This window comes from Pseudohongiella sp. SYSU M77423 (genome assembly GCF_029911965.1).
Lineage (GTDB): Bacteria > Pseudomonadota > Gammaproteobacteria > Pseudomonadales > Pseudohongiellaceae > Pseudohongiella.
On record NZ_JARYTH010000004.1, the window covers coordinates 115344 to 230686 of the forward strand.

Below are 115343 nucleotides of genomic sequence, written 5' to 3' on the forward strand. Positions count from 1 at the left end.
GTGGGCAAGGGTTCTGCACAGAGCCTGCGCCAGGAAGGCATGATCGTAAAGATCACTGAAATCGATCCTATCTGCGCCATGCAGGCCTGCATGGACGGGTATGAGGTTGTGTCTGCTTACAAGGGCGGCGTTAACACTGGCAAGCTGGAAGACGTGGATGCTGCATTGCTTGGCAAGATCGATCTGATCGTAACCACGACCGGCAACATCGATGTCTGCGACAAGAACATGCTGCAGGCACTGAAAGCAGGTGCAGTGGTCTGTAACATCGGTCACTTCGACAACGAAATCGACACCAAGTACATGCGTGACAACTGGCACTGGGAGGAGGTTAAGCCTCAGGTCCACAAGATCTATCGCGGCGACCTGGAAAAGAATCCGGAAGACTACCTGCTGTTGTTGTCTGAAGGTCGACTGGTTAACCTGGGCAATGCAACCGGCCACCCATCACGCATCATGGATGGATCGTTTGCCAACCAGGTAATCGCCCAGATCCACTTGTACAAGCAGGCTTTTGCCAGCAAATCAGCTGAACAGAAAGCCGAGCTGCTGCGTGTGGAAGTACTGCCCAAGAAACTGGACGAAGAAGTCGCCGCATTGATGGTACTGGGTTTCGGTGGTGTGATCACAAAAATGACACCATCCCAGGCCAAGTACATCGGCGTGAAGGTAGAAGGGCCCTATAAGCCTGACGCCTACAAGTACTGATCTATTGATTAGGAACCAGCTGTATTGCTGAGCTCGCATTAAGGATGACATGTTGCAATTCCTGGTGCGACTCAGCTTAAGCGACGACGTTCCTGGACAGACTGTCAAACCTTGTGAATCTCACAAAGTAACGGATGAAGATAATGGACATCAAAAACCCAGACGCACGTTTCAGTTTTGAATTTTTCCCTCCGCGCACTGACGCGGGAATGGAAAAACTGATGATCGTGCATCAGGAACTCGCCGCCCTGCGCCCGGATTTCTTTTCGGTGACTTACGGGGCGGGCGGGTCCACCAGGGATGGTACCCGGCAGGCGGTTACAAAAATTTCCCATGCGGGTTCGGCCGTCGCGCCTCACCTGTCGTTTGGCGGCTCCAGCAAGGAAGACATCCTGGCCCTGCTGGAGTCCTATCGTGAAATGGGCATCAATCGCCTGGTGGCATTGCGTGGCGACATACCCTCAGGCACCGGCGCGGCATCACAGTATTTTTACGCCAACGAGCTGATAGAGTTTGTACGCGAAAAGACTGGCGATCACTTTCATATTGAAGTGGCCTGCTACCCGGAAATTCATCCGCAATCCGACAGCTACGACAGCGATATTCATTTTTTCAAAAAGAAAGTAGATGCGGGTGCCAACAGCGCGATCACCCAGTATTTCTACAATCCCGATGCCTACTTCTATTTCGTCGACAACTGCGAAAAAGCCGGTATCGAGATTCCGATTGTACCTGGCATCATGCCAATCACCAATTTCACCAGCCTGCAGCGCTTCAGCGTCAATTGTGGCGCAGAGATCCCGCGCTGGATTCGTCAGCGCCTGCAATCCTATGGCGATGATGTGGAAAGCATTCGTGCCTTTGGCGCCGAAGTTGTCCTGCATCTTTGCGAAGATCTGCTGGCAGGCGGTGCGCCCGGACTGCATTTCTACAGCATGAACCAGACTGAACCGGTTCGACAGATCTGGCAACAGCTGGATCTGCGCTGAGGCTCAGGTCTCATCATGCGTCTGTCGCGAATCTACACACCTCAACCCTTGCAAGCAGGGGAACAGCTGCGCCTGGAAGGTGATGCTGCGCACTACCTTGGAAAGGTATTGCGCGCTAAAGTGGGACAGATGGTACGCTTGTTCAACGAGCAGCACGGTGAGTATCTGGCTGAGATTCAGGCGGTTGACAAACGCGGCATTGATCTGCAGCTCAACCCGTCACCAAACTGCCTGCCGGAGTCTCTGTTGCCTGTCCATATCGGACTGGGGCTGTCGCGTGGCGAGCGTATGGACTACGCGATTCAGAAAGCCACCGAGCTGGGGGTCGTTTCGGTCAGTCCTTTGTTCACCGAGCACAGCGAAGTCAAGCTGAGTGACGAACGTGCAGACAAGCGCACGGCACACTGGCAGAAAGTTGCAATCAGTGCCGCCGAGCAGTGCGGTCGCTGTACCGTTCCCACCATACATCCACCCCAGGCGCTAAGCGAATGGCTAAGCGGCGTACCCAGCGGTCAGGGCTTTATTCTTGACCCTGAGGGAAGTCATGGTTTTACCGGCGCAGCACCTGACCAGGTGTTCTTGCTGATTGGTCCTGAAGGTGGCATCAGTTCTGAGGAAATGAAGCTGTCGAAGTCCCAGGGCCTGTTGCCGGTTCGCCTGGGACCCAGAGTACTGCGCACAGAGACTGCTCCGGTCGTGGCGCTGACGGCGCTGCAGCTTCAGTGGGGCGACTTCAGGGACTGATCTCCCACCTTCCTTAAACGCTCCTGTCGCGTTAGGGTGTCACAACGGCACTCAACATGAGGGGACGCCATGAAATATATCTTTGAAGTACACATCAAACCTGGCTACACCGCCGAGCAATATGCTGAGGCATGGGTGCGCGCCAGCGAAATTATTCAGCAGGCTGAAGGTGCGCGCGGCACTGAGTTGCATCGAAAACTGGATGATCCGAATGTGTTGATCGCTATCGCCAGTTGGGACAGCAAGGCGCACCGTGATGCGATGGAGAGGCAGCACAACCGCAAGGTGGCCGAGATTATTCAGGGCGCTGCGCACCTGTGTGACATCCGCCCGCTAGGCGAGTTTGCCGACCCGGACTGGGTGGTTCCACCCCAATAAAAAAAAAGGCCCCTCATGGAGGGGCCGTATAGTGACGACAGAACCGTTGGGGGGTGGTCACTGTCGTGTTCTTTGTTGCCTATTGCAGAAAAACGATTCCTTGCGAGCTTACTGCGTCGTGCAAAAGGGCCGCCGCAAACTGCGCAGCGGCCCTGGTCAAACATTACTTGGTGAATTCCGGGTAGGCTTCCAGGCCACACTCAGAGATATCTACACCGTTGTCTTCTTCCTCTTCAGTCACGCGGATGCCAATGACTGCTTTCAGAGCGATCCAGACGATCAGGCTGGTTACAAATACCCAGACGAAGATGGTCAGGGCGCCGATGATCTGGCCAGAGAAAGATGAGCCGTCGTTAGTGATTGGCACCAGCAGCAGACCCAGCAGACCACAGGTACCGTGAACAGAGATCGCACCAACCGGATCGTCGATCTTGATCTTGTCCAGGAACAGGATGCTGAATACAACCAGTACGCCACCGATACCACCGAAGATGGTTGCCTGCAGCGCAGTCGGAGTAGAAGGCTCAGCAGTGATAGCTACCAGACCAGCCAGCGCGCCGTTCAGCGCCATGGTCAGATCAGCCTTGCCGAACATCAGGCGAGCTGTGATCAAGGCAGCGATAAGACCACCAGCAGCTGCAGCATTGGTGTTCAGGAACACCATGGCGACCGCGTTGGAGTTGGCGACGTCTGCCAGCTTCAGGACAGAACCGCCGTTGAAGCCGAACCAGCCCATCCACAGGATGAAAGTACCAAGCGTTGCCAGCGGCAGGTTGGCGCCAGGAATAGCACGCACTGAACCGTCAGCAGCGTACTTGCCTTTACGAGCACCCAGAATCAGTACACCCGCCAGTGCGGCTGCCGCACCTGCCATGTGAACGATGCCAGAGCCAGCGAAGTCAGAGAAGCCCAGATCACCCAGTGTGAACATGCCAAATACAGCGTTACCGCCCCATGTCCAGGCACCTTCCATCGGGTAGATGAAGCCAGTCATGACTACAGCGAATGCCAGGAAGGCCCACAGCTTCATACGTTCTGCGACTGCACCAGAGACGATGGACATGGCTGTTGCCACAAACACCACCTGGAAGAAGAAGTCAGAAGCGCCAGAGTAAACTGAACCGCCGTCAAAGCCTGCTTCAGCCTTGCTTGCCAGCGCATCAGCAACCAGTGTGTCGCCGCCTTCAATGCCAGTCAGGAAGTAAGTACCGCCGTACATGATCGCGTAACCGCTGATCAGATACATGGTGCACGATACCGCAAACAGCGCCACGTTCTTGGTCAGAATTTCGGTTGTGTTCTTGGAACGGACCAGACCGGCTTCCAGCATAGAGAAGCCTGCCGCCATCCACATTACCAGTGCGCCGCACACCAGAAAGTAGAAGGTGTCCATCGCGTACTGAAGTTCAAAAATTTGGTTTTCCACCTTGATTTCCTCCGATTATGGGATCGACAGCCGCTTATACTGCAGCTTCGCCAGTTTCACCGGTTCTGATGCGAATAACCTGCATCAGGTCCGAAACAAAGATCTTGCCGTCACCGATTTTTCCAGTGTTGGCGGCCTTGGTGATGGCTTCCAGTGTCTGATCCAACAGATCATCGCCGATGGCCACTTCGATCTTCACTTTGGGCAGAAAATCCACCACGTATTCCGCACCACGATACAATTCGGTATGGCCTTTCTGCCGTCCAAAACCTTTGACTTCAGTTACCGTGATCCCCTGAACGCCTATCTCGGACAGTGCCTCGCGGGCATCGTCCAGCTTGAAAGGCTTGATAATCGCCGTTACTAACTTCATGAGTTGCTCCTTTCTTGTTAATACCTGCGCCGCCTATTCAGCCCAGATACACCTGGACCACGTCTATGCATGGCGCGTGCCACATTGGTAATTTGACGTAATATCATGCATCTAGGCGGGCATGGCAGGATCCCGGAATCAATAAAGCACCATTTTGGTGCGCCTTGATTTGCCAATGCACAAAAAGAGGGAGAAACCAGAACGTCCGGTTCACTGACCCGTGATAAGGATTAGCTTTTAGCAGGTGACTTATTTCGGCATAATCCAATTGCAAGTCCTAAGCCGCCGGAGGCCAACCTTGAATCGTAATTTGCTGGATGAACTGACCGAGCGCATCAATCGATTGATGCCTCAGGCTCAGGCCATGGGAGAGGAAGCAAAAGAGGGAATGCGCACCGCGCTGCAGCAGACTTTTGCCAAAATGGATCTGGTGACCCGGGAAGAGTTTGATGCTCAGCAGCGCGCACTGGAGCGTGCGGAACAAAAGCTTATCGAGCTGGAGGCGCAACTGACGGCGCTGGAGCAGCGTGCGGCGAACCCAGGCCACGAAGACTGAGCCCCCTGTAAGAAGCTGCCTCGGCAATGTCTTGCGTTTCAATTTCAGCACGGCCGTCAAGGTCGGCAATCGTCCGGGCCAGCTTGATCAGGCGATGACAGGCCCGCGCCGACAGCTTCATTTTCTCCACCACCTTTTTCAGTAAGGCATCACAGCCAGCAGACAAAGGGCAGATATCGTGTAATTGCCGCGCATTCAGCCGGGCATTCAGGCAGCCAGCTCGCGCGAGCTGCAGTCGGCGGCATCGCTCAATCTGCTGCAGCGTCACGTCGAGGCCGGCTTCAGGCTCAGTATGCGTATTGCGCTGCATCAACTCCTGATAACTCAGGCGCGCAACTTCCACATGCAGATCGATACGATCCAGCAGTGGGCCTGAGATCTTTTCCAGGTATCGCGCAATGCGATCGGGTGTGCAGCTGCATTGTCGCTCGGAATCCCCGTAGTAGCCGCAAGGACAGGGGTTCATGGCACAGACAAGCAGGAAGTCAGATGGGAATGTTACGCGATAATCCGCCCTGCTGATGGTGATATGCCCGGCTTCCAGCGGTTCGCGCATACTCTCCAGCACATGGCGTTTGAATTCTGTCAGCTCATCCAGAAACAGCACACCTGCGTGCGCTAGCGTCACCTCTCCGGGATTGAGGCTGCGGCCGCCACCTACAATGGCAGCGCTGCTTGCACTGTGATGGGGCGCACGAAAGGGTGGTTCGCCCCATTGCGCCGCCTCAACCGGGTGACCTGCGACTGAGCGGATTGCCGCTACTTCCAGTGAGGAGTCCTCGGGCAAAGTCGGCAACAGTTTTGGCAGGGCGTTGGCCAACAGCGTCTTGCCGGTCCCGGGGGGACCTACCATCAGCAGGTTATGCCCTCCCGCCGCCGAAATCACCAGTGCGCGCTTGGCGTGCTGCTGGCCGCTGATCGCAGAGAGTGGCGAAGCAACAGTGCGACCTTGTTTATTATGCGAAAGCGACGCTGCAGGCATTGGCTCCAGCCCTGCGCCCGCGCCAAAGTGCTGGCAGGCCTGGACTAACGTAGAGGCGCCGTAACACCGGGCACCTTTGACCACTGCCGCCTCAGCTGCATTATCAGCCGGGATCAGCACTTCACGTGTGTTGCCACGCGCTGCGATGATTGCAGGGACCACACCCTGAACGCGACGAATCTCTCCTGACAGCGCCAGCTCACCCAGAATTTCGGTAGACTCAAGACGCCTGGCGGCGATCTGCTCAGAGGCCGCCAGGATGCTCAGCGCAATAGCCAGGTCATAACGCCCGCCGCTTTTGGGTATGTCCGCTGGCGCCAGATTGATGGTGATGCGCCGGGCCGGGAACTCCAGACCGGCATTGATGATGGCGCTCCGTACCCGCTCGCGACTCTCCTTCACGGCAGTTTCCGGCAGCCCGACCATGGACAGCGACGGCAGCCCATTGGACAGATGCGTCTCCACTGTCACCAGCGGCGCATCCACACCCTGATTGGCCCGTGTATAAACGACGGACAGCGACATTGATGTCCTCCCTGACGATGTCGGTGTCGGAATGTTGAAGTGTTGCTAATGGAGTTATAGCTGAAAACGTGGGTTTGTGCAGATATAGAGCGATGAGAAGTTATGGACGGATTCGTGACTACTGATGAAACCTGCCCGGTGTCGGCAGAACCTCATCAAAGCCCTGCCGGCGCTCCAGCTCTAGCATGACCAGCAGGTCGTCGTAGCTGATGGGTTTGCTGAAGTAGTAACCCTGCACCTGATCACACTGGTTTTCGCGCAGGAACTCGACCACATCCTGGGTCTCGGCGCCCTCGGCGATGACGCGCATGTTAAGGCTGTGGGCCAGGCTGATGATAGCCTTGACGATGGTCGCGTCATCCAGACTCTGACAGACGCCGCTGACAAAGCTGCGATCCACTTTGAGGGCGGAGATAGGCAGGCGCTGGATATGTGCGAATGAGGAATAACCGGTACCAAAATCGTCCAGAGAGATGGCGATACCCAGTTTGCTGAGCTCACGCAGGCTCTGGTCGACCGCGCTGCCCTCAATCATCATGGTGGTTTCGGTCAGTTCAAATTCCAGGCGGCCCGGCGCGATGTCATGCTTGCGAATGATGTTGGCGACCGTACGTACAAAATTTTTGTCCTGGAACTGTTTGAATGCCACGTTAACGGCAATCTGGATGTGATCCAGACCACGCGCAGAAAGTTCATTCAGATAGCGGCACGCTGCGTGGATTACCCAGTAGCCCAGTGGTACGATCAGGCCGCTTTCCTCGGCAATACGGATAAAGGCACCTGGCGGCAGCAGACCACGCACCGGATGTTGCCAGCGCACCAGCGCCTCGACACCCACCACGCGATTGCGGCTGATATCAATGCGAGGCTGAAAATGCAGCACAAAGTCTTCTTTACGCAGGCTGCGGCGAATCTCGGACTCCAGCTTCAATTCCTGCTGCGCGGCATCGGTCATGGCGCGGTTGTAGCGCTGCAGCGTGTTGCCTTTTTCCTGTTTGGCGGCCCGCATCGCCATATCGGCCTGTGCAAACAGTGCATCAACGGTAACCAGGCCCGGCTCCTTGATCGCAAGACCAAGACTGACATTCATTTTTACGGCATGTCGTGCCAGCGGGAAGGGCTTGTTCATGGCCTGCAGAATGGCATCGCTACGCTTTAACGCCTCAGCCTCGGCGGAACCGCCAACATGCTGGAAGATGACCGCAAACTCATTACCACCAATTCGCGCCAGGCGCTGTCCCGTGGCGAGACAGGACTGGATACGCTCAGCGATCAACTGAATCAGTGCATCGCCGGCGCCCTGGCCATAGGACACGTTGACCTTCTTGAACTGATCGACGTCAATCAGTAACAGCGCCACCTGTGCCTCATCCAGCACGTTGCTCAGAGCGCTGGCAAGTTGCTCTCGCAACTGTTGGCGGTTACTCAGGCCAGTCAGGGGGTCCGTCGCTCGAACCGGCTTATTTATGACGGTGCGACGATTGGCGCCGAAGTGTAGTAATGCGCTGCGCAGCAATGGCACGCTCAGCGCTGCGCGGGGCAGCACTTCAAAATCTCGATGATGGCTGAATTCCGGGCTTTCTTTGTCACTGAGAACGATAAGAGGAAGGGTGATTTTCTGGCGACTGAGCTCCATCAGCAGGCGGGCGGCTACCAACACATCGCTGACCTGGCCCCATATCATCAGGTCGCACTGCGATAGATCGCGCTTGGCCAGAGCTGCGGAATCGGCTGGGCATCTGATCAATTGCCCCGGGATGTCAGCCATGCTCTGCAATAGCTGATCCATCAAGCCAAAATCCGATTCCTGTTCGGAAATAAGTAATATGCGCACTGCGCGGTCACCCTCTAACTCGAGATTACCCCAGAGTCAGTTATCGGCACTGGATCTGGTAACTACAGGTGATCCAGTTCACATATCCAAAAAATAACGAATTCTATCAAATTCCTAAAGCTGAGCCATCTATTAAGGCTCATGAGGTATAATCCCACGCCCCGCGCTTTCTTACACCAAGCAATTTCCAAAATCGTGAACCAGCTCAACTCTAAACAGAAAGAAGCCGTCAAATACATCAGCACGCCATTGCTGGTGCTGGCAGGTGCTGGTAGCGGGAAAACCAGCGTAATTACGCAAAAAATCAGCTATCTGATCCGAGAATGCGGGATCCCCGCACAAAAGATCGTTGCGGTGACATTCACCAATAAAGCCGCACGGGAAATGAATGAGCGTGTTGGGCGACTGCTGAAAGGCACCGATCACAATATGCGCGGGCTGACCATCGCCACTTTCCACCGCCTCGGCCTGACCATTATCCGTCATGAACTCAAGCACCTGGGTCTGAAAAGCGGATTCTCTATTTTCGATGCCCAGGATGCGATGTCTCTGCTTAAAAGCCTGTTGATACAGGGTGCAGAAATTTCCGAAGAGCAACTGCGGCTTATTCAGTGGCAAATATCAGAATGGAAAAACGACCTCTTGCTGCCCCCGCAGGCCATGGATGCAGCGCAGGATGCCGACACCGTATTTGCGGCACGTGTTTACGAGGAGTATCAGCGGCATCTGCGGGCGTTTAATGCTGTCGATTTCGATGACCTTATTCTGTTGCCAGTGACTCTGCTACAGGACCACGACCGGGTGCGTGAACGCTGGCAGAACCGTGTGCACTACATGCTGGTGGACGAATACCAGGACACCAACACCAGTCAGTACCAGCTGGTGAAGCTGCTGGTCGGGCCTCGCAATGGCCTGACCGTGGTGGGCGACGACGATCAGTCCATCTATGCCTGGCGGGGGGCACGTCCGGAGAACATGCTGCTGCTCCAGCAGGACTACCCCAGCCTGAAAGTCGTCAAGCTTGAGCAGAACTACCGCTCCAGCAACATCATCCTTCAGGCAGCCAACACCCTGATCGGTAATAACCCTCACATTTACGAAAAAACGCTGTGGAGTGAGCTGGGGCTGGGCGAGCCCATGCGCGTGCTGGCGGTCTCTGACCAGGACGCTGAAGCTGAACGCATCTGCACTGAGATTCTTACACTATGCGTCCAAAAGCAGCTGAAGTATGGCGACTTTGCCATTCTGTATCGCGGCAATCACCAGGCGCGACTGCTTGAGATCAAATTGCAGGCTCACCAGATTCCCTACCAGCTAAGTGGTGGCACCTCGTTTTTTTCCCGCACCGAAATCAAGGATCTGATGGCCTACCTGCGCCTGCTCATCAATCCTGATGACGACAATGCTTTCCTGCGTATCATCAATACGCCCCGGCGCAAAATTGGCCCCTCCATTCTTGAGGGCCTGGGCACCTACGCCAATGAACGCGGCGTCAGCATGATGGCTGCGATTGACGAAATGGGCCTCGAGCAATATCTGGGCAAACCCAAAACCGAAAAACTGCGCGCCTTCCGCGAGTGGCTGCAGGGCGTTTCCCGACACTGTCATCGCGGCGACCCCATCAAGGCTATCCGCGAAATGATCAGCGATATGGACTACGAAGGCTGGTTGCAACAAAACAGCCCGACACCGAATGCTGCTGAGCGGGCAATCACCAATATCAACCTGCTGCTGGACTCGCTGGCTCGCAGTCTGCAGAACGACGATGAAGCCGAGCAGGATGAAGAAGCGCGGATTGAGGCAGCTATCAACAAGTTGATACTGCGCGACCTGCTGGAGCGTCAGGAAGAGGAAGGCGTGGACAATCAGGTCCAGCTGATGACCCTGCATGCCGCCAAAGGTTTGGAGTTCCCGTGGGTATTCATTATGGGGATGGAAGAGGAACTGTTGCCGCACCGAAACAGTATCGAGAACGACGATATTGAAGAAGAACGCCGGCTGGCCTACGTGGGTATTACCCGGGCAAGACGGGGACTGGTGTTTACGCTAACCAAAAAACGTAAACAGTTCGGTGAAATAGTGCCAACAACTCCCAGCCGTTTCCTGGATGAACTGCCGCAGGACCACCTGCAGTGGGAAGGCCGAGGGGACTCCACACCGGAACAGAAGCGTCAGAAAGGTGAAGCCGCGCTGGCAGGCCTGAAAGCCTTGCTGGAGGGATAAAGGACCGCAGTGCCCAAGCTGAACGTAGGAATTTATACGCATAAAAAAGGCCCCAATGGGGCCTTTTTCATTTAACTCGTCTTACTCAACGCTGTTTTCCAGGATGTATTCCAGAACCAGCGCCAGCTCGTCGTTTGAGCAGGTAAAACACATGCCTTTCGGCGGCATGATGTTGTTGTAACCATTGATGGTGCTTTCCAGCAGCACATCACGGCCTTTCTCAAGGCGCTCTGACCAGTCTTCTGAATTGCCAAAGCGTGGAGCACCAGCGGCGCCGCTGTTGTGGCATGCTGCACAGCTCTGAGTGTAGGTACGTTCAGCGCTGAAGCCTTCAGTAACCTGAGCCAGAGTCAGTGTCTGTTCAGCGGTAGCTGAACCGGTTGCCATGACAGTTGCCAGAACCAGACCAGAAAGTGCAGCACCCGTTTTTACGATATTTCTCAACTTCACGTTTGTTCCCCTCTCGCTTGACGCATTGAATAGGACTATCTGGGCCTATTATCTCCGGTCCAAACTGAACCGCAGATGAACAGGCTTACTCGGCAGACTGGCCGCTCAGGTATTCCACCAGCGACGCGATGTCTTCATCGGAGCAGGTGGTGCACATACCGCGCGGCGGCATGGCGTTGACGCCATTGATGGCATTGGAAACGATTGTCGAAAATCCTGCCTCGCCGACTCTTGATACCCAGTGATCAGCATCGCCGCGACGGGGCGCGCCAGCCATACCTGTGTTGTGGCACATTGCGCAGTATTGATCATAAGTCGTCGCAGGATCAAACGCGGCTGCTGTGGCACCAGATGCTGCAGGAGCACCGCCGGTTGCGCAAGGCTCCCCCGCCAGACAGACTTCACCGACCGGCTGCAGTCGCTGGGCAACCTGCTGTTCGTGTGTCTGTGCAACTACTGCACCGGCGATACCAAGGCCCAGTACCAGCAGACCCATTTTAACTACGCGGGACTTCAAACCCAGATTCAACATGCTTAACTCCTGAACTGATAACTAATAGGTGCTCCGAACAATAGAGACCCGACCACTGACGACAAAACTTTCACCGGGGACGGACACACTCGAACACGGCATTATAGCTGAAGTGCCGCAAGTCGTGCTACTGCGTGAAACTACTCAGTTGTCGCGTCGTACCCCATCGAGGTCCGCTTCAGCGCTGTCTGCCAGCCAGGGAAGGTCCAGGGGCAGGTGCCAGTGGGCTTCATCGCACTTGCTGATCATCAGCTCAATTAACTGATGAACGTTGTCTGCCTTCAACGGGATTGCGAATACCGGAAGATGCTGTCGACGCTCGATCATTGCGTCTGGCATCGGTAATCCTTTGAAAGCCAGCAGCAATTGCTGCTGATTTTTGTCGCCGCGTAACTGCACTGTCAATTCGGTTGCCAGGTACAGCTTGCCGCGGAGTGAAGGCTGTGAAGCATCTGAGTCGCTCTGGCCAGCAGTTTTCCCTGGATCCGCGCTGTCATTTTCCGGCGATGTTGCAGACCCCTCCGGCACATCCGATTTCGCCTTCTGAGCCGCCTTGTCAGCCTCGGCTTTGGCCTGCATTGCCTGTTGATGCCCCATACGCAACACTTCCTGCCAATAGACGCTGGGCGTTTTTTCCAGACCTGTGAGCGCCGGCAAGCGATCAACCAATTGCCGCATCACGACCATCACCATCCGCCTGCTTAGCAGCATGTGAACATCGGTGTCGGCCCCGGCCAACTGGGCACGGACGACCAATCGATCCTCCAGCGCGCTGTAGCTAATGGTGAACTGATTGCTCAGCGGAAAGTTTGAATTTTGCGGATGCTGATCTGCCATCTTACCGATGCCTACAGTGAATCAAAGTTGAGCGTGCCGCCATCTCCTTCACCGAACAGACCGTCGAGCTCTGCTGGCGCCTTCTTGGGGTCGGCGTTGCTGTGGAAGTTGGCTCGCTTTATCAATTGATCCATTTGTGCCGTGGAGAACAGTTGAGCATAAGCTAGTGGCAGTGCGCCGACATTTCGCAACGCGATCAATTGTTGCGCATCGAGTTCGTTCAATTTGGATTCATTGACCCGGTGAACACCATTAATTGTCAGCGGTGGCTGGTCTTCGCCCCTCGGTATCTCGATCATCCAGGGTTCTATCAGGCCGGCTTCGTCTAAGGCGGCACATGCCTTAAGTGTTTGTTGACGGTTATCTTCACACTGGGTGATGAAATTGACGGTATCCGCTGGTGTTTTCTCAAGTGTCCCGTCATCCTGAAACAGACGGGGAAAAGACTCATCGTCAGTCAGATGGCTTTGATCCACGCAGAATACTTTGTTCCCTTCCGTGTCGTTAAGCACCGCGAATGGGTATGCTCTGAGGCTGGCTGGAATATAGTCACCAAGCCACAGATGGTCGTTGCTTACATACAGGTTGCGGTCGCCACCGACACCAACCAGCGCTATGTATTGATAACTACCATCCTCAGCCTGAACAAAACCGGTGACATGTTGTGGCGCGATCCTGGCTATTTCTGCCAACAGGATTGGAACAATCTGCTGGTCCGCAACAAACTCAAACCCTTTGCTGGGTTGCCATCGCTTGTGCAGATGGTCTTTTCTGGAAATTGCTATCCACGAAGTCATAACTAATTGATCCTGCTACTGCTGTAAGTGAGAAGCGACGCAATACAGCGACTTTTCAAAAGCCGTGTTGCTTTCAACATCCATTATCTGAGGGTCAAACAATCTGAAGCGCCTTTAGCGCTGGCAATTGTTTCTGGGCAAACTCGTCAGCCTGGCGACTCAGTTCGGCAAGATTGTCCTCTGGTGTTTCCAGAGTTTTGCCGTCTTTAATCAATCGCTGATTTTGACTGCTTAGGACCTGCCACGCGTATTTCGCCCAATCTGCCGGCTGTTTTTGCCCCTCACTGATGGCAGACAGGAAAACCTGATTAAATCTGGGCACCATAATTCCGCCGCCGGTTACCGGACTGGCAAGGAACGAAATATCGTTACTGCCATGAGCGTTTGATCTAAGCTTGGCGTTAATCCTGGCTGTGTGCTTTCTGGCCTTTTGAATGACGGCGTCATCCTGAGCAGGTGCTATGGCGCCTGAAGACGCCAATACCATAGTGGCCTCAATTATTTGAGCAAGACTGATATTGTGCCCGGCCAGATGTTGCTCGACCTCTCCCAGCGTTCGGATTTTATGGTCTGCCATGAAGTCCAGAAACGGTCCGTAAACCGCTTCATTCATGCTGGCCTCACCCAGCGCAGTTTTTACTTTCAGTGAGACTTCCGGGCGATACACAGCCAGTACAATTTTTTGCGCTCTTACAGTCGCGGCAAGTTCCAGCGGATTAAGTCTGCGAGCACCTTTTACCCAGTAGTCTTTCCGAAACTGCTGGTTGACCATGAAGTCCCGAACCGACTCGCGAAACATATTGTCCGGGATCTCTTTCATGAATGCCTGCTGTTCGGCACTCAGATTTATCGAGTCAATGTTCTCCAGGTAGCTGGCCGAACAGGCATAACTTACCTTGGCGGTTTCCAGCCAGTCCGCCATCGTCGAGAAGTGCATGGGATGCCAATCCCGATTGAAATACTCGTGGGCAAGATAATGTCTGCTTTGTTCTTTCAACTTCTTCAGTCGCTCGCCGACGGTCGGATTTGCCCTCGCAAACATCGGATTGGTCGCTATCAGATTCTCTGCAAATTCAATCGCATCATCGATACGTGAAACAATTCCTCGACCTTCAGACCCGATCACCTCTGCATGTTCGGTCATCAAGTGCCGCATAGGCGCAAACGTAGCCCAGCCAGGTAAAGTGTTGTAGCTGATGTATAGAACGCCACCTACTTTGAGTTTGCGTCTGACAAAGTCGACGATAACGGCACGGTTCGCATCCGATATCCAGCTCCAGATACCGTGCAGGCCTATATAGTCGAACTCCGGCAGATCGTCACGATGGGCAAAGTCTTCGAAGGACTCATCGTAGAGTTGTGCATCGGAGCCGGAAATGGAGGCCAGCTCCTGCGCAAACCCAGCTTGTGCCGGGTTGAAGTCCGTACCGTACCAACTGGTAACCGAGGCCGATGCATGCAACGCAGCGCTCAGACCCTGGCCAAAACCCAGCTCGCAGGCTGTTCCGACCTCAGGAAAGACGAGCCCCTTGTTAAGAAATGCCATTTTTACTCTTAACGGGTTCAGCTCGGCGTAGTAGCCAAAAGTATATCCAATATCGGCTACGTAGCCTGCGCTCCAGTTGCTCACCTGTCATTCTCCTGTCAGTCGAATTCAATAGACGAATCTAAAGAAGCTTACCTTATTTCGTTTGCAAAATTCCAAGATAAAAAAAACCCCCCGCCTTGCGGCGAGGGGTTTTTGTTGCTCAAACTATCCGAGCATTCGCAATTACATTATGCGAATGTCAGGTAGTCAGTAGCTGTGTCAAGCGTAGAACCGGACAGATCCAGAGTACCAGTCAGCTTGATTACCAGGTCGCCAGCTGCCAGACCCGCTGTACCGTCGTTAGCGACGATATAGGTGTCTGAACCGTAGGTGAACCAGGACACTTCGTTAGCTGTATCAGTCAGTGAAGCCAGCGTCAGTGCTGAGTCCAGAGTAGTAACAGCAGCTGTCAGTGTAGTCTTGGCACCCAGTGTTGCACCTGCCAGAACGTTGCCAGCCAGCAGCTTGATGCTGTCGCCTACTGCGAAGTCAGTGATAGTAACGTTGGTAGCTGTTGCAGCAGTAGCACCAGTAGCTACTGAGGCAGCAACGTCAAACTTGTCGTTACCAGCGCCACCAGTCAGTGTGCCACCTGCAGCAGATGTAGTAATGGTGTCGTTACCGGCACCGCCCACTACTGTGGCTTTGCCAGCCAGAGTGATCACGTCGTTCGCTGAACCGCCAGTTACGGTCAGACCAGCTGTAGCAGCCTGAACGTTGGTGGTGTTGATGGTCAGTACGCCAGTAGCGGCTGAACCGTCGATTGCTGTTACACCAGCAGCTACGCCTGTACCAGGAGCAGTGTCACCAGCTGTTGCAGCGAAGGACAGAGTCAGCGCCTTGCTGCCGCTGGCTGTAACTGTCTTCAGTGTGCTGCCATCGATAGTGATGGTGTTAGTGCCGCTGCTGCCGTTAGAAACAACAGTTACGTTTTCAACGCCATCAGTCTTGACGGTGCCAGCTGCAACGGTGCCAGTTGTACCAGCAAAAGTCACTGTGTATGCATCGCTAGTGCCAGAAGTGCTCTTCAGGCCGATAGTGGTGGTACCAGTGTTGTTGCCAGTAACTGACAGACCTGTAGAAGCTGAAACGTTAGAAACAGTAGCACCACCTGTGCCGCCTGACAGAGTCAGAGAGCTGATGGTAGAACCAGTCATCAGTTCAACGTCCAGAGTCGCTGTAGTAGACAGATCCAGCGCTTCGAAGTTAACGAAACGAGCTGCGTTAGCAGCGTTGATCAGGCCAGCAGCTACCGTGTCATTGCCTTCACCACCGTCGATAGTGGTAGAGGTGCTTGCGGCAACTGAACCGCCGTTAACCAGCAGCTTGTCGTTACCAGCGCCCAGATTGATCGTAGAACCAGCAGCTACAGCGCCGCCCAGGGTTACTGAGTCATCACCTGCACCTGACTCAACAGTCAGCTTGGCAGCGCCCAGTGTGAAACTGTCATTGCCAGTGCCGGTTTTAACAGTTGTTACTGTAGCAGCCAGAGTACCCAGAGTCAGAGCAGCAGTTGCAGCTGAACCGTCAACTGAAGTTACTGTGGCAGCAACGCCGTTGTTCAGAGTCAGAGCAGAACCACCAGTGATGGTGATTGACTTGGCTGCAGTGAAGCCAGCGATGTCCAGTGAGTTCTTGGAACCGCCAGAGTTGATGGTCAGCGAGGTTGCCGTGGTGCTGTCAACGTCTGCACCGCCAGCCAGGAAGGCGTTAGTGGCGCTGCCGCTGTTGATACCAGCATTGTTAGCATTGATGGTGAACGCGTGACCACCAGTAGTTGAGTTGCTGATGGTGGTTGTGTAGGTAGCGTTGGTTGCACCAGTCAGGTTCAGAGTAGCCAGTGCACGACCGTCAGCTGCAGCAGCAGCATTCACAGAGTCCAAAGTCACTTCTGTCATTGTGGAGCCGTTGTTGTTACCCAACGTCGCTGAGTTGTTGTTGATGTCAACTGCGCCGCCGCCTTTAACACTAACAGTTGTTGCGCCGTTGCTGTTGACAGTGGTTGCACCAGTGCCAGCAGTTACGTTGATTGCTTTACCGCCAGTGATGGTAGTAGTAGCCGCGCCAGTAACAGTAGTTTTCACGTCAGTTGTAGTGGCTGCAGTCACAGCAGTGTTTGCTGTACCAGCAGCAGCTGACGTGAAGGAAGTCAGGCCAGTTACGGCAGAAACGTCTACGTTCACGCCACCGTTGGTCTGAAGTTCCATCGCTTCGATGTTGGTGAAAGTCACGCCAGGCAGGCTGAACTGAGCAGCAGCACCTGTTGCAGTGTCTGTAATGGCAACGGTGTCAGTACCGGCGCCGCCGTCCACTTTATCCAGACCACCCAGCACAGCGCTGGTTGCAGTTACAGTGGCACCAAAGGTGTCATTGCCGGAAGTACCAGTCAGGTTATCGATACCAGTGGTGAAGTTGTAAGTCTGACCAGCAGCAACTTCGCCGTCGATTTCAGCTTTGGCAGCAGTAACACTGGCAGCTGTTGCGTCAACTTCAGCAACAACTTCCTGCAGGTCGTTCAGGTTGGTTGTTGCTTTCTTCTGAACAACTGTGTGGTGGTTGGCCACTTCAACTTTGTTGGCCAGCTGAGCTTTAGCGTTCGCCCAGTTGGTGTCGGTAGAAGGAACGCCGTTCAGTGCTGCTACTGCAGCCAGAACTGTTTCAGAACGTGTCATGCCGTTGTTCAGCATGGTGGTCAGCTCGCCAATCGCGAAAGTGCGAGTAGTGGCTGAAACTGTGCTGCCAAGCAGATTGTCTACGAACTGAGTAGCAAATTCTGTGTTGGACAGGAACGTTGGGTAAATGCTCTTGAATTCTGCAGATGCTGCGAGGCTAGCTGCGATCTGTGCAACGGTGGCACCAGATTCATATGCGGCCGACAGATCAGACAGTACGCCTACACCAGGTGCGGCGTCGAACATGGCTACCACTACGGTAAGCAGTTCGGTACGAGCTTCAGTGCTAATCGCCATTTGTAACTCCTTAAAGTTTATTCCAAATTGTTTTATCCGATTGTGACATGCCTAAAAAGCAAATGACCGCATATCGGCTGTGCCAAGAATACTCAAGTAAAGCAAATTTGCCTGTGACCGGAGTCACACAACAGAAAATAAGCCCAACCAAGCTTTTGCATCCTGACCAATCACACTTGAGCCACATGAATATGAGTCACAAGCGGACGTGCGCAGGGATATTAACCTGATGACCGCCGGCTTGGCAACGCCCTGAAAAGGATTTTTCTTAAGTTTGTGCTGTAAGCGGCTATTTTTGTTAGCTATATGGCTAGTTGGCAAGCCTTAGAAGGTGTGCGTGAAGCCGAATTCAAGCGTGGTATCGACGCTGCGGAACAGTTCGAGATTGCTGCGCTGTTTCTGATGGTAGAAGTTCATCAGTAACTGCGTGTCAGCCGACAGCGGGTGATTGTACTGAATCAGCAAATAGCTGCGGCGTACTTTCCTTCGTGCATTGTCTTCAAGCAGCGGGCTATAGCCAGTCTGGTCCATCATTTCGGTGTGGTTGATCTGACTCATCAGCGAGCCCTTCAAGGGGCTTCCGTCAGGGAGCTGAAGACGCCAGTCCAGATTGAACTGCCAGCCAAGTCGGCTACCGCCAGAGCGCCGGTTACGAATAGGATCGTTGTACAGCGCACTGAATTCCGGGGTCCATTGTTGCTGGCCAATATTTGTGTCGCGAATACAGTTAAGGCCCAATGATGCCTTGCTTTCAATTGCGTTCAGCGAGCTTTGGTTGTGAAACAGCTGGTGCTGGGCAGCAGCGGCCGAGTAGGGGCGACATCTCGCGAACTGGAAAGACGGCATGTAGCGGCCACCAACTTCTGCTGCTGTATAAAGAGGTGTGCCACCAAACATCAGATGGCTGATACCTGCCACAGCCTGCCAGCTGTGAACGGCATTGGGCTTGATGAAGGCATATCGCGCGTCGAACTGCAGCATGTCAGAGGCTGCATCGTCGCTGACCCGGCCCCGCAACTCCGCAACCACATTGTGTTGGTGTTCAGGGGCCAGCTGCCGGTATCGCATACCCAGACGCCCGTTTAGATAAGGTCCTTCTTTCGGCTGAAATTCCGGGTTCAGTGGCAGTGTGACGTCTTCGCCCGACAGGGTCAGCGTGATGTCACTTGGCGAGGGCGCGCCATTCAGGTTGTTGTCATAACCCAGCAGCAGATCACCATGCCATTGTGTCTGTCGGGTCAGACCCTGCCACTGCTGCTGGCGTTGCTGCAAAGATGGCGCCAGGTCCTCTGGCAAATCTTCCCGCCCAAGAATCTGGCGATTCATGGCCAGAGCTGAGAACAGATCGCCGCGCAAATACAGCGCCTGCGCATAGTCAATCTGCGCACCACCATTGTTGGGGTCCAGCAGTAATGCCCGCTCGAGCGATTCCAACGCGGAATTCAAATTGCCGGTATTGAGCTGTGCGGCTCCCAGCAGTGCAAAGTACGAGGTCTCCTGAAGACAACGTGGCAACAGAGGTAACAGCTGCGCCTGAAGGTCATCCCAGTCCTGAGCGGACCAACCGGGATCGGCAGACAAATTATAGTAGGGCGTCAGATCAGGGCAGGTTTGCGAGCCCAATAGCTGACCGGCGCCAGCAGTTTGCGAGCCGGTATCTGTCTGAGCATATGAAAGTCCTGAAAAGGCCAGGAACACCCCTGCCAGACCCAGACTGTAGCGAATGCTTTTTATTTTCGAGGGGTGTTTTGACATGCGGGCAATTATGGTGAATCGCATGCGCGCAGGCAATAAGAAGACTGGTTAATTGTTTTAAGTGAGATAAGCAAAAGGTAGCGCTGTCTGACGGTTTACGGTTTGCCGCCCGAAACCACTTTGAGGTTGAGCTGGTCCTGCCGCGCACGACGCTGGGTAGCCTCATCATTCGCGGGCGCAAACAGGGTGTGCGGAATACGCAGACCGTCCAGCAGGTAGCTGCCCTGGGATTCAGGCTTGAGGTCGGACAGCTGACGGGCAACGCACTCGCCCATCAGGATTGGTTGTGCCAGTTCAGCAGTCAGTTCCTGGATACGCAGCGTGATGGTCACCGTGTCACCCAGCAGTGTATGACTGCGGCGATGGGCCGGCCCGATGGAACCTACCAGAGCGGGGCCCTGTTCAATACCTATGCCCAGCGCCAGTGGTTCCAGACCTGCAGGTGGTGTTTGTGGCATGTCTTTATGGATGCTTTCCTGCATTTGCTTTGCAGCTGCCAGAGCGGCATGTGCAGCGCGCTCGTTCTGACCATCCCAGACCGCCAGGACGCTATCACCCTTGAACTCCTGAATGCGCCCACCATGGCGCTCAACAATCTCTGCAGATTTGCTGAAGAAGAAATGCAGAATAGCTGCTGATTCCTCTGGCGGACGCGCTTCGCCAAAAGCAGAGAAATTGCGAAGATCGGCGCTCAACAGTGTTACGTCGCAGCGACGTGCATTGATGCTCGAGCTGGGCAGACTGTAGGCGATTTCGCGAGCGATATCACTGGGCAGGTAGCTGTTCAGGTTTCCAAATACGCGGGTACGTTCGACACGCACACGTGCCTGTTCCAGCAACAGCAGTGCACTGGCGGCAAGTATGCTGAACAGTGCAGGCGCAACCCAGCCCAACCAGATTTCATAGGCTGCCAGCAATTGCCAGTGCAATGCCAATGCGATCACCGGCATCAGAACTGCCGCTGCGGGCAGGCCATAGGCCGCCATACGCTCGCGGGCACTGGCCAGGCCATAAAGGGCAAGGGCAAACAGCACCGCCATCAGGCCCAGCAGCATTTCGGCGCTGCGAGGTGTGTAAGGCATTGTGGTATCCAGCAGGCTGCCAATCAGACGCGCCTGAAGTTCTACACCGGGTGTCGCGCCACTATATGGCGTGGGCACAATATCACCCATGCCAAACGCGGTACCGCCAATCAACACCCAGGCGTTTTGCAGCATCCCGGCAGGGTAGTTACCGTTAATAACATCAATCGCTGAAATAGCCTGAAAATTTTCTGGACGGTCTTTGTATGAGATTCGCAGATTGCCGTCCTGGTCCAGAGGAATATCCAATCCAGGATAGGCATTCAGTCGCATGATCTGTTCGGGCGCCAGCCAGCTGTCACCCTGGGTGATAGACGCCTGCCAGCTTCCAGCCGTTGTTGCCTGCAACAGTGCGCTAATCGCCAATGCTGGATAAGTCTGACCGTCAACGCAGATAACGGCAGGAACATTTCGAACAGAGCCATCGCTGGCGACAATAGGTGCAATGTGGCCCTTTGGAAGACTGGCGAAGCCAGCGTGGTTGGCAACAAAGCTTCCTGTTAGTGTCGCTGTAGCATCACAGGCGACCCCCTGCATCGGATGAGTCATCTGACCGGTCTGTACATCGGGCTGATTCTGTCCGGGTAGCACTGGCACCTGCGCCAATACAGCGCCCGGTGATGCCTGCAGCGCGGCAATCAATATGTCATCCCCCGAACGAGGTTCCGGGTAAACCACATCATGTATCTGTAGCTGCACGCCAGCAGCATTCAGCGCACTGACCAGCCGCGCCATATCATCTCGGGCCCATGGCCACGGACCAATCTCGGCAATACTTCGCTCATCAATGGCGACAATCGTAATACGTTCTTCGAGCTGGTCGTCAGCCGACAGTACCCAGCCCTGAGCACCGAGCCTTTCCTGGAGAATCTGCAAGGGTGCGGAAAACAGTGTCATCAGCAACAATGTCATTACTGCCGCAAGCGCCAGCATCAGCAGACGTCCACGCATGGGCATCAGCCGTGCGGCGACGTTGAGCGGGTTATAGACGGTTATCAGATGACGTAGCGTTTGCATGATCAGCGTTTGTTCCACAAGGTCAGCCCGTGGATACCACCGGTTTGCAATTGCTGTTCGAAAAAGTAACTGGCCTCTTTGCCATCCAGACTGACAGCTCCCGCCATGGTAGCGGGCTCCGGGCCTGTCCGGTTGTGGAAGATGCCTGTCTCACTGATGAGGCCATTGGCCACAAAGTCCACACTGCCTGTGAGGCTGTGCTTCATGTTCAGCTCAGTCGAAAACTGACGGGTATTGAAGTCAATGTCGAACTTGCCACCCGTTACAGCCATCGCCACGATTCCAGTGCCGGAGTTGTAATAGGCCTGAGCGCTGCTTAGCTCAAAGCTCACCGGACCCAGCCCGGCATCTACGCGGTCGCGCCCGTTACTGTCACGGAAAAGTCGATACTCGCCGAGGCCGACCATCCAGTCACGACCTTCCTGGGCAAGTTCAAACGGGGCAGTAATGCGCTCAAGGTCGCCCTTGCCACTTCCGTAGCGCCCCCAGATCAGGTTGTTCTGTTTCAGTTGCTCGGTGGCAATCGCGACAGCAGGCGTGAAATTGGTATCGGCAACTGTGGGTGGCGTCACCGGAGGAGTAACTGGTGGCGTTGTCGGCGTTGTCGGCTTTGCCACATTGGCAACTTCCTGCTTGACTCGCTGTGAGGTCACGTTTTCCAGGTAAACTTCGGTGCCGGCGGTCTTGTCATCGGCATTGGCTTCGGACGCCGCAATGGCCTGACTCACTTCTTCCCGCATCATGCCGGGCTCTCGCTCGACAGTTGCTGGCATGATTTGCGGGGCGGTCGTACTGCCATCCAGCTCCAGCATCTGCATTGAAGTGCCAGTCAGCTCGACAGCATTCGCCAGACAGGGTCCAAAAGCATCCGCGGTGCAATCCGCGGAAAATGGCGCCATCACAATGGTACCTTCGTTCACCTGCGCCCGAACCGCAACACTGGACGCGTTCACAACAAAGTCTGTGCCGCGCACACCAATGGCAGCGATGGGCGTATTCAGGCGGAAACGCTCTCGGGCAGCTGTGGCCCCATGACCGGATATGGATCGGGTGACACCTTCCTCCAGATTCAGTTTGATACTGGAGCTGGCCGGCTGATCAGGGTTGTAATCGTAACGCACAATTTCCAGGCGGCTGTCAGGCCTTACGCTCACCAGTGCCTGATCGACAAAGCGGATGTGCACATGCCCACTGGCAGCCGTATGGATACGGTCACTTGCCACGATAATTGACCCTGGCACAGCAGCTGAGCGACGGCCGTCGGCGTGCTCAATATAGGCGTTTCCCAGCACCAGGCTGACTTCACCCACCGGCTCGACTGTCTCCAGCTGGGCATGGGCAAGTGTCGATCCGGCAGCCAATGCAGTGGCCATCGTGACCGCCACTGCGAGCGTTCTGGCTCGCAATGTCAGAGATGTCATCATTCTGTAAACTGGCTGTGGTGTCATAGTGCTCAATTTTGAACTCCTGGATCCAGAGTCTGGTCCATTATTAGCACAAAGCTTATCTCAAGCGGCCGCCCCGGTAAGTGACCGCAGTCACACGTTTGCTATTCCAACATGCCTTACTATAATGGCCCGGCAGCGCTGTCCAAAGGAATGTCAACAACCAGCGCACCATACCGGAATTTTTCGCATGCTGGTTACACCTGAGCTTCTCGGCACATTTCCCAGCTTAAAGCCGTTACCTTTGCCGCTGTTGCAGCAGCTTGCGCAGCAGTCAACGGTTCAGCGTTTTGCCCGTCGCGGCGTGGTGCTCAAAGCTGGTGTACGCGAGGAGTCGGTGTGCTTTTTGTTTGAAGGTCGCTTACAGGGCGTAGATTTTACCATTGATGGGCGCGAAGTGGGTCTGTACTTCGTGGAACCCGGTGACTTTTGCGGTGAGCTGGGCATGTTTGACGATGGCCCGCAGCCTGAACACGTCATTGCACTGACATCAGCGATGGTTGTGTTTGTGCCTCTGGCCAGCCTGCGACAGGTAACCCGTGAGCACGCTGTGCTGTTGCAGCGCATGGGGGAGCGTCTGGCAGCGCGGGTTCGTCAGATGACCAGACAGCGATCATTGCTGGGTCTGCCTAACGTCGGCCAGCGCGTTTGCTGCCAATTGTGGATGCTGATTCCTGAATCCGGTCGCAGCGAAGGCAATCAGACGATTATCAGAAACCCGCCGACTCACATGGAGATAGCCATCATGTTGAGCCTGAGCCGGGAAAGTGTCAGCCGCGTGTTTCAGTTGCTGCAGGCACGTGAAATTGTCAAACGCGACGGACCAGGCGCTCTGATTGTGCACGATCTGGTGACTCTGCAAAGACTTGCAGAAGGCGCAGAAGAGCTGTAAGGCGCTGGCTCTCGTGAAAATAGTCGCTGAGGCGGCCATGATATAATCGTCGCGAATACGCTGCGGGGGTTGAAACAAGCAATGTTTCACCCCACCTAGTCTATTCGCACCCAACGGACACCATGCACTGACGGCAAGCATCTCTTAATGGACACATCGAAAAAAACAAGCACTTACAAAGAATTAAACGAATCGCTGAAGAGCATTCGTCACTACTTCATTTATGCCGGCTTATTCAGCGCCGCCGTCAACATACTGATGCTGACACCCATCATCTACATGTTGCAGGTGTACGATCGGGTGATTTCCAGTGGCAGCGTATCGACGCTGACCATGCTCACTTTGCTCATGGTGGGTCTGATGCTGGCTATGGGCGGTTTCGAGTGGGTACGATCCATGATTCTGATCGCCGCCAGCAACCGGATCGAACAGCAGCTGAGACGACGCGTATTCAACGCGTCTTTTACTCACGCGCTGCTTAGCGGCTCAGGCGCCAGCGGCGGCCAACCCCTGAACGACCTGTCCAGTTTACGGCAGTTTTTGACTGGTAACGGCCTGTTCGCGTTTTTTGATGCACCGTGGTTCCCAATCTATGTCGCTCTGATGTTCGTCTTCCATCCGCTCTTTGGAGTGGTGGCCATCCTGGCCGGTATCGTCATGGTGCTGCTTGCCTGGATCAACGAAGCTGTAACAACACGCAAGCTGAAGGATGCCAATACCAAAGCTAACCGGGTGAACAATCAGGTCAATGGCAGCCTGCGCAATGCCGAAGTCATCGCCGCCATGGGTATGACAGATGACATCAGACGTCAGCAGGAAAAGCAGTCAAACGAAGTTCTGGTATTGCAAACCGACGCCAGTCGTTCTGCGGGCGCGCTGACCAGTATCTCCAAGTCTTTCCGGCTGATTGTGCAGTCCCTGATTCTGGGCCTTGGTGCCTGGCTGGCGCTGCGCCAGGAAATCTCGCCCGGTATGATGATTGCCGGTTCGCTGTTGCTCGGTCGCGCACTGGCTCCCATCGACATGCTGGTTTCCACATGGAAGGGATTTTCAGTGGCTCGCGCCCAGTACGAACGTCTTGGGCAGCTGCTGGAGAGGATTCCTCCCGAGGCAGAGCACATGCCGTTGCCGCCACCGCAGGGCGACCTGTCTCTTGAGCAGGTCACTGTTGCGCCGCCGGGCACACGAGTCCCTGTTGTCCGCGGCGTTACGCTGCAGTTGGCGGCTGGTGAGGCTCTGGGCATTGTAGGTCCCAGCGCGTCTGGCAAATCAACGCTGGCACGAGCGGTTCTGGGTATCTGGCCGGTCATGGCGGGCAAGGTAAGGCTGGACGGCGCTGACATCGCTGGCTGGGATCGCGGCCTGCTTGGTCCTCATATAGGTTATCTGCCACAGGATATCGAGCTGTTTGATGGCAGCATATCCGACAATATCTGTCGATTCGGTGAAGCCGATGCCGAGCGCATCGTGGAGGCTGCCAGACTGGCCGGCGTTCATGAGCTGATTCTGCGCCTACCGGATGGTTACGACACAGTTATTGGCGGATCCAGCGGCGGCCTGTCGGGCGGACAGCGACAGCGAATAGGTCTGGCACGCGCAGTTTATGGCAATCCCCGATTACTGGTGCTTGACGAGCCCAACTCCAATCTGGACGACCAGGGCGAGAAAGAGCTGGTTTCTGCCATTCAGCGCATCAAGGCTGGCGGTTGCACAATTATTGTCATATCGCACCGCACCATGGTCCTGCATAGCATGGACAAGCTGCTGGTGATGAAAGAGGGGGCTGCTCTGAGCTTCGGTCCCAAAGACGAGGTGCTTGCCAGCCTGATGGGACAATCGGAACAGCGCCGGGCCGGTAATGCCTGATCGGTAGTTCACGTTAGAAAACCTGACGCCCAGGCGATAACAGGCAACAAATACGACAGCAGCAACCGTCGAACGAAATATCATCCAGGAGATTTGTCTGGGCACCGCCCAGCAGAGAGTGAACGTGGAAAAGCAGACTACTGATAACGATTTTCAGATTGACACCAGCATGGACACGCCACGGCGTATTGGCTTACTGATATTCTTTTTGGTGTTCGGAGTATTTGGCCTGTGGGCTGCCTTTGCACCACTGGACGGCGCCGCCCATGCTACCGGTCATGTAACGGTGCGCTCCAACAAGCAGCTGGTGCAACATCTTGAAGGCGGCATCGTCGCAGACATCCTGGCGCGCAACGGTGATGTTGTCGAGGCCGGCGAACCCCTGCTGGTTCTGGATGACACACAATCCCGTGCACAGCTGCAGATTGCCAACTCCCAGTATGTGGCCCTCAAGGCACTTGAGGCTCGCCTGATCGCTGAGCGCGACGAACTTGATGCCATTCAGTTCCCTGCGGAACTCTCATCTCTTGATGCCAATGCACAAGCAGAGATGCTGTCCCAGACCCAGATTTTTCGGACGCGTAAAGCCTCTCTGGAAGGAAGCATTGAGGTTCTGGAGCAACGTATTGAGCAATTGCAGTCGCAATTGCGTGGACTGCGCGCTTTGCAGGAAAGCAAACAGGACCTGGCTGATTCTTTCGATGAAGAACTGAACGATGTACGGGCTCTGCTTGAAGAAGGTTTTGCCGACAAGAATCGCCTTCGCGAACTGGAACGCAACGCGGCGCAGTTGCGCGGAGAGGCTGCCGAGCTGACGGCAAACATTTCGTCAGCAGAAATTCAGATAGGTGAGACACGTCTGGAAATCCTGCAGCAACGTCGTCAATTCCAGAATGAAGTAGCCAATCAGCTGGCGGAGACTCAGACGAATCTAAAAGACGTAACCGAACGCATCGGAGCATTGCGCGATGTCGTCAACCGTACCGTTATAAAGGCGCCTGTAACCGGAATCGTCAATGGCCTGCAGGTTCATACTATTGGTGGGGTCATCCCACCGCGTACCGAAATTGCTGATATTGTTCCGCAGTCCGATGAGCTGATCGTTGAGGCACAGGTCTCACCGATTGACATTGATCGTGTCGACATAGGCCAGGAAGCTACCATTCGATTCTCCAGCTTCAGCAGTTCGGTACCCAATATTTTTGGCCGGGTGATCCATATTTCCGCTGACAGCTTTACTGACCAGCGCACTGGGATGACGTATTACACTGCTCGTATCGAGGTCACACCAGAAGGCTTGCAAGACCTGGGCGACCTGACGCTAATCCCCGGCATGCCTGCAGAAGTGTTTATTGCCACCGGCTCCAGAACCTTCCTGCAGTATCTGACCAAACCCATCACCAATGCGCTGGCGCGCAGCTTCATAGAAGATTGATTGGCATATGAGCAGCAACGACCAGATGTCTGAAATCCAGCACACTCCTCGACGCTCGAGCCCACTGTTGGTGCATGCCATCTGTGGTGTTTTGGCTCTGGCAGGTTCGATGGGCTCACTGGCCCAGAGTGACAACCAGCAGGAGACCGAGGAGCTGGCATCGCTGATGCAGCGCCATGACGGCGTGGGGCGAACCCTGGAAGACTTTTTTGTTGCATCAATGGAGTTCAGCCCGCGCCTGGAAATTGCTGAAGAGCAGATGAACATAGGCACGGCGCGTCGCGAAGCGGCCAATGGTCAGCTATTCCCGCAGGTATCGGCCTCTGCCAGCATTTCAGACAACCGCCAGGAGCGCACCGGCGGCGCTCCCGTTGACTATAGAGGCGAGCGCTATGCCGTTCAGCTTCGCCAGGTACTGTTTGACTGGCGAGTCTTTGCACGACGCGGGCAGGCCTATGCGGTAGAAAACCAGTACGAAGCCCTGTACTACGCAGAACTGGCGGCGCATCTGTCTGATGTGGCAGAAAGATATTTTGATGTGCTGCAGGCCCAGGATGCACTGGAGTCCAGCAGGGCCGAGCTGGAAGCGGTTAATAACCAGCTCGCTCAGATTGAACGCATGCATGACCTGCAGATGGTTCAGGTTACTGATCTTTATCAGGCACAGGCACAGGCCTCCGCGGTGGCAGCCGAACAGGTGTATTTGAGCAGTGAACTTGAACTGGCAAAAGAAGCTCTCCGATCTGCAACCGGCCTGGCTGTAGGTGAGCTTTATACGCTGCAGGACACCACCGAATTGCCGCAGATAGACGGTAGTCTGGAAGAGTGGGTCAGCCGCGCCCGCGCCAACAGCCACCAGATTCAGGCTCGCCAGTATGCCGTAGAGGCGGCTGATGAGCGCGTTTCAGAGCGACGTGGCAACTACATGCCACAGGTAAGTCTGGTCCTGCAACAGCAGCGTTCAGACCTGGGCTTTGATAACACGCCAATGGCTCGCACGGACACCGGCTATGTTGGTCTGGATGTGTCTATCCCGCTGTTCGCAGGCGGCAGCAATCGCGCTGCGGTCCGAGAAGCGATAAGCCAGCAGAATATCGCACGCAACGAGCTTCGCCAGGTGCATCTGGATGTCAGTGAGCAGACTCGTTTTGCATTCCTGCGGCTGCAGGCAGCAGAGCGCCAGATTCGTGCAGCAGAGGCATTGCTGGAATCGCGCGAACTGTCGGCACGTGCCCGGCGCAGAGGTTTTGAACTTGGCACCGTAACAACGGTGGATGTGCTTGAATCCGTCCGCGATCAGTTTGTTGCGGAGCGTGATCTCCAGCAGATTCGTTATGATTACATCCGCCTCTTATTGAACCTGCAGCGTGACGCCGGCACACTGAGCCCGGACGACCTGATTGATATCAGTTCACGCCTGCAGCCCAGCGAATAACAGTTTTTCCCGAGACAATAATCACTCCACCAGCAGATTGATTGGCTGCTGGTGGAAGTATAGTTCATTCGGGTTGCTGTCGACGCCGTAACCAATCAGGAAGTCGATGTCGATGGTGCTGACTCCAATATCTCTTGCCACAAACTGCTTGAGAATGTCGATGGATTCCACAGCCTGCAGTGTCCTGCGTTCAAAGACTGGCACCAGCTCCAGGTCTGGTCGATATCCGACAAAATCACCATTCGGGTGTTTGACCAGAATCTCACCCTCAGGTGTGATACCTGCCACCACCACAAATCCGGGCTGACCCCGGTGGTTCGGATCCACAGTGATTTCGCCTTTAACATCGAATCGCTCCGTTGAGCTCACTCTATTGATATACGTCTGCCCATTGTTGCGCGTGACACCACCGCGAAACAAAGCGTTAACCTGCCCCCCCTGAAAACTCTGCCTGCCATTCAGGGTCAGCATGGATGGGCTTTCATAGGTGACCGACATGCGGTAGTTGCCAGTATTGGTTTCACCACAGGGCGGGCGCGTATTATTACTGTAGGTGTTGACCAGGATTGCGTACTCGCCGGCCGGAAGATTGGCAGTGACACGCGGTCGACAGGCGCCTGCACTGTTTTCGTCTATCTCCAACACATCCAGTTTCATATCGGCAAGCAGCAAGACACTGTCGAGTCCACCACTCGTAACAGTGTCAAGTGTCACCCTCATTGGCTGATCGACCTGCAATGTGTAGACATCGACATAACTGTCGTCGGATCCACCCTGTTGCAGATCCTGTATCAGGCAGTCACCTGCGTTGAGATCTCCGTAGACCCAGCCGAATGTTACAGGGCGGTTCTCACAGTTGCTTATGCCACTGTAAAGAACATTGACTCCTTCGATGTCATCCTGTTGCAAAGTAAAGGTATTGCCGATTGAGGGATTCATGATGGCCAGGGCGGTATTCTCGTGCGCCAGCCCCATCACGTGACCCAGCTCATGCAGTGCCACACGGCGGAAGTCAACGACTCGGTCAACGCGTTGATTGCCATCATAGGTGTCAAATGGCACATTCGAGTTAAACACAATATCAGCTTCGACAAGATCGGCTGAGCCCAGCGTATTGAACTCGGTAAAGAACACCGTCACAGCTATTGTCTGACTATTAAACTGGCGACCACAAATGGTACTGCCAAACGCAGCTCCATTTCTGAAGTCAGGTGGCTGCCCGGACCCAGTCTGCCCAACGCACGGATCCAGAAAGTCAGGAACAATATTGAAGGTAAAGGCAGTCTGATTGGTCCACGATTCAGCTGCCTCCCGATAAGCCTGTGCCCATGGCACGCCGCTGGCAGACACGCCCGGGATACCGGTATAGATTGTCGTCCTGGCGCCAGGCCATTTATTCCCCAGAGGATCAAACTCATAGGCGGTGGCAGACATGATCAGCAGTCCGCTGGCAGACAGCAGCACCAGGGCCGCCAGCGCTTGTTGTATCTTGCGCATCAGGGAGTCCCTCCGCTGCTGTCTCTGGCAATATCACGAATGCGTGCCTTGAACGCCCCTGGTGTCATGGGCAGCGCATTGCCGTTTAGACCCTGCACCTGCACACCTCGCGCAGTTCCCTCATGCGGAAGAATGATAAGAGGGGACTGATTGCCTGCCTCCAAAGCGGTGACTGACTGCCCATCTGCCGTTGTGACCTGCGCAGCGGAACTTTCGCCCTTGATAAGATAGTGTCCCTGCGTCCAGCCAACCAGCGGATGAACCTGTGAGTCATTCAGGGAGTGAACAAAATAGATACCAGTTTCACCGACCTCGGGAACCTGCATTTCTGACACTGTCATCTGCAGGTTGCCAACCCGGCCGCCCAGGAAGCTCAGTTCAATGGCATCACCTGCATAGCTGCCCTTGATGACTTCATCAACGCGGAACTGAACGTAGGTACTTATGCTGCGTGGCCCTGTTTGACGGGATTCCACTGCAAGAACCTCACCCTGGAAGATCAGCGCTGCGGTGTCAACGACCTGCTCAAAGCGCATCTGTTCAATCGTTGTTGCTGTGCTGAGTGTTGAGAGTAACAACAGGCCTAACGATAACAGCAGTTGACGCAGGCGGATTGTGAGTAGTGACACGTTAAATTACCTCCTGCAGGGGAAAGTCTTGTGTGCTAGGCCATTGCGGCAATGACATCGACCAGTTCATGCCGCCAGTGTCGGGGCGACACGTCCAGGACAGCCAGCGTCTGTGACTTGTCGAGCACACTGTAAGGTGGGCGTTTGGCTGGCGTTGGGTAGTCGCTCGCCGGAATCGCCGCTATTGGTATTCGTTTGTCCAACAGGCCTGCCTTGACTGCCTCGTCCTGAATCGCAACAGCAAAATCGTACCAGCTCGCAACACCGGCGTCGCTCCAGTGCAGAGTGCCGACTGGCCGTATCTGCAGCGCCGATTCGATGCAACGCGCCAGACCCCATGTCGAGGACGGCGTGCCAATCTGGTCTGTTACTACTTTAAGAACGTCTCGCTCAGCCATTAATTTCAACATGGTCTTAAGAAAATTCCGGCCGAACTGCGAATAAACCCACGAAGTTCTCAGAACCAGGCTGTGTTTTGGCGCCAGATAACGAACATGCAGCTCTCCTTCGAGCTTGGTGCGCCCATAGATGCTCAATGGGTCCGTCTGATCGTCTGGTGTGTAGGGGCGGTGATTGCGCCCGCTGAATACAAAGTCGGTCGATATCTGCAGCAGCCAGGTATCATTCTCGGCAGCCCATCGTGCCAGGTTTTTGGGACCGGTTGCATTTGCGGCACGCGCGACCAGGTCATCTGTCTCTGCAGCATCGACGGCTGTATAGGCTGCCGCGTTGATGATGGCGTCTGGCTTGATGTCCGTCAGATGCCTGCGCAAGGCGGTTTCATCACTGATATCCAGCTCCGCATGTGTTATCGGAATGATCTGATAACGTTCGGCCGACAGGTACTGCTGCAGGGTCTGCCCCAGCTGGCCGCCGGCGCCAGTTAAAGCGACTTTAAGTGGCTGGCTCATCAGGAACCCTGCTTTTGATATTTGGGAGCATCGGTAAAGCTCAGCGCCTTGCTGTCCTTGCCCGACAGTACCGGTTCACCCGCGCCAGCCACCAACGGCCATTTTATTCCCAGTGCCGGGTCGTTCCACATCAGACTGAACTCATCTTCAGGAGCATAATAATCGGTACACTTGTACACCATTTCGGCACTGTCGCTGATCACATAGAACCCATGTGCAAAACCAGGCGGCACCCAAAGCTGGTGTTTGTTGTCTGCGGACAGAACACAACCCACGCTTTGCCCAAAGGTCGGAGAGCCCTCGCGCATATCCACAGCCACGTCATAGATTTCACCCGACACCACGCGCACCAGTTTGCCCTGGGGCTGGCGGAGCTGATAGTGCAGACCGCGCAGAATGCCCTGCGCTGACTTGCTGTGGTTGTCCTGTACAAATCTCAGCCCAGGCAGCAGTTCATCGAAGATAGACTGGCGAAACGTTTCCATAAAAAAGCCGCGGTGATCACCAAAAACAGCCGGTTCCAGCAGCAGGACATCAGGAATATGTGTAGGGGTTACTTTCATTGCGTTGCCTTGTTGATGCAGTTTGGCTGACGATATTTTTTGGCGCTGTTCTGGGACAATCAGTCGCGAATCAGATTCAACAGGTACTGTCCATAGCCGCTCTTGGCCAGCGGCGCTGCCAGCGCACGCAGCTGTGTAGCGTCAATGTATCCGTTGCTGTACGCGATCTCTTCCGGACAGGCAATTTTTAATCCCTGCCGCTCTTCCAGTACCCGAATAAAGTTTGCCGCATCGAGCAGGGACTGGACTGTGCCGGTATCAAGCCATGCCGTACCACGATTAAAAAGCTCTACCTGGAGCTGACCGCGGGAAAGATAGGTTTTGTTGACGTCCGTAATCTCCAGCTCGCCACGGGCGGAGGGCTTGATTGTCTTGGCGATCTCCACGACTTCGTTATCGTACAGATACAGGCCTGTAACTGCGTAGTTGGACTTGGGTTTTGCCGGCTTTTCTTCCAGATCGATTGCGGTATTGTTTTCATCCAGAGCGACAACACCATAGCGCTCCGGGTCGTTTACATAGTAAGCAAACACAGTGGCACCCGATTTCTGCTGCACCGCACGCTGCAGTTTTTCTTCAAGTGAATTGCCGTAGAAAATATTGTCGCCAAGTATCAGGCACACACTGTCATTGCCAATAAATTCTTCACCGATCAAAAAAGCCTGGGCCAGTCCATCTGGACTGGGCTGCACCGCATACTGCAGATTGATCCCCCAGCGGCTGCCGTCACCCAGCAGATGCTCGTATAGATGCAGGTCAGCCGGCGTGGTAATGATCAGGATGTCGCGGATACCAGCCTGCATCAGTGTGCAGAGCGGGTAATAGATCATCGGTTTGTCATAAACAGGCATCAGCTGCTTGCTGACCGAAATGGTCATTGGGTGCAGACGGGTACCCGTGCCGCCAGCCAGAATTATTCCCTTGGTTGTATGTGTCGATGTCGGCACAGACTGAGTCATGGTTCTATCCTTGTGACGTTGCACTGTCAGCGATGATGGACGGCAGTAACTGGTAGAAAGTCAAACGCGGATTATAGCCCAGTTCTTGACGACTTGCTGAGCCGTCAACGTGATTCGGGCGTGATAGCGCACGCCAGGTGCGAAGCCCGGGAGCATTGCGCAGTGGCAGCAGCCTACCCGCCACTTCCAGCAGCAGTGCGCCAGCGAAAAACAGCCACCTGGGCGTGGCAAACGTCGCGGGCGGCTTGCCAAGCGCGTCTCGCATGGCCTGCTCAATACCCTTGATCGTGTAATGCTGATCGTCAGAAACCGCATATACTGGTGCGCGGGAGGGAACCGAACGCTCAAGCGCAGCGGCTGCCAGCACCAGCACCTGACACAGATCCTGAACGCCGATCAACGAAATTGCCTGCTGAAAGTCCGGCAGAGGAGGCATCACACCCTTCTGGATCAGCCCGAGCAGGCTCATCAGATTGCCTTTCATGCCAACCCCATACACGCTGGCTGGTCTGATGATGGTCACAGCAATCCTGCCCTGCTCATGGGCAGCCATCAGCTGCTGTTCGGCCTGAAATTTGGCATCTCCGTATGCGGTGCGCGGCTGGTCATGGGCGGGATCGGCCAGAATGCTGCTGACATACACGAATCGTGAAACACCAGCCTCGATGGCGGCCTCCAGCAGATTGACCGTCCCTTCGACGTTGGTCTGATAGATCAGTTGCGTCCGCGCATGATTCACGTGCGCATAGGCGGCAAGGTGGTAGATGCAATCAATCCCCTTCACCACGGTGACCAGTGATTCGGGACGGGTCAGGTCTTGAGTCGGACGCTGCAGTACACTGACAGCATCACCCTGAGACTGCAGCATGGGCACCAGGTGTCGCCCCACAAATCCGCTACCGCCTGTCACCAGCACGCGAGAGCTCATGTCCAGCGCCAGCCGTGCGTGTTAAAAAATCGCAGCGCTGAGCGCCCGAACATGCCGATGTGTCGCAGGCCTTTTTTGGCACTGTTGCCACCCAGGTGCGTGATTCGCATTCCCGGCAGATAGGTCAGGGTGCCCAGGCGATGCGCTCGAAGCGCCAGATCGAAGTCTTCGAAGTACAGGAAATAGCGCGGATCAAAACCATTCAGTGATTTGAGCGTTGTCAGCCTGAACAGCATGAAACAGCCACTGATAACGGGAATGCCCTCGCTGGGCCGGTCGTCGGGGAGGTCCTGCATGTCGTAGTGCGCCAGTCGCTCGTGGAAGCGCTGCTTGACTGCCTCCGGCGCAAAGCCGCGCAGCAGAAAGTCGAGCACGCTGGGGTAGCGTTTGCAGGCAGAGGCTGAGCCTCCATGACCGTCACTGATTGATGGCGCCACTGCGACTGTGCGCTGATGCGACTGCAGCCAGGCGACACCGACACAGAGCGTGTCCGGCTGCACAATCACGTCCGGATTCAGAATCAGGTACAGGTCGTTTCCGGCGTCAGCCAGTTGCTGTGCATGCGACAGCCCAAGATTGTGACCGCGACCGTAACCCAGATTGCCATGACCGGTGATCAGCTCCCCCTCCAGCCCAGTCTCACTCCACCCATCCAGCACATCACGCAAGGGCATGACATTACTGTCGGAATCTCCGTTATCGATGAGATACAGCTGACAGGCAGAAAGGTGCCGCTGCTGCAATGCCTGCTGGGCGGCTGTTGCCAGTGACTGCAGCGTCTGCCGCAATACCTGCGTATCCAGGGTATGAACAACAATCGACACACAGAGTCTGGGAGGGCGGCTCTGGCTCACGTCGCGCGAAATCTCAATGGGGACAGGGAATCTGCAGTGAGAACCGTTGCATCAGCCGTCACCAGGCTAGTGTTTTCTGGTCGACGTGTCACTGGGAATTTGGCTCCGCAGGCACTATCCGGTCGCCAAAGGGAGTGCGCACCAGACGGGCTCCCTCGGGTACATCGGCCGGGTCGATACGACGCGGCCGGAATCTCGATTCTTCGGTTCGGCGGACGGCTGCGTCCGGGTCACTGCGCTCTCTGGCAGCACGCAGGGCTGCGGCAAACGGGTTTTCCGGCTGCTCCTCAGCACTATCTTCACTACGTCGATCACGGCGACCGCCTCTGTCTTCAGATGACTCCTCCGCTGATTGCGCCGGTGCCTGGGTCGCTATTGGAGCGGCTGTTGCCAGCTGCAGGCGGGATACGTTGCTACCCACGCAGGTGACACCTTCATCGGGATCTGCATAACAGGAGTTGCCTGCGGGATGCTGAATTATCAACTGGCGATTGGCCACTTCATCCACAAAGTGGCCGGGATAGCCGGGGATCTCTGCGCGTGCGTCCATCGACCCGCTCGACTCGTCCGGCAGCGGAACCACCAGGGTTTCTCCGTTCTGCAGGCGCAGGCGCACCTGACGCTTGCTGCCAAACTGGCTGGTACCGACCAGGGTAAACTGTGGTCCACCGCTGCGTGATGTCGTGTCAGGCGCGGGGGCAAGGGAGTCTGCTGCAGAAGCGCTTGCCTCGATCGGCTCAAACAGGCGAAGCTGTTCGTTGCTCGTCGGCGATGCTGTAGCCGACTGTTGACCGGCCACGGAGTCCGGCGTCAGGTCTGTAAACAGTTCCGTTTCCTGGGCGTGAGCATGCACAGCGCTGATCAGCGCCGCCAGCATCATCATTAGGGCCCTCAGCATCATTCTGACTCCTGTCAGCGAACTGACTGTCCGGGTACATCATGACCGCCCCGGACCAAGCGGTACTTGAACATTGTTACGTTAACGGCTTTTTTATTTGTCGTGCAAGCTTACGGTTTAGTTTGCCCACGTTCAAAATATCTGGCTACTGCCTGCTGGGTCAATGCCTCCAGAGACTCTGTCAGCATGCCCGGATCATATCGATTAAACGACTCGACATACTTCACTTCAGCACTCATGGAGAAGGTGCGCGCCTTGTTCAGGGCCAGAATCAGTTCAGGATAGTTATTCTGGCTGTTCTGGCTGGCGTAGACAGCCATGGCCTGCTGCTTGGCCTTGATGGTCGAGGTGATATCAATCAGCCGGTTAACGGGGCTCTGTACACTGATCTCATAGGACCATACCTCAGGCAGATGACCACGCCAGGCGCGCTGCTGCAAGCGCTGCACGGCTGCCCAGACCAGCTGCGCGGTGACCCGATGGTCAGGGTGGAGCTCCAGTACGCCGGGGAAAAATACCGTGGCTGCCTGCAGATCGATCAGCGCGCCAGCGATCTGCTCTACCACCGCATCGTCCATCTTCAGACCCCGGTCCGCATGATCCCAGGTCTGCACGCTGCTGACGCCGAGTACATCGCAGGCCTGCTGCACTTCCGTTTTGCGCTGCGCCACCAGGGCCTGCTGGTCATCAGGATTGGTGGCACCGCCCAGCGCGCCATCTGTCAATACTATGACATGAGTCGCCATACCCTGCAGCGCAGCAAGGCGCAGCGCCCCACCCATGCCAAAGGTTTCATCGTCGGCATGCGGCGCAAAAACAACCCAGGGCGCCGGCGGCAGATCGGATACGTGAAAGGGGACCAATATGTTTTCAGGATTCATGGCGCGGATTGTAGGCGGTTTTGCCGGTTTTTTTTAGCGTTTTGTGGAGATTGAGGCGCTTTCGTGGTTAAATCTGCGCCCTTCTGGAGTGAAATTATCATCGTTGATTGCTGCTATGACATCTAGCCTGCTGCGTCAGTGGACATTGTCTCCCATTCGCCACTTCCGGCTGTTCCATCAGTTCGTGCGACAGGAATTCAGCGGCCAGTTCGCCGGCTCGCTGGGTGGCTTCCTGTGGCTGTTTGTTACGCCCATCGTCAATATCATCATTTATTCATTCGTGTTCAGTGTGGTTTTTCGTGCGCCCATGCCGGAAAACTTTGGTGACGTGCCTTTTGTCATTTTCCTGATGATTGGTTATCTGCCCTGGTTCGCCTTTGCCGATGCGATGGGTCGCTCAAGCGGACTGCTGCTGGACAAAGCCCCGCTGATCACCAAGGTCATGTTCCCGGTGCAGCTGATTCCCATGGTTGGCACACTGGTCCCTTACCTTGTCCACGGCATCGCCATTTTTGTATTCCTGGTGTATCTGGCCACGCAGGGATATCTGCAGATGGCCTGGCTTTGGCTGCCGGTAGCCTTCGTGTTGCAGTTCATGTTTACCATCGGCCTGGTCGCCATCCTGTCCGCCTTCTGTGTGTTCCTGCGTGATATCCAGCAGCTTGTGGCTCTGATGCTGACTGCGTGGTTTTTCCTGACGCCGATCATTTATCCTCTGTCGCTGCTGCCCGAGCAGGTGCGGCCGCTGATGATGTTGAATCCCATGCACAGCTTTGTGCAGTTCTATCGCGAAGCGATTCTACTGGGCGATTTTTCTGCCATCCATTTCCAGGTGATGGTGGTATCGGCCGTGCTGAGCTACCTGCTGGGCGGCTGGCTGTTCATGAGAATAAAACACGCTTTTGGTGACGTTTTGTAATGCACAGTATTTCGGTCAACAATCTGAACAAGGATTTTCGCATCTACGCACGGCCGCAGGATCGCCTGCTGGAGTTGTTGCTGCGCCAGCCTCGTCACCGCGTATTTCATGTTTTGCAGGATGTTTCTTTTGATGTCATGGAAGGCAAGAGCCTTGGCATCATTGGTGACAATGGCGCGGGCAAGTCGACCCTGATGAAGCTGTTGGTTGGCACCCTGCAACCGAGCAGTGGGACCGTACACACCAAAGGTCAGGTCGCGGCCCTGCTGGAGCTGGGTGCAGGCTTTCACCCGGAATTCTCCGGCCGTCGCAATATCTATCTTAATGCCTCGCTGCTGGGTGTGCCGGATGACGATATCGCTGCGCTGGAAGAAGACATCATAGAGTTTTCCGAGCTGCGGGACTTCATTGATCGCCCTGTCAAAACCTACTCCTCCGGCATGTATGTTCGACTCGCGTTTTCTATCGCGACGATGGTCAGACCGGATGTGCTGGTGATTGACGAGGCGCTAGCAGTTGGCGACATCGCGTTTCAACGCAAGTGTGTGCAGCGCATGAATGAGTTTCGCGCGCAGAACAAAAGCATGGTGTTCTGCAGTCACTCCATGTATCACGTACAGGAACTCTGTGACACGGCTATCTGGCTGGAGAAAGGCCGTATACGCGAAATGGGCCAGAGTGAAGAAATCGTCGCGCGCTATGAAGACTACTGCAACAGCCGGCGTTCCTACACCAAGGCTGAAGAACAGGCCAAAGCGCTCGAATCAGAAAGCTCCGCCGTAAAGGCTGAGCAGGCAGAGAAAGACAAGACGCCCAAGGACGCCCGCATCATCCATACCGTGGTGCGCAATACCGATGGCGAGATCATCGACACTGTTGAGCCCCTTCAGGAAGTCATTCTGGAATTGCAGGCCGAGATACTGAACGACAACAGCATCTGCTATTTCGGCTTCGCCTTGATGAAGGATCTGGACGAGGTTATTTCCGCCTATCTGGGAACTGACCGACCCGACGTCGAGCATGGTCCATTCCGCAAAGGCGAAATTATCACCGTGCAATTGCGCCTTGATGCCATGGCATTACGGGTCGGAAACTTCCATGTGCTGGGTGGTATCAATGACGCAAGTGGACTGCTCTGGTACGAAACAAAACTCAGCAAGGAAATCACGGTAAAAACAAGCAAAGGGCTGGGTGTCTTTGTCATGAAGTCGGAATGGAAGGTCGAGCACAACTAAACATTGTTGTGCTCTGAACGAAGCGCGCCGCCCTGTTCACATTAATCTCAATCCACTCGCAGCAGGCCAGGCGGCAACTCCGCTCTGGGCGGCGCCGTGTCCGGCAACATGGCATAAGGGTCAACGTGACGCACTCGCGCGCGCTGATTAAAGCTTTCGACCTGCATGATCTGCATGTAGCCCTGGCGAACCGGATCCTCAACCGCTGATAAATCCTCGTCTGTCCTCTGGGATTCCTGCTCCGCATTGGCAGTTTCGGCCGCCGGGTAGACGTATACCGAATATATACTGGAGGCTGTAAAACCCAGCCAGGGTGACAGTTCTACCATATTCTCAAGTGGAATCAGGGCACCAACTTCACGCATGGTTCGCAGGTCCCGGTGCTGTCGATAAGCAATAATCTGCTCGGCCAGTTCCTCTTCCATGCCAGGAAGTAACATCAGGGCTTCCCGTGTTGCCATGTTGGGATTAACCACTGCCTCATTGCCATAAACAGTAAACGCAGCCTCCAGATTGACACCCTCGAAAAGCTCGGCGAAACCTCTTATCAGCAGAATCTCATCGACTGATTCCAGATCAGGACTGTTGCGTGGCGTGTAAGGGGGATCCAGCGTCTGATAATACTCAGCCTCGGCACCGCCAGGAGTTATCAATTCGTTGAGATCGGTCCAGTCATTCCAGGCCGCCAGTAGTTCCTGCACCTGGCGTGGGTCAAAGTCAGGACCCAGTTGCGTTTCGATTATCTGCTGCAACCGTCGTACTTCAATTCGATTGAGATTTATTTTTCCTGCATGGTCATAAATCCGCACCACCATGTTTTCGGGGGCAGGGTAGTGCAGGGAGAGCGGCTGACCATTAAAGCGATATGTCGACATCCGCACCTCACCCCAGTCGTTCAGTACTGGCTCTTCGTCCAGCGGCAAGGGCATGCGCTCCAGCATCAACTCCATCTCAGCCTGGTTCATGGCTGTCATGATATCTGCGTAATCGCTGACACCTTCTTTATGCCGTAACGCAGTTGTGGCTCCCAGGCGAATATTGGTCGCCAGCACGGTGACCAGCACCGTCAACACCACCGACGTCCACAGCACCATGATGAGCACCGCGCCCCGTTGCGAATTCGGCATCATGGTATCAGCTCCAGATTGGGACGAATGCTGCGATGCTGCCGCGCATTAACCGGCGCCACAATATCCAGCGTCTCCACGTTCCGGTCGTCGATGGGTTCCAGACGTATATGGACAGCAAACGGCAACACACTGAACGTGAAAGCAGGCCAGTCTTCACGCCACAGACGGTCGAACTCGAGATCCTCATACAGATATTGAAAGCTCGCGCGGTAGCCTGGCAAAAGCAGTCGCGGCTCGGCATCATCCAGCCGGGCCGTCGGGTCATCACTGAGTGCTGGCGCAAGTTGCAGATAGACTCCCTCATCACCACGCCAGAAAAGACGCCAGGCAGTCAGGCCATCCCTCCTCTCAGGGGACACTGTTGACACCCAGGAAAGCTGGTCGGATTCACCTTCAAAATAGACATGGCGCCCCAGTGTTTCGGGGTCGCGGTAGCTGTGCGGAAAAGCACCCTGCAGCGCGCGCTCCAGTTGCAGTATCGCAATTGATTCGTCCAGATTGTCTTCCAGTGTCGAAGCATTATTGTCCCAGTCACGCACAACTGAAAACATACCCGCCGTCAGCATGGTCATCAATGTCGCTGTCAGTGCCAGCGCCAGGATGATTTCCAGCAGCGTGAAACCACGCTGCTGATGTAATGGGTTTGCTTGTTGCTGGATTCGATTCACGTTGCTTGTCACCGTGGCAGATCAGAACGTAGCCAGCGGACGCCTTCGATCTGCTCACCAGTTTCCGGGTCCACCATTCGGTAGGTTTCCAGAAGATCATACATGGGCGCTGTCCGTCGCAGAGGATCTTCCAGCTCATCTACTGGCGAAACATCAAATTCGTCTTCAATAACAGATTCGATGTCACGAAATTGATTATCGAGCAGAGCAAAGTTGATGTTGGCTCGCGCCTGAACGGTATCACTTAAACTGCTCTGCGCACGACCAGCCAGCTGCTTGCTGCCGGCAGCCAGAGTAAAAAGTCCCCCCAGCACCATTGCCGTGATGGTCAGCGCAACCAGCACTTCCAGCAGTGTAAATCCGTGCTGCACTGTTTGTACTGAGACTGTAGGCCGCCTATTCGTCATTTTCATCAAGACGCTCTACTCGCCCTGAAAAGGGGTCAATTGAAAGTTTTAAGCGACGGGAATCCTGCGAGAATTCGAGCGTGCCGCCAGAGCTGCCTCCCTCTGGATAGAACTCGATGCTGAGCTGTTCATGCACGGGGGACTGGCGGCCGGTACTATCTGTAAAAGCCAGCGCGGTTTCGACAGAGACCCAGCGCCCCACCACCGATGGGTCGTCAGCCTCAGGTTCAGCCGGGCCATTGCTGTTGCCTGCATCCGGCGGGTTAACGATAAACTCCACCCGGGTTGTCCCGCCCTGGACCACCGCCATGCGTCTGGCATGATTCAACAGACCCGTTGCCTCACGTACCTGTGCGTTGAACCCCGGAGAATCGAGTGAACTGATACCGGGGCCGATCAGCATGGCCATCATGGCCGCAATACCCAGCACAAGCAGGAGTTCTAGCAGAGTAAAACCGCGCTGAGTATCATTAGTCCCCAATATCAGCGTCATTGTCTTCGCCACCCGGCGCGCCGTCAGCACCGTAGGAAATCAGGCTGAAGTCCCGACCGCTCGACTCATAAACATAGGCATTACCCCAGGGATCCACGGGTACATCACCACGCAGGTAGGGGCCGTTCCATGTGGAGCGCCCGCTGTCGTTCTCGATCAGTCCCTCCAGCTCATCCGGATACTGACCTATATCCAGTCGATAGGCATCCAGTGCACTGGTCAGTGAGGAGATCTGCGACAGCGCCGCATCACGACGAGCGCCATCCGCCTGGTTAAACAGATTCGGGGCAACCATGACCGCCAGCATTCCCAGTATCGCCATGACGATCAGCAGTTCGATAATGGTGAAGCCACGGGCTTGCTTGATGCTTTTAACCTTGTTCATATCAATTCCTCTGCCTGTATTCAGATATCTTCCAGCATTTCTGCCGCGAGTTCAAAACGGTTGAGTATTTCCTGATAGCGACTGTTGGTCTGGTTGTTCAAATTGATCATCTCCGGTCGCAGTACGATAAACAGCTCAGTCCGCTCGTTGTTGTCCTGCTGATAGCTGAACAGCCGTCCCAGGCCAGGCACCCGATTCAGGTAGGGGACACCGGTATTCAGCTGGTCGTTGGTGTTCTGGATAAGGCCTCCGAGCACAACATTTTCGCCATCACGGACAACGACGGAAGTTTCAATTTCCTGATTCTGGAAGATCGGATTCTGATTGATGCCTGCGGAACCAGAAACAGACGACAGCTCCTGACGTATTGTCAGATTAACTACACCCTCCTCATTGATGCGGGGCGTGATCTGCAGTTCGATACCTGTTGGTCGGTACTGGATATTGGTCGTGGATCCGCCGACTCCTATCGTTTCACCCAACTGCACAGGCACCTCGGCGCCAATACGAATCAGGCCTTCCTGATTATTGATCACTGTCAAAGAGGGTCTGGCCAGCAGCCGCACATCGTTGTTGATTGCTATGGCTTCCAGCGTCGCTTCAACCCTGGCCGCGCCATCAAGAAAGGCCCGGTTGAACAGCAATCCACCCAGTCCACCGGAACCATCCTGATTGCGGGAAGGCAGAAACTCGGTTCGCACCCGTGTTGCCGTACCATCAGCATTCTCGAGCACGCGCGACCAGTCAACTCCAAATGAGGTTTCATCCGTCAGCACAATCTGTGCGATCGCCGCATTGATCATGACCTGCAGCGGTGCGGTGTCCAGTTGACTGATGGTGGTCAACAACTGTCGATAGTCTCGCGGATTGGCACGAATCAGCAGGCTGTTGGTGGGTTCATCAGCAACAATGCTGACGCGCAGATTGGCCGACACGGCCATGTTGCCAGCATTTGAAGAAGCCTGCCCAGACACTTGCGCCTGCTGTGTTGCAACCTGCTCGCCCTGCTCATTGATAATGATGACAGGCTCGGGCCTGGCGGCCTCATCGTCATCGTCGCCCGCAGGGCGCTGCTCTTCTTCATCCAGGCGAAATACCTCACTGAGGGTTTCTGCCAGCTCGACGGCGTTCAGATTCTTGACGCGATACTGAAACAGCTGCTCAGACTGTTCTTCCCGATCGGCATCCAGAATACGAATCCAGCGCGCCAGCTCTTCAAAACCGCGAGCGGCCGGTGCGGTCACCAGCAGCGCATTGATGCGCTCAAGCCCCTTGACCTGATAGGAGGGATTTTCGCCTTCTATCATCGTCAGTATTTCTGTCAGTTCCTGGGCTACATCTGACGCCAGCGCATTACTGAGTGGATAGAGCTGCAGGCCCTGATTCTGGAATGGATCATCATCTACGACCACCAGGAGCTCATTGATACGCACCAGCTGAGATCGCGTGGCAGTAATCGCGAGCGTATTGCTGTTGGAAATACGGACAATGCTGTTTTCTTCGTCAAGAATCGGTGAGAGTATGTTGGTGGCGCTGGCCGCAGAGACATAACGCAGCGGTGTAATCTGCATGATCTGCGCGGCAGTCCCCTGATCAAGTGAGTCGGGCGTGGCAATCTCGACCGGGACATTATCGGTGCCAGATCTTGCGTACCAGACATTGCCGACCTGCTCCAGTACGATGCCGTGATTGCGAGTCAGTAATCTGATTAGAGGCCATACATCATCATAAGTCAGCGGCCGGTTTTCAGCAGTACGCAAACTGACTCTGACATCTATTGAGGGATCAATGATGATGGACAGATCCAGTGCGTCAGCGAGCTCTTCCAGCACTTCCCGCAGATCAGCCTGTTCATAGTTCAGTGCCACGGTATTCTGGTCTGGCGGATTGACCGGAGAGGGAACCGACTCAAGCCGATTCGAAACAGACACCTGGCGCCCATCCCGATTGATTTCATCAATGAGCGCCTGCCTTTCCGCCGCAGCCTGTTCGGCAGACGGCATATTTCCAAGCATCTGGGGCGCGCTCTGGCTTGTCGCTTGTCCAGCTGTGGACCCTGAGGTGGTGTTTTGATTCTGGCCACTCGAACGACTGTCACTCGAATCGATACCAGCACATGAAGCCAGTCCGACTGCCAGACTCAGAGCCACTGTGCGCACGGTGAACTGTCGTAAGCTTATATTCACTTTCTGTCTCTCCTTGTGCCAGAAACCGTTCTGCTCTGGCTGCTCACAATATTGGCGATTTTGTCTGACTGTCAGAATTCCACCGCGTTCATGCTGAATACCGCAGACAACATCGTAATGGTGATTCCACCAACAGCGATGCCCAGTATCAATATCAATCCCGGTTGCAATGCTGCAACCAGTCTCGCCATCTGATTCTTTACGTTCTGGTCAAAAGTCTCTGCTGTTTGTACCAGAATGCTGCCTGTGCGCCCTGACTCTTCCCCTACGGCAACCAGCTGGTGCAGTAATGTCGGGAATGCCCCGGCCCGTTCAAGTGCAATACCAAGTCCACTGCCGCCACGTACGTCTTCTTCCACACGATGCAGTAAACGGCTGAGTTCAGTATTGCCAACAACCTCTCTGGAAACCCGAAGCGCGCGAATCAACGGAATGCCGGCACCCAGCAGTGCGCCAAGCGTACGCGCGAACACGGCGCACTCCCGATAAAGCAACAGTTTGCCCATTAGCGGTACACGTAACAGCAGGGCATCCTTGCGCAGTTTGCGTTGCGGATCACGATCCTGCAGCAACCACCAGTATATAAGTGCCACTACTCCCACTATCAGCAACCAGCCATAACTCTTGATGAAATCGCTCAGCGCAAGCAGGAATGCGGCCGACGCGGGCACTTCAGTGCCGGCGTCTTCAAACATGATTGCGAACTGCGGTATCACAAATACCAGCAGCAGGAAGACAGATATGATGCCAGTGATGAGCAGCACAATCGGGTACACCATGGCGGACACAATCGCCTGGCGATTCTTGGCGCTGGTCTCCAGAAAATCTGCCAGACCCGGCAACAGTTTATGCAGTATGCCGCCTTCTTCACCGGCGCGGACAATATTGATATACATTTTTGAGAACACATCGGGCCGCTGCTCCATGGCATCGGCCAGGCTCCTGCCTTCCTTTACGTCTTTGCGCATGGCCATGACCAGTTGCTGCATGGCCAATGACTCGGTAATGCCTTCCAGCAACCGCAGCGCCTTGTCCAGCGGCACGCGAGCCTCTGTCAGTGTGCGCAGGCCGTTTGTGAAATCCAGCACATCACTGGCGCGAATCTTTTTGCCGCGCCGACGGTCGGTGTTTTTCTCGGCCACTGCTTCAAGCTTTACCGGGATCAACTGGCGGCCCTGTAGCACGCGAACGGCATCACGTTCGGATTCAGCTGACAGCTGACCCGACTGAACATTGCCACTGGCATCACAGGCCTGGTAGTTGAAATTCATCATAGCCCACTGACCGCCCCGGCGCGCGTCACACGGACCACCTCTTCAGGGGTGGTGAGCCCGGCCGCCAGTTTCTCCAGCGCGTCTTCACGCAGTGTCTTCATTCCTTCGGCAATGGCCTGCTCACGAATGACATTGGCGTCAGAGCCCACTGCGATTTCATGACGGATGGCGTCGGACATGACCAGTAACTCATAAAGGCCGATTCGGCCACGGTAGCCGGTGCCACCGCATCGCTCACAACCCTGGCCTTTGCGGGCCATTGGATAGTCTGCGGCATCAACTTTAAGCACTGCGGCTTCATCAGCTGTCAATTCATGTGGCTGCCCGCAGTCAGGACAGATGCGTCGCACCAGGCGCTGGGCCTGGACGCAGAGCAGACTGGAGCTGATCAGATAGCCTTCCACACCCATGTCCTGCAGTCGCGTAATGGCGCCAGCTGCATCGTTGGTATGCAGTGTTGAAAAAACAAGGTGACCTGTCAGCGCCGACTCAATCGCAATCTCTGCGGTTTCATGGTCGCGGATTTCACCGACCATGATGACATCAGGGTCCTGCCGGACAATGGAGCGCAGACCGGCCGCAAAATTCAAGCCGATGGCGGCATTGGCCTGGATCTGTGTGATGCCTTCCATTTGATACTCCACCGGGTCTTCGACGGTGATGATCTTGGTGGTCTGGTCATTGATCTTTTCAAGCGTGGCGTAGAGTGTTGTGGTCTTGCCGCTACCGGTAGGACCGGTGATCAGTATCATGCCGTGAGGTTGATTAATCAGGCTCTGATAGCTGCGCAGGATATTCTCTGGCATACCCAACTGCTGAAGACTCACGGCCGTGTCACTGCGATCAAGGATACGCAACACGATGGACTCACCGTGCACGCCGGGCAGTGTAGAGACACGCATGTCGAGATGTTTGCTGCCCAGTTTGTAGTCAATGCGGCCATCCTGCGGCAGGCGTTTTTCGCCAATGTCCAGGCGAGCCATCAATTTCAGTCGCGATGCAACAGCGGTGGTGATTTTTACAGGCAGTCGCTCGATGCGATGCATGATGCCGTCAACGCGGCATCTGACTTCCAGGTGTTCTTCATTGGGCTCAAAGTGGATGTCACTGGCATTAATATCAAGGGCACGTGCAAACAGGTGATTGACCAGACGAATGATGGGTGCTTCGGAGGCTAGATCCTTCAGTTCTTCATCGTCCTCATAGCCGGAAACAAACACGTCATCGTTGCCGGTTTCAATATTCGGTGACAATTCTGCGCGCCAGTGGCGGATCAGCCGGCGAACTTCCTCTGCGCCAGCTTCGCGGAATGACACTTCTGCCTGCATGACAAACCGGATCTGGTGTCGCAGCTCGATATCAGGTGCCACCTCACACAGTAATACATGCGACTGACTGAAATCCTGCGCCGGTACGATGCCGGCAGGCTCAAGCAGTTGGCTGAAAACCGGCAGTGAGAGAGCTGGGTGCTGTTGAGTCTGTGCCATTACTCAGCCTCCCCGGTATCATTTTGTCGACTGAAACCGACAACGGTAATATCGCCAATAAACTGATTGCGTGCTCGGCGCATGCTAAAGTCCTGCACGGCCAGATACGGCCTGGACTGTTCGAGTACGCGCAGAAAATTCATGATGGATTGCTGATTGTCCATCACGAATGACAGACTCTGTTCCAGTTTGATCCAGTCACCACTGCTTTCGGTTTCTGCCAGCTCTGTCGATGTGATGTTTATGCCGGACTGTGTGGCATGCTGGCGTATCAGACGCTGAATGGACGCTGTCAGCATCGGTGCCGTGCCGGACTCAAACAGCATGTCATCCAGTCGCTCACGCTGTTCGTTGGTCTGTGCTGCTCGTGCCTGCCATTGCTCAGTCTCTTCCAGCAGGCGTTGTTCACGTTCAATATCGGTAAGCAGCTGTTCAATCTGTATAGAGCGATCCTGGTACATTGACTGCAGGGCTGGGATGCCATTGCTCAGCACCAGCAATAATGCAACGGCCAGCGCCAGTCGCAGAATATTGCGCTCCCTGTTATTCAGCGGCCGGCTGTTTAATGGGCGAAACTTACTGATCACCGTGCCTCCGGAAAGTACCATTCCTGATAGGCTGGAAAGTTTACATCCGCCAATCTGAGATCAATGTAGTAATTTTGATTGCTTGTGGCTCGCGCAAAATCCACTTCCGTAAACATGGGGTTCTGTTCCAGAGCCTCAAGCAGGTTTTGCGGGTCCTCACTTTGGCCTTCGAGACTGATGTAACCTGCCTCGATCTCGATGGACGTCAAGTAGCCGGGAGTGACGATCTGCTGCAGAGTTATCAGCACATCCTGCAGATTCTGCCTCGGGAACTCCGAGAGCACGCCCCATTGTGATTCAAAGTCACGCACGGTGGCCTGTGCCTCACGTGCCGGTTGCGATTGCTGCCGCAGGTTGTCGAGTCGCGACTCCAGGCGGCTGATCTGAAAGGTCTGAAACAGAAACGGCAGCAACACTAATGCAGCCACACCGGCTGCCAGTGCTGACAGAGTTGTGCGCCGCTTGCCTTTCGTGAATCGGCGCCTGGCCGCCAGTGCTGAAGGCGGATTCATCATGAAAGGCGCCAGGTGCTTTTCCAGAGCACCGTCTGCCGCTTTCTTGAGTGCTGCCAGACAGCTACTGGCATCGCTGACGTAATGAACTGGCCCGTTAGAATATTGCTTCAGCAGCTCATCCCATTCCTGCTGATAGGCATCCTCAGCAAGGTCCTGTGTACGAGTCTGCACAAATGCTTTCAGTTGTCCGCCAGTTGTCGCAACCAGGGCCGTATCCCGTCCATCCTGGTCGACAACTACAGCTCCCTCGTCTGCGATCAATCCCATGGCCAGGGCGCGGGGTGTGACGGCCGACAGAAACAGGGACTGATCCGCAAATGCTTTGAACAGTGCCTCCAGCTTCTGCTCCGGCATCCAAAGCGCCAGCACCGGATTCTCAGGATCAACAGCAAGGGCCAGGGGCTCCTCAAAGGCGGGCAGCATGCTCGTGCCCTGCAGCTTTAAAGCGGAACGGAGGGCATCAGGTGCAAGGCCCGGCAGATTCACACCAGTAGTGATAAAACCTGAAGGTGGCAGCAACAGGAGTATATTGGCTGCGGTATCATCATCCTCGTGAATCAGCTCTCGCGCGGCTGCGGCGAGTTCATCAGGATCTGAAGCGTCATTGACAGACTGACTGCGGCCGTCGGATACAAGGTACACCCTGTCCACATGCAGCATGAGCAGCGTATTGATATTTTTCAGCAATGCATCGCCGGTATGCTGGCGGCCCCAGGCACGCATTGTTTCCAGAAGCTCATCGAGGCCCATCGGGCTGTCCCTGTTGTTATTTACCCATTATCTGACGCAATACGGCAGCAGAAAGTTTGCTGGCAAGATGTTATCAGTTTGACAGGGGTATTCAACGAGGACGAATGACCCGGTTTCGACCAGACTGCTTGGCCTGGTAGAGGGACTGGTCCGCTCGGTCGAACAGTGTCTCGGGGGTGTCGTCGCGCTGGGCCGGAACTACGCCGATAGACACCGTAATTTCCACTTTCTCTTCGCGGAAATGAAAAGGTATCGCGCTGATCGCCTCACGCAGCCGATTGAGCGTGTATTCTGCATCAGGTGGACGGATATCAGGCAGCAGAATGACAAACTCCTCACCGCCGTAGCGGGCCACAAAATCCTGCTCGCGCAGGCGAGCGGCGATCTCACGAGCGATGATCTTCAGCACCTTGTCGCCGGCCAGATGACCGAAACTGTCATTGATGTTCTTGAAATGATCAACGTCCAGCACCGCCAGGCAGAGGGCGCGATCCTCCTGCAGACTTGGCCGGTCCGGCTGTCGCTGCCATTGGCCCAGCAAAACACGAATGCGCTCGTTGTAGGCACTACGGTTTGGCAATTCTGTCAGTGTGTCAGTGGCCGCCGCTGATTGCTGCCGCGACAGGTGCACGCGTAATTCGCGTGACTCGGACTCCAGCGCGGCAATACGCTCAATCAAGTCGCCCATTTCCTGCGTCGCTTCTGTGTGCTCACGACTCCGCTGGTGCTTGAACCCGTCCAGAGACTTCAGGATGCCATCAATCTGCGACTGTACCGATTGCCGCAGACCTGTGATGTCCAGAGAGTCATTCTGCACGGCCCGCGCGATATCTTCGACCTGTCCACGCACCTGAGAGTCCATCTCTGCGTCGCTTTCTGCACTGCTGACAGCCTGCGCTTTTGCATTATCGACAAACGCCTGAACCTGGGCGAGGCTTTCAGTAACATCGCTTAAAAATGTCTGAAACTCGGTACGCTGTTGATCTGCCGCTGTTCGCAGGATATGCAGTATCTCCTCCAGCACAGCGACAAAATCGTACCAGTTGAGACCTTTTAGAATATTGCGGCGCACGGCATCGACGATGGAATAAGACTCGGAGCTGATATGGATGGCTTCCAGAATTCTCAGCAGGATAGGTTCCACATGGCCGGCAATATAAGAAAAAGCTGGCTCAGACAGTCCGGAGCGATCGCGTACCAGTTCTCCCTCTATGCTGGCGTCGTCTTCCTCTTCTACCACGACTTCTGCCTGAACCTGCAGGTGAAGAGCATGGTCACGCTCGCGGTAACCATCCTGTTGAGCATTGGCGCCATTGGCAGTTGTACTTGAATCTGAGGGCTCATGGTCAGCTTGTGCCTGCAGACCATCGCTTTGCAGTTTAACTGCAGAGCCGTTAGCAGCCGCCGCCGCGCTATTCTGCTGTCTCTGCGCTTCCTGCGACTGACTGGTTTTGTGCATCGGTGCACTTTGCTGCGCTTGAAGGCTGTCATCCAGCTGAAGGGCTTCGCCACGGCTGCCAGTTCCCGACTCCTGGCCGTCAAGCGCATTGCTCACGATCTCGCCCGAAGGCGGCTCGGTGCTGGCATTAGTATCTGATGAGTCACTGCTGCCAAACATCCGTTTCCAGAAACCTGCTGACTGGCCAGAATCGTCTCCGCGAGCTGCCTGCTCACGCTTCTGTTCCTGCTCAATCATCGACTGCACGGCTTCGCGCAGAATATCAATAAACTGACGTATCAGGCCGGCATGTTGCTGTGTGTCATCAAGGCGCGCGGAGAGATTCTGGGAGAATTTCCTGAGTTGTCGACGGGTGGTTTTCGGCAGGGGTAGCTTGTCCAGCTCGGCTATGCTGCTGGCAAAGGCCTGCTGCAATGCCACATTACTGGCGTTTTTTTCATTGTCGAGTCGAATAATCGACTTCTCGATCTGCTCTAGCAGCAGCTCAAGTCCGACTTCCCGGTCATCATTTCGGAGGGTTTTTCGTAGTTCAGCCAGCTGACGATCCAGCTGCGGGGCATGACCATCGCCTGCCAGGCTGACACCCAGCAGGCCACGGCGCAAAAGCTTGATACGACTGTTGAGCAGCTTTTCACGCTGCTCCTGGTCTTCCAGCGCATCCAGAAACTTGCGTTTCCAGCGTTGCGCCTCGTCGCCGCCATTGTCATTGCCATAGTTGTGCTGTGGCATGTTTCAGTATCCAGAGAGTGGCCTTGAATACCTGAGGCGACCTGTCAATTGAATTACTGGGCGCTGCGCTCCTGTTCAACCAGGTAGTCAACGATGGCCAGCATGTCCTGCTGTGTGCGGACAGCTTCATTGGTCGTAACCAGATATTTGCCGTTAACAATCACGTTAGGTGTGCTGCGAATCTGGTAGTCAGACATTTTGCTTTCTGCCTGATTCACTTTAGTGCGCACCTGGAACGAGTTGAATGCCCGCGAGAATGCTTCTTCGTCCACGCCATGAGCGGCAAACAGTTCGGCCAGCTGGCGCTCATTTTGCAAGCGATTGCGCTGCAGATTGATGGCATCAAAGATCGGTCCATGTACTGTATCGACCACACCAAGGTTTTCTGCAGTGTAATAGGCCTGAGCGTGAATCTTCATCAGGTCGTTCCAGATGGCAGGGAAGCGCAGATAGTCTACGTCTTCAGGGGCGTTTTCGGCCCAGTGATCAACCAGGGGCTGAAAGCGGAAACAGTGGCCACAGCCATACCAGAACACTTCGAGCACTTCGATCTTATCCGCATCATTGGTGCGGACCGGCGCTGGCAGGGTTTCATAGTGGGTGCCGTCTACATAAAGAGCGGGCTGCGCCCAGACAGCAGAGGCCAGCAGACTCAGAACACTGGCGGTGATGGCGGCTTTCAGGAACTGCTTGATCATATCCTACTCCACATTGTTATCAGAGGTAGTCGGTACTTTAGGGATCGTTACTGTAACACCGATTAGAGCGCCTGCCGCCTTAATAAGGGCTGAACAGGCGCAATTTCGTCTTAGTTCAGGCCTGAGATGTAGCTGGACAGCGCTTCGATTTCGCGGTCAGTCAGACGCTCGGAGACATTACGCATCGGCATGGCGTCACCATCGTTGGTGCGATCACCGGCGCGGAAGGCCTTCATTTGCGATTCGATGTAGGCTGCGTGCTGGCCACCCAGGGCCGGGAATCCAGCCTGTGCCACACCACTGCCGTCAGGTGCATGACACGCCGAGCAGGCAGCAACACCCAGGTCAGCAATACCAGCACGGTAAATCTGCGCGCCCAGCTCGATCAATTCGGGGTCAGCACCAGCAAGGGTGATCTCCTGTGATGCGTAGAAGGCAGCGATATCTTCCAGATCCTGGTCGCTCATGTTGTCGAGCAGGCCTGTCATCAGCGGCACTTCGCGGGCACCTGATTTGATGTCTCGCAGCTGCTTGAGAGTGTAGCGCTCACCTTGGCCGGCCAGTTTGGGGTTGGAGCTGATTTCACTGTTGCCATCAGCGCCGTGACAGGCAGCACATACGGCGACTTTTTGCTCGCCGGCAGCGGCATCGCCATCAGCGTTGGCAGTCAGGCTGGCGCCAGCCATCAGCAAAGATGCCAGGGTAAATACTAATCTTTTCATGGATTGTCGAAGTTCCTGAACAGTTATAAATTCGGATGAGTCATGCGGCGGGAGAGTATAGCACAGCTGCCGTTATTGTGTACGACCATCATGGAATCTGCCTGCCTTCTGGATACGAGGCGCGGCGGAATTGCTGGCTCAGTATCGGTTCTGCCGGTAGAATGCCGCTCCATGAACTATCAAGCCGCCCAATTTGAAATAAGTGCCGCCAAGCTGCGCGACTGTCCGACCGACAGCGTGGCCGAGGTCGCATTCGCCGGCCGCTCCAATGCTGGCAAATCAAGCGCGATTAATACGCTGACGCGCCAGGGACAGCTGGCCCGTACCAGCAAAACCCCCGGCAGAACACAGCTTATCAACTATTTCAGGGTTGATCAGGGGCGATATCTGGTAGACCTGCCCGGCTATGGTTACGCCAAAGTACCGCTGAAAGTGAAGGACGACTGGCAGGTCCACCTGGAACACTACCTGAACGCCCGCGAGCCGCTGTTGGGACTGATACTGGTTACCGACATACGCCACGTGTTCAAGGATTTTGACCTGATGATGATCGACTGGGCACGGCAGAACCAGTTGCCTCTGCATGTTCTGCTGACCAAATCAGACAAACTCAAGCGCGGCGCCATTCAGGAAGCACTGATGAAGGCACGCAATGAGCTGGAAGGCATGGCCGATGCTAGTGTTCAGGCGTTTTCATCGCTGAAGCGGCAAGGCGTAGACATCCTGAGCCAGCGCCTTGACGGCTGGCTGGAACCGGCCGACGAAGCGCCAGCCGAGCCTGCCGTCGATCAGTGAGCCTGATCCCAGTTTTCACCGACACCGACATCAACCACCAGCGGCACGTCCAGTGACGCAGCGCTGACCATACGAAATCGCACTCCCTCTGTCAGCAAATCCACGTCCGCTTCTGCGACCTCAAAAATCAATTCGTCATGCACCTGAAGGACCAGCCTGGCGTCGAGAACGCCAGTCTGCAACCAGTGATCTATATCAACCATCGCCTGCTTGATAATGTCCGCGGCGGTTCCCTGCATGGGTGCATTGATCGCGGTGCGCTGGGCAGCCTTGCGCAGCATCCCGTTGCCTGCCTTGATGTCTGGCAGATACAGCCGTCGACCGAACAGGGTCTCCACATAGCCTTTTTCCTCGGCCAGTTCCCGGGTGCGCTCCATGTATTCCAGGACGCCGGGGTAGCGTTCAAAGTAACGGTCAACATAAAGCTGGGCATCGTGACGGTCGATTCCCAGTTGCCGCGCCAGGCCAAACGCTGACATGCCATAGATCAGGCCAAAGTTGATGGCCTTGGCGCGCCGCCGCTGCTCGCCAGTGACGTCGTCCACGCTCACCCCAAAGACTTCGGCAGCAGTTGCCCGATGTACATCCTGAGCATTGGCAAATGCGGTTACCAGACCCTTGTCCTGGGACAGATGCGCCATGATGCGCAGCTCGACTTGTGAGTAATCAGCTGCTACCAGTCGGTAACCCGGAGCCGCGATGAAGGCCTGACGGATTTTGCGCCCCTCGGTGCTGCGTATCGGAATGTTCTGCAGGTTGGGCTCTGTTGATGACAGTCGCCCTGTGGCCGCTACCGCCTGCTGAAATGTCGAATGGATACGGCGGGTGCTGCGGTTTATCTGCAGCGGCAGCTTTTCTGTGTAGGTTGATTTCAGTTTACTGAGCCCGCGATGCTCCATGATCATATTGGGCAGGTCGTACTCCAGCGCCAGCTCCTGCAACACGGCCTCGGCCGTGGAGGGCTGACCCTTGGGCGTCTTTTTCAGTACCGGCAGATTCATTTTTTCGTAAAGCACGGTCTGCAGCTGTTTCGGCGAACCCAGGTTAAAGGTCTCTCCGGCTTCCTTGTAGACCTGCTCCTCGAGCTCTGCCAGGCGCTCAGACAGTGCAGCTGACTGTTCGTGCAGCCGCTCCGGATCAACCGCAATACCGGTTCGTTCCATGCGTTGCAGAACCGGGCTCAGCGCCAGTTCAAAGTATCGATAAAGTCCCCATAGCTCACCAGTGCTTTCCAGCACGGCCTGCAATTTGTGGCGAAGCCGGAACGTCATGTCGGCGCGCGGCGCCAGCCAGTCAAGCGCGGCCTGCGGATCGCACTGACTGACCGGGAGTTTGTTTCGGCCCGAGCCGAGCAGGGCATCCAGCGACTTCAGCGACTGCTGCAGGTAGTAGTGACTGACATCTTCCAGGCTGTGATTGTTGGCCACCGAGTTCAAGACGTAAGAAGCCAGATGCGTGTCGAATCGCCAGCCTCGGACTGCAATGTCGTGATTCTGCATCAGATGAGCCAGACGTTTGCTGTCGTGTGCCACTTTGTGGATTGAGGGATCCTGCAGGACTGGTTTGAGCAATTGCAGACATTCCCGCCGATCGAGGTTGGATGCTGACTCAAGGCTGTCGTGGGCGAGGGGCAGATATACTGCCTGACCTGGCTCCCAGCTGAAGGCCAGTCCGATGACCTGGGCAGACATGAAGTGCTCATTAGCATCAAACAACGCAGCCACCGCGAATTGACCTGCGGATTTGATCGCCCCGATGGTACTTTTCAGAGCCTCAGTGTCCGCCAGTAACTCGTAATCCTGCCGCGAGGTCTCCAGCTCACTCAGATCAGGCCCATCGTTCTCGACAGGGTCGGTAACTCCCAGATCTTCACGCACGGCAGCCAGCTGCTCGGAGGAGACCTCTACACCCTGCGATTCCAGCTCCTTGGTCCAGGTCTTGAATTCGAATTCACTGAACAGCGCCATCAGCTGCGTCTGGTCCGGCTCTTCGGGGATCAGCTCACTGATGGAAATATCCAGGGACACATCCAGTTTAATGGTGGCCAGCTCGTAGGACAGACGCAACTGTTCGATGTTATCTCGCAGCTTTTCGCCGATCTTGCCGCCAATTTTGTCGGCGTTTTCAATAATGGCATCCATGGATCCGTATTCCTGCAGCCATTTCACCGCAGTCTTTGGCCCGACCCCTGGTACACCCGGTATGTTGTCTACCTTGTCGCCCGTCAACGCGAGAAAGTCGACTATTCGCTCTGGTGGCAGGCTGAACTTTTTGTTGACCCCTTCAATATCAAGCCGCTCATTCGTCATTGTATTGATCAGCGTGACGTGATCACTTACTAACTGGGCGAGGTCTTTATCGCCGGTAGATACCAGTGTCTCCCGTCGCTGTGTGGTCGCCTGACAGGCCAGGGTACCGATTACATCATCGGCTTCAACATCCGGGATCACCAACAGCGGCAGACCCATGGCTTTGATGATGTGGTGGATCGGCTCGATCTGACTGCGCAGCTCATCGGGCATTGGTGGGCGATGCGCTTTATATTCTTTGTAGATCTCATTACGAAAGGTGTCGCCCTTGGCGTCAAACACAACAGCAATGGGGCTTTCCGGATACTCTTTCTGGAGACTGCGAATCATGCTGATGACGCCCTTTATGGCGCCAGTCGGCTGGCCTTTGCTGCTGACCAGAGGCGGCAGGGCGTGATAGGCCCGGAAAAGATACGAAGATCCGTCAATGAGGATTAGAGGGCTGACTGATGTCATGGCGTGGGACGTCCGCTGTGCTTGGCAGGCGGTTGAAAAACTATCTCGGCTTTGGCTTCCTGCGTCGCTCTACCTCCTGCATCCATGCAGTCGTACGTTGCCAATGCCTTGATTACGTTTTTCAGCCGCCTTTTTGGTTAGTTTGATGAAACCTGACACCGCTTGAAGGCATTGGCAAGGTTTTCCATCAAGTTTACATAAGCCCGGGGGCCGGAGGTCAAGGCCTGTCCCGTGGTATCTGCCTGAATACGGTTGACCGGCTGATTGCCAAGCAGTGTATTCACGGTGCTGGCCTGCGCCGTGACATCTTCCAGTACGCAGGTCAGCGGACGCTCTTCAATGGCTCTGCGAACCGCCAGCATGTGGCGCACACCTGGCTGAAGCTCCTCGCTCTCCACAAATACCAGCTGATGACTCAGGTTGAACTGGCGCTCAAAATACTGGAAGGCGTTGTGATACACCGCATAATCCGTGCTTTGCAACGGCATCAGATCGGCCTTAAGACGGTCTCTCAGAGAGATCAGCTGTTGTGAAAAGCTGGCCAGATTATGCTGGTAACGACCTGCATTGACTGGGTCCAGAGCAGACAGTTTGCTCACCATGGCCTGGGCAATCAACAATGCATTGTCCGTATCCAGCCAGATGTGAGGGTCGATGCTGTGACCCTGCTTGTGTTGATGACCTGCATGGTCACCCTGCTGCGGAATGAGGATTTCGACATTGTCGTGTTCGTCGTATCCGGCGTGATGCACTGTCAGGCCCGGCAGGGCGAGCACTTCAACAGTTTCAGTGTCTCGTTCGGCGAGAGTGTCTGCCAGCCAGGTTTCCAGTTCCGGACCCACCCAGACCAGCAGATTGGCCGTGCTGATGGCGCGAACAGTGGAGGGTTTCATGACAAAGTGGTGATAGGATTGATTGGCAGGAATCAGCACCGCCGGCTCTGAAACACCATCGGTAACCGCATGGGCGATCAGTTGCAGTGGCTTGATACTGGTAACAACGGTAACCTGCGCCGCTGCGACATGGCTGAGCATCAGTGTAAGACTGACTGCCAGAATCGTTCGTAACATTGGGATCATCTGTCATCAAAAGAAATGCTATCATATACCATTTTGCGCGAAAGCTCCATCATCGCCCTCCCACGTGCCAGTATCCTGCAGTTGGTGAAGATGTCAGCCAAGGGCCTGAATTAAATGATCAATGCAGCCGCCACGGGTAGTTCAAGGATTTCATATGAGCCATGAAACATTAGTTGAAGCCAGGGATGTAAGCCTCAGCCTGGGTGGCCGAAAAATTCTGGATCGTGTGAATCTGACACTCACCAAGGGCAAGCTCCTGACACTGATTGGTCCCAACGGCGCCGGCAAAACCACACTGGTAAGAATCGTGCTGGGGTTGATGCAGGGAGAATCGGGCAAGCTGGTGCGCAAACCCGGTCTGCGCATTGGTTATATGCCGCAGAAAGTATTTGTCGAACCCACCCTGCCTCTGACCGTCGAACGCTTTATCCAGCTCGGCGCTCGCGGACAGAAGGTGGTCGCGGCCAACAAGGTGCTGGACGAGGTCAAAGTAGGGCACCTGCTCAGACAACAGGTTTCCGCGCTGTCCGGTGGGGAAATGCAGCGCGTTCTGCTGGCGCGCGCGTTAAGCCACTCGCCAGATCTGCTGGTGCTTGATGAGCCGGCCCAGGGCGTCGACATTAATGGTCAGACGGAGCTGTACGAATTGATCAACACCATTCGTGAGCGGCACCATTGCGGAGTGATGATGGTCTCTCATGACCTGCACCTGGTCATGGCCGCCACCGACGAAGTCATCTGTCTGAACCAGCACATATGCTGTCATGGCAAACCTGAACATGTGAGCAATGATCCGGCCTACCTGGCGCTATTCGGCAAGAGACAGGCAGCCACACTGGCAGTTTATACTCACCACCACAACCATGATCACGATATCGCTGGCGATGTCATCAAGCCAAAGGACGGCCACCGCCATGTATGATTTTATCATTTACGCCGTTATCGCCGGGCTTCTGATAGCCGCGCTGGCAGGGCCGCTTGGGTGCTTTGTAGTCTGGCGCCGCATGTCCTACTTTGGCGATACCCTGGCGCATTCGTCGCTGCTCGGTGTTGCTCTGGCCATCGTCGCCAGTATTAATCTGCAGCTTGCCATCATTATCAGCTGCGCCGTGTTTGCGGCGATTCTGCTGCTGCTGGAAAAAAGGCAAATGCTTGCCACTGACACACTGCTAGGCATCATCGCCCACAGCACGCTGGCGTTCGGCCTGCTGATTCTGTCACTGTCGGACATGGTGCAGGTGAATCTGATGGCGTTTCTGTTCGGCGACCTGCTGACCATTACGCAACAGGATCTTATCTGGATAGTCGCTACCTGCGTGGTGCTGGCGGGGCTTCTGTATCACTTCTGGGGAGAGTTCCTGGCGCTTACCGTTCATAAAGAGCTGGCCATCGTCGAAGGTCTGCCAGTAGAACGGCTTTATGCACTGCTGGTGCTGATGATTGCGATGCTGATCGCAGTGGCCATGAAAATCGTGGGTGTTCTGCTGATCACTTCCTTGCTCATCATTCCGGCCGCTGCCGCCAGACGACTGGCCAGCACGCCGGAACAGATGGCACTCGGCGCCGCAATAATCGGCTGCCTCGCCGTGGCAGGCGGTGTCACGCTGTCTTTCTATCTGGACACACCGGCAGGCCCTTCGATTGTAGCCTGCGCATGTGTTTGCTTCCTGCTTATTTACGCCCGTCCGGTAACGCGCGTTTAAAGCGTGTTGCGGATGATCCGGTAGGTTTCGCTGATCTGGTCCCGCTTGATATTCGGCTCCAGGAAACCGCGGTAGCGGCCCTCAGGATCAATCAGCAGGATGTTGCCGCTGTGGTCAACCATAAAGTTTTGTGGCTGACCTCCATCCGGCGCTGGCACCGGCATGATTCCATGCGCAATAAAAAGCTCGCTGGCCAGTTGTGATACCTGGCGATACTCTCCATTGAGACCCAGAAAATCCTCATGGTAGGCCTGCATGAAGTCTGCGATTTTTGCGGTGTCGTCACGGAAGGGGTCAACACTGATCATGACCACTTGTGTGTCATCCTGCAGGGGGTCACCTTCCAGATCATTATAGAAGCCAGTCAGCTCAAACATGGTCAGAGGGCAGATATCGGGACAGTTGGTGAAACCAAAAAACACCATGGTCCAGTTGCCTTGCAGAGACTCCTCTGTGAAAGGCTGACCGTAGTGATCTACCAGGTCAAACTCACTGATGGCCACAGGCGCTTCATAAATCATCGCGCCCATCTCACGCAGCTCTTCTGCAGAAACCTGCTCCTGCTGAGCTGAGCGATTGTTATCAGCGTACCGTGCATAGGTCATGTAAAAAACGATAACCACCCAGACAAGGCACAGAATGAGGGTCAGTTTTACGCCTTTTTTCATAATTTACTGCCTGCTATGAAAAGTTTGCGAAAGTCAGATCGTGATGTAGTGATCAAGCAAAAGAACCGGGAACAGCACCATCAGATAGATGATGGAGTATTTGAAAGTATCCATGGCCGTTGATGGCTTGGGCCGGAACATCAGCAGCAGCGACCAGATCAGGAAGCCAACGCCGAGGACCACTGCGGCAAGCAGATAGAGCAGACCACTCATGCCAATCAGCCAGGGGAGGATGCTGACCAGCAACAGGATAATGGTGTAGAGAATAATGTGGATCTTGGTGAGATGTTCGCCATGGGTGACAGGCAGCATGGGGATGCCCGTCTTGGCGTACTCATCCTTGCGGTATATGGCCAGCGCCCAGAAGTGCGGTGGCGTCCAGGCAAAGATGATCAGCACCAGAATCAATGCACCGGGCTCAATGGTGCCGGTCACTGCGGCCCAGCCAAGCAGGGGGGGCATGGCGCCTGACAGGCCGCCGATGACAATGTTCTGGGGTGTTGCACGCTTCAGGTAACCGGTGTAGATGAAGGCATAACCAATAAAAGAAGCCAGCGTCAGCCAGGCGCTCAGCGGGTTGACCCAGATCAGCATGATCGCCATGCCGGCTATGCCAATGATCGCTGCAAACCAGGCGGCCTGCCGCGGAGCAACACGACCCTGCGGCATGGGGCGGTTGATGGTTCGGCGCATGACAGCGTCAACCTTACGGTCGATCAGGTGGTTAACCACGGCGCCGGAGCCGGCAACCAGCGCAATGCCGATATTGCCGAGTATCAGGATGTCCAGCGGCACCATGCCTGGCACCGCCAGAAACATGCCAACCAGGGAGGTCAGAATCATCAACATGACCACCCGCGGCTTGCACATTTCATAATAGTCGCGCCAGCTTGCGGTCTGATTGTGCGTCAGTTCTGTCACGGAGATCTCTCTCTGCATACACCTGCGCCACGGACTTCGGGCGGGCATGTCTACTGTGAATTTATCGGGGGTTGGCTATTGTAACGTAAATCAGTCTACGATAGAAAAAACAAGACAAATTATTTTTGGAGGAGTAAATTGATATTGAGAGCGGCCCGAAAGGTCAAGTCCGCTACTCAAGGGAAATGGCCCCAAGCCGACCCAGCAAGACCGGCAGCAGGGTCTCAGTCTGTTGATTTAGTGTCATCTGAAATTGCGGAGCAGGTGTATACAAGACTGATAGATGTACAAAGAAGCGATCCAAAAACAGAAGGAGAAGCTAAATGAGATGTATCTATTATTTGTCACCCACCCTCAAAAGCACCCATCAGATCTCAGACGATCTGCACTCCATCGGCGTGGATGACTGGTTTCTGCATATCCACAGCAAGGACGAGAGCGGGCTGGTCAAAGAGCATCTTCACTCGAGCAATTATTTTGAAACCCTGGACTTTATTCGCGAAGGATTCATAGGCGCTGGAATTGGCTTTGTCGCGGGCCTGGTGTTTGCCGGTCTGATCGGCATGACAGATCCCTTTGCGGTATCCATCCCCTGGTACGCCTTTGCGGCCATCGTGTTTCTGGTCACCTGTTTTGGTGCCTGGGTAGGCGGCCTGACTGGTGTGATGAATGAGAACAAAAAGATCGCTCACTTCCACGACGATATTAAAGCTGGCAAGTATCTTGTTCTGATTTACGCGAAGGAAAAGCAGGTCAAGAAAGTGCAGGAGATGATGACCAACAAGCATCCCGAGGCACAACTTGCCGCTATTGACCCTCACTTCCTGAACCCATTTGCAGACCTGCAGATGGTCCGTGCCTGATTGCTTCACAGCAGTTGTTGCACAGACTAAAACAATACTATACGATCCAAAGGGATGGTGGTTTACCCCGCCATCCCCGCTTGAATGTTTGATGTAACAAGTACGATGTAACACCGTTGAGTACCCGTCCGAAAGATAACAAGAAAGGGAGGGACCCGCGTTGTGAACGGCATTTGTTTTCACGTTCGATGTCAACGACGTAACCAGGACATTCACCACCCGATGCTGCTGCCTGTGCAGTGCATCCGGCCTTTTATTTTTATCTTTCGCTGTACAGTTGCTGTATCCACTGTTGTCCGTGCTCGCACTTTCACAAGGATATCCCGCGTATGGCTATTGCAGTTGTTCTCGTCCTGTTGGTCGTTGGCTCCGTCGTCTTTCACTTTGCCAGTCCGTGGTGGTTTACTGAAATCGCCTCAAACTGGGCAAACATCGACTTCACGGTTAATCTCACTTTCTGGGTAACCGGCTTTGTATTCATAGCCGTAAACCTTTTCCTGGCCTATAGTGTCTATCAGTATCGCCAACGCAAGGGCGAGGCCAGCAAGGCTGTATATGAGCCCGAAAATGCCCGCCTTGAGACTGGCCTGACAGTTATTACCACACTGGGCGTTGCTGCATTGCTGGCGCCAGGTCTGTTTGTTTGGGCCCAGTTTGTTACCGTCCCGGAAGAAGCCAGCGAATTCGAAGCCTTCGCGTCACAGTGGCAATGGTCCTTCCGTTACCCTGGCGCTGATGGCCAGCTTGGCACTGCCGATATCCAGCACATTACTGAAACCAACCCCTGGGGCATCAACCCTGACGATCCGAACGGGCAGGATGATGTGGTGGTCAAAAAGCCCTACATGGCGCTTCCGCTTAACGAGCCGGCCAAAGTCCTGCTCCGCTCTCGAGATGTACTGCATAACTACACCGTACCCCATTTCCGCGTGAAGATGGACATGGTGCCGGGTATGGTTTCTTACATGTGGCTGGAACCAACCCGTACAGGTGTGTTTGATATCCTCTGCGAGCAATACTGCGGGCTTGGTCACCACATCATGCGCGGCCGGGTTGAAATCATGGAACCGGGCGATTTCCAGAGCTGGCTTGCTGATCAGCCCACTTTTGCCGAAACCCAGGCGCAACCGGCTGCCGACGTCGCGGCAGGCCAGCAGTCATACATGGTCTGCGCCAGCTGCCATGGGCAGAACGGCGAAGGCAACCGTGCCCTGAATGCGCCAGCACTGGCGGGATTGCAGCCCTGGTACATTGAACGCCAACTGCGCTACTACTCTGAAGGGGTGCGTGGCGCCAATCCGGAAGACACCACTGGCCAGTCCATGGCCCCCATGGCAAATATGGTCAACTCTGATACAGCAAGACGTAATGTGGCGGCGTACATCCAAACCCTTTCCGGTAACGACTCTGCCCAGACCACCATCAGCGGCGATATCGATCGTGGCGCACGCATCTACAGTGCCAACTGTGCGGCCTGCCATGGTGACGACGGCCGCGGCAGCTGGGCAACGGACGCACCTGCACTGGCGGGTATGGACGACTGGTACCTTGCGCTGCAGCTGGAAAAATACCGCAGCGGCATTCGCGGCCAGCACCGTGATGACGATTATGGTTACCAGATGACATCGATGGTGAAGGCGATGCGCACAGAAGAACAGCAGAATGACGTCATTGCCTATATCAATTCGCTGCGCTGAGAGACCGGGCAGGACTTTACAACAATAATTTGAATAGCTGGACAGGGTTCTACACCCGGAGGATGTTTACATGGCATACGTACCATTGGCCGACCAGGACGATCCGCACGCCCTGCATGATCCGCACAGTTTCATCACAAAGTATGTCTGGAGCCAGGATCACAAGGTAATCGCGATTCAGTACGGCGGCACTGCCATCTTTGTCGGATTGATCGCATTGGGGCTCTCGATCCTGATGCGCTTGCAGCTGGGTTTCCCTGACTCGATCAGCTGGATAGATCCTGCCTTTTATTATCAGGCCGTGACCATGCACGGCATGATCATGGTGGTATATCTGTTGACGGCCCTGTTCCTGGGCGGTTTTGGCAATTACCTGATTCCTCTGATGTGTGGCACCCGGGACATGGTGTTTCCGTTCCTCAACATGCTTAGCTTCTGGTTCTATCTGCTGTCAGTGATCATTCTTCTGGCAAGCTTCTTTGTGACGGGAGGGCCGGCGGGTGCTGGCTGGACCCTTTATGCGCCGCAGTCGATAACGGCCGGTACGCCGGGTTCTGGCGGCGGCATGCTTTTGATGCTGATCTCCCTCGCCGTGTTTATCGTGGCCTTCACGATGGGCGGTCTCAACTATGTGACCACCATCCTCCAGGCGCGTACCCGTGGCATGACACTGATGCGTATGCCGCTTTCCATCTGGGGCATCTTTACGGCGACAGTTCTCGGTCTGTTCGCCTTCCCGGCACTGTTGGTCAGCGCAATCATGCTTGGCTTTGACCTGGTGCTCGGTACCAGCTTCTTCATGCCAGCTATGATGCAGTTGGGAGAGCAGTCAACTCAGGATGGCGGCAGCCCGATTCTCTTCCAGCATCTGTTCTGGTTCTTCGGGCACCCGGAAGTGTACATCGTGGCACTCCCTGCATTCGGCCTGGTGTCCGATGTGATCGCAACCCATGCCCGCAAGAACATCTTTGGATACCGCATGATGGTCTGGGCGATTATTGCCATCGGTGGCCTCAGCTTCCTGGTCTGGGCTCACCACATGTATGTCAGCGGCATGAACCCATATTTTGGTTTCTTCTTCGCGACCACTACCCTGATCATCGCAGTACCCACCGCATTGAAAGTCTACAACTGGGTACTGACACTGTGGCAGGGCAATATAAGACTCAATACGCCCATGCTGTTCGCCATTGGCTTTATTTTTACCTTTGTCCACGGGGGCCTGACCGGACTGTTCCTGGGCAATGTGATTATTGACGTACCACTTGCCGACACCTACTTTGTGGTCGCTCACTTCCACATGGTGATGGGTGTGTCTCCAGTGCTGGTGCTGTATGCAGCCCTGTATCACTGGTATCCAAAAATGACCGGCCGCATGTACAACGAGACAATGGGTAAAGTCCATTTCTGGTGTACTTTCCTTGGCACTTACGCCATTTATCTGCCCATGCACTACCTGGGGTTCCTGGGTGTTCCGCGCCGCTACTACGAGATGGGCAATACTGATTTTGTGCCTGCAACCGCTCAGGCGCTTAACGCCAACATCACCATCGCTGCGATTTTCGTAGCCACGGCTCAGGTGCTGTTCTTCATCAACATCTTTATGAGCCTGCGCAAAGAGAAAGACGCCGGTGGCAATCCCTGGGGCGCCACCACTCTCGAGTGGCAGACACCTGACACCCCTCCCAAGCATGGCAACTGGGGTCCGGAACTGCCAACCGTTTATCGCTGGGCCTATGACTACAGCGTGCCGGGCGCCAAACAGGACTTCATCCCCCAGAACGAACCGGGAGAGGAATACGAGAAGACCTTTCATACGCGAGGTCACTCATGAGTTTGTATCGTCAAGTTACTGAGAAACCCTGGAATCAGGTAGGTCTGCCAGATGGTATAGAGGCGCGGCCTACTTTCCAGGTACCCGACCAGAAAGTGGCACTGGTGCTGTTTGTAATCGTGGCATGCGTGCTGTTCTCCTTGCTGACTGTTTCGTATTACCTGCGAATTGCCTGGGGTGCAGGCGACTGGGTGCCAGTGTCAGAACCTGCCACGCTATGGGTCAATACCGGCGTTTTGGTGGCATGTAGTGCGGTGTTGCAGTGGTCATTGATACAGGCACGACGCCAGGAGGCTATTCGACTGACATCAATGGCGGGACTTTTGTTCGTGGCGGGTGGCTTACTGACGCTGGTATTTATTGCAGGTCAGTACACTGCATGGCAAATCCTGATAGGGGGCGGTTATACGCTACAGAGCAACCCGGCCAACGCCTTCTTTTACCTGTTGACGGGGGTTCACATACTGCACCTGGCCGGAGGTTTATGGGTTTGGACCAAAGCGCTGTTTCATATGAGCAGCGGTGCGAAAGCCGGCGACAGCCGCCTGAGTATCGAGCTTTGTACCTGGTACTGGCACTTCCTGCTGTTGGTCTGGTTTGGCCTGTTTTACGTGCTATCAACCACCTGATGCAACCGATGTGGATCTTAAAAAAGAATAATTGGACTACAGAAAGGAAATTAACATGAGTCAGAGCGAGGCAGTAGCCAACGGCAGCCCGACAGCAGCGGGCATGACTGGCTTTGTACAGGACTGGAAGTCTGACAAACAGACTTATCAGGTACCCTGGGGCAAGGCCATGATGTGGATCTTCCTGGTCAGTGATACCTTCATTTTCTCCTGCTTCCTGGTCGGGTACATGACCGTGCGGATATCGACCGCAGACCCATGGCCACTTGCCACGGAAGTTTTTGCATTGTCCTTTTTCGGCAGTGATCCGATTCCTCTCATTCTGATCGCCATCATGACCTTTGTGCTGATTACCAGTAGCGGCACGATGGCGCTGGCAGTGAACTTCGGCTATCGGCGCGACAAGCGCAAGACCGTCATGTTCATGTTGTTTACCGCCGCACTGGGTGCCACGTTTGTGGGTATGCAAGCTTACGAATGGTCAAAACTGATTGGCTATGGGGTCAGGCCCTGGAGTAATCCCTGGGGTGCGGAACAGTTCGGGTCGGTTTTCTACATGATCACAGGCTTTCACGGTCTCCACGTTTCAGCCGGGGTCATATACCTTTTGATTATCGCTCGCAAAGTAGCGCGCGGCGATTATGACAAAAAAGGCTACGAAATTGTCGAGATCACTGGACTTTACTGGCACTTCGTTGACCTGGTCTGGGTGTTTATTTTCGCCTTCTTCTACTTATTGTAAGTTGGTGTTTGACGAAATTGACCCTGAACATATTCTGAAAACAATCTGAGGAGCCTGGTTATGGCATCTGAAGCAGGACAACAACACCCGCTGGGGATTTATTACAAGATCTGGATTTTGCTGTTTGTGCTGAGTTTGTTCAGCTACATGGTCGACTACCTGGATGTGCAGGGCGTCATGCGCTGGACACTGGTATTACTTTTTATGGCGTTGAAGGCCGGATTCATCTTAGCCATCTTTATGCATGTAAAGTGGGAGCGGATGGCATTGGTCATGACCATTCTTGGTCCGCCAATAGTATTGTTGCTGTTGATCTTCTTTATGGCAGTAGAGGGCAATTATACAGAGTCGGCCCGTGTCCAGTACCTGGGGCATGACGCCAACCAGGCACCGGCGCACGTTGAACATTAACCAAGGCTGGAATGACGGAGCAGTTTTTCCAGATCGGTTTTGATATCGTCGATCCCGTGGGTACTGTCGTAATACATCATGACATTGCCCACCGGATCGACAAAAAAGATGTAGTTGTCGTCTGACAGGTTCAATTCCACACCTTTAGCGGCCAGATTGTTCTCTACGCTGGTCTCATCTGCAAACGCCACCCCCATGCTGGGGAACTCGGCACGAAAATGATCTCGACTTTCCTGGCTCAACGGCGACATATTCGCAGCCAGGTCACCTGCCTCAAGGTAGTAGCGCCTTACTCGCGGCGTATTCTTATTCAGCGTGATGTGCATTTGCCGAAGTAAATGAATGCGCTCCCGGCAGGATGCATCACAGTCCTGAGTGTTTACGAATACGATATGCCAGGGTTGCGGCTCATAATCATCATCGCTTTCCAGCTCAGCCACCAGTTCGTCAAATGACCGAAAAACAGGATTACCTGCCGCGTCGAGCATGGCCAGATCGGTGATGTCGGCTGGTGGATTTATCAGATTACCTTTATTGACAGTTCCGCCAAAAAATCCGGACTCAGACGCTGAGCGAAATGCGAATGTTGCCATTGTGATCGGAACAAATGCGATCAGCAGCAAAAATGCGAGTTTAAGTTTGGTACGAGTCATTTGTTGCATATCAGCTCTCCGAACGTCTGAAACTGAACATTAAATATAGGGCAATGAGCACCGCTGCCATCAGGAACCACTGGACAGCGTAACCACGATGCACACCGGGTCGTGTATTTATGGCCTGCCAATTTGGCTGCAGGAGTCCTGGTGAGCCGGTCTCCAGTCTAACGCTATAGGGCAGCAGATCCTGACCAAGCACTTCGGCTGAGCTCGGCAAATCAATTTTCTGGACGACCTGTGGCCAGGAATCCGTATAGATATCTTCGGCAAACATCATCAATTCGCCATCCGGCACATAGATCACCGCATTTATCGTCACCGGGCCGTCCGGCGCACTGACACTGGGAAGCTCCTTCCGTGTGCGGCCCTGCGGCACCCATCCCCGATTGACCAGAAGCACTCCGTAGTCAGTGTCGAATGGTGTCAGTACCTCATAACCCACCTGAGAGTCATATATCCGGTTGTCGAGGTAGAACTGCCGGCGCCCGTCAAATCGTCCAGTCGCCTGAACACGGGTCCAGCCAAGATCCTGCTGAAGCCAGTCTACCCGGTCCAGCGTGACTGGCGCTTCCAGCAGACGCTGCTCATACTGGTTCTGCAGATCAATCTTCTGCTGTTCGCGCGACAACTGCCAGAAGCCCAGTGATAGCAGCAAAGGGAACAGCAGGGCAGTGAACACTGTGAGTTTCCAGTTTATTCGAAACAAGCCAACCTCAATCTATGCTGCTATTATGGTTTTCCAATATTTGAACCTTACGGAATCCTTCAGAGGACCACTATGTTACAAGCTGCTATTGTTGTTTTGCTGATCGGCATTTTGATCAGTCTGGCTGCCGGATTTTATTTTTTCTACAAAGACCAGGGTAGATCCAAGCGTGTTATGTATGCTTTGGGTGTACGCGTAACGATGGCGGTAATTTTGATGGTCCTGGTCTTTTACGGACTTAGTACTGGCCAGCTGAATCTACAGACCCCCTGGAACCCCTGACACTTTCACAATTAAAAACCTTCTCAAAAAAAGACGGCCCGCATAAGCGAGCCGTCCCTGGTCATATGTCACTGAATGACGACCGATTGATGTTTACAGCAAGTAAACAAAGATAAACAGACCTACCCAGACCACGTCAACGAAGTGCCAGTACCAGGCAGCTGCTTCGAATCCAAAGTGGTCATTCGGCTTGAAATGGCCCTTCAGGCAACGCAGCAGCATGACGATCAGGATGAACGTACCCAGCGTCACGTGGAAGCCGTGGAAACCCGTGAGCAGGAAGAACGTAGAACCGTAGATGCCGGAATCCAGGGTAATGCCGTAGTGTCCGTAGGCTTCTACATATTCCAGCGCCTGCAATGCCAGGAACAGGATACCCAGAGCTACTGTCACAAACATCCACTGGAGCAGACGCTTGCGGTTTTCTGCCTTCAGCGCAACGTGCGCATAGTGCAGAGTCACCGATGAAGTAATCAGGATAACCGTGTTCCAGAAGGGCAGGTAGCCAGCGAAGAAGCTCACGCTCCACTCTTTGACGTTCAATCCTTCGTGCGGGTTAGTAAACAGTGTGGGATCCGGGTTGACGACCAGCGGCCACGCAGCCTGGAATTCCGGCCACAGTACTTCACCCGCCAGACCCTTCTCGCCTTCACCGCCGAGCCACGGCACTGCCAGTGTCCGGATGTAGAACAGGGCGCCGAAGAATGCCGCGAAGAACATCACCTCAGAAAAAATGAACCATGCCATACCCCAGACGTATGAGCGCTTGAGCTGGTCATTGTTCAAACCGGCGTGGTTTTCACGAATCACTGTGGCGAACCACTGGAAAATGATGAAGGACAGCAACAGGAATCCGGCCAGGGCTATCCAGGTGGACACCGCTACAGAATCACCCGCAGACACGTCATTCAACACGCTGCCTAAGCCAAATACCATGAAGAACAAACCAATCGATGCAAAGAACGGATACTTGGTCTGTTCCGGTACGTAATACACACTATGGGAGCTTTCGCTGGCCATCTTATCTCTCCAGAAATAACAATATTATTCTCGTTTACCTGCTGGCTACTGCCGCTGTCTTACTTTTTTCCGTGATGTCGTACAGCGTATAGGACAAGGTCAGTTTGGTGATCTCTTCCGGCAGCCTGGGGTCAACAAAAAAGCGCAGTGCCATGTCGACCGTTTCACCAGCCTGCAAAGGCTGTTCTGCAAAACAGAAGCATTCAATCTTGTTCAGATGGCCTGCTGCTGCGTTGGGCGCCACACTCGGAATCGCCTGTCCTACCATCAAGGTGTCTCGTGGATTGCTGACACGGTAATGAACTACATGAACCTCACCTGGCTTGACGCGCATCTGATTGACAGAGGGCTTGAACTCCCAGCCCATCTCGACGTTCTGGTGCGCAATGAACTGCACCGTTACTTCGCGATCTTCTTCAATCAGCTGACCGGCTTCCGCAACTTCCACGCGTCCGCCAGTCTTGCCGTTTAAACCTGTGATGTCACAAATCACGTCATACAGAGGTACCAGAGCAAATCCAAATGCAAACATACCTACCACGGCAAACAACAATTTTACGGCTAGTTTCTTGTTATTACCTTTCGCTACGTTCTTGGTCATCTCATCTACTCCGGTACAACTACATCGTAAATTTGACAGTACCTCTTTGCCCTTACTGAGCCTTGATCAGGCTGGGGTCAGGCGGCGTTTCAAAGGTGTGGTATGGCGCCGGAGACGGCACAGTCCATTCCAGACCCTGAGCACCTTCCCAGACCTGGGCAGTTGCTTTTTTGCCACCGCGGATACACTTGATGACAACCAGCAGCAGAATCAGCTGCGAGAAGCCAAACAGGAATGCACCGACACTGGAGATCCAGTTGAAGTTGGCAAACTGCAGCGCGTAGTCCGGGATACGGCGGGGCATACCAGCCAGACCCAGGAAGTGCTGCGGGAAGAACAGCAGGTTTACACCGACAAACGACATCCAGAAGTGCAGCTTACCCAGTGTCTCGTCGTACATGTAGCCGGTCCACTTAGGCAACCAGTAGTAGGCGGCCGCCATCAGCGAGAATACTGCGCCTGGTACCAGTACGTAGTGGAAGTGGGCAACAACGAAGTAAGTATCGTGATACTGGAAGTCAGCCGGGGTAATCGCCAGCATGACGCCAGTGAAACCACCGATGGTGAACAGCACTACGAACGCGATTGCAAACAGCATTGGCGTTTCAAAGGTCATGGCACCGCGGAACATGGTGGCAACCCAGTTAAACACCTTCACTCCTGTCGGAACGGCGATCAGCATGGTGGCGTACATGAAGAACAGCTGGCCAGCCAGAGGCATGCCGACGGTAAACATGTGGTGCGCCCATACAATGAAGGACAGGAAAGCAATTGACGCAGTTGCGTATACCATTGAGTCGTAGCCGAACAGACGCTTACGGGCGAAGGTCGGGATGATCGCAGACACGATACCGAATGCCGGCAGAATCATGATGTAAACTTCAGGGTGACCGAAGAACCAGAACAGATGCTGGAACAGTACCGGGTCACCACCGCCAGCCGCGTTAAAGAAGCTGGTACCGAAGTGGATGTCGAACAGCATCATGGTAACCACACCCGCCAGAACCGGCATAACCGCGATCAGCAGGTAGGCAGTGATCAGCCAGGTCCATACGAACAGTGGCATTTTCATCAGGGTCATGCCAGGCGCACGCATGTTCAGAATGGTCGCGATCACGTTGATCGCACCCATGATGGACGATGCACCCATGATATGGACGGCAAAGATGAAGTAAGTCACTGAATCGGGAGCATAGGTCGTCGACAGCGGTGCGTAGAACGTCCAGCCGAAGTTGGGACCACCGCCTTCCATGAACAGGGTGGACACCATCAGCGTGAACGCAAATGGCAGAATCCAGAAACTCCAGTTGTTCATGCGTGGCAACGCCATATCAGGCGCACCAATCATCAACGGAATCATCCAGTTGGCCAGGCCCACGAACGCTGGCATGACCGCACCGAATACCATGACCAGACCATGCATGGTGGTCATCTGGTTGAAGAAGTTAGGCTCTACGAATTGCAGGCCAGGCTGGAACAGCTCTGCGCGGATTACGAGAGCAAAAGTACCGCCCAACAGAAACATCGCAAAGCTGAACCACAGGTACAGAGTACCGATGTCTTTGTGGTTGGTTGTGAACAGCCACCGGGAAATTCCCTTGGCAGGACCATGGTGATGGTCGTGATCATGTGCGTGATCGATAGCAGCGCTACTCATGGCGTTTACTGTCCCCCTACTATGAATTCGTTGACTTCAGCGGGCTGAACCATGTCACCTGACTGATTGCCGAAGGCATTGCGCACGTAGGTGATGATGGAGGCGAGCTCAATCGGATTTAATTGACGACCGTAAGCAGCCATGGCTGTGCCAGGAACACCATTGACCAGTGTGTCCATGGTCACGCCGATGTCACCGGTTGCCTTGGCGCTACCTGCCAGTGCAGGGAATGCAGGTGGCATGCCCTGGCCATTGGCCTGGTGACAGGCGACGCAGTTGCGGCTGTAGATCTCTGCGCCTTCTGCCATGGCTTCGTCCATGCTCAGTGCAGCGTTGGTCAACTCGGCAACCTGCAGCGCCTGCTGCTGTTGTTCGGCGTACCAGGCTTCAAAGTCGGCCGGTTCAAGCACGTGAACTTCGATAGGCATGAAACCATGTTCCATACCGCAAAGCTCGGCGCACTGACCACGATAGATGCCAGGCTCTTCCACGATTACCCAGGACTCATTGATGAAGCCGGGGATAGTGTCTTTCTTGATGGCAAATTCAGGCACCCACCACGCGTGCAGCACGTCCGCGGCAGTCATCAGGAAACGCACTTTGGTGTTGGATGGGATAACCAGCGGGTTGTCGACTTCGAGCAGATAGTTTTCGCCCTTGTCGATTGAATTGCTGATTTCTTCACGGGATGTTGCCAGCGAGCTGAAGAAAGAAACTTCTTCGGCATTCGGATCATCGTCCATGTAGCGATATTCCCAACGCCACTGGTAGCCGATGATCTGAACATCAAGTTCGGATTCGGACGCGTCGTAAGCTGCGGTCAGCACCCGTGTTGCCGGGATGGCCATCGCGATCAGAATCAGGAAGGGGACCAGTGTCCAGACGATTTCCACTTTGGTGCTTTCGTGGAAAGTTGCCGGTTTGGCACCTTTGGATTTGCGATGGTTGATGATGGACCAGAAAAGAACCCCGAAAACAACTACCCCGATGGCGATCATCCACCAGAAGATTGTCATGTGCAGGTCATAGGTCTCGCGACTGATTTGGGTTACGCCCCTGGGCATATTGAGTTCCCAGGCTGCATGCGCACCAGCGCTCCACATAAGCAGAGTGCCGAAGGCAAGGCTTAACCACAGCTTTGCTTTGGACAACATTCGCCGTGTCTCCGTATAGTAAGAAAAGGCTGTTTCTACGTTTTAGATGTATTTATTGTTTTGATTTCAGACGCTCCACTTGCGCTGACTTGTGTAACCCCTTGCGTGACCCAGGACCCGGACGTGACGTTCCCTTGACGTATCAAAGGCTGTAACCGGAGCAGATTTTGGGCAGGATTTTCAGGTGCAAATTAAAGCGCCGGGCATTATAAAAAATTTTTTCTTCAATTGCCATGAAATCCGGCCAACATTTGACACGTTGTTGGCCTTCCATGCGCCGGGCAATATAGACGTCTTTGCCACCCAAATCCCTGCGTTAGATCAACTAATCCTTTGATTTCCGGGCCTGTCGAGCCCTTCCTGCCTCAGAAGAGCTGACATATCCGGCTCTCTGCCCATAAAATCTTTAAACAGGGTCAGTGCACTCGCACCACCACCTTTTGACAATATTTTGTCAAGAAAGCTCTCCCCTACATCCGGATTGAGAACGCCAGACTCGTTGAAGCGTGAGAATACGTCTGCTGATAACACCTCAGCCCATTTGTAACTGTAGTATCCAGCCGAGTAGCCACCAGCGAATATATGCGAGAAGCTGTTTTGAAAGCGGTTATAGTCTGGAACCGGATAGACTGAGGTTTTCGTTCGCGTCGCGCTCAACACTTCAGCAATAAAGTCGCTTTCGTCTGAACAGGGAGTCTGGTGCAGTATGAAGTCGAACAGTGCGAACTCCAGCTGACGCACGGATCTCATGCCTGACTGGAAGTTCTTGGCGGCAATCATTTTCTCCAGCTGGACGTCCGGCAGAGCTTCACCTGTCTGATAGTGGCCGGAGATCATGGCGATAGCCCGACTGTCCCAGCACCAGTTTTCCATCAGCTGGCTGGGAAGTTCAACGGCATCCCATTCGACGCCACTGATACCCGAACTGCCAAGATACGGCTCTCGTGTCAGCATGTGGTGCAATCCGTGACCAAACTCATGAAACAGAGTGGTCACATCATTGTGCGTCAGCAGCGCTGGCTGACTGGCAGTCGCAGGCGCAAAGTTACAAACCAGGTAAGCAACCGGGAGTTGTCGCGATACGACCGCATCTCCGTTGAAAATGACACGATGGTTGCGACAATCCGCCATCCACGCTCCACCTCGCTTGCCTTCTCGGGTATACAGATCCAGGTAAAAGCGGGCAAGCACCTCACCGTCGCGTAGAATCGAGTAGAACTCAACATCCTGATGCCAGACGCTGGCATCGGTGTCCCTGGAAATCTGCACGCCATAAAGTGTCTCAACAATCTGGAACAGGCCCGCCTTGACCTTTTCCGCAGGGAACCAGGAGCGCAGCTCTTCCTGTGAAATGTCATAACACTCTTTGCGCAGCTTCTCGCTGAAATACGTTATGTCCCAGGCATTCAGCGAAGTCACACCGAAGCGTTCCTCGGCGAACTCACAAAGTTCCTGATACTCGCGCTCGGCTGCCGGACGGCTGTAATGGATCAGATCACCAAGAAACTGATTTACCCGCTCCACCGAGTTGGCCATCTTGCGGGCCACGGATACTTCGGCGTAGTTGGAGAATCCGAGGATCTTTGCTTTTTCCTCTCTCAACTTGAGAATTTCCAGCATGATTGGCTGATTATCGAGACTTTTATCGCCAAATTCAGCCGCTCGGGTGGTGTAAGCCTGATATACCTCCTGGCGTAGCTCTGCATTGTCGGCGTAGGACATCACTGCGTAGTAAGACGGGAAATCCAGAGTCAGCAGAAACCCCTTTTTCCCTTTTTGTGTCGCTGCTTCTTCTGCGGCACTGATGGCGGCCTCAGGCATACCAGACAGGATTTCCCTGTCTTCCACCAGCTTGCTCCATGCTCTGGTAGCATCGAGCACATTGTTGCCAAACTGATTACTTAATTCGCTTAATCGGTTTTGTATATCAGCGAACCGCTTTTTGCTGTCGCCGGAAAGATTGACACCCGACAGTTCGAAGTCCAGCAGGCTGTCTTTTAATATCTTGCGTTGCGATGCATTCAGGGACAGTGCCTCAGCCGCCTCGTAGAGCGCCTTTACGCGCTGGTAAAGCGCTTCGCTTTGACCCAGCGCGGAGTAGTACTCCGAAATCAATGGCTGACAGTCGGTGTAGGCCTGCCTGATTTCAGGCGTATTCATTACGCTGTTAAGGTGGCTGGCAGTTGACCACACTTTGCCAATCCTGTCGTCCAGCTCATCCAGCACTCCCATTAATGAATCCCAGGCAGGATCTGTTAACAACGAGTTGTCGGCCTCGAGGGATTTCAGCGTGTCTCGATTATCCGCCAGAACCTGTCGGACGGCCGGCTCGATATGTTCCGCGCGGATGGTGGCAAAATCCGGCAGTCGATCAAAGGCAAGCAAAGGATTCTGATTGGCAGTCGATGCAGGCATCCAGAAAAACTCCTGTCTGGGTAGTAAGAAAAACGGCTCTCATCATATCATTGTCGCAAGCCATTGCCGAAAAGGAAGCTTTATGAGCATCAGACGCTTCGAGTCCCACGAACCACAGCTTGGAAACCGCGTTTTTGTCGATGAGACCGCTGTTGTAATCGGTCAGGTAGAAATAGGCGATGATTCTTCTGTCTGGCCTATGACAACCATCCGCGGCGACATTCATAGCATTCGCATCGGCGCCCGCAGCAGCATCCAGGATGGCTCGGTTGTACATGTGACCCACGATGGGCCCTTTAACCCAGGCGGTTTCCCATGCTCGGTGGGGAACGATGTCACCGTTGGCCACAAAGTAATGCTTCATGGCTGCACGATACACGATCGCGTCCTTGTCGGCATGGGTGCAACCATCATGGATGGGGCCGTTATCGAAAGCGATGTGATCATAGGCGCCGGCAGCCTGGTGCCGCCTGGCAAGACACTGGAGAGCGGCTATCTGTATGTTGGCTCTCCGGTGAAGCAGGCTCGCAAACTGACCGAGCAGGAAAAATCCTTTTTCCTTTACACGGCTAAGAAGTATTGCGAGCTAAAGGACCGCTATTTGGCCAGCAAGGCGTGAAGTGCCGCGATAACGGGCTGTGTCTCCGGCTGGACACCGCGCCAGATGCGGAATGATTCGGCAGCCTGCTCAACCAGCATACCACTGCCATCCAGCGCCAGCAGCGCACCACTCTCGCGTGCCCATTGCTGAAACACCGTCCCGCCCGGGGCGTAAACCATGTCATAACAACCCGTAGCGGCTGATATCAGCCAGCCTGGCAATGCCGGCATTTCTCCTTGCAGGCCCGCAGAACTTCCATTGATCAGCCAGTCCGGCGCAGGAGTTCGATCTGGCGACGGCTGGCCCTGCAGCTGCTCCAGGCTCAGCACCCTGAGTGGATACTGCGAGCTGAAATCCTCAGCCATCGACGCGGCACGCGCCAGTGTGCGATTGACGATGGTGATCGAAGCGGGCCTGGCTGCGATCAATGGCGGCAACACACCGCGCACGGCACCGCCGGCACCAATTATCATGATGTTTGCACCAGCCAGTTTGCCGCCGTGGTTCTTTTCGATGTCGCGAACCATACCGGTACCATCGGTATTGTCGCCAGCGAGTCGCCCGTCGGCTAATTGGTAGAGCGTGTTTACAGCGCCAGCCAGCTCTGCATTTGGGGCAAGCCAGTCGACCAGTCGCCAGGCGGTTTCTTTATGCGGCACAGTCACGTTCAGCCCTTTGCCGCCCTCAGCAAAGAACTTGTGAACACCGGCCACAAAATTCTCCGGTGACAGTTCGAGGCTGTCGTAAGACAGCCGTTCGCCAGTCTGCTCGGCAAACTGTGCATGAATGAAGGGGGATTTGCTGTGCGCAACCGGATAGCCGGTTACCGCGTATCGATCAATATCGGCCATCAGTTCCTACACCCAATCCCGAGCGCCCAGGAATTCAGTGTAGAGGCGCTCCTCTTCAGTGCCTGGGGCAGGGTGCCAGTCATAAATCCAGCTCACCTCAGGAGGCAAAGACATCAGTATGGATTCAACGCGACCCAGTCCGGACTGAAGACCAAACAGGGTACCGCGGTCGAACACCAGATTGAACTCTACATAACGACCACGCCGGTAGCGCTGGAATTGTTTGTGTTCGGCGGCAAACGGCACGTACATGCGCGCTTCCACGATGGGTGCATAGGCTTCCATATAACTATTGGCAATATCCTGCACCATCGCAAATGTGTCTTCAAAAGACTTTTCATTAAAGTCATCAAAGAACAGGCCACCAACTCCGCGAGTTTCTTTCCGGTGCGGCAGATAAAAATAATCGTCGCACTCTTTCTTGAATCTTGGATACAGGTCTTCACCATGCGCGTCACAGGCGCTTTTTGCCGTTCGGTGCCAATGCCGGCAATCCTCTTCATTGCCATAATACGGTGTCAGGTCATAACCGCCCCCGAACCACCAGACCGGAGACTTGTTGTCGTCTTCAGCGATAAAGAACCTAAAGTTGGCATGAGAGGTCGGAATAAACGGGTTGTCCGGGTGTATGACCAGTGACACACCCATGGCCTGAAAGCGTCTTCCAGCCAGTTCGGGCCGACTTGCTGTGGCCGAGGGAGGAAGCGCATCACCGTAGACATGGGAAAAGTTTACGCCGCCTTTTTCAAAGACTTTACCGGCGCTGATGACGCGGGTTATACCACTGCCACCTTTGTCACGCTGCCAGGAGTCCTCGTGAAAGCGCGCCTGCCCATCCAGTGCTTCCAGCCGTTCGCAAATGTTGTCCTGCAAAGTCAGCAGGAAAGTTTTGACCGCCTCGGTATTTACCTGTTGGTCTGCTTGTTCGTTTGATTGATCAACCATGACCAGATCTCCTCTTTAAATATCAGACGGCGCGCATGACCTGGCCTGTCGCCAGATCAATAATCTGCGATGGCTTGCTGGCACCCCCCAGTGACCCGGGCAGCACATAATCCAGTTGCGCCCCGAGTTGCTGCTCTAACAATACTCTTGAACGAATCGCCGGCCTGCCGGCCAGATTGGCCGAGGTCGAAACCACCGGGCCACCGAATTGCCTGCACAATTGCTGGACCAAAGGGTGGCTGCTGACACGCAGCGCAACAGACGGGTGATCTCCTTTTATCCACCACGGCACCACATCCTGCGAGTCCCGCACCAGATAGGTAACCGGGCCTGACTTCGCCTGCCCGGACCAGCCTTTTTTCAGCACATCCAGTTGCTCAGTGGGCAGCGCCGATAAAATGAAATCCAGCTGCTCAATTGTTGCGGCGACGAGAATCATACCTTTTTCAACAGGCCGGCGTTTGATCTGCAACAAACGCAGCGTGGCCTGCTGTGAGAATGGATCGCAACCCAGGCCCCAGACCGCCTCGGTCGGGTAGGCGATGACCCCCGCGGATGACAGCACCCTGCAGGCTTTGTCTACAGCCAGTCTTTTCATAGCGTTTTCTCGGCTTGATTGTTCATCGGTTTATAAACCACTTACCTGCCTGTTTGCAGATGTGTCCAGACAACTCCAACTGAAGCAGCTTCAGGTTCAGCGACGGCAGGGGCAACTGTGAATGACTCATTAGCGCATCACTGGTAACACCATCGTCTGCAATTAGCCGTAGTAAGTCTGTACAGCCATTGGGAACCGACACAGCTTTATTAGAAACTGCGTTTCCTGGAATTTCTTTGGTCTGCAGCTCCAGCTGACCCTGAACCATCGGTGCAAGCTGCTCAATGATATCTGTGGCATTTTCCGCCAGTGTGGCGCCTTGGCGCAACAGGCTATGACATCCCCTGCTGCTCGGTGTGTTGACCGAGCCGGGCACCGCGAACACATGGCGTCCCTGCTCAAGAGCAAGGCGCGCGGTAATAAGCGAGCCACTTCTCATCGTCGCCTCTATCACACATACGGCAAGACTCAGTCCGCTGATAATCCGATTGCGCTGGGGAAAATGAAAGGCGTCTGGTGGTGAATGCAGCGGAAACTCAGAGATAACAGCTCCTCTACCAGCGCCATGACTGATACTGGACGCGAGTTCGGCATTTGCCTTTGGATAAATAGTATTCAGCCCGTTGCCCAATACGGCAATGGTTGGTTTGTCCTGTATCACGCTCGCCATATGTGCGGCCGTATCGATACCGCTGGCCAGACCACTTACCACCGTAAATCCGGCGCGCCCAAGATCCCTGCTTATTCGGCCCGCCAGGTCTCTGCCATACCGGCTACAGTTACGGCTGCCGACCAGCGCAATGCAGGGCTGGCAAAAAATGCCTGGATCACCGCGAACAAACAGTACCGGCGGCGGGTCTGGCAGCTCGCGCAGTAGCGCTGGATAGCGATGGTCATCGAACAATACAAGACTGTGCTCATCCTGTTGCCTCCACCTCAGGGTCTGTTCGAGCGCCTGTCTTGCCCGCGAATTCGAATCTCTTGCAGTTTGTATGCGCTGGATAACGTCATCATCCAGCTTGAGTTGCTGCAGGCTGTCTACTGGCAATTCCAGCGCGCCTCTGGCGCTGCCGGCCCTGGCCAGCAATCGGTGCATGCGATTGGCGTGGCTTTCCAGGGCATGGTAGAGCAGAAGGTAGCTTTCCAGATCTGTGCAGGACATCATCGTTTACCTCCGTGTATGACGTCTGAGGATGCGCATCCCGGCGCATCGCCTGTGCTACAATTCGCAATAATCTGCAAATCATCAAGGTCCTTTAGCGTTTATGGCACAGCTTGTGCGCTGCTGCCGAAACGATAATGTCTTTTCGGAGTGAACTATGGCCAAACTCGAAATTCTGGAGTTTCCCGATCCGCGGCTGCGTACCGTGGCGGAGCCAATTGATACATTTGACGAAGCACTCAGCCAGCTGATTGATGACATGTTCGAGACCATGTATGAGGCGCCCGGCATTGGCCTCGCCGCAACTCAGGTCAATGTGCACAAACAGCTGATTGTGATTGATATTTCCGAGGACAAAAGCGAGCCGCTGGTTTTCATCAACCCGGCCATCAAGGTGCTGGACGATGAGCTTGCCGAATACGATGAGGGCTGCCTCTCGGTGCCTGGTTTTTACGAAACTGTCAGCCGGCCACGACAGGTCAAGATCAATGCTCTGGATCGGCACGGCGAGGCTTTTGAAATGGTGTCTGACGGCCTTCTGGCCACTTGTATCCAGCACGAGATGGACCATCTCAATGGCAAACTGTTTGTTGATTACCTGAGTAATCTGAAACGGCAACGCATTCGCAGCAAACTCGAAAAAGCCCACAAACTGGCGGCGAACGGCTGATCCCATCTCATGTCAAAACTCAAACTGGTGTTCGCCGGCACACCGGCGTTCGCCGCCGGTCACCTGCAGGCATTGATTGATGCTGGCCACAACATTGTGGCCGTATATACTCAACCCGATCGTGCCGCAGGACGGGGCAAGAAACTGCAGCCCAGCCCGGTCAAACAGGTTGCCCAACAGCACCAGCTGCCTGTGTTTCAGCCGGCCTCACTTAAAGATACTGATGCGCAACGGGAGCTGTCAGCTCTGAATGCTGATCTTATGGTTGTTGTGGCCTATGGCCTGCTGTTGCCCCAGGCAGTTCTCGACCTCCCGCGGCTCGGCTGCATCAATGTGCATGCTTCACTTTTGCCGCGCTGGCGCGGTGCGGCGCCAATAGAGCGTGCCATTCTCGCTGGCGACAAACAGTCTGGCGTCACCATCATGCAAATGGACGCTGGTCTCGATACCGGAGCCATGATCCACAAAATTGAGACGCCCATTTCTGACGCAGACGATCGTCAGACCCTTGAAAACCGCCTTGCCGTGCTGGGTTGCCAGGCTCTGATACATACGCTGGCAAATTTCGATTCATTGGCGTCCAGCGCTGAGCCTCAAACCGATGATGGCACGACGTATGCGCGCAAGCTGGACAAGTCAGAGGCCCTGATAGACTGGAACCAGACCGCGGAAGAAATTAACCGCTGCATCCGTGCCGGTATTGGCAGAAATCCAGCCTACACTTTCATAAATGGCGAGCGTATAAGGTTCATCCGTGCACAGGTGCTAAGTGGCAAACAGAATCAGTCGCCTGGCACGATCCTCGGCACGGTCGATCTGACTTGCGAGGATTCACCGACCGGCACCACTCAGGGCCAGAGCCTCAAATCGCTGCGTATCGCCTGTCGTGATGGCGAGCTGGCGCTTCAGCAGGTTCAGCTACCCGGCAAGAACGTCATGTCTGTAACCGATCTTTTGAATGCTCGACGCGCCATGTTTGAACCCGGCAAGCAGTTCTCCAGCATCGAGACTCCCTCGTGACGCCCGCCCAGATTCGGGCTCAGGCCGCCACAATTCTGGCGAGCCTGGTAAAACAGCAGGGCTCTCTGGCCAGCCTGCTGCCTAAACCGGGTGAGGGGACAGAATCAGCAGATGGTCAGGCACTGCTCAGGGAGTTGTGTTTCGGTACCTGTCGCTGGTTTTTCCAGTTGGAGAGCCAATTGGCTGGCCTGCTCGACAAACCTATACGACGCAAAGACGCAGACATTCACTGCCTGTTGCTGATCGGCCTGTATCAACTGCAGCACCTCCGGTTGCCGGATTATGCTGCCATCAATGAGACCGTCAATGCCGCTGTCACCCTGAAAAAAGTCTGGGCCAAACGCTTGATCAACGGGGTATTGAGACAATGGCAGCGCCAGCAGCATAAGACTGACGATACCGGCTCGCTACTTGATGATGCGGCAGCACTCGCTGACTCCTATCCAGTCTGGCTCCGCTCGGCCATCACGCAGGCCTGGCCTGACAGATTTAGCGAGGTGCTGAAGCAGGGAAATGTGCATCCGCCAATGACCCTCCGGGTCAATCTCTCAAAAATTTCCCGTGACGCGTATCTTGAGCAGTTGGCAGGGCAGGGCATAAGTGCTTCAGCGGGCAAACTTTCCGACAGCGCCATCTATCTTGAAAAAGCGCTGTCTGTCCATGCGCTCCCTGGTTTCGCAGAAGGATGGGTAAGCATTCAGGATGAGGCATCTCAATTGATCCCAGCATTACTGGCACCACAACCGGGCGATCATCTGCTTGATGCCTGCGCGGCACCCGGTGGCAAGACAGCGCACCTGCTGGAATCACAGCCGGAGTTGGCATCATTGCTGGCACTGGACAGTGACAGTCGCCGGCTGCAGCGTGTCCACCAGAATCTGCAGCGCCTTCAGCTGCACGAGGCACCGGTCACAGTTGTTTGCGCAGATGCAGGCCAACCCGACTCATGGTGGAGTGGTGATCAATTTGACCGGATTCTGCTCGATGCTCCCTGTTCAGCAACAGGAGTCATCCGCCGCCAACCCGACATTAAGGTTTTGCGTAAATCAGAGCATATAGATCAGTTGCTGAATCTTCAGGCCCGGCTTCTTGACGCCATGTGGCTATGTCTTGCGCCGGGTGGCGTGATGCTTTACACAACCTGCTCAATTCTTCCGGCAGAAAACGCTCAACAGGTTGAGTCCTTTTTGGAGCGCACCCCAGACGCCGAATGTCTGCCCCTGTTGACAGAACATCACGGGGAGCCTTGGGCAGCTGATTGTGAAACCCCGGGACGCCGGTTTGGTCGACAGCTGTTGCCAAGCGATGGTGGGCCCGACGGTTTTTATTATGCATTGCTGAAAAAACAACAATAGTGCACTGAAAATATGCCTAATGGCTTGTATCTGGTTGGTACCCGCCGGATAATTTGACGGCAGCGGCACCATCCGGACGCAGACGAAGGATCAAGGCGCAGGAGCCTGCTTTTACATGAAAATAATTATTCTGGGCTGCAATGCGGTCAGTGCCTCACTGGCTGAAAACCTGGCAAGCGAAAATACCGATATCACCCTGGTTGACCCGGATGCAGAAGCCCTGCGGGAACTCAAGGACAGACTGGACATCGGTATCGCACAGGGCTGGCCTTCGCACCCCGATGTGTTGCGGGCCGCCGGCGCCGACGACGCCGACATGATCATCGCCGTGACAGAAAACGATGAGATCAATATGGTCGCCTGCCAGATTGCGTTTTCTGTTTTTAAAACCCCCAAAAAGATCTGTCGCCTGCGCTCGGCGTCATATATTGCCCAGGATGACCTGTTCCGTCCTGACGCCATACCGCTCGATGTTGTCATCAGCCCGGAATTGCTGGTTTCGAACTATATCCGCCGCCTGATTGAGCTGCCCGGCTCGCTGCAGGTTCTCGATTTTGCTGATGGCAATGCCCAGCTGGTCGCGGTTCGTGCCTACTACGGTGGGCCGCTGGTCGGTCAGGAGATCCGCTTTCTGCGAGAGCACATGCCCAATGTGGATGCTCGTGTGGCGGCTATTTTCCGCCGCAACCGCGCCATTACCCCTGAAGGTTCTACCGTCATCGAAGCCGACGACGAAGTCTTTTTTATCGCAGCTCCCAAAAACATTAAAGCAGTCATCAGCGAACTGCGCCGTATGGACCGACCTTACAAACGCCTGATCATCGCTGGTGGCGGCAATATCGGCGCGCGCCTGGCCTCAGCGCTGGAAGAGCGTTACCAGGTTAAAGTGATTGAGCACAATCCGGATCGCTGCGCCTATCTGTCCGAGTTTCTTAATAGGGCTGTCGTCCTGAATGGTATTTCCTCTGACAAAAAGCTGTTACAGGAAGAGGGTATCGCAGATACCGATGTTTTCCTGGCCCTGACCAATGACGATGAGGCAAATATCATGTCGTCATTGCTGGCGAAACGCCTCGGGGCGCGCAAGGTCATGTGTCTTATCAGCAACCCGGCTTATGTGGACCTGGTGCAGGGCGGTGAAATCGATATCGCAATCTCACCTCAGCAGGCATCGATTGGCAGTCTGCTGACTCACATTCGTAAAGGTGACATTGTTAATGTGCATTCACTACGCCGGGGTGCCGCAGAAGCGCTGGAGGCAATCGCGCACGGTGACAGCCAGTCGTCTAAAGTAGTGGGTCGTGCTATTGAAGATATCGATCTGCCTCAGGGTACGACCATAGGTGCTATCGTTCGGGACGAAGAGGTGCTGATTGCCCATGACGATATTGTGATTGAACCCGAAGACCACGTCATTTTGTTCCTCACCGACAAGAAACGCATTCCTGAAGTAGAGCGTCTTTTTGCTGTTGGATTTGCCTTTTTCTGATCTGGAGTTAAGCACTTACTATGCATTTTGCCGTTGTTGCCCGCATACTTGGTGTTTTGCTGATGCTTTTCAGCATGCTGGCCAATCTGCCCTCCATACTGGTCTCTTTTCTGTATGGGGACGGCGAAGTGAGCTCGTTCTGGACCTCCGCCATGATCACCTTTGCGACCGGGTTTACCCTCTGGCTGGTGACGCTTCGCTCCAAGAAAGAGCTACGCACCCGTGATGGCTTCCTGGTAGTGACGTTGTTCTGGACAGTATTGAGCACTTTCGGCGCATTACCCTTCCTTTTCTCGCTGGATGTCCGGCTTTCTGTGACAGACGCGATTTTCGAATCTTTTTCAGGGCTCACGACCACAGGTGCAACCGTCATTACCGGGCTTGATGTGCTTCCCAAGTCCATACTGTTTTACCGGGCACAGCTACAGTGGTTGGGCGGTATGGGTATCGTTGCCCTTGCGGTGGCCGTACTGCCAATGCTGGGTATCGGTGGTATGCAGCTTTATCGGGCAGAAAGCCCGGGGCCCGTGAAAAACGACAACCTGGTTCCCCGCCTGGCAGAAACTGCCAAGGCACTGTGGTACATCTATCTTGGATTGACCGTGACTTGCGCGCTTGCTTACTGGGCGGCAGGCATGAATCTTTTCGACGCTATCTGTCACAGCTTCACAACTGTTGCAATTGGTGGCTTCTCCAACTATGACGCCAGTATCGGGTATTTTGACAGCAATATCGTGAATCTTATTGCCGTCGCATTCATGTTCCTGGCGGGTATAAACTTCGCATTGCACTTCACCGCCTGGCAGCGGCGCAGCCTGATTCAATACGTTCGCGACCCGGAGACGAAGTTCTACACGGTAGTCCTGGTCGGGATTGCCTTGTTCACGATTATCGTTTTGTATGCCACAGAAACATACGACATGCAGAACTCGTTTATCCACGGGCTGTTTCAGACTGTTTCTATAGCGACCACAACCGGTTATACAACAGCTGACTTCAACGCCTGGCCATATGCATTGCCGTATTTGTTGATCTACGCCTCCATTATCGGCGCCTGCGCAGGCTCTACCGGTGGCGGTATGAAGGTAATCCGGATACTGCTGATCTTCAAGCAGGGTATTCGTGAGGTTAAACGGCTGATTCACCCTAACGCCATTATTTCAGTCAAGCTGGGCCGGAGAATGGTGCCTGATCGTGTAATCGAATCAGTCTGGGGTTTCTTCGCTGTCTACGTGATGGTGTACATGGCACTGCTCATCATGCTGCTTGCCATGGGTATGGAGGTGTTGACCGCATTCAGTGCCGTAGGCGCCAGCCTCAATAATCTTGGGCCAGGTCTCGAGGGCGTTGCGGCCAACTATGCCAATATTTCCGACCCGGCCAAGTGGGTACTTTGCCTGGCCATGTTGCTGGGGCGTCTTGAGATCTTCACACTGCTGGTGCTGTTCCTGCCGATGTTCTGGCGGCGCTGAGGCACGGGATAACCAACTGCGGGTCTTCTTCGGGCCTAATAGAATCGCTCGCTGTCGTCGTCCGGTCGCTTGCGATAACGTTTGTAGCTCCACTGGTATTGGCTGGGCAAAGCACGAATACAACGCTCTACCGAGCGATTCATGGCTGCCGCCGCAGAAGCCGAATCTGCCTCATAAATCCCATTATCGGCCGGTTCAAATACCACGTGATATCCACGACCGCCGGACAGCCTCTCCGCGTAAGCAAAAATTACCTGTGAGCCAGTTCGGCTGGCAAGTTTAGGCACCAGCGTCATGGTGTAGGCCTGAATGCCGAACAACGGGGCAAAAACACCTCCCTCGTTCCTGGGCTGCTGATCGGGCAGGATGCCCGTGGCACCGCCCTGCAACAAAGCTTTATTGAGACGCACGACACCCTGACGGTCGGTGGCGACCAACTCGGCGCCGGCTTTGGCTCTTGAACCAGCGACAAGCGCGTTAAGCCCCTTTATTTTTGGTGGTTTGTACAGTGTCGTAAGAGGACCTAGTGTGGAAACGTAAAGTCCCAGCGCCTCCCAGCTGCCCAGATGTGGTGACGCGTAGATGATGCCCTTACCGCTGGCCTGAGCTTTTTCGACATGCTCCATTCCGTCAACGCTGACAATCAAGCGCAGAACGTGATCAATGGACCGGCACCACATATGGCCGAGCTCAAGGCCTGTCTTTATCGTTTCCTTGATGCTCTCTCTGGCAAGTTTTTGCGTTTGTTCAGCGCTCAGCTCGGGGAATACCCGCTGCAGATTGATCAACGTGACTCGCCTGGTTTCTGTCGGCAGCATATACACGACTGTGCCAATGGCATTACCAATCATATGCAAGGCCGGCAGTGGGAGCCACGCCAGTATGTTCAAGGCGAATTTGATAATCGCAGTCTTCAGGGTGTCGATAGGAGTGCTCTCCAGAGCTTGTTCAGAGTTAAAACCATCATTTTAGCGCAGTGGATATTAACTGCCTAATCCCGCATAATTGCGCCTTTTCAACCGTTTTACATTGGGGTGAGACTTGTCTGACGTTACAACCTTCCAGGGCCTGATTCTGGCGCTTCAGGACTTCTGGGCGAAGCAGGGCTGTGTGGTGTTACAGCCGCTGGACCTCGAAGTGGGTGCGGGCACCTTCCATCCGGCTACGTTTTTGCGAGCGATCGGCCCGGAAAGCTGGCGCACGGCTTACGTTCAGCCCAGCCGCCGCCCGACTGATGGTCGTTATGGCGAGAACCCGAACCGATTGCAGCACTACTACCAGTTTCAGGTGATTCTGAAGCCTTCGCCGCCAGATATCCAGGATCTGTACGTTGCCTCTCTGAAACATCTCGGCATTGACCCACAGGTTCACGATATTCGCTTTGTTGAAGACAATTGGGAGTCGCCAACGCTGGGTGCCTGGGGTCTGGGCTGGGAAGTCTGGCTGAACGGCATGGAAGTTACACAGTTTACCTATTTCCAGCAGGTAGGTGGTCTGGAGTGTTTCCCGGTCAGTGGCGAGATTACCTATGGGCTTGAGCGAATCGCCATGTATCTTCAGGGTGTGGACAGCCTCTATGACCTGGTCTGGACGCGTGGGCCGGAAGGAGATGTGACTTACGGCGACGTATTCCATCAAAATGAAGTTGAAATGTCCGCTTATAACTTCGAACACGCCAATGTTGATGCATTGTTCCGCAACTTTGATGAGTGCGAAGCTGCGTGTAGCTCACTGATTGAAAAAGGCCTGGCTCTGCCTGCTTATGAGCAGGTGCTGAAAGCCTCGCATTATTTCAACCTGCTTGATGCCAGACAGGCAATTTCGGTAACCGAGCGTCAGCGTTTTATTCTGCGTGTCCGTACCCTGTCTCGTCAGGTTGCAGAGGCGTACTACGAAAGCCGTCGCAAACTTGGGTTCCCGCTGGCGCCAGAAGCGCTGCGGCAGGCCGCGTTAAATACCCAGTAATTTACCCAACCGATTGCAGCTATCATGACCGAAAAACATTTTTTAGTAGAAGTAGGGTGTGCCGAGCTTCCGCCGAAGGCGCTCAAAGGACTTTCCGATGCTTTCACAAGCGGCGTTGAAGCGGGCCTCTCCGCAGCCGGCTTGAGCTTCGCAAAAGTAGTGCCGTTTGTCAGTCCGCGTCGACTTGCTATTCGCGTCGAAGATCTTGCCACCCGACAGAACGACGTGGCGCTGGAAAAGTTCGGACCAGCGGTCAAGGCAGCTTTTGACAAGGATGGGAACCCCACGCCAGCAGCGCAGGGTTTTGCCAGAGGCTGTGGTGTCAGCGTAGCAGATCTGGAGCGGGACACCCGCGATGGTGTTGAAAAGCTTGTGTATCGCGCCACCCAGAAAGGTGCCGACACTGCAACACTGTTACCGGGCATCGTCCAGCAGTCCCTGGGAAAGCTGCCGATTCCAAGGAAAATGCGCTGGGGCAGTACACGCGACGAATTCGTCCGGCCGGTATACTGGCTGGTTATGCTGTTTGGTGATGATGTGGTTGAGACCGAGTTGTTCGGCATCAGCAGTGATCGTGTCACCTATGGTCATCGCTTCCATTGCCCACAGCCAATCACGCTGACTTCTGCCGAGAGCTATGAACAGCAATTGCTGAAACCCGGCCATGTCATCGCTGACTACGCGCAACGACGTCAGACTGTGGAGTCGTTGATTTCTGAACAGGGTAAAGCGCTTGATGCGGAGGTCATTATCGACTCAGATCTGCTGGATGAAGTAACCAGCATGGTGGAGTGGCCTGTTGCGCTGACCGGCAAGTTTGACGAGCACTTTCTGTCAGTTCCGCCTGAAGCATTGATCTCGTCGATGAAGAATCACCAGAAGACGTTCTATGTGCTGGATAAGCAGGGTAAGATGCTGCCTTATTTTGTTGCGGTAGCGAACCTGCACAGCAAAGATCCGGCGCAGGTTATCGCTGGCAATGAGCGTGTCATCCGACCCCGCCTGGCAGACGCAGCTTTTTTCTACGAAACCGATCGCAAGCAGCCGCTGGCGTCACGCCTGCCACAGCTCGGCAATATCGTGTTTCAGCAACAGCTTGGCACGGTTGAACAGAAGTCTCGTCGTGTTGCCGAACTGGCGGTGTCCATAGCGCGTGAACTCGGGTTTGAGCCAGAGTCATCAGAACGCGCGGCACTACTGGCCAAGTGCGATCTATTGACGAACATGGTCGGTGAGTTTCCCGAGTTACAGGGAACCATGGGTTACTACTATGCTCTGCATGATGGGGAACCAGAGTCTGTCGCCCTGGCGATCACCGAACAGTATCAACCCAGATTCTCGGGCGACGCTGTGCCTTCAAGCGATACCGGTGCTGTACTGGCTGTAGCAGAAAAACTCGACACTATCTGTGGTCTGTTTGTTATCGGACAGCCCCCGACTGGTTCCAAAGATCCTTTTGCGCTTCGGCGAGCGGCATTAGGTGCTCTGCGCATACTGGTGGAAAAGTCCCTGGATCTGAACCTTGCGCAAGCGATCAAGCAATCACTCGCCAGTTATGAGGCGCAGGGTGTAAGCGTTGCCGGTGAAACCGGCAGCCAGGTATTTGAGTTTATGCTGGAGCGGTTCCGGGCCTGGTATCTCGGCGAAGGCGTATCGACAGAAGTCTTCCAGGCCGTGATGGAATTGAAGCCCGAAAGACCGCTGGACTTTGCGATGCGAGTTAACGCGGTTCAAAGGTTTTCGCAACTGCCTGAAAGCGCTGCACTGGCAGCGGCCAACAAGCGTGTCTCCAATATTCTGCAGAAAGAAAAGCAGCAGCAAACCGAAGTTGACCAGGCTCTCCTGTCAGAAACCGCTGAAAAGGATCTGGCACAAGCAGTTGCTGAAATGCGTGGTGTTGTCGAGCCACTCTTCGAGAAGCGTGAATATACGCAGGGTCTTGAAAAGCTGGCCGCGATGCGACCTGTAGTTGATGCATTCTTTGATCAGGTACTGGTGATGGCAGACGATGACGCAGTTCGCCAGAACCGGCTGGCTTTGCTGTCTGAACTCCGTGCCCTGTTTTTGAAGGTTGCGGATATCTCCAGCCTGCACCGAAGCTGACAGACCATGACTCCCGGGGGAGCCAGACTGATAATCCTCGACCGAGATGGTGTCATCAACGAGGACTCAGATGCTTTTATCAAGTCGGTCGCTGAATGTGTGCCTGTTGCTGGCAGCATTAACGCTATTGCCAGACTGAGCCAGGCTGGATACACAGTTGCAGTTGCCACTAATCAGTCTGGCGTTGCGCGGGGACTGCTGTCAGAAACAACACTGTCACAAATTCATGATTATTTATCAGGGTTGGTAGAAAGAGCAGGCGGACGTATCGCGGGTTTTTTTTATTGTCCCCATGGACCTGATTCGAACTGTAGTTGCCGAAAACCTAAGCCTGGTCTTTTGTATCAGATTCGAGACAAATACGGCATTGAGATCTCTGGCGTTCCGGTCGTTGGCGACAGCCTGAGAGATCTTCAGGCAGCACTGACGGCTGGCTGCACCCCTGTTCTGGTTCGTAGCGGAAAAGGTGAACGCACTTTAGCATCGGGCTTCCCTTCCGAACTTGCAGATTGTGCCCGGTTTACCGACCTGGCCGCCTTTGTTGACAATCTATTAAATTAACTGCCACAGGAAGTTGGCCTGCCGATATGTTCATGAAGTTCAGATCCTCACTGTTTTTCCTCGGCTATGCGACACTGACTTTTATAATCTCGTCTCTGGTCATTTTGCTGTTCTGGATTCTACCGCCAAAGCGTCGCTTCTATCTGTACGCCCTCTGGTGTCGCCTGGTGCTGGCCTGGCTGAGACTCAGCTGTGGTATCAGCTACAACATCCGGGGCCTGGAACACATACCCGACCACCCGGTCGTAGTACAAAGTAATCACCAGAGTACCTGGGAGACGATCTTCCTGTATCAGTTGTTCACACCCGTTTGTCCCATCCTGAAGAAGGAGCTATTGGACATTCCATTCTGGGGATGGGCACTACGGCTGCAGCAACCGATTGCTATTGACCGCAGCAAACCACGAGAGGCTGGCAAGTCCTTACTATTGCAGGGAGCGGCACGGATAAAGGATGGTTTGTCGATTTTGGTGTTTCCTGAGGGGACCCGAGCACGCACTGGCGCACTGGGAAAATTCTCCAGAGGCGGGGCGCAGTTGGCGGTTGCGACCGGCACGCCCATCATTCCCGTACTGCACAACGCGGGTTACTGCTGGCCAGCTGGCACGACACTCAAGAAGCCTGGCTGTATTGAGGTGCTGATAGGACCGCCTATTGCAGTCGATGGTAAAACGGCAAAAGAAGTAGCGGCCGAGTTTGATTTGTGGATGAACACAAACAAATCGGCCGTTGGTCTGCAGTAAGACCAACGGCCGACGTTTGTCAGGCGACTTCTTACTTAGATATCCAGGTTCTGGACAGCCAGCGCGTTGGTTTCGATGAAGTCTCTTCGCGGATCCACCTGGTCACCCATCAAGGTTGTGAATAGCTGGTCGGCACCAATCGCATCTTCGATTGTAACTTGCAGCATACGACGGCTCTCAGGATCCATCGTGGTTTCCCAAAGCTGATCTGGATTCATCTCACCCAGCCCCTTGTAGCGCTGTAGATAATGTCCCTTCATCGCATCATCGGTCAGCCACTTCAATGCTTCGCTAAATGATTGAATTTCCTGTGTTTTTTCGCCTCGCTTAACGTAGGCACCCGTTTCTATCAAGCCATTGAGCATTTCACCCAGGCGATTCAGAGCCCGGTATTCACCTGATCCGAAAAAGTCTTTGCTGAAGCGATAGTCACGAATAAGACCGTGCAAGCTGTGGCGAACCTGTGGCAGGAAGACATGCCGCTCTGGGTCTTCATAGGCCTGAACATAGTAGTTCTGGGCCGTTTTGGGGTGGAGTGATTCCATCGATTGCCACAACTGTTTAAGCCAATTGGTCACGCCTTCTTCTGTATAATCGTCGCTGGTCAACACTGGCGTAAAGACCATCGCTTCAAGTATTTCAGAAGGGTAGAGACGTTCCAGGCGTTTGATCATCGCGTAGGTGGAATTGTACTGCTTAACCATCGCTTCCAGGGCATCCCCGGAGATAGCGGGTGCGTCTTTATTTACATGGAGAGCCGCACCATCCAAGGCTATTTGCGTCTGATAGCGCGCCAGTTCGTCGTCATCCTTCAAGTACTGTTCCTGTTTACCCTTACGAACTTTATACAAGGGCGGCTGTGCAATATAGACATAGCCACGCTCCACCAGCTCTCGCATTTGACGGAAGAAGAAGGTCAGTAGCAGTGTTCTGATGTGGGAGCCGTCGACGTCGGCGTCCGTCATGATGATGATGCGGTGGTAGCGCAAACTGTCGGGAGAAAACTCATCCTTACCAATTCCGCAACCCAGCGCCTTGATCAAAGTGCCAATCTCAGCAGAGCTCAACATTTTGTCAAAACGTGCTTTTTCGACGTTCAGAATCTTGCCCTTAAGCGGAAGGATGGCCTGGTTTTTACGGTTTCGTCCCTGTTTCGCTGATCCACCCGCTGAGTCACCCTCCACGATGTATATTTCTGAAAGAGCTGGGTCTTTTTCCTGACAGTCAGCCAATTTGCCTGGCAATCCGGCCATGTCCAGAGCGCCCTTACGGCGTGTCATTTCTCGTGCCTTTCGTGCTGCCTCACGGGCCCTGGCAGCATCGATCATTTTCCCAACAATTTGTTTGGCTTCATTGGGGTTTTCGAGCAGAAAGTCAGTGAAATGGGAGACCATCTCCTGCTCTACTGCGGTTTTAACTTCAGATGATACGAGTTTGTCTTTAGTTTGGGATGAAAACTTCGGGTCTGGTACTTTGACAGAGATAACAGCCGTAAGGCCTTCACGTGCGTCATCGCCCGTGGTCGTAACCTCTTTCCCTTTTTTGGCTGCGACTTCTTTGTCGATATAGGTTTTTAGTACGCGTGTCAGTGCACCGCGGAAGCCGGCCATGTGCGTACCGCCATCACGCTGAGGGATATTATTGGTGTAGGGAAAAATATTTTCCTGGTATGTGTCATTCCACTGTAGCGCTATCTCTACACTTATACCGTCTTCCGGCCGTTCTTTCTGGAAGTGAAATATCTTGTTGATGGGAGTCTTGTTGGTGTTCAGGTATTCAACAAATGCTCTCAGGCCACCATCGTACTTGTAGGTATCTTTTTTGCCACTACGCTCGTCAAAAAGGTTGATGGTTACGCCGGCATTCAAAAAAGCCAGCTCACGAAGTTTTTTGGCGAGAATATCGTAGTGGAATTCGATGTTCTTGAAGGTCGCAGCAGAAGGCTTAAAGAAAGTCTCAGTGCCAGTGATATTGGTGTCGCCTACAACCTTAAGCGGGGCCTGGGGTACACCGTGCACGTAGTACTGCTCATGAACTTTGCCGCCACGGCGGATTGTCAGCTTCAATTCTTCAGAGAGTGCATTAACAACAGAAACACCGACGCCATGGAGTCCACCCGACACTTTGTAGCTATTGTCGTCAAACTTTCCGCCGGCATGCAGGACGGTCATGATCACCTCTGCTGCAGAAACCCCTTCAGAATGCATTTCAGTAGGAATACCACGCCCGTTGTCCGAGACACTAATTGCCTCACCGACATGTACTGTGACATTGATTGCATCACAGTGTCCTGCCAGTGCCTCATCGATGGAGTTGTCGACTAGCTCGAATACCATGTGGTGCAGGCCTGTACCATCCTCTGTATCACCGATATACATCCCTGGTCTTTTTCTTACGGCGTCCAGTCCCTTCAGGACTTTGATGCTGGACGAATCGTAGGTTGATTCCTTAGTCATTCTGTTCTCCGCGTTGGGGTTCAAGCCGGGTGTATTTTACCATGTTCCACGTGGAACTTCCCCGGCTCACTTGAGCATATTTGTCTAAAGTCCGGCAGATCAGCAGGATCAATAGCTGTAAGAAAGCACTGCGCGCCAGTAGCAGCAAGTAGACTTAAAACTTTTCTCTGATTTTCGCGGTCAAGTTCCGCAGCAAGGTCGTCAATGAGGTATATGCAATTTTCGCTCTGACGCAACTCATCGGTCGAGTGAGTTCGATAAAGCAGTCTACCAACCGCCAGCTTCAGACTGCAAACCATTAACTTTAACTGGCCCCGGCTAAAGATCTCCGAAACTTTACCTCGACCGGGCATAGTCAAAGTAAAGTCTCCCCTATGCGGGCCAGACATCGTCATACCGTAGCGTATATCTCTGGCACGTGATACCGACATAGCCTCTAACAGCCCTATCTCGTCATCCCAGCCTCGTTTGTAGTCGAAGTCTAGCTGGAACCCGGGCATCAGATTTTCGAGCGTTTCAATCAACACTGGTCTCAAGGTTTCGAGGAACTCGTTTCGGCCAAAATGGATTGCTTCACCATGGCTGGCAGCTTCTTTCTCCCAGATTTCAATCTGCGATAAAAATTCCCGACCGTAGGGTCTGTCACCCGCTTCCTTGATTTGGCGAAGTAGGGCGTTCCGTTGCGTGACTGCCCGCCTATATGCCCGCCAGGAACTCAGAAAGGAATGTTCCACGTGGAACATAGCCCAATCAAGAAAACGCCTTCGCCCTTTGGCAGGGCCTTCTAACAGAGCCAGACTATCCGTATTTATTACTTGCAAAGGCAAGAGCTCTGCTACGTGTTGCCAGTTTTTCTGGTTTTCACCAAAGGCACGCAACTCAGTCCTACCTTGACGAGACTTTGTCAAACCAATCCCACCATGCTCAAAACCCGCAATATTGGAAAACACCAACAGCTCAGATTCTTCCGTATTTACCAGTGGTGCGATCTTATGAGTACGAAAAGATCGGCCTACGCTAAGCACATGGATGCTCTCGAGAAGACTCGTTTTACCACTGCCGTTTTTACCGAAAATGAGATTAAAACCAGGGGAGGGGGACAGATCGACCGACACCAAATTCCTGAATCGGTCGACCTTATGGCGAACAATAATGGTCATGTCAGACCGGGGAAGGCGGATTAAAGACGCATTGGCATAACAACATACAGGGCATCAGACGCCGAAACAGCTTCAACCAGGGCACTGCTGTTTGAATCCGCCAAGGTAAACTTGACCTTGTCGCTATCAAGAACATTAAGGACGTCCAGGAGGTAACTCACGTTGAAACCTATCTCAAGCGTTTCACCCTGATACTCGATACCAACCGTATCCTCAGCTTCCTCCTGCTCTGGATTATTTGCCACCACCTTCAGCTCATCATTATTGAACTGAAGATGCACGCCACGATACTTCTCGTTAGACAGAATGGACGCGCGATTAAAAGCCTGCCTTAACTCTGAGCGATCCCCAAGAACAACTTTGTCGCCACCCTTGGGTAGGACACGCTGATAATCAGGGAACTTGCCGTCGACAAGCTTGGAGGTAAAGGTGAAGTCAGTAAGCTTTACTCTTACGTGACTGAGACCAAACATCAGAACCAATTGATCCTCTTCTGGCTCTGACAGCAATCGGGATAGTTCGAGCACACCTTTACGGGGCACAATAATCTGCTGTAGTTCTTCAACACCCGTCTCCACACCACTGGTGTGCATTGCGAGCCTGTGTCCATCGGTCGCAACCACTCTGAACCAGGATGGACCAACCTCAAACAGCATCCCGTTGAGATAGTACCGAACATCCTGTTGAGCCATTGCAAATGCACAGGAATCGATCAATGACTTTAACTCACTTCCCTGAAGGCGCACCTCAAAGGTACCGGGCTCATCACTGGTGACAGGAAAATCTGTAGCTGGCAGGGTGGCGAGCGTAAAGCGACTACGTCCGGCTTTAACAACAAATTTGTTGTCGTCCACAGAGAAACCTAACTCGGAATTATCCGGAAGCGACTTGCAGATATCGAGCAGCTTGCGACCCGGAACGGTAACTTCCCCGTCACTAGAACCGTCGTTAACACGAACCCTGCCGATCAACTCGACCTCAAGATCAGTACCGGTAATTTCAAGGACGCCGCTCTTCAAAGTAAGAAGTACATTCGCTAACACCGGAAGAGTATGGCGACGTTCGACCACGCCAGCTGCGAGCTGCAGTGGCTTCAGAATTGCTTCCCTGGTAATCGTAAATTGCATAGTCCTATCTCTGCTTCTACTGTGGGGGTTTCGACCAACAGACCACAATTATGTGGTCAGTGCTCTCAACAGGTTATTATAATCTTCTGCCAGATCCTGCGAACTACCACGCAAATTCTTCACTTGTTTGCACGCATGCAAAACAGTGGTGTGGTCTCGACCACCAAAGGCCTCACCAATCTCAGGCAAACTATGATTAGTCAGCTCTTTCGCCAGACTCATGGCAATCTGCCTGGGTCTGGCAACTGAACGGCTGCGTCGCTTGGAAAGCATGTCCGACATCTTGATCTTATAGTATTCCGCAACCGAACGCTGAATGTTATCAATAGAGACCAATTTATCATGCAGTGCAAACAGATCCCTTAGTGCCTCTCGGACCAGATCAAGATCAATCCTGCGATTCACAAAATTTGCGTGAATGATCACTTTCTTAAGAGCGCCTTCCAGCTCGCGTACATGAGAGCGCAGTCTCTGAGCGATAAACATGGCAGCATCTCCAGGAAGCTCAACCTTACTCTGGGCTGCTTTATTTATCAGAATGGCGGCTCGGGTCTCAAGCTCGGGTGGCTCGACCGCCACACTCAAACCCCAGCCAAAACGAGACTTCAACCTTTCCTCTAAGCCATTGATTTCTTTATGATATCTATCGCTAGTCAGAATAATCTGCTGTCCACCCTCCAATAGTGCATTGAAAGTGTGGAAAAACTCCTCCTGGGAACGCTCTTTGCCCGCAAAAAACTGAATGTCATCAATCAGCAATGCATCAACTGTTCGATAGTAGCGCTTGAACTCATTGATCGCATTCAACTGCAGTGCTGTAACCATCGTCGCAACAAAAGTCTCTGAATGCAGATACACCACTTTGGCATCTGGTTTGCGCGCTAAAAGATAATTTCCGATCGCGTGCATAAGGTGGGTTTTACCCAAACCTACACCACCGTATATAAAGAGGGGGTTGTAAGCGCCACCGGGATTCTCTGCTACCTGCAAGGCAGCCGCACGCGCGAGCTGGTTCGACTTACCCTCAATAAAATTCTCGAACGTGTTATCACGATTCAGGGAGCCCTTGTGACGAAGCTTACCCTCAATGATCTGCTCCATCCTGTGTGAGCCGCCAGCGCTTTTCCCGGGCCTGCGGTCACGTGGCGGAACCTGAATCCGACCATTACCAGTATTCTGGTTACCAAAGCCTGTAGGACTGCCCTTCAGGGCATCTCCGTCCAACAGCGCTTTTGGAGACTCTACCTCAGGAAGTACCAGCTTTCTGGCTGTAGGGGACGAACGTGACAATGCTGTACTTGTCACCACGCCACCTGAACCACCTACTGTAGATGATGCAGAATGTGAATGAGAAGAATGAGACTGAACTTGCTGTCTGCCGGCTCCCACTTCGACGCTCACGTCCAACGCTTCATTTCCGCCATGGCGTCTTACCAACTCACAAATGCGGGAATAGAACTTGTCTTTAACCCAATCCTGCACAAATCGATTAGGAGCAAAAAGCGTTAAGCCGTTAGGAGAACTTTCTGCTTGTAGAGGTCGGATCCAGGTGTTGAACTGCTGCGACGGTAACTCATCCCGGAGATTGTCAACGCATTGTTGCCAGGTTGCTTGTTGCACGACTTTCACTGCCCTGTAGTCTGTTATTGTAGAACTGCTGTCTGAATAGGATAGGAATTCTACCCTGCCAATACACAGTTATCCACACCTGAACACTTTAAATCACTATATTTCCATAAAGCTTTTATACTATATTTTTCAAACACTTAACATTACATAATGTAAAATAAAGGCCACAACACAGAGAATAAAAAATAATGCTGGTGTACAGTTATGCACAGGATAAGCTGTGGATAAGTTGTGACTAAACAGGGTATAACAAACCTGAACTATAGTCGGGCAAAAAAGCACTGTTTTTGCAACAAGTTACTTGCAACGCCACATCAATCCCTATAAAATTCGCGCTCTTCGATTTACCGAACCAATTTACAGAATTACCTGGAAGACCATTATGAAAAGAACTTTTCAACCCAGCGTTTTGAAGCGTGCTCGCAGTCACGGTTTTCGTGCTCGCATGGCCACCCGCGGTGGTCGTCTGGTTATCAAGCGTCGTCGTGCACGAGGCCGCGCTAAACTGTCTGCCTGATGGTTCTGACCCGGGCCGCATGTGACCAGCAAAGGTTTTGGCAAACAACTGCGGCTTCTGACTGCGTCTGACTTCAAACAGGTATTTGATCAGGCGCAGTACAAAATCTCCTGCTCTCAATTTCTGATTCTGGCCATAGATAATGGGCTTTCAGAACCCCGACTGGGCCAGGTGATTGCCAGAAAGAACATTCGACTGGCTGTTCAACGTAATCGAATCAAACGGTTGGTGCGCGAATCCTTTCGCCACCGTCAGCAATTGCTCAGCGGTCTGGATATCGTTATTCTGGCCAGACGCGGTCTGGATTCAACAGAGAATCCAGAGCTTTCAGAGCTGCTGGAGAAACTGTGGCAAGATCTTATCCGACGACGCAACCGCAAGGCCGCACGCTAACGGGTAATTCTTAATGCTGGCAAAGATCGCTATCAAATTGATCTCTGTTTATCAGTGCACTCTGAGTCTGCTGATAGGCAACCAATGCCGATTCTACCCCTCCTGCTCACACTACACCCAAGATGCCATTGTCACTCATGGTCTGGCTAAAGGGTGTATGATGGGCGCCAAACGAATTCTGCGTTGCCATCCCTGGCATCCGGGGGGCTATGACCCAGTCCCTGGCTGTCATCATCCAGCAGATAATTCCAACACCTCAACCAAATAAGTAGCTTTCGCACATGGATTACATTAAATACGCATTACTTGCCGGTCTGGCCGCTGTTTCCTACTTGTTGTTGCTGGAATGGCAACGTGATTACCCACCGATTGATTCGCGCCTCGAAACTACTGCAGTTGAATCAACACCAGCAAATTCGGAAGCAGGTAATGCTGTAGCACTGGAAGATGTACCGGATGTGCCTAGTAACAACAGTGATGATATCCCGGAAGTCAGTTCAGCCGTTGCCACTACAGACACTGTAAGCAGTCAAAGCAACGATCAGGACAGTCTTGTCACCGTGACAACCGATGTGTTGAACGTCACTATCAATCGTCGCGGCGGAGATATTGTTTTTGTTTCCCTGCCGGAACACGCGACTGAAATCGACCGTCCCGAAGACCCCTTTGTGCTACTGGAATCAAGCGGCAATCGCAATTACGTCGCTCAAAGTGGCCTGATTGGTACCAACGGTATCGATGGTGGAACCCAGCGTCCCCTCTATTCTGTTTCCAGCTCTGACTTTTCTCTCAGCCCGAACCAGGAAACTTTGCAGGTGGATTTGACGCTGACTGATGAGAACGGTGTCGAAGTAACAAAGCGCTTTACTTTTCGACGTGGCGACTACCTGATTGATATCGCCTACCTGATAGACAACCCAACGCAGGCTCCCTGGCGTGCGAACATGTTTGGTCAGATCAAGCGCGGCAATTATGAAGATCCAACTCAGGGCAGCGGCTTTGGTATGGCAAGCTATCTCGGTTTTGCCACCACAACCAGCGAAGATAACTACCTGAAGATTCCATTCGACGAGATCACAGGCAACCGCCCTGCATACGACATACAGGGCGGCTGGGTCGCCCTGAGTCAGCATTACTTTATCTCAGTGTTCGTCCCGCCACAGGACATGAGCAATACCTACTCGTTCCGACGCAATGCGCAGGGCGAGTTTATCGGCGGCTTCACCAGCCCGCAGTTTGAAGTGCCCGCCAATAGCAGTGGTACTCAACAGGTCCAATTCTACGCCGGCCCCAAAGATCAGTACCGACTTGGTGAAATCGCACCGTGGCTGGATCGCACCATCGACTACGGCTGGTTATGGTTTGTAGCGTCACCCATCTATTGGCTGCTGACACAGATCAATGACGTGATCGGCAACTATGGCTGGTCAATCCTTATCCTTACCCTGATCGTTAAAGCCGTGTTCTTCAAACTGTCGGCGACCAGTTATCGCTCCATGGCGAACATGCGTCGTGTCATGCCGAAAATGAACCAGTTAAAAGAGCGTTACGGTGATGACAAGATGAAGCTCCAGAAAGCTACCATGGAGCTCTACAAAAAAGAGAAGATCAACCCGTTCGGCGGCTGCCTACCGATGCTCGTCCAGATGCCGGTGTTTATCGCTCTGTACTGGGTATTGCTGGAAGGTGTAGAGCTGCGTCATGCACCCTGGATCCTGTGGATTAATGACCTGTCCGTGATGGACCCTTATTTTGTGCTGCCACTGCTGATGGGTGCGTCGATGTATGTTCAATTTATGTTGAACCCGACACCTCAGGATCCTACCCAGGCCAAAATCATGAAGTTCATGCCAGTTGTCATGACTGTGTTCTTCCTTTGGTTCCCGGCAGGACTGGTACTGTACTGGCTTGCCAACAGCGTGCTCGGTATCGCCCAGCAGTGGTATATCACACGCAAGATTGATGCTGAGTACGCCGCCAAGGAAGCTGCGCGCAGCTGATCAATATGCTGAGCGCATCGGACACAGATACCATATGCGCAATCGCCACCCCGCCAGGACGCAGCGGGGTGGGTATTGTGCGGGTATCAGGTCCGGGCTGTCTGGCGATTGCAGCCAGGGTCCTAAAATTCTCTCCAACTCCGCGTCACGCTCATTACTGTCCTTTTTACAACGTCGATGATTCTGTCCTGGATCAGGGCATAGCACTGTTTTTCCCTGGTCCCAATTCCTTCACAGGAGAAGACGTCCTGGAACTTCAAGGCCATGGCGGTTTTTATGTCCTCGATGCCTTACTGCAGACTTTGCTTCAGTCGGGCGCCCGCCTGGCACGACCGGGTGAGTTCACCGAGAGGGCGTTTCTGAACGACAAACTCGATCTTGCTCAGGCTGAAGCCATCGCCGATCTGATCGACTCCAGCTCTGCCGAAGCCGCTCGTAGCGCCATGCGAACCTTGCAGGGAGAGTTTTCCAGACTGATCGATTCGCTGGCCGACAAGATTGTTAACCTTCGTGTCTACCTTGAAGCCGCTATCGACTTTACCGATGAGGAAATCGATTTCCTGTCAGAAGGACGCATCGGAGAAAAGTTGTCAGAGGTCAACCTGCAACTCGATCAGATCATGGCACAGGCACGTCAGGGCGCTTTGATCAGGGAGGGTATGGCGGTCGTCATCGTTGGCAAACCCAACGCAGGCAAATCGAGTCTGCTGAACGCTCTGGCTGGGAAAGACAGCGCCATTGTCACTGATATCGAAGGCACAACCCGAGACGTGTTGAGCGAACAGATCCATATTGATGGCATGCCACTGCATATTACCGACACGGCTGGTCTTCGCGACAGCAATGATCCGGTAGAACAGGAGGGCATCAGGCGGGCCATGAAGGCTCTGGAGCAGGCTGACCGCGTTTTACTGATGGTCGACAGCAGCAGGGAAAACGTGGATAACAGCAACCTGTTTGATTACCTGAACAACACAATCCTTTCTCCCCTGTTGCCTGCTGTCGACAGCGCACGACTGACAATCATTCAGAATAAAGCTGACCTGACAGGGCTGGCAGCTGAACGAATCAATCCGGACGATGCACGACAGGCCACCATTATCCGCCTGGCCGCCAAGCAACGTCAGGGCATCGAACTGCTTCAACAACACCTTAAAGACTGTATGGGCTTCCAGGCAGCAGGAGAGGGTGGTTTTATCGCCAGACGTCGACATCTGGACGCCCTCAATAAAGCACAGCAATGCCTGCAACAGGCAATCTGGCAACTGGAACATCACGGGGCAGCAGAGTTGGTCGCCGAAGATTTGCGGCATGCCCACCAGCATCTGGGTGAAATCACGGGTGCGTTTACCACAGATGACCTGCTCGGCAAGATTTTTTCCAGCTTTTGCATAGGAAAATAATTGCTGTCAGTAAGGTGGCCGAAAACTGTGTATAACCTTAATATTTCTGTGAATAACTTTTTGATAAAAATTTCCTTTTTTTAAGCCTGTGGACAAACATCGCTTTAGCCAACAGCTTTACCACCTGGTGCAACCAGCTTGAACATAGCTTGTGAAGAGACTTATACAACTATCAGGTCTTTGTTTTATATAGATAATTTTTGGTTCTCAACAGAAATATCGCTAGCCATTAATAACAACAATATCAATTCTTTATTTATCTATTAACTAAATAGATTATTTTAGTAATCAGTATTGTGAATAATATTTGCTTGTGGATTATTTTCGCCGCTAGCCCTTTAAATTTGTATTTGAGCGCTTATACTTAGCGACCCTTTTCCGGTAACTGAAGACCTTATGGACTTTTCCAAACGCTATGATGTGATCGTGGTAGGTGGCGGACATGCTGGCACCGAGGCAGCCCTGGCGGCAGCCCGTTCCGGCGCGCAAACCCTGTTGCTGACACACAACATCGAAACGCTGGGCCAGATGTCCTGTAATCCCGCCATCGGCGGTATTGGCAAGAGCCACCTTGTGCGTGAAATCGACGCGCTGGGTGGAGCGATGGCGCGCGCTACAGACCGGGCAGGTATCCAGTTTCGGGTACTCAACAGCAGTAAAGGACCCGCTGTGCGGGCCACTCGGGCGCAGGCTGATCGCGTGTTGTACAAGGCCGCTATCCGAAGCATGCTTGAGCAACAGGAAAATCTGGATATTTTTCAACAGGCTGCCGACGACCTGATCATCAACGGTGAGCAGGTTGAGGGCGTGATTACGCAGATGGGCGTGCGTTTTCATGCGCCAACGGTGGTACTGACAACAGGCACATTTCTGGGCGGTAAAATACATATTGGCCTGGAAAATTCTGCTGGAGGTCGAGCCGGGGATCCGCCTTCGATCAGACTGGCTGACCGTTTACGGGAGTTACCATTCAATGTGGGGCGGTTGAAAACTGGAACGCCACCACGAATCGATGCCCGTTCAGTTGATTTCTCCGTCATGCAGGCTCAGCCAGGTGATACGCCACTACCGGTCATGTCCTTCATGGGCTCAGTAGAAGATCACCCGCAACAGATCAACTGCTACATCACGGCTACCAATGAGCAATGTCATGACATTATCCGCAGTGGCCTTGATCGTTCCCCGATGTATACCGGCGTTATTGAAGGGCTGGGCCCGCGCTACTGCCCGTCCATTGAAGACAAAGTCATGCGTTTTGCCGACAAAACCTCTCACCAGATTTTTGTCGAACCGGAAGGACTGACCACCAACGAACTGTATCCCAATGGCATTTCCACCAGCCTGCCATTTGATGTGCAGCTGCGAATGGTGCGTCAGATCAAGGGTTTCGAGAACGCACATATAACGCGACCCGGTTACGCTATCGAGTACGACTTCTTTGACCCGCGTGATCTTAACTATTCGCTGGAAACAAAATTTATCAAAGGCCTGTACTTCGCAGGCCAGATCAATGGCACAACAGGTTACGAAGAAGCTGGCGCGCAGGGTCTGCTGGCCGGCATCAATGCCGCCAGAGCAGCGCGAGGGATGGAAAGCTGGTGTCCACGGCGCGACCAGGCCTACATTGGTGTGCTGGTAGATGACCTGATAAGCCTGGGAACCAATGAACCATATCGCATGTTTACCAGCCGCGCTGAGTATCGGCTGATGCTGCGTGAAGACAATGCTGACCTTCGCCTGACGGAAGCCGGACGCGAGATGGGGCTGATCGACGATCAGCGCTGGGAAGCCTTCTGCCGCAAACAGGAGGGGATCCGGGATGAGCTGGCGCGACTGAAGTCCACCTGGATTCAACCGGGTACTGACAAGGCGCAGGCAGTTGATCCGCTGCTGGAGAAACCGATAGCCCGTGAATTCAGTCTTTCAGACCTGCTGGCGCGTCCCGATGTCACTTACCGGGGGCTGGCCGATGTGCTGGCTGAAACCAGTGCGGCCATGCCGGATCTTGATCCTCATGTTGCTGAGCAGGTTGAAATTCAGCTTAAGTACCAGGGCTACATAAACCGTCAGCAGGGCGAGATTGAAAAACTCAAGCGCCAGGAGAATACTCCGCTGCCAGCAGATCTGGACTACCAGCGTATGGATGGTCTTTCCAATGAGTTGAAACAGAAGTTGTTGGCTGCCCGGCCGGAATCGATAGCACGTGCTGCGCGTATTCCCGGCATGACACCAGCAGCTGTGTCACTGCTGTTGATTCACCTGAAGAAGTATCAGGCGGTGAGAGACAAGCAACGTGCCTGACAAACAACTGCTGGCTCTGCTGCAGCGGGGCCAGGAAGAAATGCAGCTGGGCTTGTCTGAGTCACAGTGTCAACAACTGATTGCATATGTTGAGTTGCTCGACAAATGGAACAAGGCGTTTAACCTTTCAGCCATCCGTGACCCACAACAGATGGTATCTCGTCATCTGCTGGACAGTCTGACCCTGCTTCCACGCCTGCGTTACCTCCAGCAGCAGAGCATTGAACAGCTGGTCCTTCTGGATGTCGGCACCGGTGGCGGATTGCCGGGAATCCCACTTTCTATCGCCTTGCCGGAAATGGCTTTTTATCTGTTGGACAGCAATGGGAAAAAGACCCGTTTTCTGTTCCAGACGGTAACAGCCCTGTCCCTTGGCAACGTCACGGTCGAGAACTGTCGCATCGAAAGCTACCAATGTGCCAAGCAAATTGATATTGTCGTCAGTCGAGCGTTTTCTTCGCTGTCTGATTTTGCCGCTGGCTGCCAGCATTTGTGTCAGCCTCATACCCGGCTACTGGCCATGAAGGGAGTTTATCCCGAAAGTGAACTGGCGGAACTGTCTGCCGACTGGCAGGTAGTGGCAAGCCAGCCGCTGTCGGTGCCTGGCTGCGAGGGTGAACGACAACTAATTGAATTGATGCAGAACCCGACGATCTGACACTCACGCAGGTGACGCAGGTGACAAAAATACTGGCAATCGCCAACCAGAAAGGTGGCGTAGGAAAAACAACCACTTCGGTCAATCTGGCTGCATCCCTGCAGGCTACCAAACGCAAAGTACTGCTGGTCGACATGGACCCTCAGGGCAACGCCACTATGGGAAGTGGTGTAGATAAAGCAGAGCTGGAATACTCCGTTTACGATGTGCTGATCGGCGAGGCCGATTTTGATCAGGCCAGAGTGACTGCGCCAGAGGCAGGCTTTGATATGTTGCCGGCGAACGGCGATCTGGTGGCTGCCGAGATAGAGTTGCTGGAGTTGAACGAGCGAGAAAGTCGTCTCAAGAATCTGCTGGCAAAGGTTCAGGACCGTTATCACTTCATCGTTATAGACTGCCCGCCATCGCTCAACATGTTGACCCTCAACGCGCTTGTGGCAGCGCAGGGCGTCATCATCCCTATGCAATGTGAATACTATGCGCTGGAGGGGCTTTCTGCATTGATGGACACCATCGCGGCGGTCAGTGAGACACACAACCCGCAGCTCAAGGTCGAAGGAATTCTGCGAACCATGTACGATCCGCGCAATAAATTGACCACAGAAGTGTCCGGTCAATTATTCGACCATTTTGGTGATCGTGTCTATCGCACCGTGGTACCACGTAATGTCAGGCTGGCAGAGGCGCCAAGTTATGGCATGCCGGTACTTCAGTACGACAGGCAGTCGCGCGGAGCAATCGCCTATCTGGCGCTTGCCGGAGAGATGCTGCGACGAAATGAGCAGCAGGCGATCGCCTGATTGAACAATCAAGAATTTGACTGAGCTGAGGCAGCCAGTAGAAGCAATCAAGGAACAAGCATGTCAGGAAAGAAGAAACTGGGCCGTGGACTGGACAAATTGCTGGGGGGAGCTACAACCGTCAGACGTGATGCGACACCAGATGTCAGCGACGCGAAGACCCTTACCCCGGGTGAGACCCTTACCGACCAGACTCTCCGTCACCTGCCTGTTGATCTGATCCAGCGCGGCAAGTACCAACCGCGCACCGATATGCATCAGGAGGCCCTGCAGGAGCTGGCGGAATCGATCAAGGCGCAGGGCGTCATGCAGCCAATCGTGGTTCGCCCGATTTCAGATGACAAGTTCGAGATCATTGCTGGCGAACGCCGCTGGCGTGCCACGCAACTGGCGGGGCTGGATACCATCCCCGCTGTGATCAGACTGGTTGGCGACGAATCAGCCATCGCCATGGCGCTGATAGAAAACATCCAGCGTGAAAACCTAAACCCGATTGAAGAAGCCACCGCGCTGAAGCGCCTGCAGGAAGAGTTTAATCTGACACAGCAGGAAGTGGCAGACGCAGTCGGCAAATCTCGTACAACAGTGACCAATCTATTGCGACTGATGTCACTGACCCCGGATGTCCGCCTGATGCTTGAACGTGGCGACCTGGAAATGGGACACGCCCGGGCATTGCTGGCGCTGACCGACGACGCGCAGAGTGATGCCGCCAAAACCGTCACAGGCAAAGGTTTATCTGTACGCCAGACTGAAGAGCTGGTGCGCCGACTGAGCACGGAACCCCATAAGCCGAAACCCGAGCCGCAGCGCGAAGATCCGGACATCAAGCGTCTGGAAGAAAGCCTGTCAGAGCGCGTGGGCGCGCGTGTACAGATTCAGCATGGTCCCAAAGGTGCAGGCAAAGTGACGCTGCGTTACAACAGCCTGGATGAATTGGACGGAATTCTGGCACATATTAAGTAATTAGCTGCGATTGGCGTGTTGATACTGTGCACCAAAATACCTATAATGAGCACCTCTAAAGGGGAACGGACGCCAAGAACAAGAGAGCTTTTGACGACCAGTGACAGACATGTCAACGATAAAAGCTCCTCCCATATATAAAGTTGCAGCCTTCCAGCTGTTGTTTTTGTTGCTAATCAGTGCTTTAGCAGCGATTCTGGCTGGCTGGGTCAGTGCGTATTCATTACTGATCGGTGGTTTGATTTCTTTGATACCGGGCACGCTGTTTGCGAGTCGGGTTTTCAAGTACCGGGGCGCGAGAGCAGCCCAAATGATCGCGCGAGAGGTTTACCGCGGTGAGGCCATAAAACTGGTACTTTCTGCGGCGGGTTTTGCACTTAGCTTTATATACGTAGAACCCTTGAATGTAGTGGCTTTATTTTCAGGATTTGTTCTGGTTTATCTGGCCGGCGTCGTATTGTTTGCACGCCTGATCAGGTCGCCGGACAACTCGTAAAATCGGCGAACTGACAAGTACATAACGACTCATGGCAGAATCAAACTCAGCAGGCTTCACCCTGCCCGAATACGAAAACGGCGCCGAATACATCGGCCACCACCTGGGATTCCTGAAGTACGGTCAGTTGCCGGATGGCAGCTGGGGCTTCGCGCACAGCGTTGAAGAAGCCAACGCAATGGGGTTCTGGTCAATCCATGTCGACTCGATGCTGATGTCCATCCTGTTGGGCGTCATCTTTATGGGACTGTTCTATTTTGTCAGTCGCAAAGCCACTTCGGGAGTTCCCACTGGCCTGCAAAACGGCGTGGAGTTCCTGGTGGAGATGGTACAAGGCACCATCAAGAACACCTTCTTCGGCAAAAACAATCTGATCGGTCCGTTGTCTCTGACCATTTTCTGCTGGATTTTCATGATGAACCTGATGGATCTGGTACCAGTGGACTGGATTCCACTGCTGGCTCAGGTCATCGCGCAGGACAGCCACCTTTATTTTAAGGCTGTACCGACCACCGACATCAATATCACAGCCGGTTTTGCGATCAGCGTATTTATTCTGGTCATCTTCTATAGCATCAAAATCAAGGGTATGGGCGGATTCCTGGGTGAATTCGCATTCCACCCCTTTGGCAAGTGGGCGCTGCCGTTGAACCTGGTAATGGAAATTCCCAGCTTCCTGGCAAAACCGGTCTCACTGGCGCTGCGACTCTACGGCAACCTGTTTGCCGGTGAAATGATCTTCCTGGTAATTGCACTGGTTGGCTGGTTCCAGCTGCCGTTGCACTTCGCCTGGGCTGTGTTCCACATCCTGATCATCACGCTGCAGGCGTATCTGTTCATGATGTTGACCATTGTTTATCTGAACCAGGCTCATACCAAGCCAGAGGCTCATTAAACGCTTTTAGTTAGACCTTTAAGATCAGCAATACCTTTAGATAAACCTTTAGTGAAACTTGGAGAAAAAAATGGAAACTATTCAGGCATTTTCAGTAATCGCAATTGCCCTCATCTTCGGTCTGTGTGGTGCTGGCACCGCGGTTGCTTTCGGTAACCTGGGTGGCAAGTTGATTGAGAGCTCAGCACGTCAGCCAGAACTGGCGCCAAAACTGCAGGTTCAGTTCTTCCTGGTTGCTGGTTTCGTCGACGTAATCTCCATCATCGGTGTCGGTATCTCCTTCGTGTTCCTGTTCGCCAACCCGTTCCTGGGTTAATCGAACGCTTGAAAAGAGTTTCAAGCCACGCGACTACTGACGCAGAGGTAAAAACATGAATCTTAACGCAACCATAATCGGCCAAACGATTGCCTTTGCCGTGTTCGTATGGTTCTGCCTGAAGTATGTGTGGCCTCCGATCACACAGGCTCTGGCAGAGCGGCAGAAGAAAATCGCCGAGGGTCTGGAAGCGGCGGATCGTGCCCAGCGTGATCTGAGCCTGGCTCAGAACAAGGCGGCCGATGATCTGCGCGAAGCCAAGATCAAGAGCGCCGAAATCATCGATATGGCTAACAAACGCGCCAACCAGATCGTTGATGAAGCCAAAGAAAAAGCACGTGACGAAGGGCAGCGCCTGATAGCTGGCGCCAAAGCTGAAATCGAAATGGAAGTTCAGCGCGCCAAAGAAGAGTTGCGTGCACAAGTCGCAGCCATTGCCATTGCGGGTGCCGAGAAGATTCTCGAAAGCTCAGTGGACAAGGCTGCCAACGAAGAGCTGGTTAAGAAACTCGCTTCTGAGTTATAGGCGAATAAACGATGGCAGAGTCAATTACATTAGCCCGGCCCTATGCCAAAGCAGCATTTGAAGTTGCCTTGGCAGACAAGGCACTGGCGCAGTGGTCAGAAATGTTGACCACATTGGCCGCAGTCAGCGCCGACGCCAAAGTCAGCAGCCTGTTGAAAAACCCGGCACTGACTGCAAAGCAGCAATCCGATGCCCTGCTGGAGATCTGCGGTGACGCAATCTCTGACAAAGGTCAGAACATGATCAAACTGCTGGCTGAAAACCGCCGGTTGGGCCTGGTGGTCCAGATCAGACAGATCTTTGAGGTATTCAAAGCGGCCCAGGAAAAGAGCATCGATGTAGATGTTGCCACTGCGTTCGAGCTGAGTGACGCGCTGGTGGAGCAATTGACACAGGCATTGCAGAAACGCCTGGATCGTCAGGTCAAATTGCACGCCCATGTCGATCAGCGACTGATCGGAGGCGCCGTTATTCGAGCAGGTGATACTGTCATCGACAATTCTGTTCGAGGAAAACTGAACAAATTAGCCGAATCATTGAGTTCCTAGACCACCTGGGAATGAGGGAAAAAGCATGCAACAACTGAATCCGTCAGAAATCAGTGAAATTATCAAGCAGAGAATCAACAGTCTCGACGTTTCTGTGCAGGCCAAAAACGAAGGTACTATTGTCAGCGTTTCTGACGGTATCGTACGTATTCATGGTCTCGAAGACGTCATGTACGGTGAGATGATCGAATTCGATGGTGGCCTGTTCGGTATGGCACTCAACCTGGAGCGTGACTCCGTGGGTGCAGTCGTACTGGGCGACTATCAGGGTCTGGCAGAAGGCCAGTCCTGCCGTTGTACCGGTCGTATTCTGGAAGTACCGGTCGGACCGGAAATGGAAGGACGAGTCGTTGATGCGCTGGGTAACCCCATCGACGGTAAAGGTGCAATTGACGCTAAACTGACCGCACCGGTAGAAAAAGTGGCACCTGGTGTAATTGCACGTAAGTCAGTTGACCAGCCAGTACAGACCGGTCTCAAGGCAATCGACTCAATGGTACCAATTGGTCGCGGACAGCGTGAGCTGATCATCGGTGACCGTCAGGTAGGTAAGACTGCGGTAGCCGTTGACGCCATCATCAACCAGAAGGGCAAAGGCGTTAAGTGTATCTACGTCGCGATTGGCCAGAAGCAGTCATCTATTGCCAACGTGGTAAGCAAGCTGGAAGAGCACGGCGCGATGGAGTACACCATCGTTGTTGCGGCATCAGCATCTGATCCAGCCTCTATGCAATACCTGGCACCTTACTCTGGTTGTTCCATGGGCGAGTACTATCGCGACCGTGGCCAGGACGCTCTGATCATCTATGATGACTTGACCAAACAGGCCTGGGCCTATCGTCAAATCTCTCTGCTGTTGCGTCGTCCGCCGGGCCGTGAAGCCTATCCTGGTGACGTTTTCTACTTGCACTCACGTCTGCTGGAACGCGCATCGCGCGTGAATGCCGAGTACGTAGAACAGTTCACTAATGGCGAAGTCAAAGGCCAAACCGGCTCACTGACTGCACTGCCAATTATTGAAACGCAAGCTGGTGACGTATCTGCCTTCGTTCCGACCAACGTGATTTCCATCACCGACGGTCAGATCTTCCTGGAGACCGACCTGTTCAACGCGGGTATTCGTCCTGCGATCAACGCGGGTCTGTCGGTATCCCGGGTAGGCGGTGCGGCCCAGACCAAGATCATCAAAAAGCTCGGTGGTGGTATCCGTATCGCACTGGCTCAGTATCGCGAACTGGCGGCGTTCGCCCAGTTTGCATCAGATCTGGACGAAGCAACCCGCGCCCAGCTGGAACACGGTCAGCGCGTAACCGAGCTGATGAAGCAGAGCCAGTACACACCGCTGTCAGTTGCGGAAATGGGTCTGGTACTGTTTGCGGCCAACGAAGGCTTCCTGAAGGATGTAGAGCTTCAGAAAGTTGTTGCCTTCGAGAAAGCACTGCTGTCTTACGCTAACAGCCAGCACGCAGAACTGCTTGCCAGCATCAACCAGAAACCAGACTACAACGACGAGATTGCTGCCAAGTTCAAGGCTTTGATCGAGCAGTTCAAATCAACTCAGACTTGGTAAGACCAGGACCTGGATAGATAAGGTAGGCGGTGAATTATGGCTGGTGGTAAAGAGATTCGAGGCAAGATCTCCAGCATTAACAATACGCAAAAGATTACCAGCGCCATGGAAATGGTGGCTGCATCCAAAATGCGTAAGGCGCAGGACCGTATGGCCGTAGGTAAACCTTACGCCACACATATCCGGAATGTAATCGGACATGTTGCCAACGCGAATCCGGAGTATCGTCACGTCTATTTCACCAACCGTGAAGTAAAGCGTGTTGCCTACATCGTTGTGTCCACAGACCGCGGCTTGTGCGGCGGTCTGAACATCAACGCATTCAAGGCAACCGTCAAGGATGTGGCTGAATGGCGTAAACAGAATGTCGAAGTGGAGTTCTGTGCAGTTGGCGCCAAGGCAGCGGCCTTCTTCAACAGCTACGGTGGCAAGGTGGTTGCTTCGGTTCGTGGCCTGGGTGATGCACCCGAGCTCAACCAGGTAATCGGTGCCGTTAAGGTGATGCTGGACAAGTTTGAAAATGGTGAAATTGACCGGCTGTACCTGGTCAGCAACCAGTTCGTCAATACAATGACTCAGAAACCTGTTGTTGCTCAGCTGCTTCCGCTGGAAGCATCCGACGACTCTGAACTGAAGCATCATTGGGACTACATCTACGAACCTCAGGCCGAAGCGCTGCTGAATGGCCTGTTGACGCGCTACCTGGAAACTCAGGTGTATCAGGCAGTCGTGGAAAATATTGCCAGTGAACAGGCAGCGCGAATGATCGCGATGAAGAACGCAACTGAAAATGCCGGTGAGCTGATCGAGAAACTGGGCCTGATCTACAACAAGGCACGTCAGGCATCGATCACGCAGGAGCTGTCGGAAATCGTCGGTGGCGCGGCAGCGGTTTAAGGCTCACAGCATAATCAGTCATTAACAGAATTGAAGATCAGGAAAATTTAAGAGGAACCGGACATGAGTAGCGGTCGTATCGTACAAATTATCGGTGCAGTTATCGACGTACAATTCCCTCGGGAAGAAGTACCTCGTATCTATGATGCACTGTCCGTCGAAGGCGGCGAAATCACACTTGAGGTGCAGCAGCAGTTGGGCGACGGCATCGTACGTACCATCGCGATGGGCAGTACCGAAGGTCTGCGTCGTGGACTGGATGTGACCAATACAAAGGCGCCCGTTTCAGTACCAGTTGGTAAAGAAACACTGGGCCGTATCATGGACGTACTGGGTCGCCCGATCGATGAGCGCGGCGACATCGGTGAACAGGAGCGTATGCCCATTCACCGTAAGGCTCCTGCTTACGACGAGCTGTCAGCATCCAATGAACTGCTGGAAACAGGCATCAAGGTTATCGACCTGATCTGTCCGTTTGCCAAAGGTGGTAAGGTTGGTCTGTTCGGTGGTGCCGGTGTTGGTAAGACCGTTAACATGATGGAGCTGATCAACAACATCGCCAAGGCTCACTCTGGTTTGTCAGTATTCGCGGGTGTGGGTGAGCGTACTCGTGAAGGTAACGACTTCTATCACGAAATGCAGGAATCCAAGGTTATCGACATGGATGACCTGACCAACTCCAAAGTGGCGATGGTTTACGGCCAGATGAATGAGCCGCCCGGTAACCGTCTGCGTGTGGCACTGACTGGTCTGACCATGGCTGAAAAATTCCGTGACGAAGGTCGTGACGTTCTGTTCTTCGTCGACAACATCTACCGTTATACACTGGCCGGTACTGAAGTATCTGCACTGTTGGGCCGTATGCCTTCAGCGGTAGGTTACCAGCCAACACTGGCAGAAGAGATGGGTGTACTGCAGGAGCGTATTACTTCCACCAAGACCGGTTCCATCACGTCAATCCAGGCCGTTTACGTGCCTGCGGACGACTTGACTGACCCGTCACCAGCCACCACGTTCGCTCACTTGGACGCAACCGTGGTACTGTCACGTTCCATCGCCGAGCTGGGTATCTACCCGGCGATTGACCCCCTGGACTCCACATCCCGTCAGCTGGATCCGCTGGTTATCGGTCAGGAGCACTATGAAGTAGCGCGTGGTGTGCAGTCAGTTCTGCAGCGTTACAAAGAACTGAAAGACATCATCGCGATTCTGGGTATGGACGAACTGTCTGAAGAAGACAAGCAGATCGTTGCCCGTGCTCGTAAGATTCAGCGCTTCCTGTCTCAGCCATTCTTCGTGGCAGAAGTATTTACCAACACACCCGGTAAATACGTATCTCTGAAAGACACGATTGCTGGCTTTAAAGGAATCCTGAACGGCGATTACGATCACATTCCGGAGCAGGCCTTCAACATGGTCGGCACCATCGAAGAAGCCGTGGAAAAAGCAGCCAAGCTCAAAGGCTGATGCCAAACCGGGCCCAGGCAGCAGGAAACTGCTGCCTGGCGGTAAGCCCTGACAGCGTTGCAAAGAGATAAAGATTATGGCGATGACTATGCATTGTGACATCGTAAGTGCAGAAAAACAGATTTTCTCCGGCCTGGTAGAAATGGTAGTAGCTACCGGTACCCTGGGTGATCTGGGTGTGGCCCCAGGCCATGCGCCACTGCTGACCGAACTGATTCCTGGCCCGGTGCGTTGTGTACTGCGCGATGGCGGCGAGGAAATCTATTACGTGTCCGGAGGCTATCTGGAAGTTCAGGCTGGCACTGTAACAGTTCTGGCCGATACCGCAATTCGCGCCGGAGACGTTGACGAAGCTGCGGCTCAGCAGGCAATCGAAGACGTACAGAAAGCCATTGCAAACAAGGACTCAGAGTTCGAGTACTCACGCGCTGCAACACAACTGGCAGAAGCAGTTGCTCAATTGCGTGCCTTGAAGCAGCTGAAGAAGTAATAGATATCACCTGGACGACCTTGTCTAACGGGGTCGAATCACGGTAAAAAGGGTAGCCACAGTGCTACCCTTTTTTTTGGATCGAAAAATGACTACAGATGTGATTGTGCTGGCGGCGGGTAAGGGTACCCGCATGTACTCCGACAAACCAAAAGTATTACACGAGCTTGCCGGGCGACCCATGCTGACACATGTACTGCATGCCGCCAAACAACTTCAGGCACGCAAAACCTGTGTCGTCACAGGCTTTCAATCAGACCTGATCAGAAACCACTATGCCTCAGCCAATGATGTTGGCAATCTCGTCTGGGTCACTCAATCAGAACAGTTGGGTACAGGACACGCCGTCATGCAGGCAATTCCGGAACTGGATGATGATGACTCTATAGTGCTGGTTTTGTATGGTGATGTCCCTCTGGTAAAACCTGAGAGCTTACAGGGATTAACCGAGCTGGCGATCGAGCACGGCATTGCAGTACTTACACTGCAAACTGATGATCCCTTCGGACTGGGACGAATCCTCCGTGATGACAACGGCCATGTCATTGGTATCGTCGAAGAAAAAGACGCTAGCCCGCAGCAGCGTCAAATCAAGGAAATCAATACCGGTATCATGGCATTTCGCGCCGCTCTCTTAAAATCAGGTCTGCAACAGTTGACGACTGATAACGCTCAGGGTGAATACTATCTTACTGACACAGTCGCCATTGCCAATACCGCTGGCGTTACTATCGCCGCCCTGCAAACCAACGACGCACCGCAGGTACAGGGAGTCAACAACCGACTGCAACTGGCCGAACTAGAACGAACCTATCAGATTCGCAAGGCGCGTGAACTTGCGTTGTCTGGCGTTACCATCATGGACCTGAACCGTCTGGATATTCGTGGCGACGTCAGCATAGGCCGCGACTCATCAATCGATATCAATGTCATTCTGCAGGGCAAGGTGCGTATCGGTGATAATGTTGTTATAGGTCCCAATGTAACAATCATTGATAGCGACATCGGCGACAATGTGCATATTCTGGCTAACAGCCATATCGAATCAGCAAGAATACAGGACGATTGCCACGTCGGACCCTTCGCACGGCTTCGCCCTGGAACAGAACTTGGAGTAAGCAGCAAAATAGGTAACTTTGTTGAGACCAAAAAAGCGATACTTGGCACTGGTAGCAAAGTAAACCACCTCAGTTATATTGGTGACTCAGAAATTGGTGACCAGGTAAACGTTGGCGCCGGTACCATCACCTGCAACTATGATGGTGTAAACAAGGCAAAAACCGTTATAAAAGACGGTGCATTCATTGGTTCGAATACGGCATTGGTTGCGCCTGTTGCCGTCGGCAGACAGGCAACTGTCGCCGCAGGATCCGTCATAACCTCTGACGTACCGGATAACGATCTGGCTGTTGCCAGAGGCCGACAGAAGAATATCAGCGGCTGGAAGCGGCCAGTTAAAAAATAAATCGGAAATCAGGAGTTAATTATGTGCGGTATTGTTGGTGCTGTGGCTCAGCGTGATGTTATCGGCATTCTACTGGAGGGCCTGAAACGCCTTGAATACCGTGGATATGATTCCGCAGGTGTCGCTATTATTGAAAAAGGCGCATCTGACATTACTACTATCAAAGCGGTCGGCAAGGTAAAAGAGCTGGTCGACAAAGTCGGGAACAGTGGGGTAAAAGGCCGAACCGGAATCGCGCACACACGTTGGGCCACTCATGGCGTACCGAGTGAAAAGAATGCACACCCGCACATTTCAGGTAGTGGTCTGGCGCTGGTTCACAACGGAATTATCGAGAACCACAACGAACTTCGTAACGAACTGAAAGAGGCAGGTTACAACTTTGCCTCCGACACAGATACAGAAGTCGTCGTGCATCTGTTACATCAGCTTATGTCCGAGTCCGAAATGGATCTTCTGACTGCCGTGCAAAAAATTGTTCCCCGCCTGCACGGTGCGTACGGTCTGTGCGTGGTGAGTGCCAATGAG

General features: G+C 54.0%; 107 protein-coding genes (2 of these 107 cut by a window edge). 52 read left to right on the forward strand and 55 right to left on the reverse strand.

Annotated features, from left to right (window positions below; all coding sequences use genetic code 11):
- The 4 genes from ahcY to QGM61_RS10170 all read left to right on the forward strand — a co-directional run.
- Positions 1–708: the 3' portion of an adenosylhomocysteinase gene (gene ahcY / locus QGM61_RS10155; protein WP_237132473.1), read on the forward strand. 672 nt of this gene lie to the left of the window's left edge; only the last 708 of its 1380 coding nucleotides appear in the window; its start codon lies beyond the left edge, outside the window; it ends in the stop codon at positions 706–708.
- Positions 709–851: 143 nt separating this feature from the next.
- On the forward strand, positions 852–1697 hold the full coding sequence (metF, locus tag QGM61_RS10160) for a methylenetetrahydrofolate reductase [NAD(P)H] (protein WP_237132474.1): 846 nt from the start codon (positions 852–854) through the stop codon (positions 1695–1697).
- Between the two features lie 15 nt (positions 1698–1712).
- On the forward strand, positions 1713–2441 hold the full coding sequence (locus tag QGM61_RS10165) for a 16S rRNA (uracil(1498)-N(3))-methyltransferase (protein ID WP_237132475.1): 729 nt from the start codon (positions 1713–1715) through the stop codon (positions 2439–2441).
- A gap of 69 nt (positions 2442–2510) precedes the next feature.
- Positions 2511–2819, forward strand: coding sequence for an antibiotic biosynthesis monooxygenase family protein (locus QGM61_RS10170; RefSeq protein WP_281132874.1), 309 nt, complete (start codon positions 2511–2513; stop codon positions 2817–2819).
- A 163-nt stretch (positions 2820–2982) separates the two neighbouring features.
- On the opposite strand, the gene QGM61_RS10175 is transcribed toward QGM61_RS10170, so the two are convergent.
- Entirely contained in the window at positions 2983–4212 is a 1230-nt protein-coding gene (locus QGM61_RS10175; protein ID WP_272907202.1) for an ammonium transporter, read from the reverse strand.
- 67 nt (positions 4213–4279) lie between these two features.
- On the reverse strand, positions 4280–4618 hold the full coding sequence (gene glnK / locus QGM61_RS10180; RefSeq protein ID WP_237132478.1) for a P-II family nitrogen regulator: 339 nt from the start codon (positions 4616–4618) through the stop codon (positions 4280–4282).
- A 298-nt stretch (positions 4619–4916) separates the two neighbouring features.
- On the opposite strand from glnK, the gene QGM61_RS10185 reads away from it, so the two are divergent.
- A complete protein-coding gene (locus tag QGM61_RS10185) occupies positions 4917–5174 on the forward strand; it encodes an accessory factor UbiK family protein (RefSeq protein ID WP_237132479.1) in 258 nt (85 codons plus the stop codon).
- Here QGM61_RS10185 and QGM61_RS10190 read toward each other — a convergent pair.
- Both QGM61_RS10190 and QGM61_RS10195 read right to left on the reverse strand, forming a co-directional pair.
- Positions 5107–6681 (reverse strand): YifB family Mg chelatase-like AAA ATPase, encoded by a 1575-nt coding sequence (locus QGM61_RS10190; RefSeq protein WP_281132875.1) that lies wholly within the window; start codon positions 6679–6681, stop codon positions 5107–5109. The two genes, QGM61_RS10185 and QGM61_RS10190, sit on opposite strands and share 68 nt — an antisense overlap.
- Positions 6682–6799: 118 nt before the next feature.
- The gene (locus tag QGM61_RS10195; RefSeq protein WP_237132483.1) at positions 6800–8515 is read right to left on the reverse strand and encodes a putative bifunctional diguanylate cyclase/phosphodiesterase; all 1716 of its coding nucleotides are present in this window, start codon (positions 8513–8515) and stop codon (positions 6800–6802) included.
- Between the two features lie 195 nt (positions 8516–8710).
- Here QGM61_RS10195 and rep point away from each other — a divergent pair, with 195 nt between their 5' ends.
- On the forward strand, positions 8711–10738 hold the full coding sequence (rep, locus tag QGM61_RS10200; RefSeq protein WP_237132484.1) for a DNA helicase Rep: 2028 nt from the start codon (positions 8711–8713) through the stop codon (positions 10736–10738).
- Positions 10739–10819: 81 nt separating this feature from the next.
- Here rep and QGM61_RS10205 read toward each other — a convergent pair whose 3' ends face one another.
- The 9 genes from QGM61_RS10205 to QGM61_RS10245 all read right to left on the reverse strand — a co-directional run bounded on the left by QGM61_RS10205 (position 10820) and on the right by QGM61_RS10245 (position 23213).
- Positions 10820–11188, reverse strand: coding sequence for a c-type cytochrome (locus tag QGM61_RS10205; RefSeq protein ID WP_281132876.1), 369 nt, complete (start codon positions 11186–11188; stop codon positions 10820–10822).
- 85 nt (positions 11189–11273) lie between these two features.
- Positions 11274–11720: a c-type cytochrome gene (locus QGM61_RS10210; protein WP_237132486.1), complete on the reverse strand. Its 447-nt coding sequence runs from the start codon at positions 11718–11720 to the stop codon at positions 11274–11276.
- A gap of 144 nt (positions 11721–11864) precedes the next feature.
- A complete protein-coding gene (locus QGM61_RS10215) occupies positions 11865–12557 on the reverse strand; it encodes a hypothetical protein (RefSeq protein WP_237132487.1) in 693 nt (230 codons plus the stop codon).
- 11 nt (positions 12558–12568) lie between these two features.
- Positions 12569–13354: a SapC family protein gene (locus QGM61_RS10220; RefSeq protein ID WP_281132877.1), complete on the reverse strand. Its 786-nt coding sequence runs from the start codon at positions 13352–13354 to the stop codon at positions 12569–12571.
- Positions 13355–13448: 94 nt separating this feature from the next.
- Positions 13449–14984, reverse strand: coding sequence for a class I SAM-dependent methyltransferase (locus tag QGM61_RS10225; RefSeq protein ID WP_237132489.1), 1536 nt, complete (start codon positions 14982–14984; stop codon positions 13449–13451).
- A 146-nt stretch (positions 14985–15130) separates the two neighbouring features.
- Positions 15131–17911, reverse strand: coding sequence for a beta strand repeat-containing protein (locus QGM61_RS10230; protein WP_281132878.1), 2781 nt, complete (start codon positions 17909–17911; stop codon positions 15131–15133).
- Between the two features lie 324 nt (positions 17912–18235).
- The gene (locus tag QGM61_RS10235) at positions 18236–19666 is read right to left on the reverse strand and encodes a tetratricopeptide repeat protein (RefSeq protein ID WP_281132879.1); all 1431 of its coding nucleotides are present in this window, start codon (positions 19664–19666) and stop codon (positions 18236–18238) included.
- Positions 19667–19761: 95 nt separating this feature from the next.
- A complete protein-coding gene (locus QGM61_RS10240) occupies positions 19762–21765 on the reverse strand; it encodes a CHASE2 domain-containing protein (protein WP_281132880.1) in 2004 nt (667 codons plus the stop codon).
- 2 nt (positions 21766–21767) lie between these two features.
- Complete coding sequence (locus QGM61_RS10245) at positions 21768–23213, reverse strand: FecR family protein (RefSeq protein ID WP_281133067.1); 1446 nt, start codon at positions 23211–23213, stop codon at positions 21768–21770.
- A 187-nt stretch (positions 23214–23400) separates the two neighbouring features.
- On the opposite strand from QGM61_RS10245, the gene QGM61_RS10250 reads away from it, so the two are divergent.
- From QGM61_RS10250 to QGM61_RS10265, 4 genes are all read left to right on the forward strand, one after another.
- A complete protein-coding gene (locus QGM61_RS10250) occupies positions 23401–24102 on the forward strand; it encodes a Crp/Fnr family transcriptional regulator (RefSeq protein WP_237132493.1) in 702 nt (233 codons plus the stop codon).
- A gap of 147 nt (positions 24103–24249) precedes the next feature.
- Positions 24250–25968 (forward strand): type I secretion system permease/ATPase, encoded by a 1719-nt coding sequence (locus QGM61_RS10255; protein ID WP_281132881.1) that lies wholly within the window; start codon positions 24250–24252, stop codon positions 25966–25968.
- A gap of 124 nt (positions 25969–26092) precedes the next feature.
- Positions 26093–27403: an HlyD family type I secretion periplasmic adaptor subunit gene (locus tag QGM61_RS10260; protein WP_281132882.1), complete on the forward strand. Its 1311-nt coding sequence runs from the start codon at positions 26093–26095 to the stop codon at positions 27401–27403.
- A 7-nt stretch (positions 27404–27410) separates the two neighbouring features.
- Complete coding sequence (locus QGM61_RS10265) at positions 27411–28838, forward strand: TolC family protein (RefSeq protein WP_281132883.1); 1428 nt, start codon at positions 27411–27413, stop codon at positions 28836–28838.
- A gap of 21 nt (positions 28839–28859) precedes the next feature.
- On the opposite strand, the gene QGM61_RS10270 is transcribed toward QGM61_RS10265, so the two are convergent.
- From QGM61_RS10270 to QGM61_RS10310, 9 genes are all read right to left on the reverse strand, one after another.
- Positions 28860–30335: a matrixin family metalloprotease gene (locus QGM61_RS10270; protein ID WP_281132884.1), complete on the reverse strand. Its 1476-nt coding sequence runs from the start codon at positions 30333–30335 to the stop codon at positions 28860–28862.
- Positions 30335–30964 (reverse strand): hypothetical protein, encoded by a 630-nt coding sequence (locus tag QGM61_RS10275; protein WP_281132885.1) that lies wholly within the window; start codon positions 30962–30964, stop codon positions 30335–30337. The genes QGM61_RS10270 and QGM61_RS10275 overlap by 1 nt, the downstream gene beginning before the upstream one ends.
- 35 nt (positions 30965–30999) lie before the next feature.
- Positions 31000–31875 carry a dTDP-4-dehydrorhamnose reductase gene (gene rfbD / locus QGM61_RS10280; RefSeq protein WP_281132886.1) on the reverse strand — a complete coding sequence of 292 codons (876 nt, stop codon included), beginning with the start codon at positions 31873–31875 and terminating at the stop codon, positions 31000–31002.
- Complete coding sequence (gene rfbC / locus QGM61_RS10285) at positions 31875–32438, reverse strand: dTDP-4-dehydrorhamnose 3,5-epimerase (protein ID WP_237132500.1); 564 nt, start codon at positions 32436–32438, stop codon at positions 31875–31877. The genes rfbD and rfbC overlap by 1 nt, the downstream gene beginning before the upstream one ends.
- Positions 32439–32497: 59 nt before the next feature.
- Positions 32498–33397 (reverse strand): glucose-1-phosphate thymidylyltransferase RfbA, encoded by a 900-nt coding sequence (rfbA, locus tag QGM61_RS10290; RefSeq protein WP_237132501.1) that lies wholly within the window; start codon positions 33395–33397, stop codon positions 32498–32500.
- Positions 33398–33401: 4 nt separating this feature from the next.
- Positions 33402–34325: an NAD-dependent epimerase/dehydratase family protein gene (locus tag QGM61_RS10295; protein WP_281132887.1), complete on the reverse strand. Its 924-nt coding sequence runs from the start codon at positions 34323–34325 to the stop codon at positions 33402–33404.
- Complete coding sequence (locus QGM61_RS10300; RefSeq protein ID WP_281132888.1) at positions 34322–35179, reverse strand: glycosyltransferase; 858 nt, start codon at positions 35177–35179, stop codon at positions 34322–34324. The genes QGM61_RS10295 and QGM61_RS10300 overlap by 4 nt, the downstream gene beginning before the upstream one ends.
- Positions 35180–35267: 88 nt before the next feature.
- On the reverse strand, positions 35268–36080 hold the full coding sequence (locus tag QGM61_RS10305) for a hypothetical protein (RefSeq protein ID WP_281132889.1): 813 nt from the start codon (positions 36078–36080) through the stop codon (positions 35268–35270).
- A 107-nt stretch (positions 36081–36187) separates the two neighbouring features.
- A complete protein-coding gene (locus tag QGM61_RS10310; protein ID WP_281132890.1) occupies positions 36188–36958 on the reverse strand; it encodes a PIG-L deacetylase family protein in 771 nt (256 codons plus the stop codon).
- 115 nt (positions 36959–37073) lie between these two features.
- Between QGM61_RS10310 and QGM61_RS10315 the strand changes: the two genes are divergently transcribed.
- Together QGM61_RS10315 and QGM61_RS10320 are read left to right on the forward strand one after the other, a co-directional pair.
- Positions 37074–37877, forward strand: a complete 804-nt coding sequence (locus QGM61_RS10315; RefSeq protein WP_237132506.1) for an ABC transporter permease — start codon at positions 37074–37076, stop codon at positions 37875–37877.
- Positions 37877–39112 carry an ABC transporter ATP-binding protein gene (locus QGM61_RS10320; protein ID WP_237132507.1) on the forward strand — a complete coding sequence of 412 codons (1236 nt, stop codon included), beginning with the start codon at positions 37877–37879 and terminating at the stop codon, positions 39110–39112. Before QGM61_RS10315 ends, QGM61_RS10320 begins: the two co-directional genes overlap by 1 nt.
- A gap of 47 nt (positions 39113–39159) precedes the next feature.
- Here QGM61_RS10320 and QGM61_RS10325 read toward each other — a convergent pair whose 3' ends face one another.
- From QGM61_RS10325 to QGM61_RS10385, 13 genes are all read right to left on the reverse strand, one after another.
- Positions 39160–40242, reverse strand: coding sequence for a general secretion pathway protein GspK (locus QGM61_RS10325; protein WP_281132891.1), 1083 nt, complete (start codon positions 40240–40242; stop codon positions 39160–39162).
- Positions 40239–40910: a prepilin-type N-terminal cleavage/methylation domain-containing protein gene (locus QGM61_RS10330; protein ID WP_281132892.1), complete on the reverse strand. Its 672-nt coding sequence runs from the start codon at positions 40908–40910 to the stop codon at positions 40239–40241. The genes QGM61_RS10325 and QGM61_RS10330 overlap by 4 nt, the downstream gene beginning before the upstream one ends.
- Before the next feature lie 8 nt (positions 40911–40918).
- On the reverse strand, positions 40919–41281 hold the full coding sequence (locus QGM61_RS10335; RefSeq protein WP_237132510.1) for a PilW family protein: 363 nt from the start codon (positions 41279–41281) through the stop codon (positions 40919–40921).
- A 25-nt stretch (positions 41282–41306) separates the two neighbouring features.
- Positions 41307–41810: a GspH/FimT family protein gene (locus QGM61_RS10340; protein ID WP_281132893.1), complete on the reverse strand. Its 504-nt coding sequence runs from the start codon at positions 41808–41810 to the stop codon at positions 41307–41309.
- Positions 41788–42195 (reverse strand): type II secretion system major pseudopilin GspG, encoded by a 408-nt coding sequence (gene gspG, locus QGM61_RS10345; protein WP_237132512.1) that lies wholly within the window; start codon positions 42193–42195, stop codon positions 41788–41790. The genes QGM61_RS10340 and gspG overlap by 23 nt, the downstream gene beginning before the upstream one ends.
- 20 nt (positions 42196–42215) lie before the next feature.
- A complete protein-coding gene (gene gspD, locus QGM61_RS10350) occupies positions 42216–44210 on the reverse strand; it encodes a type II secretion system secretin GspD (RefSeq protein ID WP_281132894.1) in 1995 nt (664 codons plus the stop codon).
- Between the two features lie 242 nt (positions 44211–44452).
- The gene (locus tag QGM61_RS10355; RefSeq protein WP_281132895.1) at positions 44453–45655 is read right to left on the reverse strand and encodes a type II secretion system F family protein; all 1203 of its coding nucleotides are present in this window, start codon (positions 45653–45655) and stop codon (positions 44453–44455) included.
- Entirely contained in the window at positions 45652–47142 is a 1491-nt protein-coding gene (locus QGM61_RS10360) for a GspE/PulE family protein (RefSeq protein WP_281132896.1), read from the reverse strand. The genes QGM61_RS10355 and QGM61_RS10360 overlap by 4 nt, the downstream gene beginning before the upstream one ends.
- Positions 47142–47729: a type II secretion system protein GspM gene (gspM, locus tag QGM61_RS10365; RefSeq protein WP_281132897.1), complete on the reverse strand. Its 588-nt coding sequence runs from the start codon at positions 47727–47729 to the stop codon at positions 47142–47144. The genes QGM61_RS10360 and gspM overlap by 1 nt, the downstream gene beginning before the upstream one ends.
- Positions 47726–48994: a PilN domain-containing protein gene (locus QGM61_RS10370; RefSeq protein ID WP_281132898.1), complete on the reverse strand. Its 1269-nt coding sequence runs from the start codon at positions 48992–48994 to the stop codon at positions 47726–47728. Before QGM61_RS10370 ends, gspM begins: the two co-directional genes overlap by 4 nt.
- Before the next feature lie 91 nt (positions 48995–49085).
- Positions 49086–51182 (reverse strand): GGDEF domain-containing protein, encoded by a 2097-nt coding sequence (locus tag QGM61_RS10375; RefSeq protein ID WP_281132899.1) that lies wholly within the window; start codon positions 51180–51182, stop codon positions 49086–49088.
- A gap of 53 nt (positions 51183–51235) precedes the next feature.
- Positions 51236–51880 (reverse strand): thiol:disulfide interchange protein DsbA/DsbL, encoded by a 645-nt coding sequence (locus QGM61_RS10380; RefSeq protein ID WP_281132900.1) that lies wholly within the window; start codon positions 51878–51880, stop codon positions 51236–51238.
- A 110-nt stretch (positions 51881–51990) separates the two neighbouring features.
- Positions 51991–52602 carry a c-type cytochrome gene (locus QGM61_RS10385; protein WP_237132520.1) on the reverse strand — a complete coding sequence of 204 codons (612 nt, stop codon included), beginning with the start codon at positions 52600–52602 and terminating at the stop codon, positions 51991–51993.
- 171 nt (positions 52603–52773) lie between these two features.
- Between QGM61_RS10385 and yihA the strand changes: the two genes are divergently transcribed.
- Positions 52774–53397, forward strand: a complete 624-nt coding sequence (yihA, locus tag QGM61_RS10390) for a ribosome biogenesis GTP-binding protein YihA/YsxC (RefSeq protein ID WP_281132901.1) — start codon at positions 52774–52776, stop codon at positions 53395–53397.
- Here yihA and polA read toward each other — a convergent pair.
- Positions 53391–56162, reverse strand: coding sequence for a DNA polymerase I (polA, locus tag QGM61_RS10395; RefSeq protein ID WP_281132902.1), 2772 nt, complete (start codon positions 56160–56162; stop codon positions 53391–53393). The two genes, yihA and polA, sit on opposite strands and share 7 nt — an antisense overlap.
- A gap of 137 nt (positions 56163–56299) precedes the next feature.
- A complete protein-coding gene (locus QGM61_RS10400; protein ID WP_237132523.1) occupies positions 56300–57232 on the reverse strand; it encodes a zinc ABC transporter substrate-binding protein in 933 nt (310 codons plus the stop codon).
- Positions 57233–57395: 163 nt separating this feature from the next.
- Here QGM61_RS10400 and znuC point away from each other — a divergent pair, with 163 nt between their 5' ends.
- Together znuC and znuB are read left to right on the forward strand one after the other, a co-directional pair.
- Complete coding sequence (gene znuC, locus QGM61_RS10405; RefSeq protein ID WP_281132903.1) at positions 57396–58163, forward strand: zinc ABC transporter ATP-binding protein ZnuC; 768 nt, start codon at positions 57396–57398, stop codon at positions 58161–58163.
- Positions 58156–58944 (forward strand): zinc ABC transporter permease subunit ZnuB, encoded by a 789-nt coding sequence (gene znuB, locus QGM61_RS10410; RefSeq protein WP_237132525.1) that lies wholly within the window; start codon positions 58156–58158, stop codon positions 58942–58944. Before znuC ends, znuB begins: the two co-directional genes overlap by 8 nt.
- Here the strand turns inward: znuB and QGM61_RS10415 are convergent.
- Together QGM61_RS10415 and cyoE are read right to left on the reverse strand one after the other, a co-directional pair.
- Positions 58941–59612 (reverse strand): SCO family protein, encoded by a 672-nt coding sequence (locus QGM61_RS10415; protein WP_237132526.1) that lies wholly within the window; start codon positions 59610–59612, stop codon positions 58941–58943. The genes znuB and QGM61_RS10415 overlap by 4 nt on opposite strands.
- A 33-nt stretch (positions 59613–59645) precedes the next feature.
- Positions 59646–60551, reverse strand: a complete 906-nt coding sequence (cyoE, locus tag QGM61_RS10420; RefSeq protein WP_237132527.1) for a heme o synthase — start codon at positions 60549–60551, stop codon at positions 59646–59648.
- A gap of 305 nt (positions 60552–60856) precedes the next feature.
- Here cyoE and QGM61_RS10425 point away from each other — a divergent pair, with 305 nt between their 5' ends.
- The 6 genes from QGM61_RS10425 (at position 60857) to QGM61_RS10450 (ending at position 66709) form a co-directional block, all read left to right on the forward strand.
- The gene (locus QGM61_RS10425) at positions 60857–61396 is read left to right on the forward strand and encodes a hypothetical protein (RefSeq protein WP_237132528.1); all 540 of its coding nucleotides are present in this window, start codon (positions 60857–60859) and stop codon (positions 61394–61396) included.
- A 329-nt stretch (positions 61397–61725) separates the two neighbouring features.
- Positions 61726–63093, forward strand: coding sequence for a c-type cytochrome (locus tag QGM61_RS10430; protein ID WP_237132529.1), 1368 nt, complete (start codon positions 61726–61728; stop codon positions 63091–63093).
- Between the two features lie 70 nt (positions 63094–63163).
- Positions 63164–64927 carry a cbb3-type cytochrome c oxidase subunit I gene (locus QGM61_RS10435; protein ID WP_237132530.1) on the forward strand — a complete coding sequence of 588 codons (1764 nt, stop codon included), beginning with the start codon at positions 63164–63166 and terminating at the stop codon, positions 64925–64927.
- On the forward strand, positions 64924–65556 hold the full coding sequence (locus QGM61_RS10440) for a cytochrome c oxidase subunit 3 (protein WP_237132531.1): 633 nt from the start codon (positions 64924–64926) through the stop codon (positions 65554–65556). Before QGM61_RS10435 ends, QGM61_RS10440 begins: the two co-directional genes overlap by 4 nt.
- A 55-nt stretch (positions 65557–65611) precedes the next feature.
- On the forward strand, positions 65612–66298 hold the full coding sequence (locus QGM61_RS10445; protein ID WP_411268762.1) for a heme-copper oxidase subunit III family protein: 687 nt from the start codon (positions 65612–65614) through the stop codon (positions 66296–66298).
- Between the two features lie 60 nt (positions 66299–66358).
- Positions 66359–66709, forward strand: coding sequence for a cytochrome C oxidase subunit IV family protein (locus QGM61_RS10450; RefSeq protein ID WP_237132532.1), 351 nt, complete (start codon positions 66359–66361; stop codon positions 66707–66709).
- Here the strand turns inward: QGM61_RS10450 and QGM61_RS10455 are convergent.
- The gene (locus QGM61_RS10455) at positions 66706–67371 is read right to left on the reverse strand and encodes a hypothetical protein (RefSeq protein WP_237132533.1); all 666 of its coding nucleotides are present in this window, start codon (positions 67369–67371) and stop codon (positions 66706–66708) included. The genes QGM61_RS10450 and QGM61_RS10455 overlap by 4 nt on opposite strands.
- A 1-nt stretch (position 67372) precedes the next feature.
- Positions 67373–68044, reverse strand: coding sequence for an SURF1 family protein (locus tag QGM61_RS10460; RefSeq protein WP_281132904.1), 672 nt, complete (start codon positions 68042–68044; stop codon positions 67373–67375).
- A gap of 99 nt (positions 68045–68143) precedes the next feature.
- Between QGM61_RS10460 and QGM61_RS10465 the strand changes: the two genes are divergently transcribed.
- Positions 68144–68353, forward strand: a complete 210-nt coding sequence (locus QGM61_RS10465; protein WP_281132905.1) for a DUF2909 domain-containing protein — start codon at positions 68144–68146, stop codon at positions 68351–68353.
- A 93-nt stretch (positions 68354–68446) separates the two neighbouring features.
- Here QGM61_RS10465 and QGM61_RS10470 read toward each other — a convergent pair whose 3' ends face one another.
- The 5 genes from QGM61_RS10470 to QGM61_RS10490 form a co-directional block, all read right to left on the reverse strand.
- Positions 68447–69373 carry a cytochrome c oxidase subunit 3 gene (locus QGM61_RS10470; RefSeq protein WP_237132536.1) on the reverse strand — a complete coding sequence of 309 codons (927 nt, stop codon included), beginning with the start codon at positions 69371–69373 and terminating at the stop codon, positions 68447–68449.
- Positions 69374–69407: 34 nt separating this feature from the next.
- Positions 69408–69974, reverse strand: coding sequence for a cytochrome c oxidase assembly protein (locus QGM61_RS10475; RefSeq protein WP_237132537.1), 567 nt, complete (start codon positions 69972–69974; stop codon positions 69408–69410).
- Positions 69975–70026: 52 nt separating this feature from the next.
- Positions 70027–71631, reverse strand: coding sequence for a cytochrome c oxidase subunit I (gene ctaD, locus QGM61_RS10480; protein ID WP_237132538.1), 1605 nt, complete (start codon positions 71629–71631; stop codon positions 70027–70029).
- Positions 71632–71636: 5 nt separating this feature from the next.
- Entirely contained in the window at positions 71637–72785 is a 1149-nt protein-coding gene (gene coxB, locus QGM61_RS10485) for a cytochrome c oxidase subunit II (RefSeq protein ID WP_237132539.1), read from the reverse strand.
- A 321-nt stretch (positions 72786–73106) separates the two neighbouring features.
- On the reverse strand, positions 73107–75200 hold the full coding sequence (locus tag QGM61_RS10490) for a M3 family metallopeptidase (protein WP_281132906.1): 2094 nt from the start codon (positions 75198–75200) through the stop codon (positions 73107–73109).
- Between the two features lie 82 nt (positions 75201–75282).
- Here QGM61_RS10490 and QGM61_RS10495 point away from each other — a divergent pair, with 82 nt between their 5' ends.
- Positions 75283–75819: a gamma carbonic anhydrase family protein gene (locus QGM61_RS10495; RefSeq protein WP_281132907.1), complete on the forward strand. Its 537-nt coding sequence runs from the start codon at positions 75283–75285 to the stop codon at positions 75817–75819.
- Here QGM61_RS10495 and aroE read toward each other — a convergent pair.
- The 4 genes from aroE to dprA are packed head-to-tail and all read right to left on the reverse strand — an operon-like array spanning position 75798 to position 79360.
- Positions 75798–76643, reverse strand: coding sequence for a shikimate dehydrogenase (gene aroE, locus QGM61_RS10500; RefSeq protein WP_317622182.1), 846 nt, complete (start codon positions 76641–76643; stop codon positions 75798–75800). The genes QGM61_RS10495 and aroE overlap by 22 nt on opposite strands.
- A 15-nt stretch (positions 76644–76658) precedes the next feature.
- Positions 76659–77597, reverse strand: coding sequence for an oxygen-dependent coproporphyrinogen oxidase (gene hemF, locus QGM61_RS10505; protein WP_237132543.1), 939 nt, complete (start codon positions 77595–77597; stop codon positions 76659–76661).
- 22 nt (positions 77598–77619) lie between these two features.
- A complete protein-coding gene (locus QGM61_RS10510; protein ID WP_281132909.1) occupies positions 77620–78195 on the reverse strand; it encodes an L-threonylcarbamoyladenylate synthase in 576 nt (191 codons plus the stop codon).
- A 22-nt stretch (positions 78196–78217) separates the two neighbouring features.
- Entirely contained in the window at positions 78218–79360 is a 1143-nt protein-coding gene (dprA, locus tag QGM61_RS10515) for a DNA-processing protein DprA (protein ID WP_281132910.1), read from the reverse strand.
- A 154-nt stretch (positions 79361–79514) separates the two neighbouring features.
- On the opposite strand from dprA, the gene def reads away from it, so the two are divergent.
- From def to QGM61_RS10540, 5 genes are all read left to right on the forward strand, one after another.
- The gene (def, locus tag QGM61_RS10520) at positions 79515–80027 is read left to right on the forward strand and encodes a peptide deformylase (RefSeq protein WP_237132546.1); all 513 of its coding nucleotides are present in this window, start codon (positions 79515–79517) and stop codon (positions 80025–80027) included.
- Positions 80028–80036: 9 nt separating this feature from the next.
- A complete protein-coding gene (fmt, locus tag QGM61_RS10525) occupies positions 80037–81047 on the forward strand; it encodes a methionyl-tRNA formyltransferase (protein WP_281132911.1) in 1011 nt (336 codons plus the stop codon).
- Complete coding sequence (gene rsmB / locus QGM61_RS10530; RefSeq protein WP_237132548.1) at positions 81044–82402, forward strand: 16S rRNA (cytosine(967)-C(5))-methyltransferase RsmB; 1359 nt, start codon at positions 81044–81046, stop codon at positions 82400–82402. The genes fmt and rsmB overlap by 4 nt, the downstream gene beginning before the upstream one ends.
- 115 nt (positions 82403–82517) lie before the next feature.
- The gene (gene trkA, locus QGM61_RS10535; protein ID WP_237132549.1) at positions 82518–83891 is read left to right on the forward strand and encodes a Trk system potassium transporter TrkA; all 1374 of its coding nucleotides are present in this window, start codon (positions 82518–82520) and stop codon (positions 83889–83891) included.
- 20 nt (positions 83892–83911) lie between these two features.
- On the forward strand, positions 83912–85363 hold the full coding sequence (locus QGM61_RS10540) for a TrkH family potassium uptake protein (RefSeq protein ID WP_237132550.1): 1452 nt from the start codon (positions 83912–83914) through the stop codon (positions 85361–85363).
- 35 nt (positions 85364–85398) lie between these two features.
- Here QGM61_RS10540 and QGM61_RS10545 read toward each other — a convergent pair whose 3' ends face one another.
- Positions 85399–86304, reverse strand: a complete 906-nt coding sequence (locus QGM61_RS10545) for a lysophospholipid acyltransferase family protein (protein ID WP_317622183.1) — start codon at positions 86302–86304, stop codon at positions 85399–85401.
- A gap of 100 nt (positions 86305–86404) precedes the next feature.
- Between QGM61_RS10545 and glyQ the strand changes: the two genes are divergently transcribed.
- From glyQ to QGM61_RS10565, 4 genes are read left to right on the forward strand one after another with little or no spacing between them, the layout of a single operon-like run.
- The gene (glyQ, locus tag QGM61_RS10550) at positions 86405–87328 is read left to right on the forward strand and encodes a glycine--tRNA ligase subunit alpha (protein ID WP_237132552.1); all 924 of its coding nucleotides are present in this window, start codon (positions 86405–86407) and stop codon (positions 87326–87328) included.
- Positions 87329–87352: 24 nt separating this feature from the next.
- Positions 87353–89431: a glycine--tRNA ligase subunit beta gene (gene glyS, locus QGM61_RS10555; RefSeq protein WP_237132553.1), complete on the forward strand. Its 2079-nt coding sequence runs from the start codon at positions 87353–87355 to the stop codon at positions 89429–89431.
- Positions 89432–89437: 6 nt separating this feature from the next.
- Positions 89438–89992 carry a D-glycero-beta-D-manno-heptose 1,7-bisphosphate 7-phosphatase gene (gene gmhB, locus QGM61_RS10560; RefSeq protein WP_281132912.1) on the forward strand — a complete coding sequence of 185 codons (555 nt, stop codon included), beginning with the start codon at positions 89438–89440 and terminating at the stop codon, positions 89990–89992.
- 32 nt (positions 89993–90024) lie between these two features.
- Entirely contained in the window at positions 90025–90735 is a 711-nt protein-coding gene (locus QGM61_RS10565) for a lysophospholipid acyltransferase family protein (RefSeq protein ID WP_281132913.1), read from the forward strand.
- Positions 90736–90770: 35 nt separating this feature from the next.
- On the opposite strand, the gene gyrB is transcribed toward QGM61_RS10565, so the two are convergent.
- The 4 genes from gyrB to dnaA are packed head-to-tail and all read right to left on the reverse strand — an operon-like array spanning position 90771 to position 97107.
- Positions 90771–93191, reverse strand: coding sequence for a DNA topoisomerase (ATP-hydrolyzing) subunit B (gene gyrB, locus QGM61_RS10570; protein WP_281132914.1), 2421 nt, complete (start codon positions 93189–93191; stop codon positions 90771–90773).
- A 20-nt stretch (positions 93192–93211) separates the two neighbouring features.
- Complete coding sequence (gene recF, locus QGM61_RS10575) at positions 93212–94351, reverse strand: DNA replication/repair protein RecF (RefSeq protein WP_281132915.1); 1140 nt, start codon at positions 94349–94351, stop codon at positions 93212–93214.
- A 20-nt stretch (positions 94352–94371) separates the two neighbouring features.
- Positions 94372–95478, reverse strand: coding sequence for a DNA polymerase III subunit beta (gene dnaN / locus QGM61_RS10580; RefSeq protein WP_281132916.1), 1107 nt, complete (start codon positions 95476–95478; stop codon positions 94372–94374).
- 48 nt (positions 95479–95526) lie between these two features.
- The gene (dnaA, locus tag QGM61_RS10585; RefSeq protein WP_411268763.1) at positions 95527–97107 is read right to left on the reverse strand and encodes a chromosomal replication initiator protein DnaA; all 1581 of its coding nucleotides are present in this window, start codon (positions 97105–97107) and stop codon (positions 95527–95529) included.
- 382 nt (positions 97108–97489) lie between these two features.
- Here dnaA and rpmH point away from each other — a divergent pair, with 382 nt between their 5' ends.
- The 20 genes from rpmH to glmS form a co-directional block, all read left to right on the forward strand.
- Positions 97490–97624: a 50S ribosomal protein L34 gene (gene rpmH / locus QGM61_RS10590; RefSeq protein ID WP_237132560.1), complete on the forward strand. Its 135-nt coding sequence runs from the start codon at positions 97490–97492 to the stop codon at positions 97622–97624.
- Between the two features lie 21 nt (positions 97625–97645).
- Positions 97646–98017: a ribonuclease P protein component gene (rnpA, locus tag QGM61_RS10595; RefSeq protein WP_237132561.1), complete on the forward strand. Its 372-nt coding sequence runs from the start codon at positions 97646–97648 to the stop codon at positions 98015–98017.
- A 13-nt stretch (positions 98018–98030) separates the two neighbouring features.
- Positions 98031–98285 carry a membrane protein insertion efficiency factor YidD gene (gene yidD, locus QGM61_RS10600; protein WP_411268246.1) on the forward strand — a complete coding sequence of 85 codons (255 nt, stop codon included), beginning with the start codon at positions 98031–98033 and terminating at the stop codon, positions 98283–98285.
- A 13-nt stretch (positions 98286–98298) separates the two neighbouring features.
- Positions 98299–100017, forward strand: coding sequence for a membrane protein insertase YidC (yidC, locus tag QGM61_RS10605; RefSeq protein ID WP_281132919.1), 1719 nt, complete (start codon positions 98299–98301; stop codon positions 100015–100017).
- Between the two features lie 5 nt (positions 100018–100022).
- A complete protein-coding gene (mnmE, locus tag QGM61_RS10610) occupies positions 100023–101420 on the forward strand; it encodes a tRNA uridine-5-carboxymethylaminomethyl(34) synthesis GTPase MnmE (protein WP_281132921.1) in 1398 nt (465 codons plus the stop codon).
- 396 nt (positions 101421–101816) lie between these two features.
- On the forward strand, positions 101817–103721 hold the full coding sequence (mnmG, locus tag QGM61_RS10615) for a tRNA uridine-5-carboxymethylaminomethyl(34) synthesis enzyme MnmG (protein ID WP_281132923.1): 1905 nt from the start codon (positions 101817–101819) through the stop codon (positions 103719–103721).
- A gap of 40 nt (positions 103722–103761) precedes the next feature.
- On the forward strand, positions 103762–104379 hold the full coding sequence (rsmG, locus tag QGM61_RS10620; protein WP_237133404.1) for a 16S rRNA (guanine(527)-N(7))-methyltransferase RsmG: 618 nt from the start codon (positions 103762–103764) through the stop codon (positions 104377–104379).
- Between the two features lie 20 nt (positions 104380–104399).
- Positions 104400–105179 carry a ParA family protein gene (locus tag QGM61_RS10625; RefSeq protein ID WP_237132565.1) on the forward strand — a complete coding sequence of 260 codons (780 nt, stop codon included), beginning with the start codon at positions 104400–104402 and terminating at the stop codon, positions 105177–105179.
- Between the two features lie 60 nt (positions 105180–105239).
- On the forward strand, positions 105240–106145 hold the full coding sequence (locus tag QGM61_RS10630) for a ParB/RepB/Spo0J family partition protein (protein WP_281132925.1): 906 nt from the start codon (positions 105240–105242) through the stop codon (positions 106143–106145).
- Between the two features lie 109 nt (positions 106146–106254).
- The gene (locus QGM61_RS10635; protein ID WP_237132567.1) at positions 106255–106641 is read left to right on the forward strand and encodes an ATP synthase subunit I; all 387 of its coding nucleotides are present in this window, start codon (positions 106255–106257) and stop codon (positions 106639–106641) included.
- Between the two features lie 31 nt (positions 106642–106672).
- Positions 106673–107536 carry a F0F1 ATP synthase subunit A gene (gene atpB / locus QGM61_RS10640; RefSeq protein ID WP_237132568.1) on the forward strand — a complete coding sequence of 288 codons (864 nt, stop codon included), beginning with the start codon at positions 106673–106675 and terminating at the stop codon, positions 107534–107536.
- Between the two features lie 70 nt (positions 107537–107606).
- Positions 107607–107852: a F0F1 ATP synthase subunit C gene (gene atpE / locus QGM61_RS10645; protein WP_058023436.1), complete on the forward strand. Its 246-nt coding sequence runs from the start codon at positions 107607–107609 to the stop codon at positions 107850–107852.
- Between the two features lie 55 nt (positions 107853–107907).
- Complete coding sequence (atpF, locus tag QGM61_RS10650) at positions 107908–108378, forward strand: F0F1 ATP synthase subunit B (RefSeq protein ID WP_237132569.1); 471 nt, start codon at positions 107908–107910, stop codon at positions 108376–108378.
- Positions 108379–108389: 11 nt separating this feature from the next.
- Positions 108390–108926 carry a F0F1 ATP synthase subunit delta gene (locus QGM61_RS10655; protein ID WP_237132570.1) on the forward strand — a complete coding sequence of 179 codons (537 nt, stop codon included), beginning with the start codon at positions 108390–108392 and terminating at the stop codon, positions 108924–108926.
- A 25-nt stretch (positions 108927–108951) separates the two neighbouring features.
- Entirely contained in the window at positions 108952–110496 is a 1545-nt protein-coding gene (atpA, locus tag QGM61_RS10660) for a F0F1 ATP synthase subunit alpha (RefSeq protein ID WP_237132571.1), read from the forward strand.
- A gap of 36 nt (positions 110497–110532) precedes the next feature.
- Positions 110533–111393: a F0F1 ATP synthase subunit gamma gene (gene atpG / locus QGM61_RS10665; RefSeq protein ID WP_237132572.1), complete on the forward strand. Its 861-nt coding sequence runs from the start codon at positions 110533–110535 to the stop codon at positions 111391–111393.
- A gap of 63 nt (positions 111394–111456) precedes the next feature.
- Positions 111457–112860, forward strand: coding sequence for a F0F1 ATP synthase subunit beta (atpD, locus tag QGM61_RS10670; protein ID WP_237132573.1), 1404 nt, complete (start codon positions 111457–111459; stop codon positions 112858–112860).
- A 76-nt stretch (positions 112861–112936) separates the two neighbouring features.
- Complete coding sequence (locus tag QGM61_RS10675; protein WP_237132574.1) at positions 112937–113350, forward strand: F0F1 ATP synthase subunit epsilon; 414 nt, start codon at positions 112937–112939, stop codon at positions 113348–113350.
- Positions 113351–113438: 88 nt separating this feature from the next.
- Positions 113439–114815, forward strand: a complete 1377-nt coding sequence (gene glmU / locus QGM61_RS10680) for a bifunctional UDP-N-acetylglucosamine diphosphorylase/glucosamine-1-phosphate N-acetyltransferase GlmU (RefSeq protein WP_281132930.1) — start codon at positions 113439–113441, stop codon at positions 114813–114815.
- 21 nt (positions 114816–114836) lie between these two features.
- Positions 114837–115343 carry the start of a glutamine--fructose-6-phosphate transaminase (isomerizing) gene (gene glmS / locus QGM61_RS10685; RefSeq protein ID WP_237132576.1) on the forward strand. It continues 1329 nt past the right edge of the window, so the window shows 507 of its 1836 coding nt (coding positions 1–507); its start codon is at positions 114837–114839; the stop codon falls past the right edge of the window.

Coding starts and splice junctions, on each gene's coding strand:
- metF (WP_237132474.1), top strand. CDS start 852: ATGGACATCAAAAACCCAGACGCACGTTTCAGTTTTGAATTTTTCCCT.
- QGM61_RS10165 (WP_237132475.1), top strand. CDS start 1,713: ATGCGTCTGTCGCGAATCTACACACCTCAACCCTTGCAAGCAGGGGAA.
- QGM61_RS10170 (WP_281132874.1), top strand. CDS start 2,511: ATGAAATATATCTTTGAAGTACACATCAAACCTGGCTACACCGCCGAG.
- QGM61_RS10175 (WP_272907202.1), bottom strand. CDS start 4,212: ATGGACACCTTCTACTTTCTGGTGTGCGGCGCACTGGTAATGTGGATG.
- glnK (WP_237132478.1), bottom strand. CDS start 4,618: ATGAAGTTAGTAACGGCGATTATCAAGCCTTTCAAGCTGGACGATGCC.
- QGM61_RS10190 (WP_281132875.1), bottom strand. CDS start 6,681: ATGTCGCTGTCCGTCGTTTATACACGGGCCAATCAGGGTGTGGATGCG.
- QGM61_RS10210 (WP_237132486.1), bottom strand. CDS start 11,720: ATGTTGAATCTGGGTTTGAAGTCCCGCGTAGTTAAAATGGGTCTGCTG.
- QGM61_RS10215 (WP_237132487.1), bottom strand. CDS start 12,557: ATGGCAGATCAGCATCCGCAAAATTCAAACTTTCCGCTGAGCAATCAG.
- QGM61_RS10220 (WP_281132877.1), bottom strand. CDS start 13,354: ATGACTTCGTGGATAGCAATTTCCAGAAAAGACCATCTGCACAAGCGA.
- QGM61_RS10230 (WP_281132878.1), bottom strand. CDS start 17,911: ATGGCGATTAGCACTGAAGCTCGTACCGAACTGCTTACCGTAGTGGTA.
- QGM61_RS10235 (WP_281132879.1), bottom strand. CDS start 19,666: ATGTCAAAACACCCCTCGAAAATAAAAAGCATTCGCTACAGTCTGGGT.
- QGM61_RS10240 (WP_281132880.1), bottom strand. CDS start 21,765: ATGCAAACGCTACGTCATCTGATAACCGTCTATAACCCGCTCAACGTC.
- QGM61_RS10245 (WP_281133067.1), bottom strand. CDS start 23,213: ATGACACCACAGCCAGTTTACAGAATGATGACATCTCTGACATTGCGA.
- QGM61_RS10250 (WP_237132493.1), top strand. CDS start 23,401: ATGCTGGTTACACCTGAGCTTCTCGGCACATTTCCCAGCTTAAAGCCG.
- QGM61_RS10255 (WP_281132881.1), top strand. CDS start 24,250: ATGGACACATCGAAAAAAACAAGCACTTACAAAGAATTAAACGAATCG.
- QGM61_RS10265 (WP_281132883.1), top strand. CDS start 27,411: ATGAGCAGCAACGACCAGATGTCTGAAATCCAGCACACTCCTCGACGC.
- QGM61_RS10270 (WP_281132884.1), bottom strand. CDS start 30,335: ATGCGCAAGATACAACAAGCGCTGGCGGCCCTGGTGCTGCTGTCTGCC.
- rfbD (WP_281132886.1), bottom strand. CDS start 31,875: ATGAGCCAGCCACTTAAAGTCGCTTTAACTGGCGCCGGCGGCCAGCTG.
- rfbC (WP_237132500.1), bottom strand. CDS start 32,438: ATGAAAGTAACCCCTACACATATTCCTGATGTCCTGCTGCTGGAACCG.
- rfbA (WP_237132501.1), bottom strand. CDS start 33,397: ATGACTCAGTCTGTGCCGACATCGACACATACAACCAAGGGAATAATT.
- QGM61_RS10295 (WP_281132887.1), bottom strand. CDS start 34,325: ATGAGCTCTCGCGTGCTGGTGACAGGCGGTAGCGGATTTGTGGGGCGA.
- QGM61_RS10305 (WP_281132889.1), bottom strand. CDS start 36,080: ATGATGCTGAGGGCCCTAATGATGATGCTGGCGGCGCTGATCAGCGCT.
- QGM61_RS10310 (WP_281132890.1), bottom strand. CDS start 36,958: ATGAATCCTGAAAACATATTGGTCCCCTTTCACGTATCCGATCTGCCG.
- QGM61_RS10315 (WP_237132506.1), top strand. CDS start 37,074: ATGACATCTAGCCTGCTGCGTCAGTGGACATTGTCTCCCATTCGCCAC.
- QGM61_RS10320 (WP_237132507.1), top strand. CDS start 37,877: ATGCACAGTATTTCGGTCAACAATCTGAACAAGGATTTTCGCATCTAC.
- QGM61_RS10325 (WP_281132891.1), bottom strand. CDS start 40,242: ATGATGCCGAATTCGCAACGGGGCGCGGTGCTCATCATGGTGCTGTGG.
- QGM61_RS10340 (WP_281132893.1), bottom strand. CDS start 41,810: ATGACGCTGATATTGGGGACTAATGATACTCAGCGCGGTTTTACTCTG.
- gspG (WP_237132512.1), bottom strand. CDS start 42,195: ATGAACAAGGTTAAAAGCATCAAGCAAGCCCGTGGCTTCACCATTATC.
- gspD (WP_281132894.1), bottom strand. CDS start 44,210: ATGCTTGGAAATATGCCGTCTGCCGAACAGGCTGCGGCGGAAAGGCAG.
- QGM61_RS10355 (WP_281132895.1), bottom strand. CDS start 45,655: ATGATGAATTTCAACTACCAGGCCTGTGATGCCAGTGGCAATGTTCAG.
- QGM61_RS10360 (WP_281132896.1), bottom strand. CDS start 47,142: ATGGCACAGACTCAACAGCACCCAGCTCTCTCACTGCCGGTTTTCAGC.
- QGM61_RS10370 (WP_281132898.1), bottom strand. CDS start 48,994: ATGGGCCTCGATGAGCTTCTGGAAACAATGCGTGCCTGGGGCCGCCAG.
- QGM61_RS10375 (WP_281132899.1), bottom strand. CDS start 51,182: ATGCCACAGCACAACTATGGCAATGACAATGGCGGCGACGAGGCGCAA.
- QGM61_RS10380 (WP_281132900.1), bottom strand. CDS start 51,880: ATGATCAAGCAGTTCCTGAAAGCCGCCATCACCGCCAGTGTTCTGAGT.
- QGM61_RS10385 (WP_237132520.1), bottom strand. CDS start 52,602: ATGAAAAGATTAGTATTTACCCTGGCATCTTTGCTGATGGCTGGCGCC.
- yihA (WP_281132901.1), top strand. CDS start 52,774: ATGAACTATCAAGCCGCCCAATTTGAAATAAGTGCCGCCAAGCTGCGC.
- polA (WP_281132902.1), bottom strand. CDS start 56,162: ATGACATCAGTCAGCCCTCTAATCCTCATTGACGGATCTTCGTATCTT.
- QGM61_RS10400 (WP_237132523.1), bottom strand. CDS start 57,232: ATGTTACGAACGATTCTGGCAGTCAGTCTTACACTGATGCTCAGCCAT.
- znuC (WP_281132903.1), top strand. CDS start 57,396: ATGAGCCATGAAACATTAGTTGAAGCCAGGGATGTAAGCCTCAGCCTG.
- znuB (WP_237132525.1), top strand. CDS start 58,156: ATGTATGATTTTATCATTTACGCCGTTATCGCCGGGCTTCTGATAGCC.
- QGM61_RS10415 (WP_237132526.1), bottom strand. CDS start 59,612: ATGAAAAAAGGCGTAAAACTGACCCTCATTCTGTGCCTTGTCTGGGTG.
- cyoE (WP_237132527.1), bottom strand. CDS start 60,551: ATGCAGAGAGAGATCTCCGTGACAGAACTGACGCACAATCAGACCGCA.
- QGM61_RS10425 (WP_237132528.1), top strand. CDS start 60,857: ATGAGATGTATCTATTATTTGTCACCCACCCTCAAAAGCACCCATCAG.
- QGM61_RS10430 (WP_237132529.1), top strand. CDS start 61,726: ATGGCTATTGCAGTTGTTCTCGTCCTGTTGGTCGTTGGCTCCGTCGTC.
- QGM61_RS10435 (WP_237132530.1), top strand. CDS start 63,164: ATGGCATACGTACCATTGGCCGACCAGGACGATCCGCACGCCCTGCAT.
- QGM61_RS10440 (WP_237132531.1), top strand. CDS start 64,924: ATGAGTTTGTATCGTCAAGTTACTGAGAAACCCTGGAATCAGGTAGGT.
- QGM61_RS10445 (WP_411268762.1), top strand. CDS start 65,612: ATGAGTCAGAGCGAGGCAGTAGCCAACGGCAGCCCGACAGCAGCGGGC.
- QGM61_RS10450 (WP_237132532.1), top strand. CDS start 66,359: ATGGCATCTGAAGCAGGACAACAACACCCGCTGGGGATTTATTACAAG.
- QGM61_RS10455 (WP_237132533.1), bottom strand. CDS start 67,371: ATGCAACAAATGACTCGTACCAAACTTAAACTCGCATTTTTGCTGCTG.
- QGM61_RS10465 (WP_281132905.1), top strand. CDS start 68,144: ATGTTACAAGCTGCTATTGTTGTTTTGCTGATCGGCATTTTGATCAGT.
- QGM61_RS10470 (WP_237132536.1), bottom strand. CDS start 69,373: ATGGCCAGCGAAAGCTCCCATAGTGTGTATTACGTACCGGAACAGACC.
- QGM61_RS10475 (WP_237132537.1), bottom strand. CDS start 69,974: ATGACCAAGAACGTAGCGAAAGGTAATAACAAGAAACTAGCCGTAAAA.
- ctaD (WP_237132538.1), bottom strand. CDS start 71,631: ATGAGTAGCGCTGCTATCGATCACGCACATGATCACGACCATCACCAT.
- coxB (WP_237132539.1), bottom strand. CDS start 72,785: ATGTTGTCCAAAGCAAAGCTGTGGTTAAGCCTTGCCTTCGGCACTCTG.
- QGM61_RS10490 (WP_281132906.1), bottom strand. CDS start 75,200: ATGCCTGCATCGACTGCCAATCAGAATCCTTTGCTTGCCTTTGATCGA.
- QGM61_RS10495 (WP_281132907.1), top strand. CDS start 75,283: ATGAGCATCAGACGCTTCGAGTCCCACGAACCACAGCTTGGAAACCGC.
- hemF (WP_237132543.1), bottom strand. CDS start 77,597: ATGGTTGATCAATCAAACGAACAAGCAGACCAACAGGTAAATACCGAG.
- QGM61_RS10510 (WP_281132909.1), bottom strand. CDS start 78,195: ATGAAAAGACTGGCTGTAGACAAAGCCTGCAGGGTGCTGTCATCCGCG.
- dprA (WP_281132910.1), bottom strand. CDS start 79,360: ATGATGTCCTGCACAGATCTGGAAAGCTACCTTCTGCTCTACCATGCC.
- def (WP_237132546.1), top strand. CDS start 79,515: ATGGCCAAACTCGAAATTCTGGAGTTTCCCGATCCGCGGCTGCGTACC.
- fmt (WP_281132911.1), top strand. CDS start 80,037: ATGTCAAAACTCAAACTGGTGTTCGCCGGCACACCGGCGTTCGCCGCC.
- trkA (WP_237132549.1), top strand. CDS start 82,518: ATGAAAATAATTATTCTGGGCTGCAATGCGGTCAGTGCCTCACTGGCT.
- QGM61_RS10540 (WP_237132550.1), top strand. CDS start 83,912: ATGCATTTTGCCGTTGTTGCCCGCATACTTGGTGTTTTGCTGATGCTT.
- glyS (WP_237132553.1), top strand. CDS start 87,353: ATGACCGAAAAACATTTTTTAGTAGAAGTAGGGTGTGCCGAGCTTCCG.
- gmhB (WP_281132912.1), top strand. CDS start 89,438: ATGACTCCCGGGGGAGCCAGACTGATAATCCTCGACCGAGATGGTGTC.
- QGM61_RS10565 (WP_281132913.1), top strand. CDS start 90,025: ATGAAGTTCAGATCCTCACTGTTTTTCCTCGGCTATGCGACACTGACT.
- gyrB (WP_281132914.1), bottom strand. CDS start 93,191: ATGACTAAGGAATCAACCTACGATTCGTCCAGCATCAAAGTCCTGAAG.
- recF (WP_281132915.1), bottom strand. CDS start 94,351: ATGACCATTATTGTTCGCCATAAGGTCGACCGATTCAGGAATTTGGTG.
- dnaN (WP_281132916.1), bottom strand. CDS start 95,478: ATGCAATTTACGATTACCAGGGAAGCAATTCTGAAGCCACTGCAGCTC.
- rpmH (WP_237132560.1), top strand. CDS start 97,490: ATGAAAAGAACTTTTCAACCCAGCGTTTTGAAGCGTGCTCGCAGTCAC.
- yidD (WP_411268246.1), top strand. CDS start 98,031: ATGCTGGCAAAGATCGCTATCAAATTGATCTCTGTTTATCAGTGCACT.
- yidC (WP_281132919.1), top strand. CDS start 98,299: ATGGATTACATTAAATACGCATTACTTGCCGGTCTGGCCGCTGTTTCC.
- mnmE (WP_281132921.1), top strand. CDS start 100,023: ATGCTGAGCGCATCGGACACAGATACCATATGCGCAATCGCCACCCCG.
- mnmG (WP_281132923.1), top strand. CDS start 101,817: ATGGACTTTTCCAAACGCTATGATGTGATCGTGGTAGGTGGCGGACAT.
- rsmG (WP_237133404.1), top strand. CDS start 103,762: ATGCAGCTGGGCTTGTCTGAGTCACAGTGTCAACAACTGATTGCATAT.
- QGM61_RS10630 (WP_281132925.1), top strand. CDS start 105,240: ATGTCAGGAAAGAAGAAACTGGGCCGTGGACTGGACAAATTGCTGGGG.
- QGM61_RS10635 (WP_237132567.1), top strand. CDS start 106,255: ATGTCAACGATAAAAGCTCCTCCCATATATAAAGTTGCAGCCTTCCAG.
- atpB (WP_237132568.1), top strand. CDS start 106,673: ATGGCAGAATCAAACTCAGCAGGCTTCACCCTGCCCGAATACGAAAAC.
- atpE (WP_058023436.1), top strand. CDS start 107,607: ATGGAAACTATTCAGGCATTTTCAGTAATCGCAATTGCCCTCATCTTC.
- atpF (WP_237132569.1), top strand. CDS start 107,908: ATGAATCTTAACGCAACCATAATCGGCCAAACGATTGCCTTTGCCGTG.
- QGM61_RS10655 (WP_237132570.1), top strand. CDS start 108,390: ATGGCAGAGTCAATTACATTAGCCCGGCCCTATGCCAAAGCAGCATTT.
- atpA (WP_237132571.1), top strand. CDS start 108,952: ATGCAACAACTGAATCCGTCAGAAATCAGTGAAATTATCAAGCAGAGA.
- atpG (WP_237132572.1), top strand. CDS start 110,533: ATGGCTGGTGGTAAAGAGATTCGAGGCAAGATCTCCAGCATTAACAAT.
- atpD (WP_237132573.1), top strand. CDS start 111,457: ATGAGTAGCGGTCGTATCGTACAAATTATCGGTGCAGTTATCGACGTA.
- QGM61_RS10675 (WP_237132574.1), top strand. CDS start 112,937: ATGGCGATGACTATGCATTGTGACATCGTAAGTGCAGAAAAACAGATT.
- glmU (WP_281132930.1), top strand. CDS start 113,439: ATGACTACAGATGTGATTGTGCTGGCGGCGGGTAAGGGTACCCGCATG.